The following is a 115,343-nucleotide window of genomic DNA, read 5'->3' on the forward strand; positions in this document are numbered from 1 at the left end:
GAAGTGGCGCATGCGCCAGCCCTCGGCGGCCAGCCAGTTCATCCGCGCTCGATCCTGCCGGAGACGGTCAGGGTCGAGATGAGAGAGCCCGTCGTACTCGATACCGACCCGGCGCTCGCGGTAGGCCAGGTCGAGTCGATAGATCCGCCGGCCATCCCGGTCGTGGACCCAGCACTGAGGCTCTGGCACCGGTAGTCCGGCATCCGCGAGAAGTAATCTCATCTGGCTCTCCTGACGGCACTCGGCCCGAGGGTCGGCAAGATCGACCAGGCGCCGCGCTTGGCGAATGCCCCGCAACGCGCGATGGACCACCAGTTCATTACGCAGCCCATCGAGGTCGCAGGCACCGACCCGTAGGCACAGATCCAGAACTGGCAAGGCGTCCATCCGCCTCAACGTCCTCGCAAGGTCAATCGCGCACCGGGCGGCAGGCGCGCACGGTACGCCGCGAGTCCAGATCGGATCCTGTACCGGCACGACGGATTCGTGAGTCACAACTCCCCTGAGCCGGGGCACCACCAGACCGGCGGGCACGATCACATGAAGATCCTCGGAACGAGCGTCCCCGAAGCCGTACAAGGAGGCACCGGTGTGGTAACCGAGGACGCACCCATCCGGTAGCCGGTCGAACACCGCAATGAGCTGGTCGTCCAGGCCAGGGTCGGTCATCGCCCCATAGACCCCTCGGCTTAACCGAGCGAGCGCCCCTGCCTCGACCCGATACCTGACCTGCCCGCGACTCCAGCCAGACGCCAACAACTCGGAGTATCTCAATACATCTGCCACACCGCCGCACTGTCCTCCGACGGCGAACCGATTTCCGCCCCCCTGTGGACAGCCAGAGCCTCTGTGGACAACCCCGCCCCGCCGCCTAGTTTCTGCTATGCCCAACGGCCCACACCCGTCGATCATGCAGTTGTGGCAGGTCACAAAAAGCGCATACGAAACATATCGACTACCACAACTGCATGATCGACGCTAAGGGTCAGTCGCAGCCCCATCCGTCGTTGTCACGGTCGAGGTCGTAGATGTCCGTGCCGACGACCTCCACCGGGCCGGTTACGTACGCGGGCCCGTTTCCGCTGCCGCCGGCACAGTCGACATCGCTGGCGATTGGCACGCATGGCGTGTAGTTCGGATCGCATCGGGAAGCCGGTTTGGTGCCCTTGGCGACAACCTCGGTGACTGGCTTCCTCGTCACGACGGAGCTGACCAGCTCCTTGCTGGTCTGCACCCCATCCACCACGGTCACCCGATAGGTCAAGGTGCGTACGCCGTCCACGCCCCGGGTGCGGACCACCCGCTTTCCTTCGGCCAGTGAAGAATCCTGCACCGTGCGGGTGCCGTGCCGGATGGTCTTCTTCTCCACGAGGCGGCGCGTCTGGACCACGGAGGTAGGGGCGGAAGCCGGGCTCGAAGGGTTGCTGTTTGCCCCGGCGGGTCCGGTCACGGTCGAGTCACCACTGGTGGCGGGCACTGGTGCCGCGTCACCGGAGATGGCGGGCACCGGCTCCACGCCACCCGTAGTGGGTGGGTCCGGCTCGGGTACGACGATGGCCGGGGCGGGCTCTTCGTTGGCGGCGGCACCTGTGCGGACGGGTTCCGGCTCACCTATCAAGGTGCCCACGACGGTGCTGCCCGCGCAGCAGAGCAGGACGAACGACATGAACACTCCACCCAGGATCATCGTGGCTCGATGGGCGGGGCTGAGACGATTGAACCAGCTCGACGAGGGCACGGGCTGAGGCGGACCAGGAGAGGTCATCGGAGTAGTCACATTCAATGAGTCTCGTCGGCGGTACTCGCGGCGCTATCCCCTGCTCCGTTGGTCGCCCGCGCCGATATGTGTTTGTCAGCTCGCTATGAGGGTCATGGTTAGGTTCCAATCGTCACCCTGATGACACAAACTGGCTCCTGACCGCTATCGGCAAGGTAGCGCTGCTCGTGCAAAGGTATGAGCCGGACCGGACCACCGTGCTGCCGGCCAGTGGTTGCACAGGTTCACGATCGGTCCGCCAGACCACCGCAGGGTGCCTGCCAAACCATTGCATCGACCCTGGTAATCCCGGTTTGTCGTGGGCGTCGTAGCCGCCGAACAGGATCCGCCTGTCGCCGGCGGTCCGGGTGTCACGGGGCTGGTCGCCGCTGTCCGCCGGCCCTGGCCCGGTGCGCCAGCGAGGTGGCCAGCACCAGTAGCAGCGCTACTCCGAACATGGCGGTGCCGATGACGTTCACCTGCGGTGGGATGCCCCGCTGGGCGGCACCCCAGACGTACATCGGGAACGTGACGGTGGTGCCCGAGTTGAAGTTCGTGACGATGAAGTCGTCGAAGCTGAGCGAGAACGCCAGCAGGGCGGCGGCCACGATGCCGGGCAGCACCAGCGGCAGGGTGATCCGCCGAAACGTCTGCCACTCGCCGGCGTACAGGTCCATCGCGGCTTCCTCCAGCCGCCCATCCATCCCGGTCAGCCGGGCCTTGACGGTCACCACCACGAACGACACACAGAACATGACGTGGGCGATGACGATGGTCCAGAAGCCGAGCGGCACCCCGCCGGAGACGAAGAGGGCAAGCAGCGACGTGCCCATCACCAGTTCCGGCGTCGCCATCGGCAGGAAGATCAGCACGTTGAGCCCGGACCGACCCCGGAACCGGTGCCGGGCCAGGGCGAACGCCATGACCGTGCCGAGCACGGTGGCCACCACGGTGGCGAGGAACCCGATCTGGACGCTGCGCAGCACCGCCTCGCACATCTCGGAGGTGGCACACGGGTTGCGCCAGTTGTCGAGGGTGAACTTGTTGAAGTCGTACGACAGCCGGCTGGACGGGCGGTTGAACGACAGCGCGGCGACCACCGCGATCGGCAGGAACAGGTAGCCGAGCACCAGCAGCGCCACGCCCAGCACCCAGTGCTCGGCGAGCCAACGGGAGATCCTCACAGGACGTCTCTCGTCCCGGCGTTGCGGAGGTAGCCGAAGACCACCGCGAGGATCGCCGACATGAGCAGGAACGACAACGCCGCGCCCTGTGGGTAGTCGAGCCGGACCAGGAACGCCGAGTCGATGACGTTGCCGATCATGTACTCGTTCGGGGTGCCGAGCAGTTCGGCGTTCAGGTAGTCGCCGGTCGCCGGGATGAAGAAGAGCAGGGTGCCGGCGGTCAGACCGGGCATCGACAGCGGCAGGGTGACCCGCCGGAACGTCTTCAGCGGGCTGGCGTACAGGTCGCTGGACACCTCCAGCAGCCGGCGGTCCAGCCGTTCCAGGCTCGCGTACAGCGGGAGCACCAGGAACGGCAGGAAGTTGTACGTCAGGCCGAGCACCACCGCGACCGGAGTGGCCAGCAGCCGGCCGTCCGGTCCGAGCAGGTGCACGTCGCGCAGCAGCCCGACCAGCCAGCCGTTGTCCGACAGGATCGTCTTCCAGGCCAGGGTACGCAGCAGGAAGCTGGTGAACATCGGCGCGATCACGCAGACCAGCAGCAGGTGCTTCCACCGGCCGGCCTTCTGCGCGATCGCGTACGCCAGGGGGTAGCCCATCAGCAGCGCCAGCACCAGCGCCATGCCGGCGTACCGGAAGGATCGGCCGAACTGCGGCCAGTACGCCTGCAACGCCGCCGGATAGTTGCCGAACGACCAGGTCAGCGCGTACCCGGTGGAGAGCGAGCCGGCGGGGTCGTAGAGGCTGGCCGCGGCGAGCTGCACCAGCGGCACGACGAAGAACAGAAACAGCCAGGCCGCGCCCGGCAGCAACAGCAGGTACGGCAGGAACCGGTGACGCCCCGGTCGGGCAGCAGGTGCCGGCGACGCCGGCTGCTCCCCGGAAGCGGTGGGTACGTGAGCCGGTGCGCTCACGCCCCAGCCTCGCTTCGCCAGCTCACCAGGACGCACCGACCGGCTCGTGGCGCATCGGGGCGGTCCGGTCGTCCTCGTCGACCTGCCGGCCGAGCAGGAAGGCGTGCCGCGGATCCCAGTGCGCCACGACCCGCTCCCCGACGGCGAACCGCTCCTGGGCACCGCTGTTGGCGACGAAGACGCTCAGCTCGGTGCCCCAGCCGGTACGCAGCAGGTACTGCGTGCTCACCCCGACGTAGGAGGCGTCGGTGATGCTGCCTTCGACATGCTGGTGGCCGGCGGGCACCTGCCCGGCCGCCGCGGCCAGGCGCAGCTTCTCCGGGCGTACGCCCAGGAGAACCGGACCCTGGTCGGCGCGGGACCGCGCCGACGGCACCGAGAACCGCGTGCCGTACGCGGTGACCAGCAGGTCGCCCCCGTTGCCACCGGAGACGTCCCCGGCGATCAGGTTGGACTGGCCGAGGAAGGTGGCCACGAAGGCAGTCGCCGGGAACTCGTAGATCTCGGCCGGCGCGCCGAGTTGCTCGATCCGGCCGGCGTTCATCACCGCGACCGTGTCCGCCATGGTCATGGCTTCCTCCTGGTCGTGGGTGACGTGCACGAACGTGATGCCCACCTCGGTCTGGATGCGCTTGAGTTCGAGCTGCATCCGGCGACGCAGCTTGACGTCGAGGGCACCGAGCGGCTCGTCGAGCAGCAGCACCTGCGGGTGGTTGACCAGCGCCCGGGCCAACGCGACGCGCTGCTGCTGGCCGCCGGAGAGCTGGGCGGGGTGGTGCCGCTCGTACCCGTCGAGCTGCACCAGGGACAGCATCCGTCGAACCTGACCGTCGACCGAGCGGATGCCGCGCCGCCGCAGCCCGAAGGCGACGTTCTCGAAGACGTCCAGGTGCGGGAAGAGCGCGTAGCTCTGGAACACCGTGTTGACCGGTCGTTTGTACGGCCGCAGCCGGGTGATGTCCCGGTCACCGAGCACCACCCGCCCGCGGGTCGGTTCCTCCAGGCCGGCGACCATCCGCAGGGTGGTGGTCTTGCCGCAGCCCGAGGCGCCGAGCAGGGCGAAGAACGAGCCCTGCGGGACCGTCAGGTCCAGCTCCTCGACCGCGGTGAAAGCGCCGAACGTCTTGGTGAGGTGGGCCAGCCTCAGATCGCCGGCCGAGGTCTGCGGATCCACCGTCATGCTCCGATGACCTGCTGGAACTTCGTTTCGTACTCCCGTTCCTGCTGCTCGTCGAGCGCCATGAAGACCTTGGCCTTGGCGAGCATGGCCTCGTCGGGGAAGATCAGCGGGTTCGCGGCCAGTTCCGGATCGATCTTCTCCAGCTCCGCCTGCGCCCCCTGCACCGGGCAGATGTAGTTGACGTACGCGGCGAGCTGGGCGGCGACGGTCGGATCGTAGTAGTAGTTGATCAACTCTTCGGCGTTGGCCTTGTGACCGGCCCGGTTCGGCACCAGCAGGTTGTCCGACCAGAGCAGTACGCCCGACTCGGGCACCACGAACCTGATCCGTTCGTCCTCGAAGCCGAGTTGGATGATGTCACCGGACCAGCCGACGCACGCCGCGATGTCGCCCTTGGCCAGGTCCGGGGCGTAGTCGTTGCCGGTGAACCGGCGGATCTGCCCCGAATCCACGGCCCGCCTGAGCTTGGTGAGCGCGTCGTCGAACTGGGCGGCGGTGAAGTCGGTCGGGTCGTGGCCGTTGGACATCAGCAGCAGTCCCATGGTGTCGCGCATCTCGCTGAGCGCGGTCACCCTGCCCTTGAGGTCGGGGCGGGTGAGCAGTTCGTCGACGGTACGGATCTCCCCGGTGACCCGGCCGTTGTAGGCCAGTCCGGCGAGGCCGGACTGCCACGGGATCGCGTACTGGTCCTCGGTGTCGAAGGGCCGGTTCCGCAGTGACGGCAGGAGATTGGCCTCGACGTTCGGCAGCTTCGACCGGTCGAGCTTCTGGATCCAGCCGAGCCGGATCATCCGAGCGGTCATCCAGTCGGTGAGCACCATGATGTCCCGCCCGGTGCTCTGGCAGGCGGCGAGCTGGTTCTGCACCTTGCCGAAGAACTCGTTGTTGTCGTTGATGTCCTCGGTGTAGGTCACCTGGATGCCGGTCCTGCTGACGAATCCGTCCAGGCTGGGGCGCCTCGACTCGTCGTCTTCGTCGACGTCCATGTACTGCGGCCAGTTGGAGAACGCCAACGTCCTCTCCGCGCCGGACAGATCCTCGCTGACGCATCCCTCCTCGGTCTGCTGCGCCGCGGGGGTGCCGCAGCCGGTCAGGGTGCCGCCGCCGGCGAGGAGGGCGGCCGAGCCGAGGGTGCCGGTGAGCAGGCCACGCCGGGTGAAGGGCCGGTGGGCACCACGCATGAGACGGTTCCTATCAATGATCGTCGGCGACAGGGGCGGGGTGGGCCCGCCGGCTGGGGCTGGAGCCGGCGGCGACAGACGAATGATCCTGACATGAGGCGAGGATGCCAGCCACGCCCTGGGCACATCCCCTGACTCACCCTGCCCCGCCACCGGCCGCTCGCCCCAAACCACACCGCTTGACCCACCCAGACCGCTCGCCCACCCAGACCGCTTGACCCACCCAGACCCCTCGCTCGCCCAGACCGGACCCACGCGGGCCGAACCCACGCACGCCGAACCCACGCGGGCCGGACCCACGCGGGCCGAACCCACGCACGCCGAACCCACGCACGCCGGACCCACGCGGGCCGGACCCACGCGGGCCGGACCCACGCGGGCCGGACCCAGGCAGGCCGCCTGGCCCACCTAGGCCGCTTGATCCACTCGACATGCCGCATCCCGCGCCATCCAGGTCGCCTAAGACCGCAAGATGCCGCATCTCGACGACCGAGCCGGGCGAGAGCACGGCTGAAGGGGGCCGGCTGAAGGGGGCCGGGTTAAGGGGGCCGGGTTAAGGGGGCCGGGTTAAGGGGGCCGGGTGAAGGGGGCCGGGCGACTGAGCGGGGCGACCAGCCGGGCGACGTGGCGAGCGGGGGCACCGGATGCGGCGACCGGGCCGGGTAGGCGAAGGAGAGTGGCGGCTCAGACCGTACTTCGGACGGTGCTGGTGACAAAGGCGCGCCAAGCGGCCGGGGTAAAGGCCAGGGTGCCGCCGGTCCGGTCCTTGCTGTCACGCACCAGGACCCGGCCGGGCAGGTTGTCGGCCACCTCGACACAGTCGCCGCCGTTGTTGCTGCTGCGGGTGGCGGTGCGCCAGCGGGCGCCGGTCAACTCCATGTCGTCGCCACTTCCCTGATCAGGTCGATGGACCGTCGGCGAGGCAGCGCCTCACCGGTGACGCTCTCCCACCTCGCGCCCAGGCTAGCAAGGTCGGCACTGTCGGTCACCACCTGACCGCGCAGTTGATTGTCCAGGTAGGCCGCCTCAGCGCCGTCGGGCATCCGGGCCAGCACGAACGGCCCGGCCAGGCCGGTGTGCCACGGGTTCTCCGCCGGAATGACCCGGACCTGCACGTGCTCCCGCTCGCCCAGCGTGGCCAGCTGGGCCAACTGCTCCGCCATCACACGCGGATCGCGGCTGACCGGCCGCCGCAGCACCACCTCGTCGATCACCGCGACCAACTGAAGCGGGGTCTCCCGCTCCAGCACCCGCTGCCGCGCCAGCCGCGCCACCACGATCTCGTCGACCTCCGTCGGCGCCAGCAGGCCGCCGGTGGCCAGCACCGACCGGGCGTACGCCTCGGTCTGGAGCAGACCCGGCACGAGCAGTGGCTGGTACGACCGGATGGACCGGGCGTCCTGCTCCAGTTCCGCCCACGCCCGGAACCAGGGCAGGTCCCGGCGGCGGAACGGCTCCGGCCAGAGCTCGGCGGCCTTGCGCCCGAGAAGGTTGGCGACGGCGATCCGGGTCCGTGGATGCGGGATCCGCCCGTCCGCCAGCCAGCGAGCCGCCGTCTTCGGGTCGACGCCCACCTTCCCGGCCAGGGACTCGGCCGTTTCGCCCTTGTCCGCCATCGCCACCCGCAGCGCCTCGTTGCCCACTGCCCCGTTGCCCATCGCAGCCTCCCGACTCGCGTCACCCTCCGGCGCACGCTAGTCACCGCAAGTGGCCGTGTCCGCTGGCTGCCGGCGTGTTGCGGCCAGGACTGTTTCGCGCATCCGAGGTGCGCTCCAGACGCCCCCGAGATGCCCTGGCGACGCCCCAGTCGCGGTCGCCCCAGCTCCGACGCCCTGGGGCCCTGAAGCGAACCCACACCCAGCCCACCGGGCGGGTTCCGCCCCGACGACATCCACCCACGTCCACCCACGCCAACCACCGCGACCGTCCCCGCGATCAAGAAGTTCTGGTCGCCTGAGGGCTCGGAACGCGACCAAAACTTCTTGATCAACGCCGACCGGCCGGCCGGCCGGTGGGGTGGGTCAGTGGGTGGGGGGGATTACGCGGAGGTGGCCGCGGCGGGAGGTGGCGGAGGGGGCGGGGGGTGCGGAGGGGTGATTCTGGTCGTCCTGGGGAGGACGGGGGGCGGGGCGGGCGGCCTCGCGGACCGCTTCGGCGAGTGCGACCAGGTCGTCGGTGGTGGGCGGCGGGGGCTCGAACTCGCCCTCGTGGCGGACGACCTCCCAACCGCGCGGGGCGGTCAGGCTGCGGGCGTGCGGCTCACAGAGGTCGTACGTGTGTGGCTCGGCGAAGGCGGCCAGCGGGCCCACCACGGCTGTCGACTCGTTGTAGACATAGGTCAGCGTGGCGACCGCTTGCCGGGGGCAGCCGTTGCGGGAGCAGCGCCGTGGTGACCTCACCGGCGCAGGGTATCTCCATTACCGGCTCCGGCGCACCGCTTCGCGTTACGACACGCCCGTCTTGGTGATCACATTTCTCGCCCGTTCGCCGCAACGCGCCAGGTGGCCGGCGCTGACGCGGCTCGGCGCGGACCGGAAGCTACTCTGTGGCACATGACGAGCCCGGAGAACCGCCGCCCCGGCACCGGCCGGCGGGCGCACCGCGACCGGCACGGACGCGGTCTGCGTGGGCGGCTGGTGCCGGCCACGGTGCCCCTGGCGCGGACCAAGGCGGAGATCTTCGACGATCTGGTGCTGGACACCGTCGAGACGCTGGAGCGTCGGTTCGCCAAGGAACTGGCCGGGGTGGAGTTCGCCGTCGAGGACGTCCCGCCCGACCTGAACGTCTACGACTCCGACGTGCTGGAGGACGGCGAGGTGCCGCTGGCCCGGCTGCTGCCCGGCCGACCCGGCCGCCAGGAGGTCCCGCCTCGGATCGTGCTGTACCGGCGCCCGCTGGAATTCCGGGCGATGGACCGGGAGGATCTCGCCGACCTGGTCCACGACGTCATCATCGAGCAGGTGGCGAACCTGCTCGGCGTCGACCCGGACGAACTGGCCTGATCGCCCCCGCACCGTCACCGACCAGCCGGGCGCCTGCGCCGACCAGCCGACACGTCCGCCGACGACCAACCCCGATCCGTCCGCTGGAAGCCACGCGCCGGGCCGGACCGCCGCAGCGGGTGGGACGGTCCCCCAACCGCCCCGCCCCACGTCGGATCAGGCCGCCCGGCGCTTGAGCTTGCGCCGCTCCCGTTCGGAGAGTCCTCCCCAGATCCCGAACCGCTCGTCGTGGCCGAGAGCGTATTCGAGGCATTCCGTCTTGACCTCGCACCGCGAGCAGATGCGCTTCGCCTCGCGGGTCGAGCCGCCCTTCTCGGGGAAGAACGCCTCCGGATCGGTCTGCGAGCACAGGGCTCGCTCCTGCCACTCCGGCGCGTTTCCGAGCAGGTCGGCCGCCTCGAGCTGGCCGTCCATTCAGTTGCCTCCTTGTCGCGCACCGGCGTCGTCGCCGCTGCAACCCCCCACGCGAAAGGCGTGCTTTTGTCCGTCCGGTCCCGTTATCGTGCGTCCCGTGCGAACAACCCCATTCGAATTACACGCGTGTAATGCGTGCGCCGTCAAGCCAAACTTGATAATGGAGTCGCCCTCCCGACACGCCTCCCGGACGGCCGTCCAGCACCACCCGGTCTCGCCCTGCCCTATCGATTCAGACCCCGGCCGAGTAACGCCCTCCCCGGCGAGTTGCCCGAGTTTTCTCCCGTGGCGCGCCGGGCGCCACCGGAGCGGTCGGGCTTCGCGGCGGTGCCGAGGAAGCCGCTCACCAGGATCGGTTGATCTTGATGCGCAAGGTTATCCCGACTTCGCCAACCCCGCCCGCCGAGCGGGTGAACGACGACCGCGTCCCGCCCACATTGTGGACGGGACGCGGTAGGCGGTGACTCCGACGGTTCAGTCGGCCGACGGGTGCAAGCTGGTCGGCAAGACGAACTCGGCGACCACGCCACCGGACACGGTGACCGCTCCGACGGGCGTTTCAGCGTCCCACCAAACGGTATAGACGCCGGCCGGAAGATCCGGATAGACCGCACTGTGGAACGTGCCGTCCCGGACCCGACGCTCGCGTACGGCGGAGTGCGTACGCGGGTCGCCGTCCCGGTCCGCCCGGCTCACCTCGATCTCCCGACCGAGCAGCTGCCGCCCGGTGTAGATGATCAGCGCTCCGGTGTCACCACCCAGATCGAGGACGACCGTGCCGGTACCCGAGGGGCCGTGGTTGTGTGCGTGCTCGTGTCCGCTCATCTCCCCCACCTTCGACTCAGGACCGCACCGACGGGTTGTTGAACCCGTCGTAGGGCGTACCGAGGAACGGGAACTTCCGCAGGAACGGCGCGGTCACATCCGCCGCGCTGAGCCCCGGCGTCACCGCTCCCGCCGCCTGGTCCGGCTGGAACTTCCGGTCCACCAGCGGCACGGTCAGCCCCGCGACGGCGCGTAGTGCGATGGTCACCACGTCGTCGGTCACCCGCCGGCCGTTCGGGAAGCCCGCGAGGTCACCGCCGAGCACACCGAACCGGTTCGGCCTGCGGGCCGGCGGGATCGCCGTGTTCAGCCGGAGCATGTCGGCCTGGACGTCCCCGGTGCTGTTGGTGAAGCCGTCGATCAGCCCCTCCGGGATGCCGGTGAGCAGGATGGCGACCAGGTCCGCGCGAGCCTTCTCCGACCTGTTCAGCTTGTCCAGGTTGGGGAAGACGTCCGGGTAGAGCACCGGCAGCAGGACGGCGAGTTCCGGCCGCTCGACGAACTGGGCGAAGCGCTTGTCCTCCGACGGCGGCAGGGTGTTCCACAGGTCCTTCTGTGCCATCGGCACGATGACCTCGTTGAACAACGGGTTGCCCAGTCTGGACACCTGCGTGAACGGCCCGGCGTTGGTATCGGCCGCCACCCGGTCGCCGAGCACCCGCACCTGCCGACGCGACGCCGAGGTCCATACCCCGATGACCGAGGCGGGTTCCTGCCAGTGGTACCGGTCGGCACGGCGGCGCAGCCGCTGCACCGGCACCTGCAACGCCAGGCTGTGCACGTTCAACCGGTCGGTGGCGTTGACCGGCTCACCCGCCTCCTTGAAGATCTTCTTCCCGGCGACGTGCAACTGCTGGAACGGTCGCAGCGTGCCGAGGTCGAAGATCGCACCCAGGTCCACGAAGAAGCCGTCGGCACGCTGCCCGGCGAAGACCTTCTCGCCGGTGGACAGGGAGAAGGTCGCCTGCCGAACCAGGTCGTCGTAGTCCGGTGTGGACAGTGGGCCCACGTTGCACGGCGGGCAGGGCAGCTTACGGGCCAGCCGCTGCTCCCGACCGCCGACGATCCGGGTCAGACTGTAGAACTGCCGGCGATTCCAGTTCTCGCTGTCCAGGGCGTCGATCGGCCCGGTGTTGTAGAGGAAGCTGTTCGGATTGGTGATCTCTGTGGTGAATTCGAAGCGGTAGGTGACGTCCGGCTGTCCGTCACCATCGTTGTCGACGTGGATCTCGTACCGCACGTCGTCGCCGAACTCGAAGAAGTTCGGGCCGCCGGAGGGCAACTGCAGCGGCACGTAGTTGGCGATCAGCGTCACCGTGTCCGGGCGGTCCGGGGTGACGAAGGCGTACAGGTCGGATGAGTCTGCGACCGGATCCTTGGCGATCTCCGGTGCCTCGCGGTGTGAGGACATGAGCTCAGCGCCGGGCCGCGGCGCGGCGCAGCCGGTCGGTCAGCCCGCGGTCGCGCACCTCGATGCGGGACTGGCCGACGAACACGTCCATGGTGCCGGACCGGGCGTCACGCAGGTGCACGATGATCGTCTCGTCGGGTCCGGCCGCCGCCCTGTCCTCGCCGTCACCGGCCAGGGAGAGCCCCGGCACCGCGAGCGCGGCGGCGCCGAGGGTGGCACTGGCCGCGGCGGTGATCGTCTGCCGGCGGGTCAGCCTCGGCCAACGCCCCTTACGTTTCGCAGTGATCATGACCAACCTTTCCGGCTGCGGCGCGCAGGCGCCCGCGATGACGGACGGGGGTCACGACAGACCACGCCGGGCCCCCGGTGAGGGGTGCCGGCGACGGTCCTCGCCGTGCCGCCGCCGGCATCGACAGGTACGTCCGCCGGAAGGCGAAGGTTCGACCCTAGGCCGCGATGTGACCGTACGCAGTCGTGCGCCTACGCGCCGGCCGGCCCGCCGCCGCCGCGATGGCCCGCAACTGATCCTCGGTACGCGCCGATCCGTTGCCGGAGCCGGCCATCCGCGAGATGGTCTCCTCCATCAGCGTGCCCCCGAGGTCGTTGCAGCCGCTGCGCAGCAACTCCGCGGTGCCGGCGTCGCCCAGCTTCACCCAGGAACACTGGATGTTGTCGATCCGACCGTGCAACAGCACCCGCGCCATCGCGTGCACCACCCGGTTCTCCCGCCAGGTCGGGCCGGGCCGGGCGATGCCCGCGAGGTAGATCGGGGCGTTGGTGTGCACGAACGGCAGCGCCACGAACTCGGTGAACCCGCCGGTACGGTCCTGCACCCCGGCCAGCACCCGGAAGTGCGCCAGCCAGTGCGCGGGGTGGTCGACGTGGCCGTACATCATCGTCGAGCTGGACCGGATGCCCAGCTCGTGCGCCGTGCTGACCACCTCCACCCAGGCGGCGGCCGGCAACTTGCCCTTGGTGAGCACCCAGCGCACCTCGTCGTCGAGGATCTCGGCCGCGGTGCCCGGAATGGTGTCCAGTCCCGCCTCACGCAGCCCGGCCAGCCACTCCCGCACCGACACGCCGGCCTTGGCGGCGGCGGTGACGATCTCCATCGGTGAGAAGGCGTGCACGTGCATCTGCGGTACCCGGGCCTTGATCGCCCGGACCAGGTCGGCGTAGATCGTCACCGGCAGCTTCGGGTCGATGCCGCCCTGGAGGCAGACCTCGCCGGCACCGGCCTCCCACGCCTCCTGCGCCCGGTCCGCGACCTGCTCCACCGAGAGCCGGTACGCGTCGGCGTCCCGTTCCCGCTGTGCGAAGGCGCAGAACCGGCAGCCCACGTAGCAGACGTTCGAGAAGTTGATATTGCGGTTGACCACGTAGGTCACGTCGTCACCCACGGCGGAGCGGCGCAGCTCGTCGGCGGTGCGGCACAACTCGTCCAAGGCCGGCCCGTCCGCGCCGAACAACGCCAGCGCGGCATCGGTGTGCCGGGGCTCCAGCAGCGCCGCCGGATCCTCGGCGGCCAGCCGCAATCCGGCCCGCAGGTCGGCGTCGGCAGCGCCGGCGGTGAGCGGCCGGCCGGCCCTGGCACCGGTTCCCACCTCCGCTGCCGGGCCACCGTCGACACCCGCCCGCGCCGGTGGCACAGCCACCTTCGACGCCACCTCGGCCCAGTCGCCGTAGACGTGGTCGAAGTCGCCCCGGCGGTCGTCCGTACGCCCCGTGGTGTCGATGGTGGCGTGCAGGTCGGTGCGCCCGCCGAAGGTCTCGTCGGGCTCCTGCCACGGCCGGCCCACCGGACGGGCCGCCTCGACCGCAAGCCCGGTCGCCGGATCGGCGAGCGCGGTCACGTGCGGCAGCAGTCGCGCGTCCAGCCACGGCTCGCCGGCTCGGACGTACTCGGGGTAGACGGTCAGCCGCTCGCGGAGAGTGAAGCCGGCGGCGGCGGTACGGGCAGCCAGCTCGTCGAGCTGCGGCCAGGGGCGCTCCGGGTTGACATGGTCCGGGGTCACCGGCGAGACACCGCCCCAGTCGTCGATACCGGCCCGCAGCAGCAGGTCGTACTCACCGGCGATGAGGTTCGGTGGTGCCTGGATGCGGGCCTTCGGACCGAGCAGCACCCGGGCCACCGCCACGGTGGCCGCGAGGTCGTGCAGTTCGGCGTCGGGCATCCCCCGCATCGCCGTGTCCGGCTTCGCCCGGAAGTTCTGCACGATCACCTCCTGGAGGTGGCCGTACTCACGCTGGGTACGCCGGATCGCGAAGATCGCGTCGATCCGTTCGGCGAGGGTCTCGCCGATGCCGATCAGGATGCCGGTGGTGAACGGGACGCCGACCCGACCGGCGTCGTCGAGGACCCGCAACCGCACCGCCGGCTCCTTGTCCGGTGAGCCGTAGTGCGGGCCGCCGGGCTCGGACCACAGGCGGGTGGCGGTGGTCTCCAGCATCATCCCCATGCTCGGCGCCACCGGCTTGAGCCGTTGCAGCTCCGCCCAGGAGAGCACGCCCGGGTTCAGGTGCGGCAGCAGGCCGGTCTCCTCCAGCACCGCCACGGCACAGGCCCGCAGGTAGTCCAGGGTGGACCCGTAGCCGCGTTCGTCCAGCCACTGTCGGGCCGCCGGCCAGCGCTCCTCCGGCCGGTCGCCGAGGGTGAACAGGGCCTCCTTGCAACCCTGTGCCGCACCGGCCCGGGCGATGGCCAGCACCTCCTCGCGGTCGAGGAAGGCCGCCGGCAGCCGGTGCGGCACCGTGGCGAACGTGCAGTAGTGGCAGCGGTCCCGGCAGAGCCGGGTCAGCGGAATGAAGACCTTCTTCGAGTACGTCACGACGCCGGGCCGGCCGGCGTCCCGCAGGCCGGCGTCACGGATCGCACCGGCGATGCCGAGCAGTTCCTCCAGCGCCGCGCCCCGGGCGGTCAGCAGGGTCGACGCCTCGTCGACGTCGAGCGCCCGCCCGGTGGCGGCGCGGCGCAGTGCCCGCCGTACGCTCCCGTCACCCGGCCCGCGCTCGCTCTGATCAACCATCCGCTCAGCCTATGCGCTGCGGCCCGGTCCGGCCCCGGCCCGTGGGCAACCGCACGTGCCTCGACGGCCCGTCGTCAGCTCGGCTGGTCGCGCGGGTCGATCCGCTGGGTGCGGTCGGCCTCCCCGTCGCCCGACCGGGAAACCGGCGGGCTGGCGTCACCATCGCCCGGCCGCGCGATGGCCTGGGTCGGCTCGGTGCTCTGGTGCGGGATCGCCTGGGTCGGTTCGGCGTCCTGCCGCTCGGCGCTCCCGGCCGCGTCGCCCTGGCGCGGCATGCCCCCGCCCGGGTCGCCCTGACGCGGAATGCTCTGGGTCGGGTCGGCCGAGGCCGGCTGCCCGAACGGCGGTGCGGCCGACGGGGACGGCTGCCCGAACGTGGGCGCGGCCGGCGAGGACGGCGCCGACTGCGGTGGCACCGCCGGCTGACCGTGCGGCGGCCAGGTGTGCGGGGACTCCGGCGGCCCTCCGGCCGGGGGTGCCTGGCCAGCCATCGGCCAACCCGGCTGGCCGCCCTGACCGCCGGCGTGGCTGTGGCCGCCGGGGTGGCCCTGACCGCCGGGGTGGCCCTGGGTCGTGCCGCCGGCCGGGTAGCCGCCGAACTGTCCGGCCCCGGACTGATTCGGCTGCCCCGCCCCCGGGTGCCCGGAGCCGGGGTAGCCGGCCGGATAGCCGGCGGGCCGTTCGGCACCCGACCAACCGCCCGACTGGCCGGGCGGCGTCCAGCCGCCGCCCTGCTGACCGGGCTGGCCACCGAACTGACCCGGGCCGCCCGGCTGCGGCCAGCCCTGCTGCGGCGTGCCGTACAGGCCGGGCTCGGGCTTGGGCCGCGGTACGTGGTAGAGCCGCTGCCACACGCTCCACACCACGTACGCCGCCGCCGCGAACAGCGCCACCCAGGCGACCCGGGTGAGCAGTCCGGTCATCGCGTCGAAGAGCTGCGCCTCGGCCAGCCGACCGACCACCCAGATCAGCAGGGTCAGACCGCCGAGCACGGCGCTCACCGCGTACTCGACGAGCGCCACCTGCGTGATCATTTTCGCCCGTCCGACGGTCGGGGCGAGATGCGTGGCCAGCAGCACCGCCAGCACCGGCAGTACCACCGCCTCGATGCCGATGAAGGCGAAGAAGGAGCTGGCGGCGCGCCCGGTCACCGTGCTGTAGGCGCCCTGCGGGGTCAGCAGCCGGATCAGCCCCACGAAGAGAAAGACGGCGTTCGCGCCCAGGAGCACGAGAGCGACGAGTTCACGTAGCGGCCCGGTCACCTGGCGGGCCGGGGTCGGGTCGGTGGGCGAGGGCTCGGCGGGGCTGGTCACGAACTCTCCCTGGGGGCGAAAGCGGACAGATGCCGACGTGAGCCTAGTCTCCCGGGGCAGTTGGCTGCCGGAGGCGTCACGTAGGCGAGGATGGGCGGATGCGCATCGTGGTTCTGACCGGCGGAATCGGCGGGGCCCGGTTCCTGCTGGGGGTCCGGGCGTACGCCCGCGAGGTGGGTGCCGAGGTGACCGCCGTGGTCAACGTCGGCGACGACCTACGGCTGCACGGACTCCGGATCTGCCCGGACCTGGACAGCGTGCTGTACACCCTCGGCGGCGGCGCCGACCCGCAGCGGGGCTGGGGACGGGTCGACGAGAGCTGGACGGTCAAGGACGAGCTGGCGGCGTACGGCGCCGAGCCGAGCTGGTTCGGACTGGGTGACCGGGACATCGCCACCCACCTGGTCCGCACCACGATGCTCGACGCCGGCTATCCGCTGCACCAGGTCACCCAGGCACTGGCGACCCGCTGGCAGCCCGGCGTACGCCTGCTGCCGGCGACCGACGACCGCCTGGAGACGCATGCGGTCGCCGACCTCGACGGCGGCCAGCGGGCGATCCACTTCCAGGAGTGGTGGGTACGGTACCGGGCGCAGGTCCCGACCCACCGGTTCGTCTTCGTCGGGGCGGAGTCGGCGAAGCCGGCACCCGGCGTCACGGAGGCGATCGCCGGGGCCGACGTGCTGCTCGTGGCGCCGAGCAACCCGGTGGTCAGCATCGCGCCGATCCTGGCCGTGCCGGGTCTGCGCGAGGCGGTGGCGGACGGCCCCGCCCCGGTGGTGGGCGTTTCACCGATCATCGGTGGCGCACCGGTACGCGGCATGGCCGACCGTTGCCTGGCGGTCGTCGGCGTGGAGTGCAGCGCCGCCGGCGTCGGTGGGCTGTACGCAAGCCGGGCGAGTGGCGGGCTGCTCGACGGCTGGTTGGTGGCCGAGGAGGATGCCACAACGGTGGTGCCGGACGTGACGGTCCGTGCGGTGCCGCTGCGGATGACCGACGAGGCGGCGACGGCGGCGATGGTCCGCGCCGCGGTGGAGTTGACGTGAGACTGGAGATCCTGCCGGTGCCCGGGATCGGGCACGTGACCGAGGGGGACGACCTCGCGGCCCTGATCGGAAACGCGGCGCCCTGGCTGCGCGACGGGGACGTGCTGGTGGTGACCAGCAAGATCATCTCGAAGGCCGAGGGACGGCTGGTCGACGTGCCCGCCGACGGCCCGGATCGACAGGCCGTCCGGGACGAGGTGCTCGCGGCGGAGACGGTACGGGTGGTGGCCTCGCGCGGCCCGACCCGGATCGTGCAGACCCGGCACGGCTTCGTGATGGCCGCCGCCGGAATCGACGCCTCGAACGTCGACAAGACCCGGCTGGTGCTGCTGCCGGAGGACCCGGACGCCTCGGCCCGCACGCTCCGCGCCGGCCTGCGCGACCGGTACGGCGTGAACGTCGCGGTCGTCGTGAGCGACACCATGGGCCGCCCCTGGCGCAACGGGCTGACCGACGTGGCCCTCGGCGTCGCCGGAATGGACGCCATCCGCGACCACCGCGGCGAGGTCGACCCGTACGGCAACGAGCTGGTGCTGACGCAGATGGCGGTGGTCGACGAGCTGGCCGCGGCGGGTGAGCTGATCAAGGGCAAGTGCGACCAGGTGCCGGTCGCGGTGATCCGCGGCTACCTGACGCCGCCGCTGTCGGGGGACGGCGAGGGCGCCCGGGTGCTGGTCCGGGACGCCTCGATGGACCTGTTCTCGCTCGGCACCGCCGAGGCGAAGGCGGCCGGTCTGGCGGCTGCCGCCACCCTGCCGGATCACCTGTCGGAAGCCCCACCCGACCCGGCCACCGTCGCGCGGGCGATCGACTCGGTCGCCGACGTGATCGCGCCCGGCACGGTCTTCACCCAGGTCACCGACGACGACGTACGCGCCGCGCTGGTCCGCATCGTGCCGGGCTGGCCGGTCCACGCGACCGGCCTGGTGCTCTGCTCCCCACCCACCCCGGTGGGCCCGTTCCAACTGGTCCGCTTCGGCACGGACGTGCAGCGCCTACGCACCGCCCTCGCGGCGGCACACGTCCCCACCCAACTCCTCCCCCCACCCAGCGGCACCACCGCCGCCGCCACCCTCGCCCTCTGACAGGCAGGAGGGTCAGGGGTTGAGGATGGCGCGGCCGAGCGGGGTGAGGGTGTGCAGGACGGTGTTGCGGTCGCGGTTGCTGACCAGCAGACCCGCGTTCCGCAGCACGGTGGTGTGCTGGCTGGCCGCCGCCGCCGAGATGCGCAGCCGGCGGGCCAGCTCGCCGGTGGTGCAGCCGTCGTCACTGGCGGCGAGAACCGCCGCGCGGGTACGGCCGAGCAACGCGGCCAGCGCCTCCCGGCCGGTGTCGCCCGCCGCGGGCGCGTCCCCGGTCAGTCCGCCCAGCCTGTCGACCGGGTAGACCAGCACCGGCGGTAGTTCCGGGTCGAGCAGCGCGACAGGCGTGTTCGCGCAGAAGAACGACGGCACCAGCAGCAGCCCTCGTCCCTCCAGGTGAAGTTCCCGGCTCCTCGGGTAGGCGGGAATCTCCAGCACGCCCGACTCCCAGCGCAGGCCCGGCCGCAGCGTGGTCAGCAGCCCTTCGACACCCCCGTCGAGCATCGCCCGGGCGCGGCGGGCACGATCGGCCTCCACCGCACCCTGGACCCGCGTCCAGTACGGGCCGAGGGCGAGCTGCCGGTAGCGGTCCATCGTCTCGGTCAGGTGGTTCAGGGCCTCCGGCTCACCCCGGGCGATGGCGGCCACCCCGGCGGGCAGGTTCCGGTTGTCGCTGGCGAGCAGCGTGAGGTCGCGTTGCAGCGATGCCACGGGGGTACGCCGCAGCGCCTCCATCCCCGCCTCGAAACCGTGCACACCCTCGTACGGGGTGAGGAAGTCCGGAAAGTAGCCGCGCGGCGGGCTCAACGTCGACAGCAGTCGCAGTGCCTCGGCGTCCAGCTGCCGACGCAGCCCCCGCGAGACCTCGCGACGCCAGCCGGCGAGCAACGGATCACGGCTGCGCCCGGGCAGCAGGTGCAGACTCAGCACCACTTCCCAGACCGGATCGGCCGCCGGAGCCACCCGGGTCCGGAGAATGTCCTCGCCGGAGAAATGGATCTTCAGCATGGGTACTCCCAGCGCCCGGCGGAGGGGGCACCCGGCGACCTCCGAACTCTACCCGGCCGTCCCGGCCTCGGGCAGTTAAGCCTCAGCTGAAAGACCTCGACGCCCGTGGCGTGAATCCGCCATGCTTCCCGTGCCACAGGGGGCCACCCGCGTCGACCGTGTCCGCCCCACTGGGTGCCCGAGAGCGGGCGGCACCATACGAGGGTCTGCGGCTCAGATTCCGCAGGGGGTGCCGCCCGGTCTCCCCGGCACAGGTCCGGCCGCCGCACCGGCTCATCCACCAGCACCCCGTACGCTGGCTCGGACGAGAGGAGCGGCCGTTGTCGACGCCCCGAATGGTGGACCGATCCCCGTGCGACGACGCGGACGGCTGGACGGCGCTGCACGCCGACGCGCTGGCGGTGCTCACCGGCTGGACGCCGACCAGCCCCGACGCGGCGGTGGCCCGCGACCGGACCCTCGGCCTGCTCGACGCCGGGCCGATCGCGATGAGCCGCGCACACCGCGCCGGTCACGTCACCGCCAGCGCCCTGGTGTTCGACGCGACCGGCAGCCAGGTGCTGCTCTGCCTGCACGGCAAGTTCCACAAGTGGGTGCAGTTGGGCGGGCACTGTGAGCCCGCCGACCGGACGCTGGCCGGTGCGGCGTTACGGGAGGCCACCGAGGAGTCGGGCATCGCCGGTCTGCGGATCGATCCGCTGCCGATCGACGTGGACGTGCACCCGGTGGCCTGCCAGGGCGGGTCGCTGCACCACGACGTACGCTTCGCCGTTTTCGCCCCGGTTGGCGCGACGGAACGGGTGAGCGTGGAGTCCGAGGCGCTCGGCTGGTTCCCACCGGAGCGCCTGCCGCAGCCACTGGCCGGCGGCACGGCCCGGCTCGTCACACCGGGCCTGGCGGCCTTCAGACGAGCTTCTCCGCACCCCGTCTCTTGAGCTCGTCCACGATCGACTTCACGTCCTGAGCACGATCGCGCGGGCAGACCAGCAACGCGTCCTCGGTGTCGACCACGATCAAGTCGCGTACGCCGACGGCGGCCACCAGCCGACCGGCCTGCGGGACCACCACCATGCCGCTGCTGTCGCGCAGCAGCACCTCGGTCTTGGCGTCGCTGGCGAGCACCACGTTGCCGTCGGGGTCCGTCGGCAGCACCTCGCCGAGGGTGTGGAAGTCACCCACGTCGTTCCACCGGAAGTCACCGGGTACGGTCGCCACCCGGCCGGCCGCGGCCGCGCCCTCCATCACCGCGTAGTCCACCGAGATCTTCGTCAGCGTGGGCCAGACCGCACCGAGCACGTCGTCCTGTTCGTCGGAGTGCCACGCCGCCGCGATCGTGGTGACCCCGGAGTGCAGGTCGGGCTGCTGACGTGCCAGCTCGGCGAGAAACGCCGACACCCGCCAGACGAACATGCCGGCGTTCCAGAGGTAGTGGCCCGACCGCAGGTACGTCTCGGCGACCTCCGCGCTCGGCTTCTCCTTGAACTCGACCACCGGGCGCATCGGGCCACCCTCGACGGGCTCGCCGGTCCGCAGGTATCCGTAGCCGGTCTCCGGCCGGGTCGGGGTGATCCCGACCGTCATCAGCAGCCCCTGCTCCGCGCCTCGGACCGCCTCCCGGACGGTGTCCACCCATCGCTCAGGATCGCCGATCAGGTGGTCGGCGGCGAACGATCCCATGACGGCGTCCGGGTCGCGTACGGCGATCACCGCCGCGGCCAGCGCGATGGCGGCGCAGGAATCCCGTGGCGACGGTTCGACCAGGATGTTCTCCTCCGGCAGACCGGTCAGCTGGCGGGCCACGGCCGCGGCGTGCGCGGCCCCGGTGACCACCATGGTGCGTTCGGGGGTGGTCAGCGGCCCCAGCCGCTCGACGGTCGCCTGAAGCAACGACGCGGACGTGCCGGTGAACGGGTGGAGGAATTTGGGATGCCCGGCACGGGACAGCGGCCACAACCTCGTGCCGCTGCCACCGGCCGGAATGACGACATAGATCACCAGGACATCATGCCCGAACCGCCCGGACCGGGCGCCTCGGTTGGGGGCCTCAGGCCCGCGCCCTGGTCCACGCCGCGATGTGCACTTCGGCGCTGGACCCCCAGGTGAACTCCTTCGCCCGATCGAAACCGGCCTTCGCCAGCGACAACCGGCGCGGTTCGTCGTCGAGCAGCGCGGCCAGGTCGGCGGCGATCTGATCCGGATCCTCGCTGGTGTAGGCCACCGCGTCGCCTCCGACCTCCGGCAGCGACAGCCGGGGGGTGGTGAGCACCGGGGCGGCGCACGCCATCGCCTCCAGGATGGGCAACCCGAACCCCTCGCCGTAGGAGGGGTACGCGGCCACCAGCGCCCCGCCGAGGAAGCCGGGCAGGTCGCCGTAGCGCAGGTAGCCGGGACGCAGCAGCCGCAGGTGCGAGGGCACCTCGGCCACCGCGCGGTCGATGTCGTCGTCGTGCCCCTGTCCGCCGGCCACCACGAGTGCCGGCGGGTCCGGCCGCTCGGCGACCGCCCAGGCCCAGCCACGGATCAGGTTCGGCACGTTCTTGCGCGGCTCCTTGGCGCCGAGGAACGCGACGTAACTGCTGCCACCCAGCCCCAGGCGGGCCCGGACCCGGGCCTTCTCCTCGTCGCCGGGCGCGTGGAAGGCCTCGTGGTCCACCCCGTGGTAGGCCACGTCGATGCGGGTGGGGTCGGCGTCCAACAGTCGGATCAGTTCGTCGCGGGTCGCCTTGCTGGGCACGATCACGCGGTTCGCGCGCCGCAACGAGGTCTTGATCGCGCTACGGAAGAACGTCCGGCGGGACTTGTCGTAGTGCTCCGGCTCGGTGAAGAACGTCGCGTCGTGCACCGTCACGGTGACCGGACAGCCGGCCCGCAGCGGGCAGGTGTAGAAGGGCGAGTGCAGCACCTCCGCGCCGACCTGCTGGGCGAGCAGGGGCAGGCCGGTCTGCTCCCAGGCGAGGCGGGCTGGCCGGTGCGCGACCGCGGCCGGCGCCGGAATGATCTCCGCGCCGGGCAGCTTCCGCCGGTAACGCTCCAGGTCGGTGCGGAGGCTGACCACCACCAGGTCCACCGCCGATCCGCACACCTTGCCGAGGGCGCCGAGCAGGCCATCGACGTATCTACCGACGCCGCCGCGATCGGCGGGAACACTCGTGGCGTCGATGAGCACGCGGGGCGGGCGACCGGCGGTCACGGGGCGACTCCTTGCGGTGGCGGGACTGTGGGGAACGACACTCCGGCAAGCCTACGCCGGAGCCGGGCACGGACGCTGACTGCGACCCGACGGTACGCCGACTTGTCGCTGTCATCGAGTACGGCCGCCGGGCGCGTATCGTTCGCGCCGATGGCCGACAACATTGCCCGGGTGTTCGCCGACGCGGTCGCGACCGACCCGAACCGCCCCCTGCTGACCTGGTACGACGACGCCACCGGCGAACGCACCGAACTTTCCGGAGCGACGCTGGCGAACTGGGTGGCCAAGACGGCGAACCTGCTCGTCGACGAGCTGGCCCTCGGGCCGGGCGGCACCGCGGCGGTGCTGCTGCCGCCGCACTGGCAGAGCGCTGCGGTGCTGCTCGGTTGCTGGTCGGCTGGGTTGACGGTGCGTCCGGCCGGTTTGCCGGTCGCCGACCGGCCGGGCGCGGTGGACGTGCTGTTCACCACCGTCGACGGCGTCGCCGAGGCCGACGCCTGGTCGGCGGCCGACCGGTACGCGCTCGCGTTGCACCCGTTCGCGCTGCCGCTGCGGGAGGTGCCGGCGGGCTTCGCCGACTACGTCACCGAGGTACGCGCGCACGGCGACCACTTCACGGCGTACCCGCCCGGCGGGCCGGACCACACCGCGCTGCGCGCCCGGGTCACCACCCGCGCCGCCGAACTCGGCATCTCCGCGGGCGACCGGCTCCTCGTGGACGTCGACCGCCGTCCGGACCCGCTCGACTGGCTGCTGGCCCCGCTCAGCGTCAGCGCCACCCTGGTGCTCTGCGCCCACCTGGACCAGGCCCGCCTGGCCGACCGCCAATCGACGGAACGCGTCACCCACTCCCTGACCTGACTGTGCGGCTGGCCGGGTCGGTCCGAAGGTGATGGGCTCGACCCTCACCCTCCGTGTCGCTCACTCACCGTTGCTGCGCCAGCGCCGGGCTATATATCCCTCCCCGCCCTTTGCTCTGCTTCAACCGACGCACAACGGATTGAACTGCGGCGACGTGGCGATGGTCCGGTGCCACTCACGCGTTGGACGCTACGGGAAGTAACTGTTGCGTGGGTTGAAGCAGAGCAAAGGACGGGGGAAGGTATTGGTTGGGCGAGCTGCGACAGCACGTTGAGTGATGCCTGGTCCCAGCTCGTAGCTGGTTCTCGGCCGAGGAAAGCTGGGGTCTAGGGCGACCAGCGCGCAGGCCGCACCGCCCGGGCTCGGGGTCGAGGGGTCGGCGTGGCGGGTCGGGTCAGGTGGCGGGGCGGTCCGGGGTGCGGTGTCGGGCCAGGGTGGCGAAGGCGGTCAGGGAGTCGGGGTTGGCCAGGGCGCCCTTGGCCGCCGCCAGGTCGACCGGAGTCCCGGTGAGGATCTTCTTGACCGGCACCTCGAGCTTCTTCGCCGACAGGGTGCGTGGCACCGCGCGGACCTGATGGATCTCGTCGGGTACGTGCCGGGGCGACAACGCGGTACGCAGTTCGCGGCAGATCGACCGGCGCAACTCGTCGTCAAGGGTCACCCCCTCGGCGAGTACCACGAACAGCAGCAGTTCACCGGCACCACCCTCGTCGTCCTCCAGGTGCACCACCACCGAGTCGACGACCTCGTCCAGCCCCTCCACCACGGAGTAGAACTCGGCGGTGCCGAGGCGTACGCCGCCCCGGTTGAGGGTGGCGTCGGAGCGACCGGTGATGACACACCCGCCCCGGGAGTTGATGGTGATCCAGTCCCCGTGCCGCCACACCCCGGGATAGACGTCGAAGTACGCCTCCCGGTAGCGGGCTCCGTCCGGATCGTTCCAGAAACCCACCGGCATGCTCGGCATCGGTTCGGTGATCACCAGCTCGCCCAGTTCCCCGATGACCGGGGTACCGTCCGGCGAGCGCGCCTCCACCTTGGCGCCCAGGGCACGGCAGGCGATCTCACCGGCGTGCACCGGCAGCAGCGGCACACCGCCGACGAAACCGGTGCAGACGTCGGTACCGCCGGACAGCGACTGGAGCTGAAGGCCGTCGCCGACCGTGTCGTACACCCAGGTGAAGCCCTCGGCGGGCAGTGGCGCGCCGGTGGAGCCGAGGCCGCGCAGCGCGGAGAGGTCGGCGATCTGGCGCGGGACCAGCCCAGCCTTGCGGCAGGCCAGCAGGAACGGAGCCGAGGTGCCGAAGTACGTGGTGCCGGTCCGCTCCGCCAGCCGCCACAGGGCACCCAGGTCGGGATGGCCGGGGTTGCCGTCGAACAGCACGATGGCCGCACCCACCGCCGGCCCGGAGACCAGGAAGTTCCACATCATCCAGCCGGTGGTGGTGAACCAGAAGAACCGGTCCGCCGGGCCGAGGTCGTGGTGCAGGGCGAGCATCTTCAGGTGCTCCAGCAGGATGCCGCCGTGTCCGTGCACGATCGGCTTGGGCAGCCCGGTGGTGCCGGAGGAGTAGAGCACGTACAGCGGGTGGTCGAACGGCACCGGGGTGAAGGCCAACGGTTCGTCGGTCTCGGCCGCCAACTCCGCCCAGGCGAGTGCGTCCGCAGCCGGCGCACCGTCGGGGTCGAGGTAGGGGATCGAGACGGTGTGCCGCAGCGACGGCAGCGCGGCCCGGATCGCGGCCACCTCGGCGCGCCGGTCGACCGGCTTGTCGCCGTAGCGGTAGCCGTCCACGGCGACCAGGATCTTCGGCTCGATCTGCTGCCACCGGTCGGTCACGCTGCGGGTGCCGAACTCCGGCGCACAGGACGAGAAGACGGCGCCGAGGCTCGCGGTCGCCAGCATCAGCACGTACGTCTCGGGGATGTTCGGCGCGTACCCGGCCACCCGGTCCCCGGTGGTGACGCCGAGCCGGCGCAGTCCGGCGGCGACCCGGCGGACCTGCTCGCGCAACTGCCCGGCGGTGAGGGTGACCGGCGGCCGGGTCTGCCCGTGCGCCACGACCACGGGCTCGTCGTCGGCCCGGCCCGGCATCCGCAGCACGTTCTCGGCGTAGTTGAGGGTGGCGCCGGGGAACCACCGGGTGCCCGGCATGTCCCGGTCGGTCAGCGTGGCGGTCGGCTGGGTGTGCGCGACGACGCCGAAGTGGTCCCAGATCGACCGCCAGAAGGCGTCCAGGTCGGTGACCGACCATCGCCACAGCGCGTCGTAGTCGGCGAACGTCAGCCCCCGGTGCTCGGCGAGCCAACGCAGGTAAGCCCCGATCCGGGACCGCTGGAGCACGTCCGCCGGTGGCGTCCACAGCACGTCCGTCACTGGTCCACTCCTCCCCTGGCCCGGCACGACACTGTGCGGTGGGCCGTGGCGCCATCTTGCCCTACCTCGAAGCGCCATTGTCCGCACCCGACCCCCGCAGGCGCATGTGCCCGCCCCACACCCTGAGGACCCGACCAGTGTGGCCGGGACGCAGGAAGCGCCGCCGGCGGCCGGAGAGGTCAGGGTTCGCTGCGGGCCGCCTGGATGGCCTGACGGCGGGCCAGCCGGTGGGCGCGGCGGATCTCCGCCTCGCGCCAGCGCCGCTCGTCCTCCGGCGTCTCCGGCAACACCGGACGCACCGGCCGGGGCGCGCCGCCCACCTCGACCCCGACGAAGACGAGGTACGCGGTGGCCACCCGCACCGGCACCTCGTCGGCCGAGTCCCAGCGCTCGGCCATCACCCGGACGCCGACCTCCATCGAGGTCTGACCGGTCCAGTTCACCTGGGCGTACGCGTGCACCAGGTCGCCCACCCGGACCGCCTCCGAGAAGACGATCTCGTCGATCGCGGCGGTCACCGCCGTACCACCGCTGTGCCGCGCCGCCGCCGCGCCGGCCACGTCGTCGACGAACTTCATCAGCACCCCGCCGTGCACCGTTCCGTACAGGTTCACATCCACTGCGGTCATGATCCGGCTGAGGGTTACCCGAGAGTACGAGGTCGGCTTGCCCGGCAGGGCGGTGGCGGGGTGCTCGGTCATGTCGGAAACGGTACGGTGCGCGGATGCGACATCTGTGGAGCTTCCTCGCAGGGCTGGTGGTGGTGCCGGTCACCTGGGTGCTGGTCACCCTCGGTCAGGACGGGTCGGCCGACACCGTCAACCGGTGGGTGGAGATCGGCACCGCCAACACGGCGAATCTCATCGAACCGGCCGTGTACCTCGCTGTCGGTGGCATCGTGCTGGGCCTGCTCGGCACGCTACGCATCTCACCGCTCGGTCCGCTGGTGGCCGGGCTGCTGCTGGTCACCCCGTACGTCGGACTGTTCGTCTCGCCCTTTCAGGTACGCGAGCGCATCCCGTCCGACTGGAAGTTTCTCGACGACCCGCTGCCGCTGGGGTTGCCGGTGGAGAACGGCACGCTCTTCCTGGTCGGCATGCTGCTGCTGATCGCGACGTTCAGCGGGCAACGGTGGCGGCGTTGGCCGGTCGCGGTGCCGCAGCCGGAGTCGGGAACCCTCGACGCGCCGGCGCCGGACCAGACGTTGACCGACTGGTCACCGGGCCCGTCGGCGGAACGGGACACCGCGCCGCTGAGCCTGGGCTACCCGGACCCGGAATCGACACCGACCGAGCCGTTGCCCCGGCGTACCGGAGGTGGGTCACCCTGGTCGGCACCGCCGGGCAACCTGCCTCGACGCGACGACGCCACCAACTGATTTCGGCAACTCCGATCGTCGCCTCCGCCCGGCGACCGGGCGGGCGGAGGCGACCCGCCAGGCGCTACTGTCTGGCTACGTCGTTGGCAGCCTGGGGGTTGGACAAAGCATGGGCGCGTCGGAATTCATGGTGTTCGCAGGATCAGCCAGTCGAAACCTTGGACGTGCGATCACCGACCGGCTCGATATCGAGTTGGGATCCTCCGAAGTGCTTCACTTCTCCGAGGGAAACCTCTTCGTCAGAGTGCTGGAAAACGTCCGGGGGCGGGACATCTTCATCGTCCAGGGCACCGCCTTTCCAGCGAATGACAACTTCATGGAGTTGCTCTTCTGGATCGACGCCCTGAAGCGGGCCAGTGCCGCGTCGGTGACCGCCGTGATTCCCTACTTCAGCTACGCCAAGGGTGACAAGAAGGACGAGCCGCGGGTGTCCATCCGCGGACGGGTGTGCGCCGATGCCATTGCTGCGGCGGGAGCGGATCGGGTCGTCACACTGGACCTACACACTCCCCAGGTGCAAGGGTTCTTCAACATCCCGGTCGATGATCTGTATTCGTTGCCGGTGCTCTGCGACGCCATCGCGGCGCACAACTTTCACGATCTCGTGGTGGTCGCTCCGGACGCTGGATACGCCAAGAAGGCACGACAGTGGGCCAATCGCCTGCAGGTGCCCACGGCCATCGCCGACAAGCGACGCGTCGACCACAGCGAAACCGCAGAAATCGTCGAGCTGATCGGCTCCGTGGAGGGCCGGACGGCGCTTATCGTCGATGACTTCACCATCAGCGCAGGCACTCTTGTCGACGCCGCACGCGTGTTGGTCGACCGGGGCGCGACCACGGTGTACGCGGCAGTCAGTCACGCTTTGTTGACCGAGGCTGCGAACGAACGGCTCGACGACAGCCCGATCGAGTGCCTGTTCACGACCGACAGTGTGGAGACCCAACCCACCAAACTGGCGGACAAGGTCCAGGTTGTCAGCGTGGCCGGGCTGTTCGCCGAAGCCATTCACCGCATCTCGGCACGGGAGAGCATCTCGGTGCTCTTCGAGTAGGCTCCTCAGCCCTTGAGCAACTGCCGGGCCATGACGATGCGCTGCACCTGGTTCGTACCCTCGTAGATCTGGGTGATCTTGGCGTCCCGCATCATCCGCTCGACGGGGTAGTCACGGGTGTAGCCGTAGCCGCCGAGCAGTTGGACCGCGTCGGTGGTGATCTCCATCGCGGCGTCCGAGGCGAAGCACTTGGCCGCCGCGCCGAAGTAGGTCAGATCGGCGTCGCCGCGCTCGGACCGACCGGCCGCCGCGTACGTCAACTGCCGGGCCGCCTCCAGCTTCATGCCCATGTCGGCGAGCATGAACTGCACGCCCTGGAACTCGGCGACCGCCTTGCCGAACTGCTTGCGCTCGGCGACGTACCCCTTGGCGTAGTCGAGCGCACCCTGCGCGATGCCCACCGCCTGCGCGGCGATGGTGACCCGGGTGTGGTCCAGGGTCTTCATCGCGGTGGCGAAGCCGGTGCCCTCGGCGCCGATCATCCGGTCCGCCGGGATCCGGACGTTGTCCAGGTAGACCTCACGGGTCGGCGACCCCTTGATGCCCAACTTCTTCTCCGGCGCGCCGAAGCTCACCCCCGAATCCGACTTCTCGACCACGAAGGCGGAGATGCCCCGGGAGCGGGCGGTGGGGTCGGTCGTCGCGAAGACGGTGTAGAACTCCGAGACACCGGCGTTGGTGATCCAACGCTTCACGCCGTTGAGCACCCAGTGATCGCCGTCACGTACCGCCCGGGTGGTCATCGCCGCCGCGTCGCTGCCGGCCTCCGGCTCGGAGAGACAGTACGAGAACATCGCCTCGCCGGCGGCGACCGGCGTCAGGTAGCGGCGCTTGAGCTCGTCGGATCCGGCCAGCAGCAGCGGCATCGTGCCCAGCTTGTTCACCGCCGGGATCAGCGAGGAGGAGGCGCAGGCCCGGGCGACCTCCTCGATCACGATCGCCGTGGCCAGCGCGTCCGCACCGGCCCCGCCGTACTCGACCGGGATGTGCGGTGCGTGGAAGTCGGCGGCACGTAGTGCGTCGTACGACGCCTTCGGGAACTCACCGGTCTCATCCGCCTCGGCGGCGTGCGGAGCCACCTTCGCCGCACAGACCTCACGGACCGCTTCCCGGATCGCCTCGTGCTCCTCCGGCAGACGGTACGCGTCGAACGACTGCTCTGCGGCCATGTCAGCCCCTCCCCTTCACCGCTATCATGCGCAGTCTGTAACGTCGGCTGGACGCCCACCACGCAGACTGAAGGATAACGACCACAGTTCAGGTGATGTTACCGGCGCGTAGGCTGGGCCATGGCGAAGCTCCGACACCGCTCGGCGATGATGGAACCCAGCAGACGACCCACCCCTGCGGCGCTCACCCTGGCGCCGCGGCGGAACGCGACGCAGCCACGCGGCGCCAGTGCGAGCGGAGAAGACAGGCGTGACCATCCCGTACCCGAACACCCAGCCGGTGCCCGCCATCACAGCGGTCACACCCCCCTCGGGTGCCTCCCGGCCCCGGGTGACCTTCCTGGGCACCGGCTACCTTGGCGCGACCTATGCCATCTGTTACGCCGAACTCGGCTACGAGGTGCTCGGCTTCGACGTCGACGCGGACAAGATCGCAAAGCTGAACGCGGGCGAGGTGCCGATCCACGAGCCCGGCCTCGACGAACTGCTGCGGCGCAACCTCGCCGCCGGCCGGCTGCGCTTCAGCACCGACATCGCCGAGACCGCCGACTTCGGTGACGTGCACTTCATCTGCGTCGGCACTCCGCAACGGGCCGACGGGATGGGCGCCGACCTGTCGTACGTCGAGGCGTCGGTCACCGGCCTGGCCCAGCACCTGACCCGCAAGGCGCTGATCGTCGGCAAGTCCACCGTCCCGGTCGGCACCGCCGAGTGGGTGGAGCAACTCGTCGGCAAACACAGCCCGGCCGACCTCGGCGTCGAGGTCGCCTGGAGCCCCGAGTTCCTCCAGGAGGGCTTCGCCGTCGACGACGTGCTGCGCCCCAACCGCATCGTCGTCGGGGTCAAGAGCGAGTGGGCCAACGGCATGCTCTACGCCGCCCACAAGGGCGTGTTCGATCTCGCCGCCACCGAGGACCGGGAAGTACCGCTGGTCGTCACCGACTTCGCCACCGCCGAACTGGTCAAGGTCGCCGCGAACGCCTTCCTGGCCACCAAGATCTCCTTCATCAACGCCATGGCCGAGGTCTGCGAGGCCTCCGGCGGCGACGTCACCCAGCTCGCCAAGGCCATCGGCTACGACCCGCGCATCGGCAACCGCTTCCTCCAGGCCGGCCTCGGCTTCGGCGGCGCCTGCCTGCCCAAGGACATCCGTGCCTTCCAGGCCCGGGCCCAGGAACTCGGAGCCGGCGAAGCCCTCCGCTTCCTGCACGAGGTCGACCTGATCAACCTGCGTCGCCGTACCCGCGTCCTGAACCTCGCCGCCGAGCTGCTCGGCCGCCGCTCCGGCCCCGCCGGCCCGGACCTGTCCGGCACCCGCATCGCCGTGCTCGGCGCCACCTTCAAACCCAACACCGACGACGTACGCGACGCCCCCGCCCTGGCCGTCGCCGCCCTGCTGCACAAGGCCGGCGCCGATGTCCACGTCTACGACCCCGAGGGCATGGAGAACGCCCGCCGCGCGGTGCCGGAACTCACCTACGAACCCGACATCGCCAAGGCGGTCACCGACGCCGACCTGGTCTGCGTCCTCACCGAATGGGCCGACTTCCGCAACGCCGATCCCGGCCTCCTCGGCGACCTCGTCGCCGGTCGCCGCATCGTCGACGCCCGCAACTGCCTCGACCCGGCCCTGTGGACCCAGGCCGGCTGGGAGTACCGGGGCATGGGGCGTCCGTGATCCCATCCTGTGGTGATGTTGGCGGTTGACCCGCCGACAACTGTCGAATTCCCGGCCCGCTTTGGGCATGCTGCGACAGTGGGATTCCACAGTGCGGGTGGAGGGGTGTCGTGGCGAGCTTTCAGTGCCCTTCGTGCGGCCGGGAGATCAAACCGGCGGTTCGCTGCCCGCACTGCGGTGCGCACCAGCCACAATGGGCCGAGCACCTGGCGGAGATCGAACGATCCATCGCGGAGTTGAAGGCCCGCGAGGCCGCCATTGCCAGCGAACAACGGCAGCTAGCCGCGAAGATGCAGGCCGCGCTCTTCCAGCGGGACATCCTCTCGCACGCCGGCAGCCAGGGGGACGAGCGGATCCGGCAGGCCACCCGCCCCCGCCGCGTGCTACGCCGCCGGCCGCCGCGCCGCCCAACGTCCGAGGACGCCTCGCCGCCCCGCGACGGTGCGACCCCGCCGCCCCGGGTACCCCGGCAGGGCGCGGCCGGCACCCAGGGGCCACCGCCACCGACCGAACCGGTCTGGCTGGACGCCGACGATCCTGAGCACCCGCCGGAGGCCTCCTCCCGGGAGGTCCAGAACATCCCGCTCGGTCTCGGCGCGCTGCTGCTCGGCGTCGCCGCCGTGGTGTTCGCCGTGGTCGCCACCAGCTCGATGGACGCGTTGGCCCGGCTGGGCATTCTGCTGATCGCGACGGTGCTCATGCTGCTCGCCCCGCCGGTACTGGTCCGGCGCGGGCTGACCTCCACGGCCGAGACCATCGCCGCCGTGGGTCTGCTCCTGGTGCCCCTCGCCGGGTACGCATTGTGGGCCGTGGACCGGATCGGCAACGGCGGCGCCTCCGGTGCCGTCTTCGCCGGCGTGATCTTCGCGGTCACCGCTGCCGTCGCGGTCGGCTACGCCGGGTGGACCAGGCTGCGCGCGCCCCGGTTCGCCACCGTGCTGGCCGCCCAGCCAGTGGTGCCACTGCTCGCGTACGACCGGATCACCGGTCCGGCGGGCTGGGCGCTGGTGCTGACCGTGGTGGCGCTGCTCGACCTGTGGTTGGCCCGCTCCCCGGTCACCGTGGAGCAGCCGGTCACCGACGGCCCCGGCCGGTCGGGTGCCCCCCGGCAGCGGTCGGCCCAGCAGAGCCAGGTTGACGGTAGGCCGGAGGCGGCGCCGGAGGAGAGCGGCGAACTGCTGGATCCCGTCGGCGGCAGCGCGACCGCGCCGACCCGACCGGTGCCGGGGTTGCGGGAACTGACCTGGGTGCTGCACGGGGTGGCGGTCGCCCTCGCCCTGGCGTACGCGGTGACCGCCCTGCTGCGGACCACCACCGTGCCGGGCGCGACCGGCGCCGGCCTGGTGCTGCTCCTCGCCGCCGCCGTCTGTCTGGCCGGGACGCTTGTACTCCGCCGCCCACCCCTACCCGACCTGGGCGCGGGTGTGTTCACCCTCGCCGTCATCGGCGCCCTGGGGCGGATCGCCTCGGTGGCGTTCCCCGGCCGAGCCCTGCTGTTGATCGCCCTGGTCATCACGGTCACCGGTCTCGCGGTCCGGGCGGTACCCGAGTCCGCCCGCCGGGGACCACAACTGGCCTCCGCGGTGGCGCTCACGGTCAGCGGGGTGGTGGTCGCCGGCAGCGCACTGCGTGCCGGCATCGCCCCGATCCAGGCGGCACTGCCGGCCTGGGCGGCGGACCTCGACCGGTACCCGGCCGAGCTGGCCGCCGCCGTGGGACCGGCCGCCTGGCAGCTCGCGGCCAGCGCCTTCCTGCTGACCGTGGCCGCGGTGCTGGCCCTACCCTCGGAGATCCGCCGCGAGTTCGCGGTGACCGGTGCCGCGCTCACCGCGCTGGCCGTACCGGCCTCCTTCGGGCTGGCCTGGACGTACGCGCCGTGGCCGATGGTGCTGACCGCGATCGGCATCGGAGCGGCCGGCCTCTCCGCCCGGACCTCCCGAGCCGCGTTGGCGCACGCGGTGGCCGCCGCCACGGTCGGGCTGGCCGGTGCCGGCGCGGCCCTCGCCCGGCCGGCGTTGACCGCCGCCGTGCTGCTCACCCTCGTCGTGGCCGGCACGCTGATCGCCGCCGCTCCCCGGATCCGGCTCGCCCCGGCGGCGGCGGACACCGTCTCGGCCTGGGCCGCCGGAGGTGCCGCCTTCGCGCTGCCCGGAGCGGTTGCCGCCTTCGTGGCAGCGACCCTGCCGGTGGATGACACGCCGACCCCGGCGAGCCTGCGCGAGGCGACCGTGCCGGTGCTCGCGGCGAGCTTCCTCGCCGTGTGTGTCACGCTCGGTTACGCCGCCCTCGTGCAGGTGTCGCAGCGTCAGATCCCGGTCCCGCTGTCGGTGGGCACCGGTCTGGGCGCGTTGCTGGTCGCCGCGGCCGGATTCGGCGCACCGGGGGCCACCGTGGCGGATGCCTGGGTCGGCGCGCTGCTGCTGGTCGCCGCAGTACTCCTCTTCCTGGCTCCCTCGATCGACACCAGCCGCCGTTCCGATCTCACCCTCGACGGCTCCGACCTGGCGACCGCCGCGGTGACCGCCGCGCTGGTCGCCACCCTGCTGCGGATCGGCACGGTGCTCGCACCGAGCGGGCAGCTCGCCGTCGCCGCCGCGCTGGTCCTGATCGTCGCCGTGGCGGCCCGGGCGATGCCCGAGGAGTGGCGTCGCGGGCCGGTGCTCGGCCTCACCATCGGTGGCGTGCTGATCGGGCTGTTGGCCGGCTGGATGGCGCTGCGCGGTGGTCTCGGTGTGCTGGCCACCCCCGGCCCGATCTGGAACGGCGACCTCAGCGGTTGGCCGGCCGCGCCCACCGGCGGCACGACGTGGCAGGGCCCGATCGCTCTGGTGCTGCTCGCGATCGCGGCGGGGATTCTGCTGCCACCACCCTGGCGCTACGACGTGGCCGGCGTGGCGGTGGTGCTCGCCACCATCGGCGCTCCCGCCGCGTTCGACCTTGCCTGGTGGTCGCCGGTCCTGATCGGCGGCATGGTCGCCACCATCTTCGGGATGGCCGCGGTCGCCACGATCGATCCTCGGGCGGCGCTGTCCCGGATCACGGTGGCCGGGGTGGTCGCGTTGCACGCGGCCGGCGCCGGCCTGGTGCGGCCGTGGACGACCGCCCTGGCCCTGGGCAGCATCGTGCTGATCGGCGCGGTGGTGGCCGCGCTGGCCCGTAACCTGGCCGAGCCGCTCGTCGAGGACATCGAGGCGGAGGGCATGCCGCCGCACCTGGCGCAGATCGGTGGTGCGGGTGTGGGCGCGGCGCTGTTGGCGTTGCCGGGTGCCACCGCCGCCCTCGCCGTCGAGTTCGGCCACGCCCCGCAGGTGGTGCTCACCGCCGGCCTGGCCGCATCCAGTCTCGGCCTGGCCGCGGTGGCGGCGGCCCGTCGGCAGGTTCCCCAGTACCTGCCCTGGGCCAGCGCCGGGGTGGTCGGCGGGGCGAGCGTGACCGCGCTCGCCGCCGTCCCGATCGCCGTGCCCGTCGGTGTCTACGCCGCTGCGGCGGCACTGCTCGGTGTGCTCGCCGAACTGGTACGCGGGGCGACCGAGCCGCCGGCCGGCGCGGCTCAACCGGTGCGCCGTTGGACCGTGCTGCTGGACGGGGCGCTGCGCCGACTGCCCGACGACAACCGGCGCCGGTGGCGGGTCAGCCCGGCCGCCGGTGCGCTGGCCGCCGCCGCCGTGCCGACCGTCCTGGCCCTGGTCTCCATCGCACCAGCGCTGATCGCGGCCCTCGTCGACCCGCACCGCACCGTCGGCCGGATCTGGCAGGGGCCACCAGCGGTCCTGCTCGACCCGCCGCCGGCAGCGGTCAACCCGACCCATGTGCTCACCGCGTTGCTGCTCACCGCGACGGCGGCCCTGGCCGCGACCGGGTTCAGCGGTGGCCGCCGGTCCCGGGCCGTGCCGGTGGTGCTGCCCGGCGCCGCCGTCACCCTGCTCATCGCCCCGATCGCGCTGGGCGGCGGCTGGCCGACGAGCACCCTGTCGGCGCTGGCGGTGTTCACCATCTCGATGCTGGGGCTGGCGCTGACGCCGCCACCGGCCCTGGTGGAACGGGCCCGCTCGTTGCGACTGGCCCGGGTGCTGGTCTTCCTGATCGGGCTGGCGGCGGGCGGGGCCGGCCTCGCCGGCAGCCTCGCCACCCGGGAGCTGACCCTGTTCACGCTCGGTGGTGCGGTCGGGGTCGGGCTGGTGGCCGCCCTCTACGGCCTCACCTCCCGGGCCCGGCTGCTCGGCTGGCTGTTCGCCTCGCTGATGGCGCAACTGTTCGTGCTCACCGCCGGTCTGGTGGCCGGGCTCGCCCCGGTCTGGTCGGCGTTCGGGGTGCTGGCGGTCGGCGCGGCGTTGCAGGTCTTCTCCGCCACTCTGCCCCGGCTCCGCCGTCCGGAGGCACGTCGCGAGGCGGCGACCGTGGAGTGGAGCGGCCACGCCGCCGCGCTGATCGCCCTGGCGCTGGCCTTCGACTCACCTCGGCACATCGCCGCACTGCTCGCCGCCTGGGGTGCGGTCCTCGGCCTCGCGGCGACCCGGCCAGGCCGCCGGCCGGCGGAGCGACGGATCCTGTTCTGGGCGGTGGTGCTCTGCGAGATCACCGCCTGGTGGATCCTGATGCGGGTCGCCGAGGTGGCCCTGCCCGAGGCGTACACGCTGCCGTTCGCCGCGCTGGCCCTGCTGGTCGGAGTGCTTGAGCTACGGCAGCGCACCGACCTGAGTAGCTGGGTGGCGTACGGACCGGCGCTGCTCGCCGCGTTCGTGCCGACCCTGGCGATCGTGCTGGCCACCGATTCGAGCACCATGCGCCAGGTGCTGCTGCTCCTCGGTGCGGTCGCGGTGCTGGTCTTCGGCTCGATGACCCAGCAGCAGGCACCGGTGATCGTCGGTGCGGTGGTCACCGCCATCGCGGCGGTGCACGCGCTGTTCAGCCTCGGACCGTGGCTGGCGCTGATCCCGGTCGGCTTCCTGCTGCTGATCCTCGGCGCCAGCAACGAACGTCGACGCCGCGCCCAGGAACGCCTACAGACCGCGCTACGCGGCATGCGCTGAGTGTGGCGTCAGGCCAGGGAGGCGCGGAGTGCGGCGTCCTTTTCGGCGACCAACTGCTCCAGGTCTGCCTGGTACGCCGACATCCGGTCGAGCAGGGCGCGGTCGGCGGTGGCGAGGATGCGGACGGCGAGCAGCCCGGCGTTGCGGGCATTGCCGATGGACACGGTCGCCACCGGCACACCGGCGGGCATCTGCACGATCGACAACAGCGAGTCCATGCCGTCGAGGTGCTTCAACGGCACCGGCACGCCGATCACCGGCAGCGGGGTCACCGAGGCGACCATGCCGGGCAGCGCCGCCGCGCCACCGGCCCCGGCGATTATCACCTTGAGTCCCCGATCGGCGGCCGCCCGACCATAGTCGATCATCTTGACCGGGGTGCGGTGCGCCGAGACCACCTCGACCTCGTACGACACCTCGAACTCGGTGAGCACCTCGGCGGCGGCCCTCATCGTCGGCCAGTCCGAGTCGCTCCCCATGATCACACCGACCGTGCTCACGCCGCTTGTACCTCCGGTGTTCCGTCCCGCAGCCAGCGGGCGGCCCGGGCAGCCCGGGCGCGTACCTCGTCCAGATCGTCACCGAGCACCGTGACGTGCCCGATCTTGCGGCCGGGGCGCACCTGCTTGCCGTACAGGTGGACCCGGGCGGTCGGCTCGGCGGCGAAGAGGTGGTGCAACCGCTCGTCGATCGACATGCCGCCGGGCTGACCACCGAGCACGTTCGCCATCACCACCACCGGGGCGGTCAACGAGGTGTCGCCCATCGGATAGTCCAGCACCGCGCGCAGGTGCTGCTCGAACTGCGAGGTCCGGGCGCCCTCGATGGTCCAGTGCCCCGAGTTGTGCGGACGCATCGCCAGCTCGTTGACCACCAGCCGGCTACCGTCCGGCACCGTCGGGTCGGCCACCTCGAACAGCTCCACGGCCAGCAGGCCCACCACGCCGAGGGCGATGGCCAGGTCGATGGCGAGCTGCTGCGCAGCGACCGCCAGTTCCTCGGCCAGGCCGGGGGCCGGGGCCAGCACCTCGACGCAGATCCCGTCGCGTTGCACGGTCTCGACGACCGAATAGACCGCGACCTGCCCGAACGGCGAGCGGGCCACCTGCACGGCCAGTTCCCGGCGCAGCGGCACCCGTTCCTCGACGATCAGCTTCGTGCCACCGGCGAGCAGCGTCTGCGCCAGGTCGGTCGCGGCGGCCTGGTCGGTGACCGGCCAGACTCCCCGCCCGTCGTACCCGCCGCGGGCGGCCTTGAGCACGACCGGCCAGCCGACCTCGTCGCCGAAGGTGAGCAGTTCGGCGGGGGACGCGACCGGTCGCCAGCGCGGGTTGGGCGCGCCCAGGGTGTCGAGCCGCTCCCGCATCACCTGCTTGTCCTGGGCGTGCACCAGGGCGGCGGCGGGCGGGAACAGCTTCACGCCCTCGCCGGTCAGCGTGCGGATGTGTTCGGTAGGGACGTGCTCGTGGTCGAAGGTGACCACCTCGCAGCCCTTGGCGAAGGTACGCAGCGCGACGAGGTCGGTGTGGTCGCCGTACTGGACGTCGGCGGCGACCAGGGCCGCCCCGTCGTCCGGGGTGAGCGCGAGCACACGCAGCGACTGGCCGAGGGAGATCGCAGCCTGGTGGGTCATCCGGGCCAGTTGGCCGCCACCCACCATGCCGACAACGGGCAGACCGGTACGGGAATCCATAGCGGCGTCAGCCTAACCGGGCCGGTCCCGGCACCGACCGGCGGATCCGGCTCAACGCAACTGCCCCACCAGCTCCTCGACACCGGTCACCGGTCGCTGGCAGACGAAGCCCCGACAGACGTACGCGGTGGCCCGCCCGTCGACAAGTGGACGGTCGGCCAGCAGCGGAACCCCGGGCCGGTCCGGGGGGCCCGCCACGATCACCGCGCCGGGTGGGGCGTGCCGGTACGCCGCCGCCACCAGCGGGTCGCCCGCCGGATCCTCGGTCGCCACCGCGATCTCGTACGGCCCGGAGAGCAGTGCCTCGCCCACGGTCGCCGCGTACCCGGTGAAGCGGGCGTGCCGCCCGACGATCGGCGCGACGGTGGACAGGGCCGCCTCGGCGGCCTCGCGGTAGCGGTTCTCCCCGGTCAACGCCGCGTACGCGACGAGGGCGGCGACGATCGCGGACCGACCCGAGGGGGTGGCGTTGTCGGTCGGGTCCGCTGGCCGGGCGACCAACTGCTCCGCGTCGTCGGCGGTGTCGTGGAACGCTCCGCCGGGCGCGGCGAAGTGGGCCAGCGCCGCGTCGATGAGCTGACCGGCCAGGTCCAGCCACCGCCCCTCGCCGGTGACCTGGTGCATCGCGCAGAACGCCTCGGCCACACAGCCGTAGTCCTCCAGCACTCCGGCCGGATCCCCGACCCGGCCGTCGCGGGAGGCGCGGCGCAGCCGACCGTCGACGACGTGCACCCGGGCGAGGTACTCGGCGGCGTCCCGCATCGCACCGTCGGCCACGATCGTGACCCCCTCCAGCAGGTTCGCCTCACCCTCGGTGCCGACCCGGCCGGTGGTAACGACCAGCCGGACGAACTCCGCCAACGCGGTGATCGCCAACCCGTTCCAGGCGGCCACCACCTTGTCGTCGCGCGCCGGCTGGGGTCGGGTGTCCCGGACGGCCAGCAGTCGGCGGACCACCACCTGCCAGCGTTCCCGTACCGCCGGATCGGCGTCGTCGACGTCCCGCGCCAGCCGCAGCACGCTGGTGCCCTCTTCGAAGCTGCCGGCATCGGTCACCGCGAACAGGTCGGCGGCCCAGCGGCCGTCCTCCTCGCCCAGCGCCTCGACCAGTTGGGCCGGCGTCCAGACATAGGTCAGCCCCTCGACCCCCTCGGTGTCCGCGTCCAGCGCGGAGGCGAAGCCCTGCCCTGGCCGGTGCAGCTCGTCGGCGAGGAACCGGGCGGTGTCCCGGGCCACCCGCAGTGCCAGCGCGTCGCCGGTGAGTCGCCACAGCTGGGTGTAGACCCGCAGCAGCAACGCGTTGTCGTAGAGCATCTTCTCGAAGTGCGGCACGGTCCAGTGTCCGTCCACCGAGTACCGGGCGAAGCCGCCGGCGAGCTGGTCATGGAGGCCGCCACGGGCCATCGCCTCGCAGGTGTGCCGGACGATCTCCAGGCTCCGCGCCGAGCCGGTGCGCTGGTGGTGGCGCAGCAGGAAGAGCAGGTTCATGTGCGGCGGAAACTTCGGCGCCCCACCGAAACCACCGTTGACCTCGTCGTACTCGCTGGCCAGCTGGTTCGCGGCGACGTCGAGCAGCTCGGCGGTGAGCGGGGCGGTGGGGCCGCCGACCGCCTGGGCGCCGCCGATCGCCTCCACCACCGCGGCGCCCTGGCGCAGCACGGCCTCACGCTGGTCCCGCCACGCGGTGCCGACCGACTCCAGCAGCCGGACGAAGTTCGGACGGGGAAAGTACGTGCCGCAGAAGAACGGGGTGCCGTCCGGCGTGGCGAAGACCGTCATCGGCCAGCCGCCCTGACCGGTCATCGCCTGCGTCGCGGTCATGTAGACCGCGTCGACGTCGGGCCGCTCCTCACGGTCCACCTTGATCGATACGAAGCCCTCGTTCAGCAGCTTGCCGACCGCCTCGTCCTCGAACGACTCGTGCGCCATGACGTGGCACCAGTGGCAGGCCGAGTAGCCGACCGAGATCAGCACCGGCACGTCCCGCCGTTTCGCCTCGGCGAACGCCTCATCGCACCAGGGCCACCAGTCCACCGGGTTGTCGGCGTGCTGGAGCAGGTACGGACTGGTCGCCTCCGCAAGTCGATTCACCCGACGACCATATCCAGCCCGGCATCCGGTTGCCGGTCGGACGTCAGGAGGCGCCGTCGGCGCGGAGGGGGAGGACGTTCGTGGGGGCGGCGTCGCGTAGGGAGCCGAGGACGGCGGCGATCTTGTCGGCGGGCATCGGCTTGAAGAAGTGGTAGCCCTGGGCGGCGGTGCAGCCCAGCTCCGCCAGCGCGGAACGCTGCGCGGCGGTCTCCACCCCCTCGGCCACCACCCGCAGGCCCAACTGGTGGGCCAGCCCGACGGTGCTGCGCACGATGGCCGCCGCCTGGGGTGAGTCGGCCATCTGGAGGACGAAGGAGCGGTCCACCTTCAGCTCGTCCACGGTGACCCGGGTGAGGAACGCCAGCGACGAGAAGCCGGTGCCGAAGTCGTCCACGGCCAACTGCACGCCCATCGACCGCAGCGTGGTGAGCACCTGGTCGATGACCTCCAGGTCGCTCATCACCACCGTCTCGGTGATCTCCAGGACCAGCCGGTCCGCCGGCACCTGGTGCCGACGCAGCGCCTCGGCGATCTCCGCCGGCAACCTCGGATCCAACAGGCTGCGGGCGGAGAGGTTCACCGAGATGGGGACGTCCAGACCCTCCCGGGCCCAGTCGGCGGCCACGGCGAGCGCCTTGTCGAGCACGTAGCGGGTGAAGGCGCCGAGCTGTTCGCTGTTCTCCACCGGCCGGATGAAGTCGGCGGGCCCCAACCAGCCCCGCCTCGGGTGCCGCCAACGAATCAACGCCTCCACGCCGGTCGGTGCCCCGGTGACCAGGTCCACGGCCGGCTGCAACACGAGCACCAACTGGTCGTCGGCCTGCAACGCCTCGCGCAGCTCGGCGAGCAGGGCCAGCTGGTCGGTGCTGGCCGCGTCGCGTGCCGTGTCGTACGCGGCCACGCTGACGCCACCCGACTTGGCCTGGTACATCGCGATGTCGGCCCGGCGCAGCAGCTCGGTCAGGTCGGCGGTGCCGGCCGGGGCCACCACCACCCCGACGGAGACCTCGACGGACATCCGCACCCCGGCCACCTCGGTGGGGGCGGCCAGCCGCTCGGCGATGTCCCGGGCCTGACGCAGCGCGTACGCCATGGGCGCGGCGCGGTCGCCGACCACCGGGACCGAACTCAGCAGCAGGGCGAACTCGTCGCCACCCAGGCGCGCCAGCAGGTCACCGGAGCGGGCCAGGGCACCCAGCCGGTTGGCGGTCAACCGCAACAGCTGGTCGCCGGCGGCGTGCCCGAGGGTGTCGTTGACCTCCTTGAACTGGTCGATGTCCAGCAGCAGCAGGGCGACCGGATGGTCGTGGGCCAGCTGCCGCAACGCCTGGTCGCCCTTGCCGAGCATCGCCGCCCGGTTGGCCAGGCCGGTCAGCGGGTCGTGCACCGCCTCGTACGAGGAGCGGGCGGTGACCAGGCGCAACTCCCGGTGGGTGGCGGCATCGTGCAACGCCGCGGCGAGGGCGTCGGCGAAGGCGGCGTGGGCGTCGCGTTCCCGACCGGTGGCCGGCGCCGTACGGGGAAAGCGCACCCGCAGGCGGCCCACGCGGGTATCGCCGACCGACAGGTCACGGACCAGTTCCCCCGGTTCAGGCTCGTCGCCGCCGGGCGGAGCGATCTCCCGGTCGACCACCTGACCATCCGGGTCGCCCCGGTAGCGACGCCACCGACCGTCCCGCCGGGCCACCTCCACGTCGACCAGGTCCGCCTCGAACAGCGTCAGCGCTCCGGTGACACCCGCCGTGGCGACACCCCGCTCGTCGAGTTGGTTGAGCGCCTTCATGGCCTCGGCGAGCGATCGCCAGGTACGCCGATCGCGGTCCTCCCGCAACCGTTGCCGGTAGGTCTGCTGCAGCAGCCACAGCGGAGCGGGCAGCAACAGGAGCCAGCGTGGGTCGATCTCGATCAGCACCACCACCAGCACGCCGACCACCACGTTGCCGACGAACATCAGCAGCTTGCCGCGCAGCGCGGCGAGCAGTGGGCGTCCGATCGGGATGCCGTGCCGCAGCGCCAGCATCACCCCTCCCAGCCAGGCGCTGGCGAGTAGATAGGCGAGGGCGCCAGCGGCCACCGCGAGCGTGAGTGCCGGGGTCGGACCGGCGAGCGTCGGCTGACCAAGGGCGGTGGTGACCGCGACCGCCAGCGCGGTGGCGGCGGTGTGTGCGCTCGCGATTCGGATCACGTCCCAGGTGGCGCGGCCCTCGTCCACCAACGAGAGGGCCGTCCAGGCGAGCGCGACGCCGAGCAGCGCGGCCCCGGGCAGCCAGCCAGGTGGTACCAGGTAGAGGCAGACGACCAGGGCGGCTTCGGCCCAGGTGACGCTCACCACGCCGGCCGCGGCGCGGAACCGGAGCCGGGCCAGCTGGGACAGGGCGAAGAGGGCGACCGCGAAGCCGAAGCGGGCGGGCCCGCCGAGCGGATCGTCGACCGGCAGCCCCACCGGCAGGCTCAGGCCCACCACCGTGGCCACCAGCGCGGTGGTCACGACGGCGGCGGTGAGCAGGTGCAGCCCAGTCGGCGTACCACGGCTCCGGGGCCGGTCGAGCGGTTGACCGGCCCTGCCGGAGGTCACCGACCCCCTCCCGCCGACCCGGAACAGGCCACGCGGCGGGCGGATACGACTGCGGTGGTCATCGGCGCCCCCTCCCGCGCAGCTTGAGGACTTCTGGTCCCCCCGGCGGAAGGCTAAGCCAAACCCGATGGTCGCAACAGGGGTCGACCATCCGGTTCGACGTGAATCATGCTCCGATCAGCCGTCGCGGCGCTGCTTGCGCCCGTTGGGAGCATCCGTGGATGAATCCTCCGTCACGATCCCACCTGTCGGATCATCGACCGAGCGGTCCATCGACTCCGTGCCGGGTGCCGTCGGCCCCTCGGTCGGGAACCGGTCCGGAAGCCGGCGCAGGCGGGCGTTCATGTTCCGGATCAGCAGCACGGTGGCGGCACCGAGGACGAGGATGAGGAACAAGCCCATCGGCCCGGCGAGGCCACCGGTGCGGGTGTCCCCGAAGTTGTTCTGGGCGAGCACCTGAGCAGCGGTCAGCATGGGATTCCTCCGGGTCGCGGTGTGCGACCAGGGTAGCCCGCCGCCCGCTCAGCGGGCATGGGCCGTACCTCGTACGCCAGCGAACAGGTCCGACTCCGGCATCGGGCTGTCGACCGACGACCGGACCAGCTCGAAATCCTCCGTCGGCCAGGCGCGCTGCTGCAACTCCATCGGCACCTGGAACCAGAAGCCGTCCGGATCCACCTGGGTGGCGTGCGCCCGCAGGGCGTCGTCGCGCACCGGGAAGTACTCGGCGCAGGGCACCCGGGTGGTGATCCGGGGCCCCTTGTCCGGCCGGTCCTCCCAGCGGGTCAGCCACTCCGCGTACGGCGACTCGGCACCGGTCGCGAGCACGGCCTCGTGCAACGCCAGGATCTTGCCCTTCGAGAAGCCGATGTCGTAGTAGAGCTTGAGCGGCTGCCACGGCGCGCCCAGTTCCGGGTAGCGCTCGGCATCGCCGGCCGCGTCGAAGGCCGCCACGCTGACCTTGTGGCACATGATGTGGTCCGGGTGCGGGTAGCCACCCTCCTCGTCGTAGGTGGTGACCACGTGCGGACGGAACTCACGCGTCAGCCGCACCAGCGGGCCGGCGGCCACGTCCACGTCCTGGAGGGCGAAACAACCCTCGGGTAGCGGCGGCAACGGATCGCCCTCGGGCAGACCGGAGTCGACGAAACCCAGCCATGCCTGCTCGATGCCGAGGATCGCCCGGGCCGCGTCCATCTCGGCGCGACGGATCTCGGCGATGTTCGCCCAGACGTCGGGACGGTCGAGCTTGGGGTTGAGCACGCTGCCCCGCTCACCGCCCGTACACGTCACGACCAGCACGTCCACCCCCTCGGCGACGTACTTCGCCATCGTCGCGGCGCCCTTGCTCGACTCGTCGTCGGGGTGCGCGTGAACGGCCATGAGTCGAAGTTGCTCTGCCAAGGTCGGCGCTCCTCGTCTCTGCCCACCGGCGACCCACCCCGGGCCCCCGTTGACCTGCCGGATTCCTCCCCGTAGCGGCACCGGACCGCGCCGGCCTGTCATATTTGACCCCAGCCGTACGCGACGCTGAGCCAGATCTGGCGACCGAGTCGAACAGGAATGGCGGACTCTGCCATTCTTGCCGATACCGCTGACAACAACGCCAGGGAGATACCCGACGGTGACCGAGACGCACGCCACACTTGGACCGGACGCGCCGGTTTTCCCAGCCGGCCGATACGGCCGCCGCCGCGCGCCGCGGCGCCGCCGCCCGGTGCTGGCCGCGCTGCTCGCCGTCGTCGTGGTCGCGACGCTCACCGTCGTCTCGGTCCGGCTCTACCGGCAGTACGGCGATCCGGCGTACGACGCCCAGGTGATCAGCTACGGCGACATCACGGACGACCAGGTGGTGGTCGACTTCCGGGTGAACCTGCCGGACGGTGGCTCGGCGGTGTGCGTGCTGCGCGCCCGGGACCATGCCGGTGCCGAGGTGGCCCGCGAGGAGGTGCCGGTGACCGCCGTCGCCGGGCAGCCTCACGTCACCGTCCGGCACCGCCTCGCGACCACGGCGCGGCCGTTCATCGGTGAGGTCGTCCGCTGCCGGCCACCCGTCTGAGGATCGACGACGCCCGGCGTGATCGCCGACACTCCTTGTCGTAGGGCACTGGTAACTTGGAGGTTCACCTGTCAGCCAGCACGCACAACCGAGGAGGACCGCCTGTGTCCAATGGCAACGAGGCGCCCGCCACCTGGCTGTCCCAGGACGCGTACGACCGTCTGAAGGGCGAGCTCGACGAGTTGATCGCCAACCGGCCGGTCATCGCCGCCGAGATCAACGCCCGGCGTGAGGAAGGCGACCTGCGCGAGAACGGCGGCTACCACGCCGCCCGCGAGGAGCAGGGCAAGGCCGAGGGGCGCATCCTCTACCTGAAGGAGCTGCTCCGCACGGCCCAGGTCGGCGAGGCGCCGACCGTCGACGCCGTGGCGCCCGGGATGGTCGTGACGATCTACTTCGACGACGACGCCGACGACACAGAGACGTTCCTGCTCGGCTCGCGTGAGATCGCCTCGACCACGGACCTGACGGTCTACAGCCCCGAGTCGGCCCTCGGCCAGGCGATCCTGGGCGGCAAGGCCGGCCAGGCCTGCACCTACACCGCTCCGAGCGGCGCCGACATCAAGGTGACCGTGGTCAGCTTCGAGCCGTTCTCCGGCTGACCGTCGTCATCCGCCGGCCGGGCCGGCAATCCGATCGTCCAGAGGCGTGACGCCACCGCGTCACGCCTCTGGTGCGATGGTCACCTGGTAGCCACTGGCCCGCAGGGCGCTGATCAGCATGTCGGAGTGTTCGACGCCACGGGTCTCCACCGACAACGCCACCTCCACCTCGCCGAGGCGTAGGTGCGGGTTGGCCCGCTGGTGCACCACGTCCACCACGTTCGCCCGGTGCTCGGCGATCTCGCTCAACAGCGAGGCCAGCTGTCCGGGCCGGTCCGAGCAGCGCACCGTCACCCGCAGGTAGCGACCTGCCGCCGCCAGTCCGTGCTCGATCACGCGCAACATCAGCAGCGGGTCGATGTTGCCACCGGAGAGCACCACCACCGCCGGCGCGGTCACCTCGACAGCACCGGCCAGCAGGGCGGCCACGCCAACCGCCCCGGCCGGCTCCACCACCTGCTTGCCGCGTTCGAGCAGCATCAGCAGCGCCCGGGAGATGTCCTCCTCGGAGACGGTGACCATGTCGTCGACAAGCTTGCGTACGTGGCTGAAGGTGACGTCGCCCGGCCGACCGACCGCGATGCCGTCCGCGATGGTGGTGAAGGCCGGCAGCCGGACCGGCTCGCCCGCGACAAGTGACGGCGGGAAGGCCGCCGCACCGGCCGCCTGCACCCCGATCACCCGAACCTCCGGCCGGAGCGCCTTGGCGGCAACCGCCAGCCCGGAGATCAGTCCTCCCCCGCCGACACCGGTGACGATCGTGGTCACCTGCGGGCACTGCTCCAGGATCTCCAGCGCCACCGTGCCCTGCCCGGCGATGACGTCCCGGTGGTCGAACGGATGGATCAGCACTGCTCCGGTGCGCTCGGCGAACGTCTGCGCCGCGACCAGAGACTCGTCGACCGTGGCACCGATCAGCTCGACCTGGGCGCCGTATCCCTTCGTGGCCGCCACCTTCGGCAGTGGCGCGTTCACCGGCATGAAGACAGTGGCGTGGGTGCCGACCAGGCCGGCGGCGAGCGCCACCCCCTGTGCGTGGTTGCCGGCGCTGGCCGCGACCACACCCCGGGCACGCTCCTGCGCCGACAGCCGCGAGATCCGCACGTACGCGCCGCGCACCTTGTAGGACCCCGCCCGCTGGAGATTCTCACACTTGAGCCAGACCGGCCCGCCGAGCGCGGCACTGAGCGGGCGGGACGGCTCCAGCGGAGTGGTACGGACGACCCCGTCGAGCAGGTCCCGGGCGGCGCGCACCTCGTCCAGGCTGACCAGTTCCGTCATGCCTAGATCGTGCCACCCGCCCCGTCCGGCGTCGGCGACGCCCGACCCGGAACAGCCGGCAGCGGACCGTTGGGCGGTACCGGTAACGGCACGGCCCGGGCCGGATCCGGCGATGCGGCCATCGTCATGCCGGGCAGGATCGGGCCGGCGGGCATCGACCGTGCGATTCGGGCGGTCTGGGCAGCGGAGATGCTCTGGATCAGCACGATCAACGAACCTCCCGCCACCGTGCAGAAGATCGCGGGCACCAGGTACTCACCGGTGGCCGTCAGATAGTGGTCGGCGTACGCCTGGAAGTCGGACGAGGTCTGCGGGTACGGCAACGCCTCGTACTCGGCGGCGGCGGAGCGCGCGAACATCCGTTCCGCGAAGAGGAACACCAGCCAACTGCCCCACCACACGTGCACGAGTACCGGGGTACTCAGCCGCCAGAGACTCTCCCGGGCGATGTTGCCCACCACCCGGTGCGGCATCACGAAGTTGACGAACGGCACCAGCCATCCGGCGATCGCCCACCCGTCGGAGTTGGTGGGCCCGGCGCCCGGAAAGGCGTCCAGGTTCGTCCGGGCCCGCCAGGTCCAGACGATCACGAGCACGATCGCGACCAGGAACGCGACCTGGTAGAGCAGTGCCGCCGCCAGTTCCAGCACCCCCGCGGTGAGCAGGAACGTCTCGCTGTCGCGGGTGTCGGCCGCCCGCTCGGCGAGCAGCGCGTTCACCGGCTGGACGGCCACCGTCAACAACAGGAACGCGGTGGTCGCGGCGACGGCGACCGAGGCGGCCCGACCGACGCCCCGGACCGGTCGCACCCGGGCACCCGGGTGCAGGGCCGGCGCACCGACCGGCGTGCGGCAGGTCGGGCATTCTCTGGTGCGTACGTCGGTCTCGGTGTCGCAGGTGTGGCAGAGCATGCTCGGCGGTCCTCCCCTGTCGCGGTGCCGGGGAGCCTAGATGATCAAGCGTTGGCTGGCCAGCCCGTTCCGACGTGCGGGTATCCGGGTGCGTGCCGAGGCCACGGGTTCGCCATCTCGAACTGACCGGCGACGCCGAGCAGCAGCAGTTCCGAGCCGGGTGGTCCGACAAGTTGCACGGCGAGCGGCAGCCCGTCCGGGCGGCGGCCCACCGGCACCACCAGGGCGGGCAGGCCGGCGATGTTCCACGGCGCGGCGTAGGGCGCGTACCGGATGCTGGCCAGCATGTTGGCCTGCCAGGAGCGGGTCGACCAGCTTGCCGCCGGCGGCGGCGCGCTGGCCAGCGCCGGGGTGAGCAGCAGGTCCACCGAGTGGTCGGTGAAGAAGCCGATCGACCGCTCGCGCCAGGCCGACCGGTCGGCCTCCCGGACGTACCCGCGCCGCCAGGCCCACTCGCCGAGGGTGACGTGCCGGCGGCTGCGGCGTTGCAGGGCCCGTCGGTCGACCCCGGCGTCACGCACGTCGGCTGCGGCGGCGGCGAACCAGGTGGCGACGCCCTTCAGGCCCAGCGACGTCGGGTACACCGGGTCGGCCGGTACCGTGTCGTGCCCGGCACCGGCGAGCAGCCGACCGGCGGCGGCGACCGCGTCCCGGTTCGGCGCATCGGGTGAGACGCCCCGCACGGGCGATCGCAGCGACACCCCGACCCGCAGCCGCTGCGGTGGTACGAGCTTGCTCTGGGCACGGCCGGCGAGCACCTGGAAACCGACCGCCGCGTCGGCGACGGTGGTGCTGAGCATGCCGTGCTCGGTCAGGCCGAACCAGTCCTCCGCGCCGAGCTGACAGGGCACCACCCCGCGACCGGGTTTCAGGCCGACCAGCCCGCAGCAGGCGGCCGGGATCCGGATCGAGCCGAGACCGTCGTTGCCGTGGGCGATCGGCACCAGTCCGGCAGCCACGGCCGCGGCCGCACCACCGGAGGAGCCGCCCGGGGTGCGGGACAGGTCCCACGGGTTGCGGGTGACGGCGGTCTCGTCGTCGGTGCTGCCCCACAGGCCCAGCTCGGGCATCCGGGTGACGCCGAGGATCACCGCGCCGGCTCCGCGCAGTCGGCGAACCACCTCGTGGTCGGCCTCCGCCACGGGGGTACGGACGGCGGCGGAACCGTTCCAGGTGGGCACACCGGCCACCGGGGTGTTCTCCTTGACCGCGACCGGCACCCCGGCCAGCGGGAGGTTCGCCAGGTCCTCCTGCTCGTCGACCTTCTCCGCCTCGGTGACCGCCTCCCCGCCGCGTACCGCGCGGAACGCGGCGAGGTCGACGTCGGTCTTGGCGACGTGGTCAAGGTGGTCGGCAAGCACCTGGGTGGCGGAGACGTCTCCCCGGCGTACCCCCCGGGCGATCTGTTTGGCGGTCGCCCCGACCCAGGTCGGCATGATGTCCTGCACGGCCACCCTCCCAAGCCAGCGGTCAGCCCAGCGCCTGCTCCAGATCGGCGAGCAGGTCTTCGACCGTCTCGATGCCGACAGACAGTCGCACGAGATCGGAGGGAACTTCAAGCGGCGAGCCGGCAGCACTCGCGTGTGTCATCCGACCGGGGTGTTCGATCAGGGATTCCACCCCACCGAGGGACTCGGCGAGCACGAAGAGCCGGGCCCGGTTGCAGATCTCGACAGCGTGCTCCTCACCCCCGGCCGCGCGGAAGGAGATCATGCCGCCGAACCGGCGCATCTGCTTCGCCGCCACCTCGTGCCCTGGGTGCGTGGGCAGACCCGGATAGAGCACCTGACCGACCTTGGCATGCCCGTCCAGGTACGCCACGATCCGTTCGGCGTTGTCGCAGTGCCGGTCCATGCGTACCCCGAGGGTCTTGATACCGCGCAGGGTCAGCCACGCGTCGAACGGACCGTTGATCGCGCCCATCGCGTTCTGGTGGTAGCGCAGTTGCTCGCCGAGGTCGGCGTCGGCCGCCACCAGCGCGCCACCGACCACGTCGGAGTGCCCGCCGACGTACTTGGTGGTCGAGTGCACGACCACGTCCGCGCCGAGCGTGATCGGCTGTTGCAGGTACGGCGAGGCGAACGTGTTGTCGACCACCAGCAACGCCCCGGCGTCGTGCGCCACGGCGGCCAGGGTGGCGATGTCGGCGATGCCGAGCAGCGGGTTGGTCGGGGTCTCCACCCAGACCACCTTCGTGACGCCGGGCCGGATCGCGGCCCGCACGGCGTCCGCGTCGGAGACCCGGGCCGGGGTGTACGCCAGACCCCACCGCTCGGCGACCTTGGCGAAGAGCCGATACGTGCCGCCGTACGCGTCATCGGGGATCACCACGTGGTCGCCCGGACCACACACGGTACGCAGCAACGTGTCCTCGGCGGCGAGACCGCTGGCGAAAGCCAGGCCGACCTGGCCGGCCTCCAGCGCGGCCAGGCACTCCTGGAGCGCGTCCCGCGTCGGATTGCCGGAGCGGCTGTACTCGTAGCCGAGCCGTGGCGCGCCAACCGCGTCCTGGGCGTACGTGCTGGTCTGGTAGATCGGTGGGATCACCGCGCCGGTGCGGGCCTCGGGGTCCTGGCCGGCATGGATGGCGAGCGTCTCGAAGCCATGGGTCATTCCGCAGACGTTAGTCCTCCCGCCCGTCCCACCGTATGAAACCCACCCTGCCGGCCGGCTGGGTCATACTGGGCCGATGAGTCCGACGGAAACGCTGGCGTCTCGCCTGGCCGGCGCGGCCGACCGCATCCCGACGTCACTGGACCAGCTCACCGGGCCGGAGTGTGGCCACGTCGTACTGCCCCTGCGCTTGGCCTGGTCGGGTCTCACCGAGTTCGACATCGCCGATCCGCGGCAACGACTGACTCTGTACCGGACGTTGCTCGACTGCGGCCAACGGGACGATATCGTCCGCTACGTCAACGCGACGCTGCTCCGTAACGACTGGCCCCGCATCAGGCGGCTCACGTCAAGGCGTCTCGTGGCGATCTGGGAACGTCGGCTTCCCGAACTCGTTTCCTGAGTGTGGATGAACTACACCTTCGACTGCTGCGCGTCGGCTTCACTGCTGGCGACGACCTCGGGCTCGTCCTGGCTGGCGGCTACGCCCTCGCCGCCCACGATCTCGTCAAACGACCGTCCCGGGACATCGACTTCGCGACAGCCACCACCCTTCCGCTACCGGCCGTGGCCGCGCGCCTTGTCGATGCGTACGTCGCAGCCGGATTCGACGCCCGCATCATCGAGGCGACCGCACGGATGGCACGGTTGATGGTCACCGCCACGGGCCAAGCCTGCGAGGTTGACCTGTTGAAAGAGGCGATCGGGCCACCCGCCGCGCTCAACCTTGGGCCCGTTCTCGCCTTCGACGACGCTGTGGGCCTGAAGATGCGAGCGCTTCACGAACGCGCTGCGCACCGTGACTACATTGACATCCACGCCGCCAACGACCGGCTCCCTCGGCCCGACCTGGAGTCCCTGGGTGCCCGACACACGGTCGGATTCTCGTTGGAGGAGTTGGCTGACCGGCTCGGCGCCATCGGTGAGCTGGACGACGAGACGTTCACCGCGTACGGGCTGACGGACCCGAGGATCGTCGAGCTACATGGCTGGGCTCTCGGCTGGGAGGCGGACATCCGGTCCCGGCTGGCGAACGGAGAGACCGGTCCGGTCCCGGTCGTCGGCGAGGAATGGGACGCGTACCTCGACCGCTTGTGACGAGCGGGCGGCGGCACCCGGTCCGGCTTAACCTGGCCGGATGGCGGGGTGTGTGTTCTGCGGGATCGTGGCCGGTGCGGTGCCGGCGTTCCAGGTGACCGACGAGCCGGACGGGGTGGCGTTCCTCGACACCCGGCCGGTGTTCAAGGGGCATGTGCTGGTGGTGCCGCGCACCCATCTGGTCACCCTCGCCGACCTGCCGCCGGAGTCGCTGCCCGGCTACTTCGGGTTGGTGCGGCGGATCGCCGTGGCGGTCGAGTCCGGTCTCGGCGCGGGCGGCACGTTCGTGGCGATGAACAACCGGGTGTCCCAGTCGGTGCCGCACCTGCACACCCATGTGGTGCCCAGGACCAAGGGCGACGGGCTGCGTGGCTTCTTCTGGCCGCGTACCCGCTACGCCGACGACGCCGAGGCCACCTCGTACGCGGGCCGTGTCCGGGCGGCGCTGGCGGCCTGACGGCGCACGACGCGGGTAAGGAAGCGGGGTCCGCCGGTGTTGCACGCGGGGAAGGGTACGAAAGGAGTTCCACCGTGTTCCTCCGCCGCATGAAGGCCGAGATGATCTCACCTGACCGGGCCCTGCCCGGCCGTCCCATCGCGATGCCGGTGGCCGACCGGCACGAGGTGCTCGGGACCCCGCTGAAGGGCCCGTTCCCCGAGGGCTACCAGGTCGCCGTGTTCGGTATGGGGTGTTTCTGGGGAGCCGAGCGCCTGTTCTGGACGCTGCCCGGCGTCTTCACCACCTCCGCGGGGTACGCGGGTGGTTACAGCCCCAACCCGACCTACGAGGAGGTCTGCTCCGGGATGACCGGGCACGCCGAGGTGGTCGAGGTGGTGTACGACCCAACGAAGATCAGCTATGAGGACCTGCTGAAGGTCTTCTGGGAGAACCACGACCCGACCCAGGGCATGCGCCAGGGCAACGACGTGGGCACCCAGTACCGGTCCGCGATCTACGCCAGCACGGACGAGCAACTGGCGATCGCCGAGGCGTCCCGAGAGGCGTTCGCGCCGATCGTGGCCCGGGCCGGCAAGGGCGAGATCACCACGGAGATCGCCCGACTCGGCGACTACTACCTGGCCGAGGACTACCACCAGCAGTACCTCGCGCCGACCAAGAACCCCAACGGCTACTGCAACCACGGTCCGAACGGGCTGAGCTGCCCGGTCGGCGTGGCCCGTACCGCAGGCTGAGCAGGGCAACGCGCCCAAGCGCCCTTGGCAGCCGGCCCGCCGAAGTCGGCGGGCCGGCTGCCGTCGCGTGTGCGGGACCACCGACCCCGTGGTCACGCCCATGCCACACGTATTGCGGCATTCGTCACACCCGGCGCCGCTTCGCAAAGGCCGCAAGTGTCACGAGGTAGGTAGGAAACGACCCAACACTCGGCGTGGGATGTCACCTGCTTGATCGCGGGGCGCGGATTCTAGCAATGCTGTTACACGACCGTCATGGTCTCAACAGGCTAATCGCAACATCCTCTGGCAGCATGGGCACACATGTGCGGACTGGCTGGGGAGTTCCGACGGGACGCGACGCGTGCCAACGTCGCAGCGGTGGAACGAATGGCCGCCACCATGTGCGATCGGGGGCCGGACGACAGCGGGGTGTGGTCACAGGGGGCGGTCGCCCTCGGCCACCGGCGCCTGAAAATCATCGACCTGTCGGCGGCCAGCGGCCAGCCGATCGTCGACTCCGCCGCCGGTCTGGCCGGCGTCTTCAACGGCTGCATCTACAACTACCGCGAGCTGCGTGCCGAGCTGCAGGCCAAGGGCCACCACTTCTTCTCCACCGGGGACAGCGAGGTCGTCGTCAAGGCGTACGCCGAATGGGGGCTGGACTTCGTCGACCACCTGATCGGCATGTTCGCCGTGGCGATCAGCGAACGGGACACCGGCCGTCTGGTGCTGGCCCGGGACCGGCTCGGCATCAAGCCGCTCTACCTCGCCGAGTCCGCCGGCGTGGTGCGCTTCGCCAGTACCCTGCCGGCGCTGCTGGCCGGCGGCGGGGTGGACACCGGCATCGACCCGGTCGCCCTGGGCCACTACCTCAGCTTCCACAGCATCGTGCCGCCGCCGCGCACCATCCTGCGCGGGGTCACCAAGCTGCCACCGGCCACCGTGCGGGTCTACGAGGCCGACGGCCGCAGCCACGAGCGGGTCTACTGGGATCCACCGTTCCTCCGCCGCGACGAGCACGCCGGCTGGTCCGAGCGGGACTGGCAGGACGCGCTGCACGAGTCACTCACCACCGCCGTACGTCGGCGGATGGTCGCCGACGTACCGGTCGGCGTGCTGCTCTCCGGTGGCCTGGACTCCAGCCTGGTGGTCGCCCTGCTGGCCGGGGAGGGGCAACGCGGGCTGTCCACCTTCTCCATCGGCTTCGACGCCGTCGGCGGCCGTGAGGGCGACGAGTTCCGCTACTCCGACGTGGTCGCCAAGACCTTCGACACCGACCACCACCAGATCCGGGTCGCCGCCCAGGATCTGGTCCCGCCGCTGGAGGCGGCCGTCGCGGCCATGAGCGAACCCATGGTCAGCCACGACTGTGTCGCCTTCTACCTGCTCAGCCAGGAGGTGTCGCGGCACGTCAAGGTGGTGCAGTCCGGCCAGGGTGCCGACGAGATCCTGGGCGGCTACCACTGGTACCCGCCACTGGCGCAGGTCGGTCGGGAACAGGCCCTCGACACGTACGCCCGGGCCTTCTTCGACCGCGACGGCGCCGGCCTGGCCCGGGTGCTCAACCCCGACTGGCTCGCCGACGGCGATCCGGCGCGGGAGTTCGTCGCCGCGCACCTGGCGCGGCCGGGCGCGCAGACCGCGGTCGACGCCGGCCTGCGCATCGACACGCAGATCATGCTCACCGACGACCCGGTCAAGCGGGTCGACAACATGACCATGGCGCACGGGCTGGAGGCCCGGGTGCCGTTCCTGGATCACGAGTTCGTGGAACTGGCCGCCGCCTGCCCGCCGGAGTTGAAGCTGGCGCAGGGCGGTAAGGGTGTGCTGAAGGAGATCGGCCGTCGTGTGCTGCCGCACGAGGTCATCGACCGGCCCAAGGGTTACTTCCCGGTGCCGGGCCTGACGCACCTGGAGGGCAAGCTCCTCGACCGGGTACGCGACGCGCTGTCCGCTCCCGAGGCCCGCCGCCGCGACCTGTTCCGCACCGATTACGTCAACGCCCTGCTCGACGCGCCCAACGCCGAACTGACCCCGTTGAACGGAAACAAGCTGTGGCAACTCGGACTCCTGGAAATGTGGCTCCAGAGCCACGGAATCGACTGAGCGTGACCGACACCCTGGCCACCGGCGTAGCCCGGACCGACCGGGGCCGCGGCGCGGGCAGACGGTACGAGCGGGTCGGGCCGGGCGGTGATCCGATCGCCACCGGCGGTGCCGACCCGACCGCCGACGAGCGCCCGAGCACCGGTGCGGACGTCATCCTCGACTGCGGTTGGGGGCGGCTGGTCTTCGGCCAGACGTTCGCCAACCAGTCCGCGGTCGCCGACGTGCTGCGCTCCGAGGCGGCCGGAGCCCGGGACATCTGCATCTACCTGCGGGATCCGCACGTGCTGGTCTCCCGGCTGCCCGACGAGCTGTTCATCGACCCGTCGCTGACCTTCCGGCTGCCGCTCGGCGGGGACCGTCGCGGGCCCCGTCCCGGTGCCGGGACGACCGAGGAGGCCGGCACCGCCGAGACGCCGGCACCGCTCGACGGCCGCAACGAACTGCCCGGGGTACGCATCCGCCGGTTGCGCGACGCCGCCGACGCGGACGCGGTCAACCGGATCTACGCGGCCAACGGCATGGTCACCGCCCCGGTCGACGTGCTTGTCGACAACGCCGCGACCGACCGGTTCCTGCACCTGGTGGCCGAGGCGGTCACCGGCGAGATCGTCGGCACCATCACCGGCATCGACCATGTGGCGGTCTTCGACGACCCGGACAACGGCGCCAGCCTGTGGTGCCTGACCGTCGACTTCAACCAGGCCCCGCCCGGCACCGGGCAGGCACTGATCACCGAGCTGGCCAGCCGGCTGGTCGCCCGGGGTCGCGCGTACGTCGACCTGTCCGTGCTCGCCGAGAACGCCGGGGCGATCCGGCTCTACGAGCGGCTCGGTTTCTACCGCACCGCCACGCTCTGCGTGAAGCGGAAGAACCCGATCAACGAGCGGTTGTTCCTGCCGGCCATGCCGGTCGGGTACGACGGGCTCAACCCGTACGCCCGGATCGTCGCCGACGAGGCGATGCGGCGTGGCATCCGGGTGGAGGTGACCGACCCGGAGTGGGGCGAGCTGCGGCTGACCAGTGGCGGTCGGACGATCCTCACCCGGGAGTCGCTGTCCGAGCTGACCTCGGCGGTGGCGATGAGCCGCTGCGACGACAAGCGGGTCACCCGACGGATCCTGACCGAGGCCGGCCTGTCGGTGCCGCGCGGGCGCACCGCCACCGGCGACGCCGCCGACGCGGAGTTCCTGGCCGAGGTGGGCCAGGTGGTGGTCAAGCCGGCCCGGGGCGAGCAGGGCAACGGCATCACCGTCGGGGTACGCACCCCCGAGGCGCTGGCCGCCGCCGTGGAGCTGGCCGCCCGGTTCTGCCCGGAGGTGCTGCTGGAGGAGCTGTGCTCCGGTGAGGACCTGCGGGTCGTCATGATCGATCACGACGTGGTGGCCGCCGCCGTCCGCCGGCCAGCCTCGATCACCGGCGACGGCGTGCACGACATCGCCGAGCTGATCGAGCGGCAGAGTCGCCGCCGGGCCGCCGCCACGGGAGGCGAGTCCCGCATCCCGCTTGACGACATGACCCGGGACGTGGTCACCGAGGCCGGCTACCAGCTGCACGACGTGCTGCCGGAGGGGCAGATGCTCGCCGTGCGGCGCACCGCGAACCTGCACACCGGCGGCACCATCCACGACGTGACCGGCGAGCTGCACCCGCTGATCGCCGAGGCGTGCGTCGCCGCCAGCCGCGCCATCGACATCCCGGTCACCGGGCTCGACCTGCTGGTACCGGCGCCGGACCGACCCGAGCACGTCTTCATCGAGGCCAACGAGCGGCCCGGGCTGGCCAACCACGAGCCGCAGCCCACCGCCGAACGCTTCGTGGATCTGCTCTTTCCCGGGACTCGGGCACCGCAGAAGCTGTGGACGCCGGCGGGTGCGGCACCATCTGGGGCATGACCGTACGCAAGACCACTCCGCTCCCCATCGACCTGGACTACCTCCGTCAGGTGCTGGTCGAGCTGCTCGACATACCGAGCCCCTCGGGGCGCACCGACCACGTGCAGCAGTACGTGGGTGAACGCCTGTACGCGCTCGGCATCCCGTCGACGCTCACCCGCCGGGGCGCGCTGAGCGCCTGCCTGCCCGGACCCCGCGAGACCGGCGCGGACCGGGCGATCGTGGTGCACACCGACACCATCGGCGGAATGGTCAAACGGCTGAAGGAGAACGGCCGGCTGGAGCTGAAGCCGATCGGGACGCACAGCGCCCGGTTCGCCGAGGGCGCGCACGTACGGATCTTCACCGACGACCTGGACCGGGTGGTCACCGGTCAGGTGCTGCCGCTCAAGGCCAGCGGCCACCGCTACAACGAGGGCGTCGACCTGCAGGGCTTCGGCTGGGAGCAGGTGGAGGTACGCGTCGACGAGCCGGTGGAGGACATCGCCGGGCTGCGGGCGCTCGGCGTCGACGCGGGCGACTTCGTGGCGTTCCTGCCCAACCCGACGGTCACGCCCAGCGGGTACGTCAAGTCCCGCCACCTGGACGACAAGGCCGGCGTGGCCGCGGTGCTCGCCGCCCTGAAGGCGATGGTCGACGCCGGAGTGAAGCCGGCCGTGACCGCGCATCTGCTGGTCACCGTGACCGAGGAGATCGGCCACGGCGCGTCCCACGGCCTCGACCCCGACGTGGCCGAGATCGTCTCGGTGGACGCGGCGGTGGTCGCCCCCGGTCAGCAGTCCCGCGAGCATTCCGCCACCCTGGCGATGGGCGACGGCGTGGGCCCGTTCGACTACCACCTCACCCGCAACCTGGCGTCGATCGCCCGGGAGCACGACGTGGATCTCGTGCGGGACGTCTTCGACTACTACCGCTCCGACGTGGCGGCGGCGGTGGAGGCCGGGGCGCACGCCCGGGTGGCGCTGCTCGGCTTCGGTGTCGACGCCACCCACGGTCACGAGCGCACCCACCTGGAAGGGCTCCGTCACCTGGCCCAGTTGATCTGCCTGTACCTCCAGAGCGACCTGGTGTTTCCCGAATGGGACGCCGAGCCGGAGGGCGACCTGGCCGACTTCCCGTCGCTGGCGGTGCAGCCGGCCAACGCCGACGGCCCGCGCGAGGGCCCGATCGGCATCGCCCAGACCGCCTGACCGGAGCGGCGACGGCAGTGTGATCGAAATCCGTTGCCGGTGGGCCGCCGGCTGGATAGCGTGGCGGTACACGGGAAAGGAGGTGGTCCAGACTTGTATAGCAATCGGACTCGTGAGGTGGCTGTCCGCTAGCCGCTGTCCTCGACAGTGACAGCCTGTCCCCCGGGACGGGCACGGTAAGAGTCGTCGAGACCGTGTGGCAGCGGTGCGGCGAAACCACGACAGCCACCCGACCCCCGGGGTGCCGGCCCAGTCCAGTCGGCCCGCGCGTCAGCGCGGAAGCCCCGGGGGTCGCTTCATTCCGTACCGGAGGCGGCCGTGTCCATGCGCGAGCTGGTGGTGCTCGGCACGGCGAGCCAGGCGCCCACCCGGACCCGCAACCACAACGGGTACGTGCTGCGGTGGGACGACGAGGTGATTCTCTTCGACCCCGGCGAGGGCAGCCAGCGGCAACTGCTGCACACCGGCGTCACCGCCAGCGACCTGACCCGGATCTGCGTCACCCACTTCCACGGCGACCACTGCCTCGGCCTGCCCGGCACCATCCAGCGCCTGTCCCTGGACCGGGTGCCGCATCCGGTGGCGGTGCACTTCCCGGCCGGCGGTGCCGACTACTTCGCCCGGCTGCGGCACGCCAGTTCCTTCCACGAGACCGCCGAACTGGCCGTGGTGCCGATCGAGGCGGACGGGCAACGGGTCGCGCTGCGCTGCGGGACGCTGGAGGCGCGTCGGCTGCGGCACCCCGTCGAGACGTACGGCTATCGGCTGGTGGAGCCGGACGGGTGCCGGATGCTGCCGGAGAAGCTGGCCGCGTACGGCATCGCCGGGCCGGCGGTCGGTGAGCTGCACCGCGTCGGCCACCTCGACCTCGACGGGCGCCGCGTCACCCGGGACGAGGTGAGCACGCCACGGCCGGGGCAACGGTTCGCCTTCGTGATGGACACCGGCCTCTGCGACGGGGTGTACGCGCTGGCTGAGCACGCCGACCTGCTGGTCATCGAGTCGACGTTCCTGGAGTCGGAGGCCGCGCTCGCCGCCGAGGTCGGGCACCTCACCGCCGGTCAGGCGGCGCGGGTGGCGGCCGAGTCGGGGGTACGCCGACTCGTGCTCACCCACTTCTCCCAGCGGTACGCCGATCCGGCCCGCTTCGCCGACGAGGCCCGCCGGCACTTCGACGGAGACCTGGTGATCGCCGCAGATCTGACCACGGTTCAGGTGCCACCCCGGCGGGTACTCTCGGCGGGGTGAGCGTCACGCTGCGTCCGGCAGAGTCGGCCGATCTCCTGCCGGTGGGCGCCCTGCACCAACGTTCCCGGGTCGCCGCGTACTCCTCGTTCCTGCCGGCGGAGGCGCTCGCCGACCCGACGCCGGAGGCGATGGGTGAGTACTGGGTGCACCGATGGACCTGGGAGCGGGCGGACCATCTGATGACGGTGGCCGAACGGGACAGCGTGCTGGCCGGCTTCAGCTATTTCGGCCCCGACGACGCGGGCGACCCGGCGACCGGCCTGCTCAACGCCATCCACCTGGAGCCGACCGAACGCGGTCGCGGCGTCGGCCGGGCGCTGATGCTCGACGCCCTGACCAACATGCGGGCGCGCGGCTGGCGGCGCGCGGTCCTCTGGGTACTACGCGACAACACCCACGCCCGCCACTTCTACGAGCGCGGCGGCTGGCACCCCACCGGCCAACAACGCGACGAGACGATCGGCACCGCACTCACCCCCCAACTCCGCTACACCCGCCCCCTCTGACTCCCCTCCCCCCGTTGATCATGAGGTTAGCGGCATCGTGGAGATCGAAGACTGCCGCTAACCTCATGGTCAACACTGCTGTGGGGGGTCGGGTCAGCGGGCGCCGAGGTGGGCCAGGAGGTCCTGGCGGGTGAGGACGCCCTTGGGTTTGCCGTCGATCAGGACCAGGGCGGCGTCGGACTTCTCCAGGAGGTTCACCGCCTCGCTCACCGGCTGGCCGCCGCCGATCATCGGCAGCGGCGGGCCCATGTGCCGCTCGATGGTGTCGTGCAGGTGCGCCTGACCGGTGAAGAGCGCGTCGAGCAGATCCTTCTCGGCGATCGAGCCGGCCACCTCGCCGGTCACCACCGGCGGCTCGGCCTTGAGCACCGGCAACTGCGAGACGCCGTACTCGCGCATGTAGTCGATGGCGTCGCGAACCGTCTCGGTCGGGTGCACGTGGACCAGTTCGGGCAGGCCGCCCGGCTTGCCGGCCAGGGCCTGCGAGACGGTGGGTTCCGAACCGGAGGCGTCGAGGAAGCCGTAACGCGCCATCCAGGCGTCGTTGAAGATCTTGGAGAGATAGCCCCGGCCGCCGTCCGGCAGCAGCACCACGACCACGTCGTCCGGGCCGGCGGTGCGCGCCACCTCCAACGCCGCGACCGCCGCCATGCCGCAGGAGCCACCGACGAGCAGGCCCTCCTCGCGGGCCAGCCGCCGGGTCATCTCGAAGGACTGCTTGTCCGAGACCTCGATGATCTGGTCGGCCACGCTCCGGTCGTACGTCTCCGGCCAGAAGTCCTCGCCGACCCCCTCGACCAGGTACGGCCGACCGGTGCCGCCGGAGTAGACCGAGCCCTCCGGGTCGGCACCGATGATCTTGACGGCGCCGCTGGAGGCCTCCTTCAGGTAGCGCCCGATGCCGGAGATGGTGCCACCGGTGCCCACCCCGGCCACGAAGTGGGTGATCCGTCCCTCGGTCTGCTTCCACAGCTCCGGGCCGGTCGTCTCGTAGTGCGAGCGTGGGTTCGCCGGGTTGGCGTACTGGTTGGGCTTCCACGCGCCGGGGATCTCCCGGGCCAGCCGGTCGGAGACGTTGTAGTACGAGCGAGGGTCCTCCGGGGCGACGGCCGTCGGGCAGACCACCACCTCGGCGCCGTACGCCCGCAGCACGTCCTGCTTGTCCTGACTGACCTTGTCGGGGCAGACGAACACACAGCGGTAGCCCCGGAGCTGGGCCACCAGGGCCAGCCCGACGCCGGTGTTGCCGCTTGTCGGCTCGACGATGGTGCCGCCCGGCCGGAGAATCCCCGCCGCCTCGGCGTCCTCCACCATGCGCAGCGCGATCCGGTCCTTCACCGACCCGCCGGGGTTGAGGTACTCCACCTTCGCCAGCACCGTCGCCCGGATGCCCTCGGCGACGTTGCGTAGCCGTACCAGCGGCGTGTTGCCGATCATTTCGACGACGTTGTCGTAGTACTGCACCTCGTTGTGCCCTTTCGCTCCGGCACCGGCACGCCAGGCCGGGCGGGTGAACCAGGTGGAATTCCCGCCCAGGGTACGTCGGTCAGCGCACCACGTGGCCCGGGACCACGTTGCTGCGACGTGCCTCCCACTCCAGGAAGCGCTCGGTCTCGGCGAGCACCGCACCGGCCAGCCAGGTGACCATCACCGCGTCGTCGATCAGCCCGAACACGGTGAGGAACATTTCCGGGACCGCGTCGATCGGCGAGACGATGTACGCCGTGGCGGCGGTCATCATGGCCAGCCGCAGCCCGCCGTCGTACTGGCCCCGGGCGGTGGCCGCGATCATCCTGGGCAGCGCCCCGATCCGGGCGCCGAGCGACGGCCCGCCCCGGGCGCCGGCCGTCATCGCCCGTGCCAGCGCCGCGAACGCGGCACCTCGCTTCAACGTCTTAGCCATCGTCGTGCTCCTCTCCACGTGCAGCGTGACGCCCCGCCGCAACACCGTCCATCCAAGTACCCAGGACGGTCGATTTCCAGGCACCGCAGCGCCGCAACGATGACAGCAGGGCGTCAGACGGGCGCGCTAATGTCACGGTATGGGGGTCGCTGGTTCCGTCGTACCGGATCGTCCGCGCTGGCAGCGCACCCTGCGGGTGGCCCGGCTGGCGGCCATCGGCACGGGCGCCACGGTGGCCGCCGCCGCGGCGACGACAGGTGTGCTCCTCGGTCAGGCCCGGCAGGCCCGACGCACCATCCCGATGGCCGAGGCGCCGCCACCACGCTGCGACGGCATCTACGGTCCGAAGTTTCCCGGGCCCGCGATCACCATGGTCGTTCTCGGCGACTCGTCGGCCGCCGGTTACGGGGTGCACCGGCGCCGTGAGACGCCGGGCGCGTTGTTGGCCACCGGCCTGTCCCGGCGCCTGCGGCGGCCCGTCCGGTTGCACCGGTTCGCGGTGGTGGGTGCCATCTCGGCCGGCTTGAAGTTCCAGGTCGAGGCGGCCCTGGAGTGCGACCCCGACGTCGCGGTCATCCTCATCGGCGGCAACGACGTCACCAACCGCACGCCGCCGGCCCTCGCCGTGCGCTACCTCGTCGAGGGGGTCCGGGCGCTGCGCGCGGGCGGCGCCGAGGTGGTCGTCGGGACCTGCCCCGACCTGGGCGCGATCCGACCCATCCAGCCGCCGCTGCGCTGGTTGGCCCGCCGGTGGAGCCGGCAACTCGCCGCGGCGCAGACGGTCGCGGTGGTGTCGGCCGGCGGTTGGACGGTCTCGCTCGGCGACCTGCTCGGTCCCCGGTTCACCGCCGAGCCGGGGCGGATGTTCGGCTGGGACCGGTTCCACCCCTCCGCCGAGGGGTACGCGGCGGCTGCCGCCGCCCTGTTGCCGACGGTGCTCTCCGCGCTGGGGCACGGCGGCGAACGCAGGCCTACGCCAACGCGTCTCGAAGGCGTACGGTCGTTGCCGAAGGCCGCGCAGGAGGCGGCTCGGCATCCGGGGACGGAGGTCAGCGGTACGCAGGTCCGCGGCAGCGAGAGCGGCCCGGCCGGCCGTTGGGCGCAGCTGCGTCGGCGGGCATTCTTCGGTGTCGGTCCGACACCGCAGTCCGCCCCCACCGTCGACTCACCCGCAGTGGAAGGATTCTCATGACCGAGCGGATCAGGGGCCGGCTCGGCTCCGGCGCCGGCCCGAGGCGGGCACCATGACCGGTCTTCCTCCCGGCGACCGGGTCGCCGCGCGCGTTGCCCGTACCGCCGCGTTCTCCCTGCTCGCTGGCGCGCTCGGCGGAGCCGCGGTGCTCGCCGGCGAGGCCGTGGTGGCGCGCAACCGCCGTTACGCCCAGCCGGAACTCGGCCTGGCGCTGCGGGCCACCGTCGGTCGGGCCGGCGCCCCACCGCTGCGTCTGGTGCTGCTCGGTGACTCCGCCGCCCTCGGCGTCGGCGTGGACCGGCTCGGCGACACCATCGGCGGGCAGTTGGCGGAGCTGCTCGCCGAGGGGCCGGGCGGGCGGCAGGTTCACCTGTCCAGCGTCGGTGTCTCCGGCTCCCGCTCGACCGACCTGGCCACCCAGGTGGCCCGGGCGCTGCTCGGTGAGCGGCCGGACGTGGCGGTCATCCTGGTCGGAGCCAACGACGTCACCGGCATGCGCCGCCCGGCCGAGGCCGCCGCCTACCTCGGCGCGGCCGTGCACCGGCTGCGGCACGCCGGTGTCGAGGTCGTGGTCGGCACCTGCCCGGATCTCGGCGCGGTACGCGCGATCGCAGCGCCCCTGCGGCAGGTCGTCGGCTGGCTGGGGCGCCGCGTCGCCCGGGCACAGACCGGTGCGGTGCTCGACGCCGGCGGGACGGTTGTCGATCTGGCCACCGAGACGGGACCGGTGTTCCGGGCCGACGCCGGCACCTTCTGCCACGACGGCTACCACCCCTCCGCCGACGGCTACCGGGTCTGGGCGCACGCCCTGCTGCCCGCCGTGGTCGCCGCAGCGGCCGTCACCCCACGCCACTGAACCGTCTACTCGTCCGGGTTGCGCGGGGGTGACATTTCCCGGCGCCCGGAAAACTTCCGCCGCAAGTTACCGGCGAGTTAACGTGACCGTATGCCGATTGAGTCGTCCCGCGACGCCGTCATCGTCGCCACCGCCCGATCCCCCATCGGCCGGGCCCACAAGGGGTCCCTACGGGATCTCCGCCCGGACGATCTGGCCGCCACCATCGTGCAGGCGGCCCTGGACAAGGTGCCGCAGCTCGACCCGCGACAGATAGACGACCTCTACCTCGGGTGCGGCCTGCCCGGCGGGGAACAGGGCTTCAACATGGCTCGCGTGGTGGCCGTGCTGATGGGCCTCGACGGTCTGCCCGGCGCGACCCTCACCCGCTACTGCGCCTCCTCGTTGCAGACGACGCGGATGGCCATGCACGCGATCCGGGCCGGTGAGGGCGACATCTTCGTCTCCGCCGGGGTCGAGATGGTGTCCCGGTACGCGCGCGGCAGCTCCGACGGCCTGCCGCCCGAGGCTCAGGCCCTGCTCGGCGGCTGGGAGAACCCCCGCTTCGCGTCGGCACGTGAGCGGTCCAAGGCCCGTGCAGAGGCCGGCGCGCCGGTCTGGACCGACCCGCGCGAGAAGGACGCCCTGCCCGACGTGTACCTGGCCATGGGGCAGACCGCCGAGAATCTCGCCCAGGTCCACGACGTGAGCCGCGCAGAGATGGACGCCTTCGGCGTACGCAGCCAGAACCTGGCCGAGAAGGCGATCGCCGACGGGTTCTGGGCCCGGGAGATCACCCCGGTCACCACGCCCGACGGCACGGTGGTCAGCACCGACGACGGCCCCCGCGCCGGGGTCACCCTGGAGGCGGTCGCCGAGCTGAAGCCGGTCTTCCGTCCGGACGGCCGGATCACCGCCGGCAACTGCTGCCCGCTCAACGACGGGGCCGCCGCGGTGGTCGTGATGAGCGCGCAGCGGGCCGAGGAACTGGGCGTGACTCCGCTGGCGCGGATCGTCTCCACAGGTGTCACCGCGTTGTCACCGGAGATCATGGGCCTCGGTCCGGTGGAGGCGAGCCGGCAGGCACTCGAACGCGCCGGGATGACCATCGACAACGTCGACCTGGTCGAGATCAACGAGGCCTTCGCCGCCCAGGTGATCCCGTCGTACCGCCAGCTCGGCATCCCCGAGGAGAAGCTGAACGTGATGGGCGGGGCGATCGCCGTCGGTCACCCGTTCGGAATGACCGGTGCCCGGATCACCGGCACGCTGCTCAACGCCCTGCAATGGCACGACAGGACCATCGGCCTGGAGACCATGTGCGTCGGTGGCGGGCAGGGCATGGCGATGGTCATCGAGCGCCTGAGCTGACATCGCTTCCACGGCCCGGCCCGCGTGGTCGGCGCGGGATGGTCGGCCCGGTCAAGCCGGGTCTAGAGCGCGGTGCGGGTCGCGGTCACTTCGGTCGCGGCCCGGGCCAGGGCCTCCTCGCTCGGGTGCGCCGCGAGGAGATCGGCGGCGACCACCCGGAGCTGGTCGGGCAGGGCGAGGTCGTTGTCGAGCCGGGGTACGTCTCGTCGTGGCTGCCCTTCCGCGTCCGCGGCAAGGTTGGCGATCTCCTGTACCAGCCGGTGCACCAGATCCGCCCGGGACACGTTGCCGACCGATGCCGCGGCCGACCACCGGGGCTGCTGCCAGTGGCTCACCTGCCGCACCAACAACTCCACCCCCCGGACAACCTCCGCCTCTGACTCACTCCCACCCACACCCGCCACCCCCCGCACTCTACGCACGACCCCCCAACCGACCGCCGATCACGCAGTTGTGGTCGTTGATTCCTCCGCTTACGCCCGACCTGTCCGGTGCCACGACTGCATGATCGGCGCAGCGGGAGAGCGGGGGCGGGAGGTGGGGTGGGAAGGCGACGGCGCCCGCCCCGGGTGGGGCGGGCGCCGTCGGTCGTCGGGCGGCGAGGTCAGTCGTCGCCCTGGAAGTAGCTCAACAGGCGCAGCATCTCGATGTAGAGCCAGATCAAGCTGACCAGGATGCCGAACGCGGCAACCCACGAGTAGCGCTGCGGCAGGCCCATCCGGACGCCGTCCTCGACCTCCTTGAAGCTGAGCACGAAGCTCAGCGAGGCGACCACGATGCAGACGATGCTGAACCCGATGGCCAGCGGGCTGCCGTCACGCAGGCCGGTGTTGACGCCGAAGAGCGCCAGCACCAGGTTGATCAGCATGACGGCGAACAGGCCCGCCATCACCGCGATCATGCCCTTGACGAACTTCGGCGTCGCCCGGATGACCCGCGCCTTGTAGAGCATGGCCATCACGAAGAACACACCGAAGGTCGCGGTCACCGCCTGGAGCACGATGCCGTCGTACAGCGATTCGAAGAACTTGCTCACCGCGCCGACGAGGACGCCCTCGACGACGGCGTACGCGACGACGAGCGCCGGGTTCGCCATCCGGGAGAACGAGATGATCAGGCCGAGCACCAGGCCGACGATGGCCGCGCCGATCCAGGCGACGCCGAGCAGTTCGTCGGGCACCAGCGCCCACGCCGCCGCGGCGGCGACACCGACGATGGCCAGGAGGGTGACCGTCTTGACCACCACGTCGTCGATCGACATGGGGGTGACCGCCGGCGGGGCTGACGGAAAGCCGGGCGCGCCGGGGTAGCCGGCCTGCGGCGGAACCTGCTGGGGGTAGCCGGGCTGTCCGTACGGCCCGGACGGGGCGTACCCGGCAGCCCGCTCCCGCTCGGCCGCCTGACCGAGCCGGGCGAGCACCGGGTTCGAAGTCTTCACTGTCTGGCCTCCCTAAGGGGGTCGTGGCACGTCAACGCGCGCTACAAGAGTAAACGCCCCGCACAGCCCAGCGGTGATCGGAAGGCTGAGCGAACGCTGAGAGTGCCCGGTTCGGGTCGCCCGCGTCGGGCCTGCGGACGGCGGGTGCCCGGGGCGGGGGTCGAACCCGCACGCCTTGCGGCAGCCGCTTTTAAGGCGGCCGTGTCTGCCGTTCCACCACCCGGGCGGGTGACACCGGGGCGCCAGCGCGAACGGTGCAGTGCCACGGTAGCGGGTTCGTCGCCACTGCGGCGTCCCCCGTCGAGCACCGCCACTAGGGTCGAGGCCGTGAGCAGCCGCGCACCCATCGCCTCCACCGACGACGTGGCCACGCAGGCGGATCACCCCCTTGCCCGGGTACGCCGGCTGCGGCTCACCCGGTGGGGCCGGACGTTCGCCCGGCATCGGATCGACCTGCTGATCGGGCTGTTCTTCGCGGCGCTGGCCAGCGCACTCACCCACCGGCTCTGGGCCGACCCGACCGGTCTGGTGCTCGCGCTCAACCCCGAGGACCAGGTGCTCTACGAGTGGTTCCTGGCCGTCGACGCGCGGGCGCTGCTGGGCGACTTCGGCCTGTCCACCGACCGGCTGAACGCGCCCGACGGGGTCAACCTGATGGCCAACACGTCGGTCATCGCCCTGGGTGTGCTGTTCGCCCCGGTCACCCTGCTGTTCGGCGCTCCGGTCACCTTCGCCCTGCTGGTGACGCTCAACCTCGCCGGCACCGCCACCGCCTGGTACCTCCTGTTCAGTCGTACGCTGCGGGCCCGCCGGGCCGCCGCGACGCTGGGCGGTGCGCTGTGCGGCCTCGCCCCGGGCATGGTGTCCCAGAGCAACAGCCACCTGCACATGACGGCGCAGTGGCTGCTACCGGTCATCGTCTGGCTGGTCGTACGCCTGCTGCGGGCCGCCGAGCCCGTTGCTGGAGCAGCGGGCGGGCCCGACCGACGCCGGCTGACCACCTCCGCGCTCGGCTTGGCCGCCGTCGTCTCCGTCCAGGTGTTCATCGGCGAGGAGGTGCTGTTCCTCGCTGCGCTCACCCTGCTGGTGATGGCGGTGACGATGGTCGTCGCGGACCGTGACCTGGCCCGCCGGGCGCTGCCCGCCTTCACCGGCGCGATGGCCCTTGCCACCGGTGCGGCCCTGCTGGTGCTCGCCCGGCCGCTGTGGTTCCAGTTCGCCGGTCCGCTCGGCGTCGCCGACGGCATGTTCAGCCCGCACTACTTCTCCGCCGATCTGCGCAGCTGGTGGGCGGTCTCACCGCTGTCCCTGGTCGGGAACGAGCGGGCCGCCCGGCTGAGCACCGGCCCGGCCGAGTACAACACCTTCCTGGGCTGGCCGCTGCTGGTGGTCACCGTCGGCTGCGTTGTCTGGCTGGGGCGCCGTCCACTGGTGCTGGCCTGCGCCACCGGCATTCTCGTGATGGGTGCGCTGTCGCTCGGTCCCGAGGTGGTCTTCGACGGCACAGGCACCGGTCTGCCCGGGCCGTACGCGCTGCTCGGCGGCCTGCCGGTGGTCGACGGCGCGCTGCCGATGCGGTTCGCCCTGGCCGTACCGCCGCTGATCGCGACGCTGCTGGTGCTGGCGGTCGACCGGGCACTGCGCGGCACGGGCCGGGTCCGCCGCCTGACGCTGGTCGCGGTCGCCGTGGCGGTGGTACCGCTGATCCCGGCACCGTTGCCCACCGCGCACCGACCGCCGGTGCCCGAGTTCGTCACCGCCGGCCACTGGCGAACGTGTGTCGAGCCGGGCGGCGTCCTGGTACCGGTGCCACTGGCCACGCCCAAGCAACCCTGGCCGATGCGGTGGGCGACCGCCGCCGACGCCGAGTTCAGCATGCCGCAGGGATTCTTCATCGGCCCGCACGGCCGAGGCGGCAGCGCCGCGATGGGCGTCGCCCCGCGCCCCACCTCCGCCCTGCTGGCCGAGGTGGCCCGCAGCGGCCTCCGGCCGGTCGTCGGCGACGAGCAGCGCCGTCGCGCGGCGGCGGACGTCGAACACTGGGGTGCCTCGTGCGTGGTGCTGGCCGCCGACACCGCGCACTCCGACAGCCTGCGACTGACGGTGGAGGCGCTCTACGGCCCGGCGACCCGACTCAGCGACGCCTGGTACTGGCGGGTCTGAGCGCGTGGGGCGCCGATGGCGCCCCACGCGGGACTCACACCTTCGCCTGTGGCTGGGACGCCTCGGCGAACTCCTCGCGCGGGTCGTGCAGCTGGCCGAGGGCCACCACCTCACGCTTGAGCACGAACGCCAGCGTCCAGTCGACCACCACCCGGACCTTCCGGTTGAGCGACGGGATCCGGCTCATGTGGTACGTCCGGTGCATGAACCACGCCGGCCAACCGGTCATCTTGATCCCGTAGACCTGGGCGACACCCTTGTGCAGGCCGAGGCTCGCCACGCTGCCGGCGTGCTTGTGCTTGTAGGGGACCGGCTCGCGGCCCCGGAGCACGGCGACGATGTTGTCGGCCATCCGCTGGGCCTGGCGTACCGCGTGCTGGGCGCTCGGCGAGCAGTAGTTGCCCGGCGGCTTGGTCAGGTCCGGTACGGCGGCACAGTCGCCGGCGCTCCAGGCGCCCTCCACCACGCGGTCACCGTCGACCACCTGGAGCGTCGGCAGGCAGGTGACCCGGCGCCGCTCCTCGCGGGGGAAGTCGGTCGCGTCCAGCATCGGTGACGGCTTCACCCCGGCGGTCCAGACGATGGTGTCCGCGCTGAAGCTGTCCCCGTCGGAGAGCTTGACCACCCCGTCGACGCACGACTCCAGCCGGGTGTCGAGCCGGATGTCCATGTCCCGCTTCAGCAGCTGCTGCACCGTGTAGGCGCCCATGTCCCGGTCGACCTCCGGCAGCACCCGCTGGGTGGCCTCGACCAGTACCCACCGCATGTCCGACGTGTTCAGCTCCGGGTAGTACTTCAGCGCGTGCCGGGCCATGTCCTCCATCTCGGCCAACGCCTCGATGCCGGCGTACCCGCCACCGACGAAGACGAAGGTCAGCGCCCGGCGGCGTACCTCGGGGTCGGTCGTGGCGGCAGCCACGTCCAGCTGTTCGAGCACGTGGTTGCGCAGGAAGATGGCCTCACCGATGGTCTTGAAGCCGATGCCGTGCTCGTGCAGGCCGGGGATCGGCAGGGTCCGGGAGACCGAGCCGGGGGCGACCACCACGTGGTCGTAGGTGATCTCGCGAGGCGGGCCGATGATCGGCTGCACCGTTGCGGTCTTACTCGCGTGGTCGATCCGGGTGACCGCACCGGCCACCACCTTGCACCGGCGCAACTCCCGACGCAGCGGCACCACGGAGTGCCGTGGGGAGATGTTCCCCGCCGAAGCCTCGGGCAGGAACGGCTGGTACGTCATGTGCGGCTGGGGGTCGACGACGACGACCTCAGCCTCCCGGGAACTCAGCTTCTTCGACAGGCGCAGCGCCGCGTAGAGACCGACGTGCCCGGCACCCACCACAAGGATCCGCTTCGGATTCACGCCTACCATCTTTCCCCCACCGACAGCGGTAATCCCGGGTGCGGCCCCGTTCTGTGACCGAGCACAAGGCGGCTGTGACGCCGGTAACGGCGGCCACCGTCGCCACCGCCGACGCAGCAACACCCCCGGTCACCCGAGCCCCGACGGCCCCTGGTTCACCTGCGTCGCAGCAGCCCGGCCAGCAACGCCGTCACTCCGACGGCAAGCAGCAGACCGGCCACCGTCACCGCCTGCCAACCGCCTTCGGCGGCCCGGACACCGGCGAGTTCGAGCAGCAGCACGCCGAGCACGGACGTGGCGAGCAACACTCCCGCGGCTCGGGTGAGCCAACGCACTATCACGTCCGGATCCACCACGGCGTCGTACGGCAGCACCGCCACCAGCGCGCAGAGCGTGTGGGTCAGGTAGAGCGCCACGGCCACCGCCATCAGTCGCCACAACGCGATCGGCCGGTTGTACCCGTCGGTGGCGAGCAACCACCCGCCGACCGTGACCAACGCGACGAAGGTCGGCCAGAGCCGGCGCGGCGCCACCGCCGGCAGCACCGCGACCGCCACCAACGGCCCCAGTGCCCGCCCGACCACGACCTCGGCGGGGTACGCGAGCAGCAACCCCACCAGGGTGCTGAGGAAGATCCCCACCCGGACCAGTACCGGAGTGAGGGAGATCCGCGCCGCGGCCGTGCGCACCGCCCGGACCCGCCCGATGACCGACCCCATCACCGGGCTGACCTCTCGCTCGCGACTGCGGGACTCCGCTGCGCTGCGTTCCTCGCGCTCACCGGCCACCCACCCGGGGGGCGGTGGCGAGCCTCGCCACGTCACGCAGCACCTGGTCGAGACTGCCGGTGCCGGCCCACGGCACCACCGGCACCCCGTGCTCGCGCAACTGCGCGATCATCGTGTCCCGGTCCAGCCGCCACAGCCGGTACGCCACCTCGACCCAGCCCCGGTCCTGCGGTGGTGACAGGTCCGCCGGAAGCGTGTCGACGGCCACCACGAACCGTCCCGAACGGGCCAACCGGGCAAGCATCTGCGCCGACCGCTCCTCCAACAGCGGGGTGAGCACCACCACCAGCGCGTCCGCGGAGAGCAGTTGGGGACCGAACACATGGTCGTACGGCTCGTGCGGGGAGGACTGGGCCTTGACGTCCAACAGCCACTCCAGCACGGTCAGGTACTGCCGTCGCCCGGTGGCCGGACGCAGCCGCCGGGCACTCGGGCCGTACTCCAGCAGTGCCACCCGGTCACCCCGGTGCAGGTAGTGCTCGGCGATCGCGGCGGCCGCCCGGACCGTGGTGTCCAGCACCGACGCGGTACCGGTGACCCCGCCGGAGCGACCCGCCTCGGCCAGCACGTCGAGTAGCACGACCACCTCGGCGTCCCGGTCGGACAGGGTGGCCGCCACGTGCAGTTGCCGGGCCCGCAGCGACACCCGCCAGTCGATGCGGCGCAGCCGGTCACCCGGTGCGAAGACCCGCACCCCGGCGAGTTCGCCCCCCTCGCCGGGACGACGCGAGTGATGCGCCCCGACCAGGCCGGCGGCCCGGGGCATCACCTCGACCGCCTCGAACGGCTCGGTCTTCGGGTACACCTTGGACCGGACCGGTTCGACGACCACCGCGCGCGAGATCAGCAGGCCCTGCGCGGCGGCGACCCGGGCGCCCGCCGGGCCCAGCGGATGCCGACCCCACCGCAGCGCGGTACCGGCCAGTTCCAGGTCGATGGCGGTGTCCGGGGCTACCGACGTGACGAACGGACGGTCCGCCACGGTCGGCCGACCGGCACCGGCGGGCCGGCCGGTGCCGACGACCGCGCTGCCGGCGAGGCCCGCCCGTTCGACCCGCAGCCACGGTGAGACGCGGGTACGCAGCACCGCCACGTCGTAGGAGACCGCACCCGGGTTGCCGACGGTGACCGTCCCGGTCATGGCACCGCCTTCCACCAGGGGATCCTCGTCGGCGCTGAGCCACACCCGGGGCAGGTCGACGGGTCGGCGTCGCAAGGCGTACGCGGTGCCGAGGGCGAACGGGACTGCCAGCACGATCAGATCCACCCGTCCCAGCACCACCGCGGCGATCAGGAGCAGGCCGGTGAGCAGCACCGCCCGGCCGAACGCCCAGGTGGGCATCCAGTTGGTCGGTGCCGACTGCTCGCTCCGCTCGCTCACGCCGGTCAGTCTCCCGGCCGACCGGCGGCGTAGCTGGGCAGCGCGCCACTGGCCGGCGCCGGGGTGCCGTCGAGGACCTCACCGACCACGAAGGACGGATCGACACGGCGCAGCCACATCTCCGGCCGCAGCGTGATCCGGTGTGCCAGCGCCGGGGCCGCGACGTCCTTGACGTCCTCGGGCACCACGTAGTCCCGCCCGGAGAGCACCGCCCGTACCCGGGACAGCAGCAGCAGGGCCAGCGATCCGCGCGGCGACGCGCCGACCAGCACCGACGGATGCTCGCGGGTGGCCGCGGTCAGCGCCACGATGTACCGGCCCACCGAGTCCTCGACCACGACGTCCTCCAACGCCGCCTGCATGGCGCGCAGGGTGCCGGCGTCGACCACCGGCTTGATGTCGGCCTCCTCCCGGCGGCGCGCCATCCGCCGACGCAGCACCTCCCACTCCTCGTCCTGCGCCGGGTAACCGAACGACACCCGCAGCAGGAACCGGTCCAGCTGCGCCTCCGGCAACGGATAGGTGCCCTCGTACTCGATGGGATTGGCGGTGGCCAGCACGTGGAACGGCTCGTCGAGCCGGTACGTCACGCCCTCCACCGAGACCTGCTTCTCCTGCATCGCCTCCAGCAGGGCCGACTGGGTCTTCGGCGGGGTCCGGTTGATCTCGTCGGCGAGCAGCAGGTTGGTGAAGACCGGCCCGGCCCGGAAGGTGAAGTCACCGCTGCGCTGGTCGTAGAGGAAGGAGCCGGTGACGTCGGCGGGCAGCAGGTCGGGGGTGAACTGCAGACGCCGGAAGTCCAGGCCCAGCGCCTGGGCGAAGGACCGCGCGGTGAGCGTCTTGCCCAACCCCGGCAGGTCCTCCAGCAGCACGTGGCCGCCGGCGAGGATGCCGGCCAGCACCAGCTCCAGGGCGTCCCGTTTGCCGACCACGACCTGGCCCACCGCGTCCAGCACGGCCCGGGCGAGGCGACCTACCTCGGTGGGGGGCATCGTCCGGCCGACGTCGTTCATCAGATCTTCTCCAGTTCGGCGACGATCGCCGCGAGGTCGCGCGGCGAAGGGGTGCGGCGGGGTGGGGTCTCCAGGAACGTCGACAGGCGGTCACCCAACAGGGCGCGGGCCCGGGTCGGATCGGACTCGCGGGTGACGCCGTACTTCAGGCGCATCCGCTCGTCCGCCAGCTCGGCCAACCGGGGCAGGATCATCGTGGTGAACCGTTCGGGACTCGTCTTGGACCACTCCAGAGGTGTCGCCCAACCGTTGACCGCCACCCGCAGCGCGTCCCGCGCGTCCCAGTTGTAGGTCCCGGGTTCCTCGCCGCCCCGCGACGACGAACCCGCCTGGCCGGACTTCGCCGGTGGCGCGAGAGTGGCGACGATCCGGCGTACCACCAGCAGCGCGACCACGGCGGTGACCAGCACCAGCAACGAGACCCGCAGCCCGACCGCACGCAGTCCGGCGACGGCGACCACGGTCACCGCCACGGTGACACCGAGCAGGCCGGCGACGGTACGCGCCCGCCCGCCCCGGCGTCGCTCGGACTGGGCCGGCCGCTCCTCGGAGAAGCTGAGCAGGTCGTCGATACTCGTGCTGCTCACACCGGCTCACCCCCGGCCAGTGCGGTCAGTTCGCCACGCAGCCGGCGCAGGGCCACCCGGGCCTGGTCCCGGGTCCGTTCGTCCACCGGACGGGTGGCGTACCGGGCCTCGCGGTAGACGTTCGCGAACCCGGCCAGCACGTCGGCGCTCACGATCGCCGGCACGCCGGTGGACGGATCACCGGCGAGCAGCCGGGTGACCAGGTCGGTGGGAGTGTCACCGGTCAGTCGGGGCGCCCCGGCGACGGCGGCGGCCTCTTCGAGCCGTACCCAGCAGGCGATCACCGCGGTCCGTGGGTCGGTGGCCTGGTCGTCCAGGTCCACCAGGCCGGCGTCGACGGCGGCCACCACCTCCGCGGCGGTGCCCTCGGCACTGCGCCGGGTCGGCTGCCCGGGAAGTGCCCGGGTGACCCGCCGCGCCACCCCCCGCGCCACGGTCCACAGCAGATAGCTGAGGGCGGCGAGCAGTGCCAGCCCGAGCACCGCCACCGCCACCGTGCCGAGCCAGGACGGAATCCGGGTACGGGTCTCCTCGGCGGCCTCGCGCGGTTCGGCCGGGATCGACGGACGCGGCTCCCCGCTCGGGTACTCCAGCACGAAGGGGGCGTCCTTGACGGCGGGCGGTATCCGGCTCGCGCCGATCGACGAGTGCGCGGTGGCCAGGGTCACGGCGGCGAGCAGGGCAATCACCGCCGTCACCGGCCACCACCTGCGAAGCACGTCCATCGATTACCTCAGTCCACCCCGGCCAGTAGTTTCGCCCGGGCGAACACGTCGTCCAGCATCTCTGGTGTCAACCGACCGGTGAAGGTGTTCTGCTGGCTGACGTGGTAGCAACCGAGCAGTTCCGGTCCGGTCGTGCCGGACCAGTGTGCCCCATGCCCGAACGGCGGTCGCGGGCTGGGCGGAGGGACGCCGTACCCAACGCGTAACGCCGGCCACCACGCGGCCCAGGCGAAGGCGCCCAACGCCACCACCACCCGCAGCGTCGGCCGGATCAGCTCGACCTCCCGGTGCAACCAGGGCGCGCAGGTGTCCCGCTCGCCCGGGGTGGGCTTGTTGTCCGGTGGGGCGCAGCGTACGGCGGCGAAGATCCGCGTGTCGCGCAGCGTCAGACCGTCGTCGGCGGCCACACTCGTCGGCTGGTTGGCCAGGCCGGCCCGGTGCAGGGCGGCGAAGAGCACGTCACCGGACCGGTCGCCGGTGAAGACCCGGCCGGTGCGGTTACCGCCGTGCGCGGCCGGGGCCAGCCCGAGGATGGCGATCCGGGCCGCCGGATCACCGAAGCCGGGCACCGGCCGCCCCCAGTACTCCTGATCGCGGAAGGCCGCCCGCCTGGTGCGGGCGACCTCCTCCCGCCAGTCGACCAAACGGGGGCAGGCGAAACAGTCGGCGACGCCCACGTCCAGGTCGGCCAGGTCCGTCGCGCGCGCGGCGCGGGCGACGACCTCGGTGGGAGTACGCGACTCAGCCAAGCTTTGCCCGGAAGAGTTCGAGGGTGCGTGCCCAGGCGCTGGTGGCGGCCCGCTGGTCGAACTTCTCCGGCCGGTCCTCGTTGAAGAAGGCGTGCGAGGTGCCCGGGTAGTCGTGCAGCTGGCAGGTGCCGCCGGAGTTCTCGATGGCCCGGCGTACCGCCTGCACACCCGGGTCCGCGGAGGTGCCGTCCGCCTCCGAGCAGTGCACCAGCGCGTCCTTGCCCGCGTAGTCGGTCCACTCGGTACGCATGCCCTCCCAGGGCAACCGGGGATAGAAGGCAGCGGTGGCGACGATCCGCTCGGAGAAGTTCGCCGCCCACAGCGCCAGGCTGGCCCCGGCGCAGAAGCCGGCGCAGCCCACCTTGCCGGTCACCTCGACGCGGCCGGCGAGGTAGTCGGCGGCGGCGGCGATCTCCTGTGCCGTCTCGTCCATCTGCGGCCCGTTGAGCAGCCGCCGGGGCTCACTCGGTTTCCCGGCTGGCTCACCGTGCCGGAAATCGGGTGCGAGGGCGACGAAGCCCGCCTCGGCGAAGCGGTCCACCACCGACCTGATGTGCGGCACGAGGCCCCACCAGTCCTGGATAACGATCACTGCCGGGCTCGCCGCGCCGGTGGCGGGTATCGCGAGATATCCCTCACCCGTGCCGCCATCACCACGGTAGGTCACCATCTCGCCCATCGGCCCGTCCTCCTAGCGGTCAGTCATCGTTGGCTGGTCGCCCAGTGGTCCTATGTGCGGGTAGCCTGCCACGCGGTGACCACCGCCGGGAAGATGCCGGAACAGTGGCATTCACCTCCTGTTCGCGCTGGCGCCGACACCTCCTGTTCGCGCTGGCGCCGACACCTCCTGTTCGCGCTAGCGCCGATACCTCCCGTTCGCGTTTGCCAGACTCCAGGCGATGCCGTCGAGGATGTCGTGCTCGGAGGCGATCACGGCGGTCATGCCGGCCCGTTCCATGGCGACCCGGAGCACCAACGCGCCGGCACCTATCACGTCCGCGCGGCCGGGATGCATCGCCGGGATGGCCAGCCGCTGCTCGCGCGTCAGGGCCAGCAGGTCGGCGGTGACCCTTGCCACCTGGTCGTACGACACCCGAGCATGGTGGATGCGGGCCGGGTCGTACCCGGTGAGGCCCTCGGCGATCGCGACCACGGTGGTGACCGAACCGGCGAGCCCGACAAGCGTGGCCGCCTGCCGCCCCGGCACGGCCGTCAGTGCGCGGTCCACCGCGACCGCGATGTCGGCCTGGGCGGCGGCGATCTCGTCCAGGCCGGGCGGGTCTGCGTGCAGGTGCCGCTCGGTCATCCGGACGCAACCGATGTCCATGGAGATCGCGGCGTCGACACCGCCGTCCCGGGTGCCGACGACGAACTCGGTCGAGCCGCCACCGATGTCCAGCACCAGGTACGGCGGCGCCGCGTCGGCGGGCAGGCCGCGGACGGCTCCGGTGAACGACAGCCGAGCCTCCTCGTCCCCGGTGACCACCTCCGGCGCGACGCCGAGCGTCTGCTCCACCATGGTCCGGAAGTCGGCCGCGTTCTCCGCGTCCCGGCTGGCCGAGGTGGCGCACATCCGCACCCGCTCGGCACCGAGCTTGTCGATCTCGGCGGCGTAGTCGGCGAGCGCGACCCGGGTCCGCTCGATCGCCTCCGGAGCGAGCCGGCCGGTGGCGTCCACCCCCTGGCCGAGCCGGACGATCTCCATCCGCCGACTCCGGTCCACCAGCGGCGCCTCCGGCCCGGCCGACGGATCCGGCAGGTCGGCCACCAGCAACCGGATCGAGTTGGTGCCACAGTCGATGGCCGCCACGCGCGTCGTCACGCCGGAAACCCTACCGCCACCGTCAGCAGGGTGGTCAGAGCCGCAGCAGCATGCGGGTGTTGCCCAGGGTGTTCGGCTTGACCCGTTCCAGGTCGAGGAACTCGGCGACGCCCTCGTCGTACGAGCGGAGCAGTTGCTCGTAGACGAGGTGCGGCACCGGGGCACCGTCGATCTCGGTGAAGCCGAACGAACCGAAGAACCGGGTCTCGAAGGTCAGCACGAAGATGCGGGCCACGCCCAGTTCCCGTGCCGCGCCGATCAGCTCCGCGACGATCCGGTGCCCGATCCGCTGCCCCCGGCAGCAGGGATCGACCGCCACCGTGCGGATCTCCGCCAGGTCCTCCCACATCACGTGCAGCGCGCCACAGCCCACCACCGTGCCGTCGGAGACCCGGCTGGCGACCCGGAACTCCTGCACGTCCTCGTACAGGGTGACAGTGGCCTTGCTGAGCAGGCGGCGGTCGTCGGTGTAGGTGTCGACCAGCCGTCGGATCGCCCGCACGTCGGCGGTCCGGGCCCGACGGATCACGACGTCGTCGTCGCTCACCCGCGCTCCGGCACGTCGACACAGGGTCCGGTCGTCCACCACGGCTCGACCAGGTCGAGCGTCTCGTCGCCGAACGGGTTGACCCCCGGCCCGGCGGCGAGCGCGTGACCGAGGTGGACGTGCAGACACTTCACCCGGCCGGGCATCCCACCGGCCGAGATGCCGGCGATCTCGGGCACCTCGGCGATGGCGTCCCGGCGGGTCAGGTAGTCCTCGTGGGCCGCGCGGTACCGGGCGGCCAGCTCCGGGTCGTCGGTCAGCCGCTGCGCCATCTCCTTCATCAGACCGGCCGACTCCAGCCGGCTGCACGCCGCGGTCGCCCGGGGACAGGTCAGGTAGAACAGCGTCGGGAAGGGAGTGCCGTCGGCCAGCCGGGGAGTCGTCTCCACCACGTCGGGCAGGCCGCACGGGCAGCGGTGAGCCACCGCCCGGGTGCCCCGGGGCGGGCGTCCGAGCTGCGCGGCCACCGCGGCCAGATCGGCCTCCGTGGCCGGTTCCCGCTTCGGCGGGGGTACGGAGGCCGCCGCCGGTTCCTGCGGTGGTACGACAGTCACGATGCCAGCTCTCGTCGGGTGCTCAGTCTTCGGTCTGGTGGGCGTCGGCGGCGCGCACGCTGGACCAGAGAGTGTCGTACCAGGGGTCGGGGGTGACCGGGGTGGCCGGGTCCTCGGCGGTGCCCGCCTCGCGGGCCGCGCCGGCCGGGTCGTCGAGCAGGATCAGCATCTTCTCACCGGGCCGCCGCATGAAGAACCGCTCCCGGGCCTGGGTCTCGATGTACGCCTCGTCCTGCCACTTCTCCGCCTGGGTGGTCAGCTCGGCGATCAGCTCCCGCTGGGCCGCCTGCGCCGCCTCCATCCGCTCGATGTCGGCCTGTTGGTCGAGGTAGACCCGGACCGGGTAGGTGTAGGCGAGGGCGAGCGCGATCAGCACCGCGAACAGCACGGTGGCGCGGCCGGTGAGACCTCGGGATCGGGGTGCGGACAGCCGCGTCACCGCGCCACCGGCGGCCGCGCGCCTGGCGGCGGCGGGGCGCTTGGCGGAGCGTACGCCCTCGGCACCGCGGGTGGCCGACGGCGCCCGGCCGGCGGCGGACCGCGACTCGGCGCGGACGCCGCCGTCGCGGGCCGTGCCGGCGCGGGCCGGCCGACGGACCGGACGCTGACCACCCGGCGTGCGGCGCTGCTGCATCACACCCCTCCCCCGAGGTACGGCATCGGTCAGGCGGAACGGTAGCGCGGGAAGGCCCCCGCACCGGCGTACCGCGCCGCGTCGGCCAGCTCCTCCTCGATCCGCAGGAGCTGGTTGTACTTCGCGACCCGGTCCGACCGGGCCGGCGCACCGGTCTTGATCTGGCCGCAACCGGTCGCCACCGCCAGATCGGCGATGGTGGTGTCCTCGGTCTCGCCGGAACGGTGGCTCATCATGCACTTGAAGCCGGCCCGGTGGGCGAGGTCCACCGCGTCCAGCGTCTCGGTGAGCGAGCCGATCTGGTTGACCTTGACCAGCACCGCGTTGGCCGCCTGCTCGGCGATGCCCCGGGCGATGCGCTGCGGGTTGGTGACGAACAGGTCGTCGCCGACGATCTGGATCCGGTCACCGATCGCGGCGGTCAGGGTCTGCCAGCCGGTCCAGTCGTCCTCGGCCAGCGGGTCCTCGATGGAGACGATCGGGTACGCGTCGGCCAGCTTGGTGTAGTACTCGCTCATCTCCGCGGCGCTCTTGGTCGCGCCCTCGAAGGTGTAGCTGCCGTCGGCGAAGAACTCGGTGGCGGCGACGTCGAGGGCGAAGACGATGTCGGTGCCGAGCCGGTAGCCGGCCTTCTCCACCGCCTCGGCGATCAGGTCCAGCGCGGCGGCGTTGGTGGGCAGGTTCGGCGCGAAGCCGCCCTCGTCGCCGAGCCCGGTGGACAGGTCCTTCTTCTTCAGCACCGACTTGAGCGCGTGGTACACCTCGGCACCGGACCGCAGCGCCTCCCGGAAGCTGGGCGCGCCGATCGGCGCGATCATGAACTCCTGGATGTCCACGTTGCTGTCGGCGTGCGCCCCACCGTTGAGGATGTTCATCATCGGCACCGGCAGCAGGTGTGCGTTCGGGCCGCCCAGGTAGCGGAAGAGACTCAGGTCGGCGCTGCCGGCCGCGGCCTTGGCCACCGCCAGGGACACCCCGAGGATCGCGTTTGCGCCCAGCTCGGCCTTGTTGTCGGTGCCGTCGATGTCGAGCATCTTCTGGTCGATCGCCCGCTGCTCGCTGGCTTCGTAGCCGATGAGCTGGTCGACGATCCGGTCCTCGATGTTGGCGACCGCCTTCTCCACTCCCTTGCCCAGGTAGCGGCCCTTGTCACCGTCGCGCAGCTCGATCGCCTCGAAGGCGCCGGTCGATGCGCCGGAGGGCACCGCCGCCCGGGAGATCGTGCCGTCGTCGAGCCCGACCTCGACCTCGACCGTCGGGTTGCCCCGCGAGTCCAGGATCTCCCGAGCCTCGATTACCTCGATGGTTGCCACTGAGTCGCTCCTCGTTCGTGTGGTCTCGTCCGGTATGGGCCGCGACGGTGCGGCAGCGGCAGGTGTTGAACGCAGCGTATCGGTCCCCGCCTCGCGGCACGGCGACCGGGCGGGTCCACGACCACGCTCCGGTACCCGACGGGTCGGACATTCCCGGATTCTCGTGCCTCAACCGGCAACCGGTTTGCACGAGCGGGACCCGATCGACAAGGCTGGTCGCCATGCCCGCCGCTTCGACCACGCTCCGTACGCTCGCCGTGTCGGTCATCGCGTTGCTCACCGTCACCGGTTGTCAGGCCCTGGACGACGCCGGGCGGGCCATGGGGCGATCCGACATCGTCAACGACCTCGCCGCGCGGATGGACCGGGCGCTGGAGCTGACCTATTCGGCGGAGTACCAGCTTCCGGGCGGGCGGAGCGCCTCGTTCGTCCAGTCGCAGGACCCGGCCCGGTCCAGCTACACCTGGCCTGGCGGAAAGCTGACCGTCACCGACGAGGCGACCACCCGGTGCGACACCGACGGCGATCGGACCGTCTGCACCGTGGAGGAGCCGCCCGCCCCCAACAGCAAGCCCTCGGTGGTGGTCTTCGCCGAGGCCGAGTTGCAGGGGCTGGTCACGCCTCCGATGGTGATGGGCCGGCTGACCGCCGCGGCGTTGGATCCGGACGCGGTCATCACCGAGCGCAGCAGCACCGTCGTCGGCCACCACGCGACCTGCGTCGACGTGCGTCAGAACGGGGAGAGCTTCACCGCCTGCGTGACCGGGGAGGGCGCGCTGGGCAGCTTCACCGGCCAGGTCGACGGGCAACCGGTCGAGCTGGCGCTGAGCCGCTACCGCGACCAGGTCGACGGCGGTGCCTTCGACCTGCCGGCGAATGCCGACGTGGTGGACCGGCGCACCGAGGGCCCCTGAGCCGACCCCCGCGGCCGGGCCGGACGGCCTACAGGTCGAGCAGGGTGCGCAGGTGGCGCGGTGGCGGGCTGCCGTGCGCGAGCATCTCGTCGTGCCAGTCCCGCAGCGGCACGTGGTGTGGGCGAGCGGCGGCGATCTCGGCCATCTCGCTGTAGCCGACGAAGTACGTCGACAGCTGCGCCGAGGTCAGCAGCGCGCGACGCCACTTGCCGGCCGCCTCGCCCTCCTCCTGGAAGCCGCGTCCGGTCAACAGCGCCATCGCCTCCGCCTCCGGCAGATCCTCGGCGTGCGTCAGCTGATCGAGCAGCGCGTTGAGGGTCATCCGCAGCTGCATCTTCAGCTGCTGCAACCGCACCGGCAGGCCACCGAAGCCGCGGTCGACCGTCAGCTCCTCGGCGTAGACCGCCCACCCCTCGACGAAGGGGCCGGAGCGGATCAACGCCCGTACCCGGGTGGAGCCGGCGTACCTTCGGGCGTGGGCGAGTTGGAGGAAGTGGCCCGGCATCGCCTCGTGCACGGTGAGGTTGCGGATCATGTGGTCGTTGTACTCGCGGTAGAACGACTCCACCCGACGCGCGGGCCAGTCCACCGGTGTCGGCGCGATGCAGTAGAACGTCGGAACGGCGGCGGTCTCCAGACCACCGGGCGCGTCGCAGTAGGCCACCGCCACACCCCGGGCGAACTGCGGCATCACCTGGATGACGCACGGGTCGTCCGGCACGGTCACCAGGTCGTGCGCCCGGACGACGTCACTCGCCTCGTCCAGGGTGATCGAGGCCAGGTCGACGATCGTGTGGTCGTCGGGGTGTTCGGCGGCGAGCAGGTCGAGGGCCCGGCGTACGGTCTCGTCGTCGGCCGGGCCACCGACCAGTTCGACCGCCGCCGCGCGGATCTCGTCGGTGACCCGGTCGAGGTTCGCCCAGGCCCGCCGCTGAATCTCGGCGGCGCTCAGCTCGGTGTCGAGGGTGTGCCACAGGCGCGCCTCCCAGCGACGCCGACCCAGGCGGGGATCGCGGCCCGGGCCGGCGTCGGCGGTCAGGCCGACACGCAGCCAGGCGACGAATTCGTCGAGCGCGGCCAGCGCCGAGGTGGCCGCCGGCTCGATCCGGTCGAAGCCGACGGGGGCCCGCGCGAGCAGTGCGGGAACCTCGTCGCGGATCAGCGCCGCCACCCCGGTGAACTGGCCGACCGCCGTCTCCGCGTGGATCCGGGGCATGTCACGCAACGTCGCGCGCGCGGTGGCCAGCGCATCCGGGACCGCGGCGAGGCGGCCGGCGAGGGCGGCCAACCGCACCTCCACCGGCGCGTACGGGCGCGACAGCAGGGCGTGCAGCAGTGGACCGGGATTGTGGACGAGCGGGTCCCACTCGTGTCCCCGGATCTCGGTCAGCTCGAACAGCTCCCGGTCGACGAGTGCGGAGAGCAGGGCGTGGTCCACCCGTTCCTCGACGTCGAGGTCGTCGGGGTCGATCTCGACGAGCGCGCTCGCCGCGTCGACGAGCATCGCCCGGTCCCCCGCGACCGCGTCGGCTGAGAAATCCGGCAGCCGATCGTCGACCCGATGGTCCCCCGCCGTCCCGGCGAGCCCCGGCCGACTCCTTAGCAACGCCTCGACAACCCGCTCCCCCACCACCTGAAACCGCTCCACCCCCCGACCCTAACCACCCGCCCCCGGGCCGCCAGTTGATCAAGAAGTTTTGGTCGCTCCCGAGCCGGCGGTGGACGCAAACTTCTTGGTCAACCGGGGCTGGGGGGTGGGGTTGTTTCGGTGGTGCGGAGGGTTTGGGCGTGAGCCAGGGTGGTGCGGCGGAGGGCGGCTTCGGGGTCGAGGTCGGTCGCGTTGGCTTGGGCGACCAGGGCGAGCAGGTGGGCGCCGAGGGTGGATTCCGGATCCGGTTGCGCCTGCGGTGCTGGCAGCGGCGCGGTGACGCCGGCGCGGGCGGCACGCTCCAGGATCTTCGCCGCCAGGGCGAGCGCCGGTTGGCTCAGTGCGATGCCGTCGAGGACCGAGTCACGGGCCTTCTCCGCCTGCTTGATCCGCTCCCAGTTGGCGGTGATCTCCTCCAGGGTGCCCGCCTCGGCACCGGCGAAGACGTGCGGATTGCGCCGGATCATCTTGTCCACCAACCCACCGGCCACGTCGTCGATGGTCCAGCGTTCGTCCTCGGGCAACTCCTCGGCCAACCGGGCGTGCAGCACCACCTGGAGCAGCACGTCGCCCAGCTCCTCGCGCAGCGCGTCGGTGTCCCCCGCGCTCATCGCGTCGTACGCCTCGTAGCTCTCCTCCAGCAGGAAGCGGGCCAGGCTGCGGTGGGTCTGCGCCCGCTTCCACGGATCCCCGCCGGGCGAGAGCAGCCGGTCGAGCACCGCCACCGCGTCCAGCAGGCGAGCGCCCGGGGGATCCCACGAGCCGTACATCAGCTCCAGCTCCGCCAACCCTGGCTCGCGGGCCAGCCGCAGCCCCAGCTCCCGGGCCACCGACTCGTCACCGGCCGGGCCGGCCAGCCAGACCACCGTGTCGTGCGCCGCCACCGCGTCCAGCAGCGCCGGCACCGGCGGCCCGTCGAGCACCCGCACCTCGGCGCCCGCCGACCGCAGCGCCGTGGTCAGCTCGCTCTCCTCGGCGACCAGCACCGGAGCCGCGCGTACGACGTCCCAGGCGGTTGCCGTCAGCAGCCCGGCCGGCAACCGGGGCGAGGTCACCAGCAGGACGATCCGGGGCATGCTCAGCCGGCGGTCGGTACGGGCGGCTCGGGGCGCGACTGCGGGGTGGAGATGTCGGTGACCGTGTCGGAGGCCGGCTCACCCAGCGGCACGCCCACCGCGATGGCCTGCCCGGTGAAGCTCAGCACCGGGAACACCAGCGGCCGGTACCGGGGGTTGACCGTCACGTCGTACGTCTCGACGGCCTCGCGCAGCGAGTTGCGGTTGGCCAGGGCCTGGCGCAGCTGGTCGCCGTCGAGCTGGGCGGCGGCCTGCTCGACGGTCACCTCGGGCGGCACCGCGCCGGCCCGCTTGCCCGCCTCGACCAGGTCGATGAGCTCCTGCTCGGTGGGGGCCACCGGAGCGCCGATCGGGATGCCGGACAGGCAGGTGTAAAGCTCGGCCACCTGCCGCACGTACCCCGTCTCCGGGCTCAGGCCGAGGCCCTGCGCCACCTGCGCGGGGTCGACCTGGTTCTGCGGCCGGTAGCCCTCGTCGGCGGAGACCCGCTCGCAGACCTCGCTGAGCACCAGCGTGCTCACCACCTGGCTACGCCCGGGCATCTGGGGCTCCTGACCGGGCGGCGGAGGCTCCTGGCCGGGCGGCACCTCGTCCCCCTCGGTCGGGGTCGGGTTCTTCGCCTGAGCGTCCTCGATGATCCCGGTGACCGCGTCCTCGGTGATCCGATGGTCACCGACGTACGCGGCGACACCGGGCTCGGAACGGCAACCGGCGAGGGCGACGAGGCCGACCGCCACGCTGGCGACGGCGACAAGACGGCGAGCACGCATGCCCGTCACTCTCTCATGCCCCCTGACCGCCGGTGACACCGGCGGGTGCGCCCAGGACGTCGGAGAGGAGTTGGGCGCACCACTCGAGCAGGGGCTGGTCGCGCAGCGGTTCGCCACCGACCCGACGGGTGGTCGGACGAGGCACGCTGACCTGGTCGAGGGCGGCCTTGTAGACCGAGTCGGGGTGGTAGCGCTTGAGCCGCAACTGCTTGGAGTCGGGCAGCGGCAGCGGACCGAACCGGATGTGTTTGCCCTGCATGCTGACGTCGGTGAGGCCGTAGGACCGGGCCAGCAGCCGGAACCGGGCCACCGCGATCAGGTTCTGCACGGGTGCGGGCGGCTCGCCGTACCGGTCGGTCATCTCGGCGGCCACCTCGCGCAGCCGCTCCTCGTCGCGCGCCTCCGCCAGCTTGCGGTACATCTCCAGGCGCAGCCGTTCCACCCCCACGTAGTCGTGCGGCAGGTGCGCGTCCACCGGGAGGTCGATCTTGATATCGGTCTCCTCCTCCGGACGCTCGCCCTTGAACGCCTGCACCGCCTCACCGACCATCCGCACGTACAGGTCGAACCCGACGCCCTCGATGTGCCCGGACTGCTCGCCGCCGAGCAGGTTGCCGGCGCCCCGGATCTCCAGGTCCTTCATGGCCACGTACATGCCGGCGCCCAGCTCGGTGTGCTGGGCGATGGTGGCCAGCCGCTCGTGGGCGTGCTCGGTGAGCGGCTTGTCCGGCGGATAGAGGAAGTACGCGTACGCCCGCTCCCGGCCCCGGCCCACCCGGCCCCGGATCTGGTGCAGCTGAGCCAGGCCGAGCAGGTCGGCCCGCTCCACGATCAGCGTGTTGGCGTTCGGGATGTCGATGCCGGACTCGACGATCGTGGTGCAGACCAGGACGTCGTACTCCTTCTCCCAGAAGCCGACCATGACCTTCTCCAGGGCGTCCTCACCCATCTGCCCGTGCGCCACCGCCACCCGCGCCTCGGGCACCAGCTCGCGCAGCCGGCGGGCGGTCCGCTCGATCGACTCGACCCGGTTGTGCAGGTAGAAGACCTGACCGTCGCGGAGCAGCTCACGGTGGATCGCGGCGGCCACCTGCCGGTCGTCCTGGGCGCCGACGGCGGTGAGCACCGGGTGCCGCTCCTCCGGCGGGGTGGCGATCGTGGACATCTCCCGGATGCCGGTGATCGCCATCTCCAGGGTGCGCGGAATCGGGGTGGCGGACATGCTCAGCACGTCGACCGCCGCCCGCATCGACTTGAGGTGCTCCTTGTGCTCGACGCCGAAACGCTGCTCCTCGTCGACGATGACCAGCCCGAGCGACTTGAACCGGGTGGCCGACGCCAGCAGCCGGTGGGTGCCGATGACGATGTCGGCGGTGCCGTCGGCGACCATGGCGAGGGTCTGCTCCGCCTCCTTGGGCGTCTGGAAGCGGGACAGCTGCCGGATGGTCACCGGGAACTGGCTCATCCGCTCGGCGAAGGTGTTGTAGTGCTGCTGCACCAGCAGCGTGGTCGGCACCAGCACGGCCACCTGCTTACCGTCCTGCACCGCCTTGAACGCCGCCCGTACCGCGATCTCGGTCTTGCCGTAGCCGACGTCGCCGCAGATCAGCCGGTCCATCGGGATGCTCTGCTCCATGTCCCGCTTGACCTCTTCAATGGCGGCGAGCTGGTCGGGCGTCTCCTGCCAGGGGAAGGCGTCCTCCAACTCCCGCTGCCACGGGGTGTCCGGCCCGAAGTTGTGCCCCTTGGACGCCTTGCGGGCGGCGTAGAGCTGGATCAGCTGGGCGGCGATCTCCTTGACCGCCTTGCGGGCCCGGGCCTTGGACTTCTGCCAGTCCGAGCCGCCCATCTTGTGCAGGGTGGGCTGCTCGCCGCCGACGTAGCGGCTCAACTGGTCGAGCTGGTCGGTGGGGACGAAGAGGCGGTCACCGGGCTGGCCGCGCTTGCTCGGGGCGTACTCGATGACGAGGTACTCGCGGGAGGCGCCGTTGACGGTGCGCTGCACCAGTTCGACGTACCGGCCGATGCCGTGCTGCTCGTGCACCACGTGGTCACCGGCGCGCAGCTCAAGCGGGTCGATGGTGTTGCGCCGCCGGCTCGGCATCTTCCGCATGTCCCGGGTCGACACGCCCCGACCGCCGGTCACGTCGCTGCCGGTGAGCAGCACGAACCGGGCCGCCTCGTCGACGAAGCCACCGGTCAGGCTGCCGCAGGTGACCAGCAGCTCACCCGGGGCGGGCGCGGCCGGCACCTCCTCGGTCAGCCGGGCACCGAGACCGCCGTCACGAAGCACCTCGACGGCCCGTTGGGCGGGGCCGTGCCCCTCGAAGACCAACGCGATCGACCAGCCCTCGCCGGCCCACCGCTTGAGGTCGTCGACCACCCGGGCGGTCTCGCCGTGGTAGAGCGGTGCGGGCTGGGCCGCCAGGGCCACCGCGATGGCGTCGTCGGGGGTGACGTCGACCGCCGCCGGCTCGTCCTCCCAGGGCTGCCGGGTCGCGGCTGGGCCGACCGGCTCGGCCAGGCCGAACGGGGACAGCGTCCACCAGGGCTGGCGCAGCGTCGCGGCGTGCGCGCGTACGTCGGCGAGGGTGTGGAAGGCGGCGGCGCCGAGGTCGACCGGGGCCTGGCCACCGACGGCGGCCGCGGCCCAGCTGGCCTGGAGGAATTCCTCCGAGGTACGCACCAGATCGTGCGCCCGGGTGCGGATCCGCTCCGGGTCGCAGAGCAGCACGTGGGTGCCGGCCGGCATGCAGTCCAGCAGCAGCTCCATCGAGTCGTCGCCGATCAACGCCGGGGCCAGGGACTCCATGCCCTCTACCGGCACCCCGCCGGCCAGCTTGTCCAGGATCTCGGCCAGCTCCGGGTGCTGCTGCGCGAGGATGGCGGCCCGCTCCCGGATCTCGGGGGTGAGCAGAAGTTCCCGGCAGGGCGGGGCCCAGAGCTGGGGGATCTGCTCGATGGTGCGCTGGTCGGCGACGGCGAAGGTGCGGATCTCCTCCACCTCGTCGCCCCAGAACTCGACCCGGGACGGGTGCTCGTCGGTGGGCGGGAAGACGTCCAGGATGCCGCCGCGCACGGCGAACTCGCCCCGCTTGGTGACCAGGTCGACGCGGGCGTACGCCATGTCGGTGAGCCGGCGGGCGACCTGCTCCAGGTCGGCCTCGTCACCGGCGGCCAACCGGACCGGTTCCAGATCGCCGAGCCCCTTGAGCTGGGGTTGCAGCACCGAGCGGACGGGGGCCACCACCACCCGAAGCGGGCCGGTGCGGCCGTGCGCGTCCGCCGAGTCCGGGTGCGCGAGCCGGCGCAGCACGGCCAACCGCCGGCCGACGGTGTCGGAGCGTGGGGAGAGTCGCTCGTGCGGCAGCGTCTCCCAGCTCGGGAAGATCGCCACCTGCTCGGGCGGCAGCAGGCTGCCCAGCGCGGCGACGAGATCCTCGGCCTCGCGGCTGGTGGCGGTGACCGCCAGCACCGCCCGCCCCGCGCCGCCAGCCGTCGCACCGCTGCCCGAGCCGCCGCCGCTAGCCGGGCCGCCGGCACGGTCGTCGGGATCCGCCGCGACCGCGGCGACCGCGAACGGGCGCAGTGCCGGTGGGGCGGTCAGGTCGAGTCCGTCGACCTGGGCCGCACCGGAGCGCGCCAGGTCACGGACGCGGGCCAGGCCCGGGTCGGCCAGGGCGGCGGCGAACAGTCCGGTGAGCGCAGTCATGATCACTTCCGAGGTGGGGACACGACGATCACCCCGCGTCCAGCCCGGACGGGGGGTGCGGGTGCCAGCCTAGCTCTGCCCACCGACCTTCACCCCGCTTCCCACCCTCCCGGCCGACGCCTCGCCGAAGCGCCCCGACCATCCCGAGGCGTGTGCAACTGCGGGGAAAGTGCAGGCTGCGGGGCGTGGGAGGCGACACTCTCCCCGAAGTTGTCGCCTCGACCGGGACGGCAGAGGCAGTGGCGGATCTTGACTGGTCGGGTGGGGGGTGATCGGGTGGGAGCGTGAGTGGGCAGTGGCGGGCGCAGTTCGACGCGGTGGTCGCTTTCGCCAACGGCGGAAGCCTGAGCACCGAGGGGTTCCGGCTGGACATCCCGGGCGACCGGATCGACGACGCCGACCTGGCGGCGCTGTTCGTCCGGCATCTCGGCCTGCTGATGGTCGCCGAGGTACGGATCACCAACAAGACGATCATCGAGGAACCGCACAAGGGTGGACGCGCCGTCGGCGGTGCCCCGGACGGCGTGACCGGGCGGCGGCTGATCGAGCTGAGCCACCTGGTCACCGACGGGATGATCACCCTGCCCGGCTGGCCGGCCCCGAAGATCACCGAGTGGCTGAGCCGCGAGGCGTCCCGCGAGCACTACGCGCCGGACACCGAGTTCCACGTGGCCCGGATCGACATGATCGCCAACACCGGCACCTACCTGGACACCCCCGCCCACCGGTACGCCGACGGTGTCGACCTGTCCGGTTTCCCGCTGGACCGCCTCGCCGACCTGCCCGGACTCGTCGTCCGGCTGCCCGCCGACACCCGCGCGGTGGACCGGCTGCTACTGGCGCCGTACGACGTGGCCGGCAAGGCGGTGCTGCTGCACACCGGCTGGGACGCGCACTTCGGCACCGACCGGTACGGCGCCCCGGAGGCGCCCCATCTGACCGGTGACGGCGCACAGGCGCTGGTGGACGCGGGCGCCGCCCTGGTCGGCATCGACTCGATCAACATTGACGCCATGGGTCCCGCGGCCGGCGGTGAGCGGCCCGCGCACAGCCTCCTGCTGGCCGCCGGCATCCCGATCGTGGAGCACCTGACCGGGCTGGACGCCCTGCCGCCGGACGGCTTCCGGTTCACCGCCGCGCCACCGAGGGTGGCCGGCATGGGCACCTTCCCCGTCCGCGCCTTCGCCGCCGTGGACTGAGGCGCGTCGTGGACCGGGCGTCGTGGACTGCGGGGCACGGTCAACTCCGGATGCGGGATGTCGCGGCTTCCGTCGGCGCGGATACCGCGACATCCCGCATGTCGAGTGGATGTCGCGCCTCGGTGGCTGGCTCGGCCGTCAGTAGCGCACCGAGATGCGCTGCCGGACCGCGTCCACCCGGACCTCGCCGCCGTACGGGATGATCAGTTGCGGGTCGGTGTGACCGAAGTCGACGTCGAAGACCAGGACCGTGTCGGTGGCGTACTCGGCGAAGGCCCGGGTGACGGCGGCCCGCTGGTCCTCGGCGTACGCCTTCTTCTCGGCCGGGGTGAGCCGGCGGCCGAACTCCCACGCCTTGGCGCGACCGACGAGCGCGGCGGGGAAGCCGTCGAGCAGGCCACGCTCACCGAGGTTACGCAGCATGCGGTAGACCTCGACGGCCGGCGGCAGTTCCTCCGAGGTCTCCATCAGGAAGACCGACCCGGCCAGCGTGGCCGCCGGTGCGACCCGGTCGGCGGCGAGCAGCCAGTGCAGCACCTCCAGGTTGCCGCCCCAGGTGCGTCCCTCGACCACCTTCGCCGGCCCCTGCCAACGCCAGCCGGTGCCGGGGAACATCACCGGCTCGGCGGCGAGGGACGCGGGATCGTTCCAGTCGTTCGGCTCATCGCCCCACTGCGCCGCCGGGGTCAGGTCGTACCAGTCGCTGCCGAACAGCGCCGCGCGCAGCGAGTCGGCGGTCAGCGGGTGCAGCGCGCCGGGGCGGCCGAGGTGCACCAGCACCGAACCGCCGTGGTAGCTGACCACGCCCAGCCGGTGCAGGTGGTTGAGCACGTTGGTGTTGTCGGAGTACCCGAAGTAGGGCTTCGGGTTGGCCCGTAGCACCTCGTCGTCCAGATGAGGCGTCACGGTGATCAGATCGTCGCCGCCGACGGTGGCCAGCACGGCGGTGATCGTCGGATCGGCGAAGGCGGCGGTCAGGTCCCGGGCACGGTCACGCGGGTCGGCACCCATGATCCGGGTGGTCGGGTACTCGACCGGCTCCAGGCCGTACTCCGCACGCAGCCGGCGCAGCCCCAGTTCGTACACGTGCGGGAAGAGACCTGGCAGACCGGCGGAGGGTGAGACGATCGCCACTCGATCGCCAGGTCGGGGCTTCGGGGGCTCAACCAACGACGTCATGTCCCGACGCTATCGGCCGTGAACAGCGGTTTTCGGCCTCCGGAAGTCCTCGACCGGCGCACCTCGGCAGCGTCGACGCCCGGTCGGGGTCCCCCTGAAACGAAGGGCGTTATCAAGGGGCCCTTCCTTCCGGGCGGGTTCGCGTGGATACGATCGGGGGAGTCGGACAGCGCTGTCCTTCGTACTTGACGTGAGGAGCGCATGGTGACCGACCAGCACGATCACGACGGCCCCGACGCCGCGCTGCGCGCCGACATCCGCAGGTTGGGCACGTTGCTCGGGCAGACCCTGGCCCGCCAGGAGGGGCGCCCGCTGCTCGACCTCGTCGAGGAGATCCGGGCCCAGGTCCGCACCGACGCGCCGGCCGCCGCCCGGCGGCTCGGCGGGCTCGACGTGACCACCGGCACCAAGCTGGCCCGCGCCTTCTCCACCTACTTCCACCTGGCCAACATCACCGAGCAGGTGCACCGGGCCCGCGACCTGCGGCGTCGCCGCGCCGTCCAGGGCGGCTGGCTGGACCAGGCGGCCAAGATGATCGCCGAACGCGGGGTGCCGGCCGAGGAGATCGCCTCGGTGGCCCGCCGGTTGGCGGTACGTCCGGTCTTCACCGCTCACCCGACCGAGGCGGCTCGCCGGTCGATCCTGTCGAAGCTGCGCGCGATCGCCGACGAGCTGGACGCCGAGACCGCCAACGCGATCCTCTACGGCGCCAGCGACGAAGGCCCGGCGAACCGGCGGCTGGCCGAGCTGCTCGACCTGATGTGGCAGACCGACGAGCTGCGGCTGGACCGGCCGGACCCGACCGACGAGGCGCGCAACGCCATCTACTACCTGCGTGACCTGTACGCCGAGGCGGCCCCGCAGGTGCTCGACGACCTCGCCGAGACGCTGCGTACGCTCGGCGTGGAAACCTCGCCGACGGCCCGACCGCTGACCTTCGGCACCTGGATCGGCGGTGACCGGGACGGCAACCCGTTCGTCACTCCGGCGGTGACCCGCGAGGTGCTGGCCATTCAGCACGAGCATGGCCTGACCGCCACCGAGGCGGCGATGGAAGAGCTGATCAACGAGGTGTCGGTCTCCCGCCGCCTGCGCGGGGTCTCGCTCGACCTGTCCGCCAGCCTCGCCGCCGACCTCGACGCGCTGCCCGAGGTGGCGCCCCGCTTCCGACGGGTCAACGCCGAGGAGCCGTACCGGCTCAAGGCCCGCTGTGTCCGCGCCAAGCTCGCCAACACCCGGGCCCGGCTGCGCCAGGGCACCCCGCACGTGCCGGGGCGCGACTACCGGGGTTCGGCCGAGCTGATCGCCGACCTCGATCTGCTGCGCGCCTCGCTGGCCCGCAACTCCGGTCAGCTCACCGCCGTCGGCCGGCTCGCCTCGACCATCCGTACCGTCTCCGCGTTCGGCCTGCACCTGGCGACCATGGACGTCCGCGAGCACGCCGAGAAGCACCACGAGGTGCTCACCCAGCTGTACGCGGCGGTGGGTGAGGTCGACGACTACCCGTCGCTGAGCCGGCTGGAGCGCACCAAGCTGCTCGCCGACGAGCTGGCCAGTCGCCGGCCGCTGTCGACGGCGGACACCCCGCTGAGCCAGTCGGCCCGCAAGACCTTCGACGTGTTCAGCACCATCCGTGAGGCGCAGGACCGGTTCGGCGCCGAGGTGATCGAGTCGTACATCATCTCGATGACCCTCGGCGTGGACGACGTGCTCGCCGCGGTCGTGCTCGCCCGCGAGGCCGGCCTGGTCGACGTGCACAGCGGCCGGGCCCGGATCGGCATCGTGCCGCTGCTGGAGACCCCGGCCGAGCTGAACTCCGGCGGGGAGCTGCTCGATGAGCTGCTGTCGCTGCCGGCGTACCGGGCGCTGGTGGCGGCCCGGGGCGACGTGCAGGAGGTGATGCTCGGTTACTCCGACTCCAACAAGGAGGCCGGCATCACCACCAGCCAGTGGTCCATCCACCGGGCCCAGCGCGCACTGCGCGACGTGGCCGCTCGGCACGGGGTGCACCTGCGGCTCTTCCACGGCCGGGGCGGCACGGTCGGGCGCGGCGGCGGCCCCACGCACGACGCGATCCTGGCCCAGCCGTACGGCACCCTGGACGGCGCGATAAAGGTGACCGAGCAGGGTGAGGTCATCTCCGACAAGTACACCCTGCCCGCGCTGGCTCGGGAGAACCTGGAGCTGAGCGTGGCCGCCGTGCTCCAGGCGACGCTGCTGCACACCGCGCCCCGCCAACCCGCCGAGATGTTGGAACGCTGGGACGCGACGATGGACGTGGTGTCCGAGTCGGCGTTCCGGTCGTACCGCTCACTGGTCGAGGATCCGGACCTGCCCGCGTACTTCTGGGCCTCCACCCCGACCGAGTTGCTCGGTGCGCTGAACATCGGCTCCCGGCCGGCGAAGCGGCCGAACACCGGCGCCGGGCTGTCCGGGCTGCGGGCCATCCCGTGGGTGTTCGGCTGGACCCAGACCCGGCAGATCGTGCCCGGCTGGTTCGGGGTCGGCTCCGGTCTGGCCGCCGCCCGGGAGGCCGGGCTGGCCGACGTGCTCGCCGAGATGCACCGCAACTGGCACTTCTTCCGCACGTTCCTGTCGAACGTGGAGATGATGCTGACCAAGACCGACCTCGGCATTGCCCGCCGGTACGTCGAGACCCTGGTCCCGAAGCAGCTGCACCCGATCTTCGACAAGATCGAGCAGGAGTACGAGCTGACCCGGCGCGAGGTGCTCGCCGTCACCGACTCACCGGACCTGCTGGAGAACTCCCCGGTGCTGCAACGCACCCTCGCCGTACGTGACACCTACCTGGAACCGCTGCACCACCTTCAGGTGGCGCTGCTGCGGCAGTACCGCGACTCCGGGGCGGCCGGCCGGGCGGTGGCCACCGCACCGGGTGGCCGACGCGCCCCCAGCGACGGCACGGCCCTGGAGCGGGCCCTGCTCACCACGGTCAACGGCATCGCGGCCGGCATGCGCAACACCGGCTGACGGACGATCAGGGGCCCGTCGAACCAGCATTGGCGGGCCGCAGCCGTCTCGGCGCCGGGCCTGGGGTCTCCCAGGCCCGGGACGGCCGTTCACCCTCCACTCCCGAGTGGCAAGCCATGACCGCAGGGGAACAGAGCAGGGCCATGGTCACGGCATGGCAGCCCGCTGACGGGTGCGACGTCGGTTGCCCGTCCCACATCTCCCACCCGAGCGCTTCCACTCCATGCCGGCGAGGCATCCGCTACGACTTTTCCGGTCCCGACTGAACCAGAGTCCGGGCCGTTCAGGACTGACAGGGCATTGACGGAAGTGTAAGCTCCACTTCACGTAGCCGAATCTCGCTGCTGTCGGTCAGCGGAATGACTCACAACGCGTGCCATCGGCAGATCCAAAAGAAACGGGGGAACCGTGAAGAAGGTGCGGCAGATCCTGGCCATATTTGGCCTGGCAACGATCATGTTCGTGGCAGCGCCACCCGTCGCAGCCCAGGCAGCCGCCTGGGACTGCCCCACCAGCAACATGTGCGTCTGGGACGGCGCCAACGGAACCGGAAAGCGGTGCGCCTGGTCCGACAGGGATGCTGACTGGCACAACTCGCCGACCGTGTGCTCCTGGGCAAAGAACTGGCCCGTCCGCTCCGCGCGCAACAATTCCAGAGTCAATGTCTACATTTTCAATACCCCCCACTCGGTCAACGGCGCAGACCCTATCCTCAGTCTGAGCTCACGCTCATCAAGCCCCGACGTCCGCTTCTACGGCAGTTGGCACTACTTCTACTAGGCCGAACAGACCGGGCTGCACGGTATGTCGCGGACACCCTGCCCGGTGGGTGCCGTTCTTGTTTGGCAAGCTCCTGAGGATGGACCTGGAAACCCTCGCGGTTGTCGTCGTCTGTCTCGGTGCCGGCGGCGCGGTCGGCTGGTTCGCCGCCCGGGCCCGCTCGGCGACCGAGATCGCCCGGTTGGACGCCACGCTGCGCGCCACCCGCGAGGGCGAGGGGCGACTAGAGCAGTCGATGCGGGCGTTGAGCTATGAGGCGACGGCCCAGTCGCAGGAGGCGGTCGCCCGGGCGGTGGCCCCGTTGCACGAGACGCTGCGCCGCTACGAGCAGCGGGTCGCCGATCTCGAACGGGAGCGGGTCGACGCGTACGCCGAGCTGCGCGAGCAGGTCCGCGCGATGAGCGCGGTCTCCGGTGAGCTGCGGACGGAGACGAAGCAGTTGGTGGCGGCCCTACGTGCGCCGCAGGTGCGTGGGCGGTGGGGCGAGCACCAGTTGCGGCGCATCGTCGAGGCCGCCGGGATGCTGGAACACTGCGACTTCGCCGAGCAGGTCACCGCCGCCACCGACCAGCAGACGGTACGCCCCGACCTGGTGGTTCGCCTGCACGGCGGACGAAGCGTTGTGGTGGACGCGAAGGCGCCGTTCGACGCGTACCTCACCGCGATGGAGGCGCGCGACGAGCGGGGCCGGGACGCCCATCTCGACGCGCACGCCAAGCACCTGCGGGCGCACGTCGACGCATTGGCCGCCAAGTCGTACTGGTCCGCATTCGAGTCCACTCCGGAGTTCGTTGTGCTCTTCGTGCCGGCTGATCCTTTTCTGGACGTCGCCCTGCAACGCGATCCGACGCTGTTGGAGCACGCCTTCGCCCGTAACGTGGTGCTGGCCACCCCGGCCACCCTGGTCGCGCTGCTACGTACGGTCGCCTGGTCGTGGCGGCAGGAACAGCTGACCCGCAATGCGATGGCCGTGCACACGGTGGCGCGGGAACTGTACGGACGGTTGTCGACGCTCGGTGACCACGTCGGTAAACTCGGTGCCTCACTCGGTGGTGCGGTCACTGCGTACAACCGGGCGGTGGGCTCGCTGGAGGCGCGGGTGCTGGTGAGCGCCCGCAAGCTGGCCGAGCTGGGGGTGTCGGATCAGGAACTGCCCACGCCGGGGCAGGTGGAGCTGGCGCCGCGGCAGCCGCAAGCGCCGGAATTGCTTGCGGAATCCACACCGGATGATCGAACTCGGTCTAACTGAAATCGGCCCCTATCATCTTCGATGTGACAATGAGCGTCTCGCATATCACGAGATGGTCACAACGTACCCGGCGGTAGTGACATCGACGGTCGGCACCACGAAGGATTTCGCTCACGCGTGCCCTGCTTCTGAGGGCGCCTGAGTTCTCTGGAGGAAAGAGAACGTGAGCAAACCCCGAAACCTGAGCCGGCGTACCTCCGCCGCGCTCTTCGCCTCGGTGATGGCGGCCAGCGCCGTGACCGTGGCGGGCGGTGCCGCCACCGCGAGCGCCGCTCCTGCCGGACCCGACACCGCGCAGGCCACCCCCGCCGAGTCGTTGGATCAGCACGACGCCAAGTTGCTCGCCGAGGCGGAGGCGAAGAAGGCCCCCACCGTCACGATGATCGTCGCCACCGACAAGGGCAAGGCGAAGGACGTCGCCGACGACCTCGAGGATCTCGGCGCGGCCGTCACCGAGCGCTACGACACCATCGGCTACGTGCTCGCCAAGGTGCCGACCGGCAAGGCGGTCAAGGCCGCCAAGCTGCCGGGCGTGGCCACCATCGACCTGGACGAGAAGATCCAGCTGCCCGACCCGAAGCCGGAGGTCGCTCCCGGCGGCAAGAAGGGCGGCAAGCAGGGCGACACGCTCAACGGTCCGGGCGCCCGGACCAAGGCCGACAACCCGTACATGCCGACGAACGAGACCGGTGCGGTCAAGTTCGTCAAGCAGCACAAGAAGTGGGACGGCCGCGGCGTCACCATCGGCATCATGGACTCCGGTGTGGACCTGGAGCACCCGGCGCTGCAGGAGACCACCACCGGCGAGCGCAAGATCGTCGACTGGGTGACCGCGACGGACCCGTTCGAGGACCCCACCTGGCGGCCAATGATCAACCAGGTGACCGGGCCGACGTTCACCCTCGCCGGTCGCACCTGGACCGCACCGGCCGGCAGCTACCGGTTCAACCTGTTCAGCGAGAACATCACCATCGACAGCGACCCGGCCGGTGACGTCAACCGCGACGGTGACAACACCGACCGGTTCGGCATCCTGTTCGACCCGACCACCAACAACATCTGGGTCGACACCGATCAGGACGGTGACTTCACCGACGAGGCCGTGATGCGGCCGTACAAGGAGAAGTTCGACGTCGGCCACTTCGGCACCGACAACCCGGCGACCGCGATCAAGGAGCGGATGTCGTTCGTCGTCGAGTACCGTAAGAACGTCTCTGCGGGCGCCAACGGCCTAGTGGACTTCGTCAACATCGGCATCATCGAGAGCGCCCACGGCACGCACGTCGCCGGCATCACCGCCGCGAACGACATGCTCGGCAACGGCGCGTTCGACGGTGCCGCCCCCGGCGCCAAGATCGTTTCCTCCCGTGCCTGCTCCTGGGGCGGCGGCTGCACGGCCGCCGCGCTCACCACCGGCATGGCCGATCTGGTGATCAACCGTGGGGTCGACGTCATCAACATGTCGATCGGTGGCCTGCCGGCGCTCAACGACGGCAACAACGCCCGCGCCACCCTCTACAACAACCTGATCACCACCTACGGGGTGCAGATGTTCATCTCGGCCGGCAACTCCGGCCCGGGCGTGAACACCATCGGTGACCCGTCGGTGGCGGGCAACGTGGTCAGCGTCGCCGCCAGCATCAGCAAGGACACCTGGCTGGCGAACTACGGCTCGGTGGTCAAGAAGAAGAACGCCCTGTTCAACTTCTCCTCGCGCGGCCCGCGTGAGGACGGTGGCGCCAAGCCGAACATCGCCGCGCCGGGTTCGGCCATCTCCACCACGCCGGTGTGGCAGCCCGGCAGCCCGGTCGCCGAGGCCGGCTACGCGCTGCCGCCGGGCTACGGCATGTTCAACGGCACGTCGATGGCCTCTCCGCAGGCCGCCGGCGCCGCCGCGCTGCTGCTCTCGGCCGCCCGGGCGACCGACAAGGGCATCACCCCGGAGATGCTGCGGCGGGCGATCTTCACCTCCGCCAAGCCGATCGCCGACACCCCGACCTACGGGCAGGGCTACGGCATGTTCAACGTGCCGGGTGCCTGGAAGCTGCTGAAGAAGGGTGTCCAGACCCGCTCGTACACCTCCGCCGCCCCGGTCTGCACGGTGCTCTCCGGCCTGCTGGCCACGCCGAACCAGGGCACCGGCGTCTACAACCGCTGCGGCTCCGCCGACGGCGGCCACAAGGTCAACCAGGCGAAGTCGTACCAGGTCACGCTGACCCGGACCAGCGGCCCGGCCGGCAACGTCAAGCACAACATCGGTCTGCGCGGCAACGACGGCACCTTCTCGGCGCCGAAGAACGTCACGCTGCCGCTGAACACGCCCGTCACCATCACGATCATCGCCAAGCCGAAGACCGTCGGCGCGCACGGCACGATCGTGACCGTCGACGACCCGGCCACCAGCACGATCGACTTCGAGGTCTCCGCCGTGGTGGTGGTCTCGAACGACGTCAGCAAGCCCAACTTCGCCTACTCGGCGCAGGGCTCGGTGGACCGGAACAGCACCACGTCGTACTTCGTGACGGTGCCCCCGGGCGCCGGTGCGCTCCAGGTCAACCTCTCCGGCATCGCCACCGGGTCGCAGACGCGCTTCATCGCGTTCAACCCGTGGGGCGTTCCGGTGGAGAGCACCTCCAGCCTGGCCTGCTTCACCAACCACGTCAGCACGGTCCTCTGCAACGCCTTCGAGCGCGACTACCAGAACCCGATGCCGGGTGTCTGGGAGATCGAGGTCGAGTCGCGGCGGACCTCGCCGTCGCTGAACAACCCGTACCAGATCCAGGCACGGGTGCAGGGCGTCGCGGTCGAGCCGGCCGTGGTCGAGCTGCCGTCGGTCACCGCCGGCGCACCGACCCCGGTCACCTGGTCGCTGAAGAACACCTTCGGCCCGGTCACGGTGACCGGTCAGGGCGGCGCGCTGGCCAGCTCGCACGCGGAGCGGCCGACCATCGTCGAGTACGCGACGCAGGAGTACACCGTGGACGTGCCGGCGGGCGCCACCAGCTTCACCGCCCGCATCGGCAACACCTCGGACGCCGGCGCCGACCTCGACCTGTTCGTGTACCGGGGCGGTGCCTTGATCGCGTACAACGCGGACGGGGACTCGGAGGAGTCCGTGACCCTGAACAACCCGGAGGCGGGCACCTACACCGTCGTCGTCGAGGCGTACTCGGTCGACGGCGCGGGTGGCAGCACCGAGTACGACTACCGGGACTCGTTCTCCTCCCCGGCGCTCGGCACCCTCTCGGCGTCGAGCGGCACCCTCACCCTGGGGCACGGTGCCACCGGCACCATCTCGGGCACGGTGACGGCCCAGTCCACCCCGGCCGCGGGCCGGAGCCTCTACGGTGAGCTGACCGTGGTGACCACCGAAGGCGCGGTCGTCGGCCGCGGCGCGGTCTCCATCGGCGCGGTGAACTGACACCACCCGCACCATCAGGAAGCCCGTCTCCGGTTCTCCGGAGGCGGGCTTCCGTCCGTCCACGGGCCGAGCCGGTCAGCCGACCGGCTCGGCCCGCTTCGAGTGGCGGCCGAGGAGACCCACCACGAGCAGCAGGTACGCGGCCAACTCGACGGCGGCGAAGACGGCCGGTCCGGAGGCGGGCAGACTCGCGTTGGCCCTAAACGCGGCGGTCAGCAGGACACCAGGTCCGGCGGCCGACGGCAGCGACAACGAGGCGAGCGCCGCGTCCAGGTGGGTCACGGCGACCAGCACCAGCAGGACGGCACCGCCGGCGGCGATCCGGTGGCGACGCCCGGCCAGCAGGGCAGCCAGGACCACCGCGCCGACGGCGAGGGCGAGGGGTGCCAGCATGGCGCCGACCGTCGCCACGCCGGACGGGCCGGTGTCGCCGGGACCGGGCGACTGGGTCGCGCGTACCGCAAAGTGGATCTCGACCAGCCGGACGGCCGCGTACCCGACCACGAGCGTCGCCGCCAGCACCGCACCGGCGAGGGCGAAGCGTCCCGGGCGGGCGTCACGCCACCGACCGGTCAGCAACAGGATCAGGACGAGGAACAGCGCCGCCCAGCTCAGCCGGAGGCCGGTGACGAACCCCAGGGTCGGGTCAACTGCGCCGGGTCGGAGGACCTGCCATTCCCGGTCGGCGGGTTCGGCGGGCATCGTGATCCACGCGTCGACGACGAGGACGGTCAGCGCCACCGGCAACGCCCAGGGCAGATCCGGTGACCGGGCGGTCAGCGCGTACGCCGCCAACACCAGCAGCGCGGCCACCTCGGCCTGGCGCAGCAGCGGAACACCGGTGAGGATGCCGAGGACGTGGACGGCGGCGAGGGCCCCGGCCGCCGCAGGAAGGATCGGTCGGTACCGCACCGGGGCATCCTGCCATCAACTGATCCACATCGTCGGCCCGTGCCGCCGTCGCGGGCGGCCCGGGGTCACGAAATCAGCTGCGCCTGGCGGAGGCCACGACGAACGGGGTGCCCTGCTGGCAGGTGGACATCATGGTCGGGTCGGGGCGCCCGGTCACCGTCACCGACGCCCCCGCGCCGAGCACGTCGCGAGGACCGCCGAGCAGCAGGTAGCCGTCGAGCAGCAGGCAGCCGGGCTCGACGCCGGACTCGACCCGGCCGGTCAACGTGATCTCGCCGGTCGCGGGTGGCTTCGACGGGGCGCTCGGCCGGACCGTCGGTCGGGTGGTGGGCGCCGTCGGGTCCACGGGGTCGGAGGGTGAGGGCGCGGGCGCGGACCCGGTCGGGTCCGGGGTGGGCAGTTCGGTCACCGGTGACGCTCCCGTCGGGGTCGGGGTGGTGGTGCCGTCACCCGCCTCCTGGCCGGCACAGGCGGCGAGCGCCGTGCAGACGATCAACGCGGTGGCGGCGATCCGTATGGTCCTCATACCAAGCTCTGACGTACCGGACCGGTGATCAGTTCCACCGGGCCGGCCTGGCGTGCTCACGAACCTGTCCGGTGGCTCAGTCGCGGGCCGCCGCGGCGGCCTTCATGTCCCGCTTGAGTTCCTGCGGCAGCGAGAAGGTGAGCCGCTCGTTCGCGGTCACCACCTCCTCGACGTCGGTGAAGCCACGCTCGGCGAGGTGTGCCAGCACCTCCTGTACCAGTTCCTCCGGCACGCTGGCACCCGAGGTCAGGCCCACCGTCCGCGCGTCGGCCAGCCAGGCGTCCTCGATCTCGTGGGCGAAGTCGACCAGGTGGCCACCACGGGCACCGCCGTCCAGGGCAACCTCGACCAGGCGTACGGAGTTCGACGAGTTGCGTGAGCCCACGACGATCACCACGTCGCACTCCGGCGCGATCTCCTTGATCACGTGCTGCCGGTTGCTGGTGGCGTAGCAGATGTCGTCGCTGGGCGGTGACTGGAGCATCGGCAGCCGCTTCTTCAGCCGGGCGACGGTCTCCATCGTCTCGTCCACCGACAGCGTGGTCTGCGACAGCCAGACCACCTTGTTCGGGTCCCGTACGGTGATCCGGTCGGCGTCCTCCGGACCGTCCACCAGCTGGATGTGCTCCGGTGCCTCGCCGGAGGTGCCGATGACCTCCTCGTGCCCCTCGTGACCGATGAGCAGGATGTCGTAGTCCTCGGCGGCGAACCGCTTCGCCTCGTGGTGCACCTTCGTGACCAGCGGACAGGTGGCGTCGATCGCCTTCAGCGACCGCTGCTTGGCCTGCTCGTAGACCTCGGGTGCCACGCCGTGCGCGGAGAAGATCACCGTGGCGCCCTCGGGCACCTCCTCGTTCTCCTCCACGAAGATCGCGCCCTGGGCTTCCAGCGTCCGCACCACGTGCTTGTTGTGCACGATCTGCTTGCGGACGTAGATCGGGGCTCCGTAGAGCTTGAGCGCCTCCTCGACGGTCTGCACCGCCCGGTCCACGCCCGCGCAGTAGCCGCGGGGCTTGGCCAGGAGCACGCGCTTGCCGGTCCGGTAAGTCGCCTCAGCCTCAGTCACCCCCTCATCGTACGTGCCACCCCCGCACCCGGCAGCGCCCGAGCCGCCCCCCACCGCCCGTTGATCATGAAGTTGTCGCCCGCGACACGCCGTGCCGAGCACAACAACTTCATGATCGACGCCGGTCGGGATGGGGTCGTAGGGTGGGCGGGTGGGTGTGGGTGAGGGGGCTGGTGGGAAGAGCAGCTCGGATGAGCCTTGGCCGGTTCGGGTGGTCAGTCAGAAGATCGGTGCCTGGGTGGCCCGGCTCGGGTGGGTGTGGGTCGACGGGCAGGTGGCGCAGATCAGCCGGCGGCCCGGTGCCAGCACCGTGTTCCTGACGCTGCGTGACCCCTCCGCCGACCTGAGCCTCACGGTCACCACCAACCGCGACGTCCTCGACTCCGGCGCGCCGGAGCTGCGCGAGGGGGCCCGCGTGGTGCTGCACGCCAAGCCGGAGTTCTACGCCGCCCGGGGCACGCTCAGCCTGCGCGCCGACGAGATCCGTCAGGTCGGCCTCGGTGAGCTGCTCGCCCGGCTGGAGAAACTCAAGAAGCTGCTGGCCGCCGAGGGGTTGTTCGACCGGGCGCGCAAGCGCCGCCCACCGTTCCTGCCGCAGCGGATCGGGCTCATCACCGGTCGGGCCAGTGCCGCCGAGCGGGACGTGCTGACGAACGCCCGCCGACGCTGGCCAGCGGTGGAGTTCCGCACGGTGAACGTGGCGGTCCAGGGCCCGGCCGCCGTGCCGCAGATCGTGGACGCGCTGAAGGTGCTGGACGCGGACCCGAGCATCGACGTCATCATCCTGGCCCGCGGCGGGGGTGGCATCGAGGATCTGCTGCCCTTCTCCGACGAGGCACTGTGCCGTGCCGTTTTCGCCTGTCGCACACCGGTGGTCAGTGCCATCGGCCACGAGACGGACGCGCCGCTGGTCGACTACGTGGCCGACGTCCGGGCGTCGACCCCCACCGACGCGGCCAAACGGGTGGTGCCCGACCTCGCCGAGGAGGTACGCCTGATCAAGCAGGCCCGGCACCGGCTGCACCGGGCCGTGCACAACCTCGTCGATCGGGAGGCCCACCGCATCGACGCGCTACGCTCCCGACCGGTGCTGGCCCGGCCACAGGTGATGATCGAGCAACGGGCCGCCGAGCTGGTCGCACTGCGCCAACGCGCCGGCCGCTGCCTGGACCACCGGCTCACCGCCGCCGACGACGACCTGCGGCACACCCTCGCCCGGTTGCGCGCGCTTTCCCCGGCCGCCACCCTCGACCGTGGGTACGCCATCGTGCAACGCGCCGACGGCCACGTCGTACGCGCGGCCAGCGAGGTGGCGGCCGGCGATCCGCTTCGGGTACGCCTGGCCGACGGCGAACTGTCCGCCACGGTCGACACCTGAGCAGTACATTCACCGCCCGGGCCGGCGGCCTCGTCTCGGGGGCGCCGGGTGCGTGAGCCACCAAACCGGGCCCCGGAGCCACACCGCCGGACCGCTGCGGCGGTGACGGCACGCGAGCGCGGACGACGGCGGTGCGGCCGCCGGTGGTGTCGGGCGGTTGTGCTGAGATGGGTGCGATGACTGACGAGAAGACAAGCGGGTCGGACGAACGACTCAGCTACGAACAGGCCCGCGCCGAACTCGCGTCGGTGGTGGAGCGGCTGGAGGCCGGTGGCACGTCGCTCGAGGAGTCGCTGGCGCTGTGGGAGCGCGGCGAGGCGCTGACGGTGATCTGCCAACGTTGGCTCGACGGTGCCCGCGCCCGCATCGACGCCGCGCGGCCCGACCCGACTGCCTGACCGGACCCGAGGACGGACCCGTCGCCGGCGGCAGGCCGACCGGCACGGCAGGCCCACGGCCCGGGTGACCGGCAGGCCGACCGGCACGGCACGGCCAGCTCAGGTGACCGGCAGTCCAGCCGATTCCGGCAGGCGTCGCGGCGGGAGCCGGTCGGCTCCCGCCACGACGCGTACGGTTCATTCCGGGCGAGGCGGCCGTCCGGCCACGTCGCCGCGCTTCGGGCTCAGTCGAACAGGTTGTACAGCTCCGGCGGGGCCTCGACGACCTGGTCGGCCGGGGGCTTGGTCGCCTCGGTCGCGTTGCCGTAGTCGGAGTAGGTCACCCTGATCTCCTGCCCGGCCGGCCGGCCACCCTCGGGCAGTCGGATGACCATCTCGGTGAGCCGTCCCTGGGCGTCGGTCGTCGCGGTGAACGGCACCGACTTCGCCTCCGCGCCGAGCGCGGCGACCACGCTCGGGTCGAGGGAACCGGCGTCGGCGGCCTTCGACAGGTCGAGGGTGCCGGCGTACGCCCCGTCGCCGGTACGACGGACATCGGTGACGGCCTGGGTCAGCGCCTCACTGCCGGCGGGGTCGACCTTGTCGAAGTCGAAGCCCAGGCTGCGGTTGCCCTGAATCCGGCTCTGGTCGAGGTGGTGGTACTTGCCGAGGTTGAGTCGGTCCACCCCGGGCACGCCGCTGGCCGCCTGGCCCTGAAGGTCCAGCTTCACCCAGCTGTCCGGCTTGGCGTGGATGACGTCAAGACTGATCGCCAGGTCGTCGGTCGACTCGCCGAGGCGTACCCGCATCTCGGCGCTCTGGCTCGGCTGGTGCACCTGCCCTTCCATGACGGAGCCGGCACCGGACATGCTGAACCTGAAGTTGCCGTTACGGATCTCCCGGGTCGAGTCGAGCAGCGCCTGCTTCGCGTCGGTGTCGGCCTCACCGGCGGTACCGGTGGCGCTGGCGGTGGCGGTGGCGGTGGCGGACGGTGTGGCGCTCGGCCCGGCGTCGCCGGTGTTGGTGCAGGCGGCGACTCCGGGCGTGAAGAGGGCGACGGCTACGAGGCCGGCGCTCAGTCGTCGAACGGTCATCGGTGTCTCCCAGCAGGGTCATCCGGTGCGTTCTCGCGCCGGAGGCTCCCCTCCTCTGTTCCCTGCCGCCCGCCCCGCCAATCACCCGAAACCGGCCAAGCCCCTCCGACCTTCTCGGCGAGCAGCCGGAACGCGTACGGGGGTGGGCTGAGCCCACCCCCGTAGCATCGCCGCTCGGCCTACTTGAACATCTCGTAGGTCTGCTCGCTCGCCTCGATGACCTGGTCCGTCGGCGGCTTCTGCACGGCGGTCGCGGCACCGTAGTCGCCGTAGGCGATCTTGATGTCCTGCGCCTTGGTCTCGCCCGCCGCCGGGACGGACATGACCAGCTCGCTCAGCCGCCCCTCGGCGTCCAGCTTCGCGGTGAACGGGATCGCCTTGGCCTGGTCGCCGAGCGCCTTGAGCATGTCCTCGTCGGCGGCCACCGAGTCCTTCACCGAAGTGAGGTCGAAGGTGCCGCTGTAGGTGCCCTCGCCGGTCTTCTGCACCTCGGCGAGGCCCTCGAACATGCCGGCGGCGTCGGCCGGGTCGGTGCCCTCCTTGAAGATGTCGAGGTTCTTCGCGTCCTTGGCCTTGGCGGCGTCGAGGTGCTGGTACTTGTCCTTGATCGCCTCCATCCCCGGGACGCCGGCGAAAAGGTCACCGAGGTCGACCTTCACCCAGGTGTCCGGCTGGATCTGGATGAGGTCGAAGTCCATGGTGAAGTCCTCGTCACCCACGGTCATCGTCATCTGAGCGCTGTTGCTGGGCTTGTGGAACGTGCCCTTGCCGGTCATCGAGTCGGCCGTGATGGTGAACGTGAAGTTGCCCTCGGCGAGCCCCTTGGTGCTGGCGACCAGCGCCGCCTTCGGGTCGGCCGGAATGCCCGCATCGGTCGAGGCGCCCGCGGAGGGCGAGTCGCCGCTGGCGTTGTTGCAGGCGACGAGGCCGGGAACGAGCAGCGTGGCGGCGAGGAGGCCCACGCTCCACCGTCGAATGTTCACAGATCGTCTCTCTTCAAGCAGGTAAGCCCGACCGAACACAGCCGGCCGGGCAGCGAACCCGGGGAGCGTAGCGGATCGCGCCGACACGCAGGGGGCACCCGATGCGCCGGCCCACCCGCGCCGGTGGCGGTCGTTCAGTCCACGGCGGTGGCGAGCGCGCGCAGCTCGTTGTCGCGGGCGTCGCCGACGACGATCACCGTGCGCTGCGGCTCAAGCAGCACCAACGCCTGCTCGTTGCCCCGGGCCGTGTACCGCTGCCAGGTGCCCGACCCGAGATCGGCCTGCCCCTGCGGGCGGCCCTCGTCGGTCAGCTCGGCCGGCAGCAGCCGGTCCGGCGGCACGTTGCTCTGCACCAGTTGCAGGCCCCGCCCCTCCGGGGTGACATATCCCACCCGCAGGATCGCCCCGTCCTCGGCCGTACGGTAGGTCGCGCGTACCGCCCGCCACTCGTCACCCAGCCCGGTCGGCTCGCTCACCGGAAACGCGCCGGCCGATCTCGCCTGTTCGAAGGCGGGCGCCGGATCGACCGTGTTCGGTTCGTCCCCACCGAGAAAGCCCCGGTAGAAGGCGAGTAGCAGGGCGATCGGAATCAGCAGCACGAGCAGCGAGATGGCCATGTCCCGCGGGGACCGCTCGGACTTCGCGGCGGCTGCGGGTGGTGGCACGGGCTCGTCGTCGGGTGTGCGGTCAGCAGGCTGTGCAGGTTCCACCCCGCCATTCTCGCAGCCGCCCGACCGGCGGTATCCGTCCCATCACCGCCCCGACCCGGCTGCGCATCCGCCATCGTGTGAGGATCAGCGACGAAGCCGGCAGCGCCGGCCCGCCCCGCACCGCCGCGAGGAGGAGCCGTTTTCATGACCACCATCAGGACGCGAATTCCCCAGAACCTCGACCGCAACCTGGCCCTCGATCTGGTCAGGGTCACCGAGGCCGCGGCGATGGCCGCCGGCCGCTGGGTCGGCCGGGGCGACAAGGAGGGCGGCGACGGCGCGGCCGTCGACGCGATGCGCAAGCTGATCAACTCGATCCCGATGAAGGGCGTCGTGGTGATCGGCGAGGGCGAGAAGGACAACGCCCCGATGCTGTTCAACGGCGAGGAGGTCGGCGACGGCGACGGCCCCGAGGTGGACGTCGCGGTGGACCCGATCGATGGCACCACCCTGATGAGCAAGGGCATGCCGAACGCCCTCGCGGTGCTGGCCGTGGCCGAACGCGGGGCGATGTTCGATCCCAGCGCGGTCTTCTACATGGAGAAGCTCGCCGTCGGCCCGGCCTATGCGGACGTGGTGGACATCGAGGCCGGCACGGTCGAAAATCTTCGCCGCATCGCGAAGACCAAGGGCACGAGCGTCTCCGAGGTCACGGTCTGTGTGCTCGACCGCTCCCGGCACGACGGCCTGGTCGACGAGATTCGCCGCGCCGGGGCCGGCATCCGCTTCATCTCCGACGGCGACATCGCCGGCGCGATCGCCGCCGCACGGGGCGAGTCGGACGTCGACGTGCTGATGGGCATCGGCGGCACCCCGGAGGGGATCACCGCCGCCTGCGCCCTGAAGTGCATGGGCGGCATGATGCAGGCCAAGCTCTGGCCGCGCGACGACGCCGAGCGCGAGAAGGCGGTCGCGGCCGGCCACGACCTGGACCGGGTGCTCACCACCGATGACCTGGTCACCGGCGACAACTGCTTCTTCGTGGCCACCGGCATCACCTCCGGGGACCTGCTGCGCGGCGTGCGGTACCGGGCCGGCGGGGCGTACACCCAGTCGATCGTGATGCGCTCCAAGAGCGGCACCATCCGGGTGATCGACTCGTACCACCGCCTGGAGAAGTTGGCGCTCTACTCGGCGGTGGACTTCGACGGTCGGCCGCTGGACGAACAGGCTTGAGTGCCCCCACGGCGACCCGGCCGGCGGTGTCGGCGGGTCGCCGGTTCGGCGCGGTGGCGCTGGCGACCCTGGCCGGGGTCGCGGTGGCGACGCAGTCGCGGATCAACGGCGAGTTGGGCGTACGCCTCGGCGACGGGGTCGCCGCCGCGGTCGTCTCGTTCGGTTCGGGCCTGCTGCTGCTGTTGCTGCTGGTACCGGCCACCCGCGCCGGACGACGCGGACTGACGGCGCTGCGTACCGCCCTCCAGCAGGGAGCGCTTCGGCCCTGGCAGTGCCTGGGTGGTGCCTGCGGCGCGTTCCTGGTGTTCACCCAGGGCGCCACCGTCGGCACCCTGGGAGTCGCGGTGTTCACCGTGGCCGTGGTGGCTGGCCAGTCCGCGAGCAGCCTGCTGGTCGACCGGGCGGGGATCGGCCCGAGTGGCCGGCAGGCGGTGACCGGTGCCCGGCTGGCCGGTGCGGCGCTGACCGTGGTCGCGGTGCTGCTGGCGGTCAGCGACCGGTTCCGCGAGCCGTCCACCCTCGCTTTGGCCCTGTTACCGCTGCTGGCCGGCGTAGCGGTCGCCTGGCAGCAGGCGGTGAACGGGTGGGTCCGGGTGGTCACCGAGAGCACGCTGACCGCCACGCTCGTCAACTTCACCGCCGGTACGGCGGTGCTGCTTGTCGCGTTCCTCGTCAGCCTCGCGCTGCGGGGTCTGCCACCCGGCGAGCTTCCCAACGATCTCTGGCTCTACCTCGGTGGGCCGATCGGCGTCACGTTCATCGCGGTGGCCGCCGCGGTGGTCCGCCTCACCGGCGTGTTGCTGCTCGGTCTGGCCACCGTCGCCGGCCAGGTGGTCGGCGCCGTGCTGCTGGACGTGCTGATGCCCTCCGCCGCCTCGCATCCCGACCCGACCACGCTGCTCGGTGCCGTTTTGACCCTGGTCGCCGTGGCGGTCGCCGCGCTCGGCGGACGAGTCAGGGCATGGTCATCGGAGACTCGGAGCGGTACGGCCCGTCGAGGTCGGACCGACGACGCCGGAAGATGATCGCGGCCACGATGCCGCCCAGCAGCCCGAACAGGTGCCCCTGCCAGGAGATCCGTTCGTCGGTGGGCAGGACGCCGACCAGTTGGCCGCCGTAGAGGAGCCCGACCAGCAGGAACACGGCGAAGTTCCACCAGCTCCGCTCGAAGATGCCCCGGGTGAGCAGGATGCCGAGGTATCCGAAGATCACCCCGCTGGCACCGACCACGATCGTGTTGGACGAGCCGGTGAACCACACGCCGAGCCCGCTGACCAGGACGATCACCAGGGTGGACCAGAGAAAGCGCCGGGCACCCGCGGCCAGCACGAAGGTGCCGAGGAGAATCAGCGGGATGCTGTTGCTGTAGAGATGGTCGAAGCCGTGGTGCAGGAACGGCGAGAAGAAGATGCCGTCCAGTCCGTCGATGCGCTGCGGGATGATCCCGGCGGCGGAGTCGAACCCGGCGCCCAGCCAGACGTCGAGGCCCTCGATCAGGAAGAGCACCGGAACCACCGCGCACATGGCGACGAACGCCCGGCCGATGGACGCGTAGAAGGCCACGGTGCCGAAGCGGTGGGGATCGCCACTTCCGGGAAGCAGGGTCACCCGTCAACAGCTATCAGCAAACGGCGACAGCCGCCACTTTTCCCGGCACGAGGCACGAGCGACACGGCGGCGGGGCGCGGTCGCCCGCGCGCCGCCGCCGTGGTCCAGCTCAGTAGTAACCCTTGGCCTGCGAGTGGTTCCACGCCGCGCAGGGCGTGCTGTAGCGGCCCTTGATGTAGCCGAGCCCCCACTTGATCTGGGTGACCGGGTTGGTCTGCCAGTCGGAGCCGACCGAGGACATCTTGTTCCCCGGGTACGCCTGCGGGATGCCGTACGCCCCGGAGGAGGGATTACGGGCCTTGTGGTTCCAGCCACTCTCCTTGTTCCAGAGCCGGTCCAGACAGGGGAACTGGTCGATCTTGAAGCCCGCATCGATCATGAGCGCGCAGCCGACCTTCCGGTTACCGCTGTACTCCTCGCAGGACTCGGGAATCGGGCCGTCGTACGGCTTCGCGGCCCGGGCCGCAGCCTCCTTGGCGGCCTTCTCCTCGGCCTTCCTGCGTGCCGCCTCCTCCGCCTTGCGGGCCTTCTCGGCGGCGGCCTTGGCCTGCTTCCGCACTTCGGTGGCCTGCTGCCGGGCGGTACGGACCTGGCGGGAAACCGTCTCCTGCTGCCGGTACTCGACGTTGACGTCGATGTCGCTGACGCTGCCGGCCACCTGAGCACCGGGGCCTGAGCGTTGGGACTGGCGGTCCTCACTGAGGTAGAAACCACCGGCCACGCCCACCGAGAGCAGCGCGACGGCTGCGGTGCGGGCGGCGAACCGGCTCCACGGCCGACTCACGAAGTGATCCCTTCGTCGGGGTCAGGGTCGCGGTGCGCCCAGACCAGACTGAGGTCGTAGCGCACCACGGGCGCCCGTGGCCGGCGTACCGGCCACCGTGGACGCACCGCGTCGCCTGGCTGGCGTCGTCCGCTCCGGTGTTGGAGTGACGAACGATCACCAACGATGCGTCGGGTGCGTGGGCGCCCGTGGGACACGATCGCGCACAGTGAGGCTGATGGGAAACCGCAGACCTCAATTGTGACGTTGGTCACGCCAAATTTCGGTGCAATACCCCTGAAAAGCTGGTCAGGTCGGGATGTCCTCCAGCAGGTCCGTCACCATCGCGGCGATCGGCGACCGCTCCGAACGGCTGAGCGTCACGTGCGCGAACAGCTGATGACCCTTCAACGCCTCGATCACCGCCGTGACACCGTCGTGCCGTCCGACCCGGAGATTGTCCCGCTGGGCGACGTCGTGGGTCAGTACCACCCGCGAGCCCTGGCCGATCCGGGAGAGCACGGTCAGCAGCACGCCGCGTTCGAGTGACTGTGCCTCGTCCACGATGACGAAGGCATCGTGCAGGCTGCGGCCCCGGATATGGGTCAGCGGCAGCACCTCGAGCAGACCGCGGGAGGTGACCTCCTCCAGCACGTTCTCGTGCACCACCGCGCCGAGGGTGTCGAAGACCGCCTGCGCCCAGGGCGACATCTTCTCCGACTCCGAGCCGGGCAGGTAGCCCAGTTCCTGCCCACCGACGGCGTACAGCGGGCGGAAGACGATCACCTTCTTGTGCCGGCGACGTTCCATCACCGCCTCCAGCCCCGCGCACAGGGCAAGGGCGGACTTGCCGGTGCCGGCCCGACCGCCGAGCGAGACGATGCCGATCGACTCGTCGAGCAGCAGATCGAGCGCGACCCGTTGCTCGGCCGAGCGCCCGTGCACACCGAACGCCTCCCGGTCGCCACGGACCAGCCGCACGGTCTTGTCCGGCAGCACCCGGCCGAGCGCCGAGCCCCGGGACGAGTGCAGCACCAGACCGGTGTGGCAGGGCAGACCGGCCGCCGCGTCCACGTCGATGACCTCTCCGGCGTAGAGCTTGGCGATGTCGTCCTCGGCCAGCTCCAGCTCGGCCATCCCGGTCCAGGTCGGGTCGCTGGCCTGGCCGTGCCGGTACTCGTCCGCGCGCAGCCCCACGGAGGCGGCCTTGACCCGCAACGGCATGTCCTTGCTGACCAGCGTCACCTCCCGCCCTTCGGCGGCGAGGTTGAGCGCGACGGAGAGGATCCGTGCGTCGTTGGACTCGTTACGGAAGCCCGGCGGCAGCACCCCGTCGTCGGTGTGGTTCAGCTCCACCCGCAGCGTGCCGCCGACGTCGTTGGCGGGCACCGGCCGGTCGAGCCGACCGTGGCGCACCCGCAGCTCGTCGAGCATGCGTAGCGACTGTCGGGCGAACCAGCCCAGCTCCGCGTGATGCCGCTTGCCCTCCAGCTCGGAGATCACCACCAGCGGAAGCACCACCTCGTGCTCGGCGAAACGGTGGAACGCCGCCGGATCGCTGAGCAGGACCGAGGTGTCCAGAACGAAGGACTGACCCGCTGGTCGAGGCTCCCTGGGGTCGACCGAACCGGCGGCCGCCGTGCGGCGGCTCCGGGTGCTGCGGCGGGTCGTGGTAGTCGCGGCCGGGCCCTGGTCGGCACCGGCGGTCGTACGGCGAGTCGTCACAGGCCTGCTCCGGCGGATGGGCACCCGGCCACCCGCGGTCCGCCTCCTCCGGATGCCCGACTGACACGGGGTCGGATGCGGGCCCCGTGCGCGAGGTCGCAGGCCGGGCGGGCCGGCTGGCTCGGGACAACCCCGCGCCATGCCTAGACGCTAGCTCCCCGCACCCGTCCCGGCTAGTAGTCGCTCATGAACTGCCGCGGGCGGACGCGACGGAGTTCCGCAACCCGCGCGGAGCCCACGCGATGAACCGGCCGGGATGCATGCCCCCTGCGCGCATCCCGGCCGGTGGGACCACCGCCACCGGTCTGACGTGGCCCCGGCGGCGCCACCCGGAGGGCGTACGCGCCGCGTCTGTGGACGGGCCGGAGCCCGTCGACCGGTTCAGCCGGTCCGTCGAACGAGGGTGCCGGTCGGGTGCCGCCCGGTGACCGAGGCGGCCGGCTCCCCGAAGGACGACCCGGTGTACGTGGTGCCCGGGCGGGCTGTCGGACCCTTCTCGATCTCCCCCGGTGGCCCGTCGGCACGCAGCGCCGAAGGTGGCGCACCCACCCCGCGCGGCTGAAGCGGATTCACCGTGGCCGAGACCCGAGCGGGAGGCGACGAGGGCGTGGTGACGGCGAGGGCGGAGGCGATGGCCGCCTGAGCCTCCCGACGACGCCGGTTCCACGCCCCACGGTCCCCGTCGAAGTAGCCCTGCCGGTAACCGAAGCGGTAACCGATCCGATAACTGAGCTGCCCGTGCAGCCGCCCGGCGGCGTAGCTCGTCGCGGCGAGCACGAGCACCAGGAAGATCGCCAGGAACGGGCTCATCCGGCGGCTCCGGTGCGCCGCGCGAACCTCATCGTTCCTCCGGTTCGACGGTGGTGGGGTCGGCGACCAGGAGCCGGTCGAGGTCGTCGATGCCGATCTCCTCCACCAGTTCCACGCTGATCCGGCAGCCGTCCATGACCACCTCGGCCATCGAGGAGCGGCGGATCTCGCCGCCGGCGTCGTAGACCCGCACGCTCAGTTCGGGGCAGCCGAGATGGGTCCGCCAGGCGTTCCACTCGGCCCGGTCACCGACACTGAGCGACAGGTAGCGGCAGCCCCGGGCGAGGTAGAGGCGCCACGGCGCACTGAGCCCGGCGGCGACCCCCTCGGCCACCAGACCGAACGCCTGAGCACGGGTTGCGAGTTCGGTCACCGCGTCCCCCTCGCACCGGGCGCGTGACGCAGGTGAGCACTGATCGTCTCATGCACGTGACACACCGTAGGTTGTCCCATGAACGTGACAGTATCAGCTTTTCGTTCGTTTGCCTCCGCACCTACGTACATCTATCCTGCCCAGGTGACACCCCTCAGAAAGGGTGCCGGACCCTCATCCGGCTCCACCAGAACGACGTCACGCAAGCGTGACAGACGCGTGGCAGGCGCCGTCACCCAGGCTCAACGGTCGTACGGTCACGAGGTGACCGAGACGGCCAACGCCAGGAAGATCGCCTTCGCCACCTTCGTCCGGCGCGCGCTCGACGAGGCCCGCGCGACCCGGGCGTGGAGCGGCACCGAGGTCTCCCGGCGTACCGGCGTCTCGCGGCAGACCATCAACCGGTGGGTACGCGGCGACTGGGCCAGCGACCCGGAGGCCGAGCGGGTGGTGGCGTTCTGCGAGGGTCTCGGTCTCAACCCGACAGTGGCCTTCGCGGCGTTGGGCTGGGACCGGACGACCTCCCGCCGAACCGCACCGTCACCACCACCGATGGATCCCGACGTCGAGGCACTGCTGCGCCGACTGGTCGATCCCGACGTCTCGGATGCGGAGAAGTTCCACATCCGAGAAACCATTCGTTACCTCGCATATCGCCCGACGTTGCCGCTCGGTGTCCGAAAGCGAGGCGACGCCGCCAGCTAGTTCTCAGATGGCGAAAGAACGGCAGGTCAGCCTCATTCGTTTCGCTACGGGGCGGGATCGGGCGCGCTAGCGTCCGTATTCGTACTGCTTGGGCTCGTCGTCGGCGGGGGGACGGGACAAGGCCGAACCCAGCCCTGCGGGACAGAAGGGGGTCTCTCCATGACCCTGAAATGGTTGGCTGTCGTGGTCGCGACGGTCTCGGTGACGCTGTGCATCACCGGCAACGCGGTGACCCTGACCCTGAACGGCGGGCAGCTTCCGCTGCTCGTCAACCTCTTCGCGCTCGCCACCGCCGGCACCGCGATCGTCCTGGCCGTCGTCGCCGAGTTGCACGACCGGCTCAACGACCGGCTCACCGCGCTGACCGAGTTCCTGGTCGAGCGGCTGCGGGAGATCGAGGCGCACACCGGCGACCGGAACTCCGGTTTTGTGGAGGGCTACCTGCTCAGCCACGGCCAGGAGGCGGCGGTGGTGCCGTTCGGACGCCGGGGACGTGGAGCCGCCGAACGCTGAATCACACCTGTCGCCCACACCGGATTCACGCCAGGATTGACCGGTCGAACCCGGGGTACGCTGTCGCGCGTGCCGCCGTTGAATCTGGGCAACCAGCAGCCGAAGACCCCGCTGAACGCCGACCAGGCCTGGCGGGCGACCGCCGACCGGGCGGCCGAGACCGTCCTCTTCTTCGACTTCGACGGCACCCTCGCGCCGGTCGACGACGATCCGACGCAGGTGCAGCCCGCGCCGAAGGTGCTGGCCGCCATCGAGACCCTCGCGCCGATAGTGCGGCGCATCGCGATCGTCTCGGCCCGACCGGTGGAGTTCCTGCGCGAACACTTCGGTGGGCTCACCGGGGTCGACCTGTACGGCCTCTACGGCCTGGAACACAGCCACTCCGGCGGCGACACGGTCACCGAACCGGCCGCCCTGCCGTGGGTGCCCACGATGGCGGAACTCGCCGAACTCGGCCGGGCCGAACTGCCACCCGGCACCCTTGTGGAGTACAAGCGGCTGTCCGTGGCCCTGCACTGGAGAACCGCGCCGCAACTCGCCGCCACCGTCGAGCAGTGGGGCCGGGATCAGGCCGAGCGCCTCGGCCTGCGGGTCCAGATCGGACGGATGGTCCTGGAGATCAAGCCACCGGTCGACCGGGACAAGGGCATGGTGATCGCCGAGCTGGTGCAGGGCGTACGCGCGGCCTGGTATTTCGGCGACGACGTCTCCGACATCAAGGCCTTCGCCGCGCTGCGCGCCCGCGCCGCCGCCGACCCCGACTTCCTCGGTGTCTGCGTCGCCGTCGCCAACCCGGAGACCGGCGACGAGGTCGCCGAAGCCGCCGACCTCACCATCGACTCCCCGGCCGCCCTGGGTGACTTCCTCACCGAGGCAACCCACCGGCTCACCTGAGCCGGACCGGGACCGGTGCCGCTACGGCGTCTCAGACCCCGTAGCGGCGCTGGCGGGTGGCGTACGAACGCAACGCGCGGAGAAAGTCGACGCGACGGAAGTCGGGCCAGTTCAGCTCGCAGAAGTAGAACTCCGAGTGCGCCGACTGCCAGAGCATGAAGCCGGAGAGGCGCTGCTCACCGCTGGTCCGGATGATCAGATCCGGATCCGGCAGGCCCCGGGTGTACAGGTGCTCGGAGATGTCGTCGACGTCGAGCGAGCCGGCCAGATCCTCAAGCGTGCCGCCGTTCGCCGCGTGTTCCAGCAGCAACGAGCGCACCGCGTCGGCGATCTCCCGCCGCCCGCCGTACCCGACGGCGATGTTGACCTGAGCGCTGCCGGTGCGTTCCCGGGTCCGCTCCTCGGCGGCCTTGAGCGCCGTGGCGAGGCGCGTCGGCAGCACGTCGAGCGCACCGACCATCCGCAGCCGCCAGGGGTTGCCCTCCTCGGCCAACTCGGTGGTGAGGTCCTCGATGATCTGGAGCAGCGGATCCAGCTCGGCCGACGGGCGGGACAGGTTGTCGGTGGAGAGCAGCCACAGGGTCACGTGTCCCACGCCCGCGGCGTCACACCAACGCAGCAGCTCCTTTATCCGCTCGGCACCCATCCGGTGCCCGTCGTTCGGATCCACGAAGCCCATCTCCCGGGCCCATCTGCGGTTGCCGTCACACATCACACCCACGTGGCGGGGCACCGGCCGACCCGCGAGCTTGGCCGTGAGCCGCCGCTCGTAGACGGAGTAGAGAAGTTTCCGCAGACTCATCACCTAGCAGGGTAGCGAGCCGCCGTACGGATCAGTGTGCCGGTGGCCGATGCCGCACCGACAGGCCGAGGGCGATCAGGCCGAGCGTCCGGCCGTCCAGCAGCCCGTCGCCCAGCCCCAGCTCGGTCACCCTGCCGAAGACCCGCGCGTCCCGACCGGCCGCCCGCACCGCCGCGTCCACCACCCGGCGTCGCCGGGCCAGCCAGGCCGCCGCCGAACTGTGCCGCAGATGGGTGCCGAGCCGGCGCCGCAGGGCGGTCGCGTACCGCCGCGCGGCCTGCTCGGGAGCCCCGACGGCGGCGTACCCGGCCAGCGCGCCGGAGCGCAACGCGTAGAAGATCCCCTCACCGGTCAGCGGGTTGATCAGCGAGAACGCGTCGCCGGCGAGAAGCACCCGGCCCCGCCCCGGCGCCGGGCGGAACGTGGACAGGGGCAGGTGATGGGCGCGCAGCGAGCCGACCGTCGCCGGGTCGGTGCCCGGCAGCAGCGCG

At 71.5% G+C, this 115,343-nt stretch carries 102 protein-coding genes, 1 tRNA gene and 1 pseudogene (2 of these 104 cut by a window edge); 37 read left to right on the forward strand and 67 right to left on the reverse strand.

Annotation, left to right across the window (positions count from 1 at the left end):
* From O3597_RS20580 to O3597_RS20620, 9 genes are all read right to left on the reverse strand, one after another.
* A protein-coding gene (locus O3597_RS20580; protein WP_164446030.1) for a type IV toxin-antitoxin system AbiEi family antitoxin domain-containing protein crosses the window boundary here: on the reverse strand, positions 1 to 786 show its 5' portion. 69 nt of this gene lie to the left of the window's left edge; the window shows 786 of its 855 coding nt (coding positions 1–786); the start codon lies at positions 784 to 786; its stop codon lies beyond the left edge, outside the window.
* A gap of 199 nt (positions 787 to 985) precedes the next feature.
* Positions 986 to 1,369 carry a G5 domain-containing protein gene (locus tag O3597_RS20585; protein WP_164446031.1) on the reverse strand — a complete coding sequence of 128 codons (384 nt, stop codon included), beginning with the start codon at positions 1,367 to 1,369 and terminating at the stop codon, positions 986 to 988.
* 758 nt (positions 1,370 to 2,127) lie between these two features.
* The gene (locus tag O3597_RS20590; RefSeq protein WP_281602121.1) at positions 2,128 to 2,940 is read right to left on the reverse strand and encodes an ABC transporter permease; all 813 of its coding nucleotides are present in this window, start codon (positions 2,938 to 2,940) and stop codon (positions 2,128 to 2,130) included.
* On the reverse strand, positions 2,937 to 3,854 hold the full coding sequence (locus tag O3597_RS20595) for an ABC transporter permease (RefSeq protein ID WP_281602122.1): 918 nt from the start codon (positions 3,852 to 3,854) through the stop codon (positions 2,937 to 2,939). Before O3597_RS20595 ends, O3597_RS20590 begins: the two co-directional genes overlap by 4 nt.
* Positions 3,855 to 3,876: 22 nt before the next feature.
* Positions 3,877 to 5,034 carry an ABC transporter ATP-binding protein gene (locus O3597_RS20600; RefSeq protein ID WP_281602123.1) on the reverse strand — a complete coding sequence of 386 codons (1,158 nt, stop codon included), beginning with the start codon at positions 5,032 to 5,034 and terminating at the stop codon, positions 3,877 to 3,879.
* The gene (locus tag O3597_RS20605) at positions 5,031 to 6,215 is read right to left on the reverse strand and encodes a spermidine/putrescine ABC transporter substrate-binding protein (RefSeq protein ID WP_281602124.1); all 1,185 of its coding nucleotides are present in this window, start codon (positions 6,213 to 6,215) and stop codon (positions 5,031 to 5,033) included. Before O3597_RS20605 ends, O3597_RS20600 begins: the two co-directional genes overlap by 4 nt.
* Before the next feature lie 684 nt (positions 6,216 to 6,899).
* Positions 6,900 to 7,094 (reverse strand): DUF397 domain-containing protein, encoded by a 195-nt coding sequence (locus O3597_RS20610; RefSeq protein ID WP_281602125.1) that lies wholly within the window; start codon positions 7,092 to 7,094, stop codon positions 6,900 to 6,902.
* Entirely contained in the window at positions 7,085 to 7,873 is a 789-nt protein-coding gene (locus O3597_RS20615; protein WP_281602126.1) for a helix-turn-helix transcriptional regulator, read from the reverse strand. The genes O3597_RS20610 and O3597_RS20615 overlap by 10 nt, the downstream gene beginning before the upstream one ends.
* A gap of 363 nt (positions 7,874 to 8,236) precedes the next feature.
* A complete protein-coding gene (locus O3597_RS20620) occupies positions 8,237 to 8,614 on the reverse strand; it encodes a DUF3499 domain-containing protein (protein ID WP_281602127.1) in 378 nt (125 codons plus the stop codon).
* 153 nt (positions 8,615 to 8,767) lie between these two features.
* On the opposite strand from O3597_RS20620, the gene O3597_RS20625 reads away from it, so the two are divergent.
* Positions 8,768 to 9,217 carry a metallopeptidase family protein gene (locus O3597_RS20625; protein WP_093406503.1) on the forward strand — a complete coding sequence of 150 codons (450 nt, stop codon included), beginning with the start codon at positions 8,768 to 8,770 and terminating at the stop codon, positions 9,215 to 9,217.
* Between the two features lie 156 nt (positions 9,218 to 9,373).
* Here the strand turns inward: O3597_RS20625 and O3597_RS20630 are convergent, their stop codons facing one another.
* The 6 genes from O3597_RS20630 to O3597_RS20655 all read right to left on the reverse strand — a co-directional run bounded on the left by O3597_RS20630 (position 9,374) and on the right by O3597_RS20655 (position 16,206).
* Entirely contained in the window at positions 9,374 to 9,631 is a 258-nt protein-coding gene (locus O3597_RS20630) for a WhiB family transcriptional regulator (protein WP_013731688.1), read from the reverse strand.
* Positions 9,632 to 10,105: 474 nt separating this feature from the next.
* On the reverse strand, positions 10,106 to 10,456 hold the full coding sequence (locus tag O3597_RS20635; RefSeq protein WP_281602128.1) for a phospholipase: 351 nt from the start codon (positions 10,454 to 10,456) through the stop codon (positions 10,106 to 10,108).
* 16 nt (positions 10,457 to 10,472) lie between these two features.
* Positions 10,473 to 11,867, reverse strand: a complete 1,395-nt coding sequence (locus O3597_RS20640; RefSeq protein WP_281602129.1) for a DUF4331 domain-containing protein — start codon at positions 11,865 to 11,867, stop codon at positions 10,473 to 10,475.
* Between the two features lie 4 nt (positions 11,868 to 11,871).
* Positions 11,872 to 12,156, reverse strand: a complete 285-nt coding sequence (locus tag O3597_RS20645; protein WP_281602130.1) for a hypothetical protein — start codon at positions 12,154 to 12,156, stop codon at positions 11,872 to 11,874.
* A gap of 157 nt (positions 12,157 to 12,313) precedes the next feature.
* Entirely contained in the window at positions 12,314 to 14,893 is a 2,580-nt protein-coding gene (locus O3597_RS20650) for a bifunctional FO biosynthesis protein CofGH (protein WP_281602131.1), read from the reverse strand.
* Between the two features lie 74 nt (positions 14,894 to 14,967).
* The gene (locus tag O3597_RS20655; RefSeq protein WP_281602132.1) at positions 14,968 to 16,206 is read right to left on the reverse strand and encodes a hypothetical protein; all 1,239 of its coding nucleotides are present in this window, start codon (positions 16,204 to 16,206) and stop codon (positions 14,968 to 14,970) included.
* 98 nt (positions 16,207 to 16,304) lie between these two features.
* On the opposite strand from O3597_RS20655, the gene cofD reads away from it, so the two are divergent.
* Complete coding sequence (gene cofD / locus O3597_RS20660) at positions 16,305 to 17,252, forward strand: 2-phospho-L-lactate transferase (RefSeq protein WP_281602133.1); 948 nt, start codon at positions 16,305 to 16,307, stop codon at positions 17,250 to 17,252.
* The gene (locus O3597_RS20665) at positions 17,249 to 18,337 is read left to right on the forward strand and encodes a coenzyme F420-0:L-glutamate ligase (RefSeq protein WP_281602134.1); all 1,089 of its coding nucleotides are present in this window, start codon (positions 17,249 to 17,251) and stop codon (positions 18,335 to 18,337) included. Before cofD ends, O3597_RS20665 begins: the two co-directional genes overlap by 4 nt.
* Positions 18,338 to 18,349: 12 nt before the next feature.
* Here the strand turns inward: O3597_RS20665 and O3597_RS20670 are convergent, their stop codons facing one another.
* Positions 18,350 to 19,342 carry a winged helix-turn-helix domain-containing protein gene (locus O3597_RS20670; RefSeq protein ID WP_281602135.1) on the reverse strand — a complete coding sequence of 331 codons (993 nt, stop codon included), beginning with the start codon at positions 19,340 to 19,342 and terminating at the stop codon, positions 18,350 to 18,352.
* 335 nt (positions 19,343 to 19,677) lie between these two features.
* On the opposite strand from O3597_RS20670, the gene O3597_RS20675 reads away from it, so the two are divergent.
* Positions 19,678 to 20,277 (forward strand): NUDIX domain-containing protein, encoded by a 600-nt coding sequence (locus tag O3597_RS20675; protein WP_164446733.1) that lies wholly within the window; start codon positions 19,678 to 19,680, stop codon positions 20,275 to 20,277.
* Here the strand turns inward: O3597_RS20675 and O3597_RS20680 are convergent.
* Together O3597_RS20680 and O3597_RS20685 are read right to left on the reverse strand one after the other, a co-directional pair.
* Complete coding sequence (locus tag O3597_RS20680) at positions 20,246 to 21,337, reverse strand: sugar phosphate nucleotidyltransferase (protein ID WP_164446047.1); 1,092 nt, start codon at positions 21,335 to 21,337, stop codon at positions 20,246 to 20,248. The genes O3597_RS20675 and O3597_RS20680 overlap by 32 nt on opposite strands.
* Before the next feature lie 49 nt (positions 21,338 to 21,386).
* A complete protein-coding gene (locus O3597_RS20685; RefSeq protein ID WP_281602136.1) occupies positions 21,387 to 22,532 on the reverse strand; it encodes a glycosyltransferase family 1 protein in 1,146 nt (381 codons plus the stop codon).
* Between the two features lie 150 nt (positions 22,533 to 22,682).
* Here O3597_RS20685 and O3597_RS20690 point away from each other — a divergent pair, with 150 nt between their 5' ends.
* Entirely contained in the window at positions 22,683 to 23,393 is a 711-nt protein-coding gene (locus tag O3597_RS20690; RefSeq protein ID WP_164446049.1) for a TIGR03089 family protein, read from the forward strand.
* A gap of 394 nt (positions 23,394 to 23,787) precedes the next feature.
* Here O3597_RS20690 and O3597_RS20695 read toward each other — a convergent pair whose 3' ends face one another.
* Together O3597_RS20695 and O3597_RS20700 are read right to left on the reverse strand one after the other, a co-directional pair.
* A complete protein-coding gene (locus O3597_RS20695; RefSeq protein ID WP_281602137.1) occupies positions 23,788 to 25,770 on the reverse strand; it encodes an acetoacetate--CoA ligase in 1,983 nt (660 codons plus the stop codon).
* Positions 25,771 to 25,949: 179 nt separating this feature from the next.
* The gene (locus O3597_RS20700; RefSeq protein WP_164446051.1) at positions 25,950 to 26,471 is read right to left on the reverse strand and encodes a hotdog domain-containing protein; all 522 of its coding nucleotides are present in this window, start codon (positions 26,469 to 26,471) and stop codon (positions 25,950 to 25,952) included.
* Between the two features lie 23 nt (positions 26,472 to 26,494).
* Here O3597_RS20700 and O3597_RS20705 point away from each other — a divergent pair, with 23 nt between their 5' ends.
* Entirely contained in the window at positions 26,495 to 27,148 is a 654-nt protein-coding gene (locus O3597_RS20705; protein WP_281602138.1) for a hypothetical protein, read from the forward strand.
* 109 nt (positions 27,149 to 27,257) lie between these two features.
* Entirely contained in the window at positions 27,258 to 28,202 is a 945-nt protein-coding gene (locus O3597_RS20710) for a ribose-phosphate diphosphokinase (protein WP_164446053.1), read from the forward strand.
* Between the two features lie 5 nt (positions 28,203 to 28,207).
* On the opposite strand, the gene O3597_RS20715 is transcribed toward O3597_RS20710, so the two are convergent.
* Entirely contained in the window at positions 28,208 to 29,371 is a 1,164-nt protein-coding gene (locus tag O3597_RS20715) for an acyl-CoA dehydrogenase family protein (protein WP_164446054.1), read from the reverse strand.
* Between the two features lie 250 nt (positions 29,372 to 29,621).
* Here O3597_RS20715 and O3597_RS20720 point away from each other — a divergent pair, with 250 nt between their 5' ends.
* The gene (locus tag O3597_RS20720) at positions 29,622 to 31,049 is read left to right on the forward strand and encodes a UDP-glucose/GDP-mannose dehydrogenase family protein (protein ID WP_164446055.1); all 1,428 of its coding nucleotides are present in this window, start codon (positions 29,622 to 29,624) and stop codon (positions 31,047 to 31,049) included.
* Between the two features lie 110 nt (positions 31,050 to 31,159).
* Positions 31,160 to 36,079 carry a permease gene (locus O3597_RS20725; protein ID WP_281602139.1) on the forward strand — a complete coding sequence of 1,640 codons (4,920 nt, stop codon included), beginning with the start codon at positions 31,160 to 31,162 and terminating at the stop codon, positions 36,077 to 36,079.
* 8 nt (positions 36,080 to 36,087) lie between these two features.
* Here the strand turns inward: O3597_RS20725 and purE are convergent, their stop codons facing one another.
* The 6 genes from purE to mca form a co-directional block, all read right to left on the reverse strand.
* Positions 36,088 to 36,579 (reverse strand): 5-(carboxyamino)imidazole ribonucleotide mutase, encoded by a 492-nt coding sequence (purE, locus tag O3597_RS20730; protein ID WP_281602140.1) that lies wholly within the window; start codon positions 36,577 to 36,579, stop codon positions 36,088 to 36,090.
* Positions 36,576 to 37,772, reverse strand: a complete 1,197-nt coding sequence (locus O3597_RS20735; RefSeq protein ID WP_281602141.1) for a 5-(carboxyamino)imidazole ribonucleotide synthase — start codon at positions 37,770 to 37,772, stop codon at positions 36,576 to 36,578. The genes purE and O3597_RS20735 overlap by 4 nt, the downstream gene beginning before the upstream one ends.
* 51 nt (positions 37,773 to 37,823) lie before the next feature.
* Positions 37,824 to 39,863, reverse strand: a complete 2,040-nt coding sequence (locus O3597_RS20740; RefSeq protein WP_281602142.1) for a thioredoxin domain-containing protein — start codon at positions 39,861 to 39,863, stop codon at positions 37,824 to 37,826.
* A gap of 43 nt (positions 39,864 to 39,906) precedes the next feature.
* Positions 39,907 to 42,375: a bifunctional diguanylate cyclase/phosphodiesterase gene (locus O3597_RS20745; protein ID WP_281604600.1), complete on the reverse strand. Its 2,469-nt coding sequence runs from the start codon at positions 42,373 to 42,375 to the stop codon at positions 39,907 to 39,909.
* 240 nt (positions 42,376 to 42,615) lie between these two features.
* On the reverse strand, positions 42,616 to 42,912 hold the full coding sequence (locus O3597_RS20750) for a hypothetical protein (protein ID WP_164446060.1): 297 nt from the start codon (positions 42,910 to 42,912) through the stop codon (positions 42,616 to 42,618).
* A 48-nt stretch (positions 42,913 to 42,960) separates the two neighbouring features.
* Positions 42,961 to 43,842 (reverse strand): mycothiol conjugate amidase Mca, encoded by an 882-nt coding sequence (gene mca, locus O3597_RS20755; RefSeq protein WP_281602143.1) that lies wholly within the window; start codon positions 43,840 to 43,842, stop codon positions 42,961 to 42,963.
* Positions 43,843 to 44,062: 220 nt separating this feature from the next.
* Between mca and O3597_RS20760 the strand changes: the two genes are divergently transcribed.
* Positions 44,063 to 44,497 carry a DUF4307 domain-containing protein gene (locus tag O3597_RS20760; protein WP_164446062.1) on the forward strand — a complete coding sequence of 145 codons (435 nt, stop codon included), beginning with the start codon at positions 44,063 to 44,065 and terminating at the stop codon, positions 44,495 to 44,497.
* 104 nt (positions 44,498 to 44,601) lie between these two features.
* Positions 44,602 to 45,099 (forward strand): transcription elongation factor GreA, encoded by a 498-nt coding sequence (gene greA / locus O3597_RS20765; RefSeq protein WP_164446063.1) that lies wholly within the window; start codon positions 44,602 to 44,604, stop codon positions 45,097 to 45,099.
* Positions 45,100 to 45,159: 60 nt separating this feature from the next.
* Here greA and ilvA read toward each other — a convergent pair whose 3' ends face one another.
* From ilvA to O3597_RS20785, 4 genes are read right to left on the reverse strand one after another with little or no spacing between them, the layout of a single operon-like run.
* A complete protein-coding gene (gene ilvA / locus O3597_RS20770) occupies positions 45,160 to 46,380 on the reverse strand; it encodes a threonine ammonia-lyase (RefSeq protein ID WP_281580106.1) in 1,221 nt (406 codons plus the stop codon).
* Between the two features lie 2 nt (positions 46,381 to 46,382).
* The gene (locus tag O3597_RS20775) at positions 46,383 to 47,291 is read right to left on the reverse strand and encodes a DUF4328 domain-containing protein (RefSeq protein WP_281602144.1); all 909 of its coding nucleotides are present in this window, start codon (positions 47,289 to 47,291) and stop codon (positions 46,383 to 46,385) included.
* Between the two features lie 44 nt (positions 47,292 to 47,335).
* Positions 47,336 to 48,745, reverse strand: coding sequence for an amidase family protein (locus tag O3597_RS20780; protein ID WP_164446066.1), 1,410 nt, complete (start codon positions 48,743 to 48,745; stop codon positions 47,336 to 47,338).
* A gap of 16 nt (positions 48,746 to 48,761) precedes the next feature.
* Positions 48,762 to 49,904, reverse strand: coding sequence for a cystathionine gamma-synthase (locus O3597_RS20785; protein WP_164446067.1), 1,143 nt, complete (start codon positions 49,902 to 49,904; stop codon positions 48,762 to 48,764).
* A gap of 76 nt (positions 49,905 to 49,980) precedes the next feature.
* Here O3597_RS20785 and O3597_RS20790 point away from each other — a divergent pair, with 76 nt between their 5' ends.
* The 9 genes from O3597_RS20790 to O3597_RS20830 all read left to right on the forward strand — a co-directional run bounded on the left by O3597_RS20790 (position 49,981) and on the right by O3597_RS20830 (position 59,123).
* Positions 49,981 to 50,307, forward strand: coding sequence for a hypothetical protein (locus O3597_RS20790; RefSeq protein ID WP_164446068.1), 327 nt, complete (start codon positions 49,981 to 49,983; stop codon positions 50,305 to 50,307).
* A gap of 2 nt (positions 50,308 to 50,309) precedes the next feature.
* A complete protein-coding gene (locus O3597_RS20795) occupies positions 50,310 to 51,002 on the forward strand; it encodes a nucleotidyl transferase AbiEii/AbiGii toxin family protein (protein WP_281602145.1) in 693 nt (230 codons plus the stop codon).
* A gap of 40 nt (positions 51,003 to 51,042) precedes the next feature.
* Entirely contained in the window at positions 51,043 to 51,459 is a 417-nt protein-coding gene (locus O3597_RS20800; RefSeq protein WP_281602146.1) for an HIT family protein, read from the forward strand.
* Between the two features lie 74 nt (positions 51,460 to 51,533).
* Positions 51,534 to 52,196 (forward strand): peptide-methionine (S)-S-oxide reductase MsrA, encoded by a 663-nt coding sequence (msrA, locus tag O3597_RS20805; protein ID WP_164446071.1) that lies wholly within the window; start codon positions 51,534 to 51,536, stop codon positions 52,194 to 52,196.
* Positions 52,197 to 52,499: 303 nt separating this feature from the next.
* The gene (locus O3597_RS20810; RefSeq protein WP_281602147.1) at positions 52,500 to 54,284 is read left to right on the forward strand and encodes an N-acetylglutaminylglutamine amidotransferase; all 1,785 of its coding nucleotides are present in this window, start codon (positions 52,500 to 52,502) and stop codon (positions 54,282 to 54,284) included.
* A gap of 2 nt (positions 54,285 to 54,286) precedes the next feature.
* Positions 54,287 to 56,179, forward strand: a complete 1,893-nt coding sequence (gene ngg / locus O3597_RS20815) for an N-acetylglutaminylglutamine synthetase (RefSeq protein WP_281602148.1) — start codon at positions 54,287 to 54,289, stop codon at positions 56,177 to 56,179.
* Positions 56,176 to 57,369 (forward strand): osmoprotectant NAGGN system M42 family peptidase, encoded by a 1,194-nt coding sequence (locus O3597_RS20820; RefSeq protein WP_281602149.1) that lies wholly within the window; start codon positions 56,176 to 56,178, stop codon positions 57,367 to 57,369. The genes ngg and O3597_RS20820 overlap by 4 nt, the downstream gene beginning before the upstream one ends.
* 318 nt (positions 57,370 to 57,687) lie before the next feature.
* The gene (locus tag O3597_RS20825; protein ID WP_281602150.1) at positions 57,688 to 58,617 is read left to right on the forward strand and encodes a ribonuclease Z; all 930 of its coding nucleotides are present in this window, start codon (positions 57,688 to 57,690) and stop codon (positions 58,615 to 58,617) included.
* The gene (locus O3597_RS20830; RefSeq protein ID WP_281602151.1) at positions 58,614 to 59,123 is read left to right on the forward strand and encodes a GNAT family N-acetyltransferase; all 510 of its coding nucleotides are present in this window, start codon (positions 58,614 to 58,616) and stop codon (positions 59,121 to 59,123) included. Before O3597_RS20825 ends, O3597_RS20830 begins: the two co-directional genes overlap by 4 nt.
* Positions 59,124 to 59,216: 93 nt before the next feature.
* Here the strand turns inward: O3597_RS20830 and O3597_RS20835 are convergent, their stop codons facing one another.
* Both O3597_RS20835 and O3597_RS20840 read right to left on the reverse strand, forming a co-directional pair.
* Positions 59,217 to 60,587 carry a cystathionine beta-synthase gene (locus tag O3597_RS20835; RefSeq protein WP_281602152.1) on the reverse strand — a complete coding sequence of 457 codons (1,371 nt, stop codon included), beginning with the start codon at positions 60,585 to 60,587 and terminating at the stop codon, positions 59,217 to 59,219.
* 82 nt (positions 60,588 to 60,669) lie between these two features.
* Positions 60,670 to 61,026 carry a YkvA family protein gene (locus O3597_RS20840; RefSeq protein ID WP_164446080.1) on the reverse strand — a complete coding sequence of 119 codons (357 nt, stop codon included), beginning with the start codon at positions 61,024 to 61,026 and terminating at the stop codon, positions 60,670 to 60,672.
* A 139-nt stretch (positions 61,027 to 61,165) separates the two neighbouring features.
* On the opposite strand from O3597_RS20840, the gene O3597_RS20845 reads away from it, so the two are divergent.
* The 3 genes from O3597_RS20845 to O3597_RS20855 all read left to right on the forward strand — a co-directional run bounded on the left by O3597_RS20845 (position 61,166) and on the right by O3597_RS20855 (position 64,424).
* Entirely contained in the window at positions 61,166 to 62,218 is a 1,053-nt protein-coding gene (locus tag O3597_RS20845; RefSeq protein WP_164446081.1) for an SGNH/GDSL hydrolase family protein, read from the forward strand.
* Positions 62,219 to 62,270: 52 nt separating this feature from the next.
* Complete coding sequence (locus O3597_RS20850) at positions 62,271 to 63,074, forward strand: SGNH/GDSL hydrolase family protein (protein ID WP_281602153.1); 804 nt, start codon at positions 62,271 to 62,273, stop codon at positions 63,072 to 63,074.
* A 90-nt stretch (positions 63,075 to 63,164) separates the two neighbouring features.
* Positions 63,165 to 64,424, forward strand: a complete 1,260-nt coding sequence (locus tag O3597_RS20855) for an acetyl-CoA C-acetyltransferase (protein WP_281602154.1) — start codon at positions 63,165 to 63,167, stop codon at positions 64,422 to 64,424.
* Between the two features lie 62 nt (positions 64,425 to 64,486).
* On the opposite strand, the gene O3597_RS20860 is transcribed toward O3597_RS20855, so the two are convergent.
* The 3 genes from O3597_RS20860 to O3597_RS20870 form a co-directional block, all read right to left on the reverse strand.
* The gene (locus tag O3597_RS20860) at positions 64,487 to 64,780 is read right to left on the reverse strand and encodes a hypothetical protein (protein ID WP_164446083.1); all 294 of its coding nucleotides are present in this window, start codon (positions 64,778 to 64,780) and stop codon (positions 64,487 to 64,489) included.
* 248 nt (positions 64,781 to 65,028) lie between these two features.
* Positions 65,029 to 65,862: a Bax inhibitor-1/YccA family protein gene (locus O3597_RS20865; RefSeq protein WP_281602155.1), complete on the reverse strand. Its 834-nt coding sequence runs from the start codon at positions 65,860 to 65,862 to the stop codon at positions 65,029 to 65,031.
* A gap of 145 nt (positions 65,863 to 66,007) precedes the next feature.
* A tRNA-Leu gene (locus tag O3597_RS20870) sits at positions 66,008 to 66,088 on the reverse strand.
* 101 nt (positions 66,089 to 66,189) lie between these two features.
* Between O3597_RS20870 and O3597_RS20875 the strand changes: the two genes are divergently transcribed.
* Positions 66,190 to 68,025: a hypothetical protein gene (locus tag O3597_RS20875; RefSeq protein WP_281602156.1), complete on the forward strand. Its 1,836-nt coding sequence runs from the start codon at positions 66,190 to 66,192 to the stop codon at positions 68,023 to 68,025.
* A 34-nt stretch (positions 68,026 to 68,059) separates the two neighbouring features.
* Here O3597_RS20875 and O3597_RS20880 read toward each other — a convergent pair whose 3' ends face one another.
* The 13 genes from O3597_RS20880 to eno all read right to left on the reverse strand — a co-directional run bounded on the left by O3597_RS20880 (position 68,060) and on the right by eno (position 79,498).
* The gene (locus O3597_RS20880) at positions 68,060 to 69,385 is read right to left on the reverse strand and encodes an NAD(P)/FAD-dependent oxidoreductase (RefSeq protein ID WP_281602157.1); all 1,326 of its coding nucleotides are present in this window, start codon (positions 69,383 to 69,385) and stop codon (positions 68,060 to 68,062) included.
* A gap of 155 nt (positions 69,386 to 69,540) precedes the next feature.
* Entirely contained in the window at positions 69,541 to 70,104 is a 564-nt protein-coding gene (locus tag O3597_RS20885) for a hypothetical protein (RefSeq protein ID WP_281604601.1), read from the reverse strand.
* 58 nt (positions 70,105 to 70,162) lie between these two features.
* Entirely contained in the window at positions 70,163 to 71,515 is a 1,353-nt protein-coding gene (locus O3597_RS20890; RefSeq protein WP_164446736.1) for a DUF58 domain-containing protein, read from the reverse strand.
* Between the two features lie 44 nt (positions 71,516 to 71,559).
* On the reverse strand, positions 71,560 to 72,567 hold the full coding sequence (locus O3597_RS20895) for a MoxR family ATPase (RefSeq protein WP_164446087.1): 1,008 nt from the start codon (positions 72,565 to 72,567) through the stop codon (positions 71,560 to 71,562).
* The gene (locus tag O3597_RS20900) at positions 72,567 to 73,154 is read right to left on the reverse strand and encodes a hypothetical protein (protein ID WP_281602158.1); all 588 of its coding nucleotides are present in this window, start codon (positions 73,152 to 73,154) and stop codon (positions 72,567 to 72,569) included. Before O3597_RS20900 ends, O3597_RS20895 begins: the two co-directional genes overlap by 1 nt.
* Positions 73,151 to 73,879: a DUF4129 domain-containing protein gene (locus O3597_RS20905; RefSeq protein ID WP_281602159.1), complete on the reverse strand. Its 729-nt coding sequence runs from the start codon at positions 73,877 to 73,879 to the stop codon at positions 73,151 to 73,153. Before O3597_RS20905 ends, O3597_RS20900 begins: the two co-directional genes overlap by 4 nt.
* Positions 73,880 to 73,887: 8 nt before the next feature.
* Positions 73,888 to 74,628 carry a uracil-DNA glycosylase gene (locus O3597_RS20910; RefSeq protein ID WP_281602160.1) on the reverse strand — a complete coding sequence of 247 codons (741 nt, stop codon included), beginning with the start codon at positions 74,626 to 74,628 and terminating at the stop codon, positions 73,888 to 73,890.
* Positions 74,621 to 75,307 carry a dienelactone hydrolase family protein gene (locus O3597_RS20915; RefSeq protein WP_164446090.1) on the reverse strand — a complete coding sequence of 229 codons (687 nt, stop codon included), beginning with the start codon at positions 75,305 to 75,307 and terminating at the stop codon, positions 74,621 to 74,623. Before O3597_RS20915 ends, O3597_RS20910 begins: the two co-directional genes overlap by 8 nt.
* Positions 75,308 to 75,484: 177 nt before the next feature.
* Positions 75,485 to 76,438 (reverse strand): Ppx/GppA phosphatase family protein, encoded by a 954-nt coding sequence (locus O3597_RS20920; protein WP_281604602.1) that lies wholly within the window; start codon positions 76,436 to 76,438, stop codon positions 75,485 to 75,487.
* 46 nt (positions 76,439 to 76,484) lie between these two features.
* Positions 76,485 to 76,997 carry an amino-acid N-acetyltransferase gene (locus tag O3597_RS20925; protein WP_164446091.1) on the reverse strand — a complete coding sequence of 171 codons (513 nt, stop codon included), beginning with the start codon at positions 76,995 to 76,997 and terminating at the stop codon, positions 76,485 to 76,487.
* Positions 76,994 to 77,551, reverse strand: a complete 558-nt coding sequence (locus tag O3597_RS20930) for a DUF501 domain-containing protein (protein ID WP_164446092.1) — start codon at positions 77,549 to 77,551, stop codon at positions 76,994 to 76,996. Before O3597_RS20930 ends, O3597_RS20925 begins: the two co-directional genes overlap by 4 nt.
* Positions 77,552 to 77,573: 22 nt before the next feature.
* The gene (locus O3597_RS20935) at positions 77,574 to 78,185 is read right to left on the reverse strand and encodes a septum formation initiator family protein (RefSeq protein WP_281602161.1); all 612 of its coding nucleotides are present in this window, start codon (positions 78,183 to 78,185) and stop codon (positions 77,574 to 77,576) included.
* Positions 78,186 to 78,214: 29 nt separating this feature from the next.
* On the reverse strand, positions 78,215 to 79,498 hold the full coding sequence (gene eno / locus O3597_RS20940) for a phosphopyruvate hydratase (protein ID WP_281602162.1): 1,284 nt from the start codon (positions 79,496 to 79,498) through the stop codon (positions 78,215 to 78,217).
* Positions 79,499 to 79,719: 221 nt separating this feature from the next.
* On the opposite strand from eno, the gene O3597_RS20945 reads away from it, so the two are divergent.
* Positions 79,720 to 80,412 (forward strand): hypothetical protein, encoded by a 693-nt coding sequence (locus O3597_RS20945; RefSeq protein ID WP_164446095.1) that lies wholly within the window; start codon positions 79,720 to 79,722, stop codon positions 80,410 to 80,412.
* Between the two features lie 28 nt (positions 80,413 to 80,440).
* Here O3597_RS20945 and O3597_RS20950 read toward each other — a convergent pair whose 3' ends face one another.
* The 4 genes from O3597_RS20950 to mfd form a co-directional block, all read right to left on the reverse strand.
* Complete coding sequence (locus O3597_RS20950; RefSeq protein ID WP_281602163.1) at positions 80,441 to 82,060, reverse strand: DUF885 domain-containing protein; 1,620 nt, start codon at positions 82,058 to 82,060, stop codon at positions 80,441 to 80,443.
* An 89-nt stretch (positions 82,061 to 82,149) separates the two neighbouring features.
* Complete coding sequence (locus O3597_RS20955; RefSeq protein ID WP_164446097.1) at positions 82,150 to 83,136, reverse strand: nucleoside triphosphate pyrophosphohydrolase; 987 nt, start codon at positions 83,134 to 83,136, stop codon at positions 82,150 to 82,152.
* Positions 83,137 to 83,138: 2 nt separating this feature from the next.
* The gene (locus O3597_RS20960; protein WP_281602164.1) at positions 83,139 to 83,906 is read right to left on the reverse strand and encodes a hypothetical protein; all 768 of its coding nucleotides are present in this window, start codon (positions 83,904 to 83,906) and stop codon (positions 83,139 to 83,141) included.
* Between the two features lie 13 nt (positions 83,907 to 83,919).
* Positions 83,920 to 87,618 (reverse strand): transcription-repair coupling factor, encoded by a 3,699-nt coding sequence (mfd, locus tag O3597_RS20965; RefSeq protein ID WP_281602165.1) that lies wholly within the window; start codon positions 87,616 to 87,618, stop codon positions 83,920 to 83,922.
* Positions 87,619 to 87,902: 284 nt separating this feature from the next.
* Here mfd and O3597_RS20970 point away from each other — a divergent pair, with 284 nt between their 5' ends.
* On the forward strand, positions 87,903 to 88,817 hold the full coding sequence (locus tag O3597_RS20970) for a cyclase family protein (RefSeq protein WP_281602166.1): 915 nt from the start codon (positions 87,903 to 87,905) through the stop codon (positions 88,815 to 88,817).
* A gap of 138 nt (positions 88,818 to 88,955) precedes the next feature.
* Here O3597_RS20970 and O3597_RS20975 read toward each other — a convergent pair whose 3' ends face one another.
* Positions 88,956 to 89,996 (reverse strand): S66 peptidase family protein, encoded by a 1,041-nt coding sequence (locus O3597_RS20975; RefSeq protein ID WP_281602167.1) that lies wholly within the window; start codon positions 89,994 to 89,996, stop codon positions 88,956 to 88,958.
* 204 nt (positions 89,997 to 90,200) lie between these two features.
* Between O3597_RS20975 and ppc the strand changes: the two genes are divergently transcribed.
* The 4 genes from ppc (at position 90,201) to O3597_RS20995 (ending at position 98,437) form a co-directional block, all read left to right on the forward strand.
* Positions 90,201 to 92,987 carry a phosphoenolpyruvate carboxylase gene (gene ppc, locus O3597_RS20980; protein WP_164446101.1) on the forward strand — a complete coding sequence of 929 codons (2,787 nt, stop codon included), beginning with the start codon at positions 90,201 to 90,203 and terminating at the stop codon, positions 92,985 to 92,987.
* Between the two features lie 408 nt (positions 92,988 to 93,395).
* Complete coding sequence (locus O3597_RS20985; protein WP_281602168.1) at positions 93,396 to 93,767, forward strand: peptidase inhibitor family I36 protein; 372 nt, start codon at positions 93,396 to 93,398, stop codon at positions 93,765 to 93,767.
* Between the two features lie 79 nt (positions 93,768 to 93,846).
* A complete protein-coding gene (locus O3597_RS20990; protein ID WP_281602169.1) occupies positions 93,847 to 95,016 on the forward strand; it encodes a DNA recombination protein RmuC in 1,170 nt (389 codons plus the stop codon).
* A 163-nt stretch (positions 95,017 to 95,179) separates the two neighbouring features.
* Positions 95,180 to 98,437: a S8 family serine peptidase gene (locus tag O3597_RS20995; protein ID WP_281602170.1), complete on the forward strand. Its 3,258-nt coding sequence runs from the start codon at positions 95,180 to 95,182 to the stop codon at positions 98,435 to 98,437.
* A gap of 75 nt (positions 98,438 to 98,512) precedes the next feature.
* On the opposite strand, the gene O3597_RS21000 is transcribed toward O3597_RS20995, so the two are convergent.
* The 3 genes from O3597_RS21000 to O3597_RS21010 form a co-directional block, all read right to left on the reverse strand.
* Positions 98,513 to 99,349, reverse strand: coding sequence for a hypothetical protein (locus O3597_RS21000; protein ID WP_281602171.1), 837 nt, complete (start codon positions 99,347 to 99,349; stop codon positions 98,513 to 98,515).
* A gap of 73 nt (positions 99,350 to 99,422) precedes the next feature.
* A complete protein-coding gene (locus O3597_RS21005) occupies positions 99,423 to 99,875 on the reverse strand; it encodes a hypothetical protein (protein ID WP_281602172.1) in 453 nt (150 codons plus the stop codon).
* A 76-nt stretch (positions 99,876 to 99,951) separates the two neighbouring features.
* Positions 99,952 to 100,941 carry a 4-hydroxy-3-methylbut-2-enyl diphosphate reductase gene (locus tag O3597_RS21010; protein WP_281602173.1) on the reverse strand — a complete coding sequence of 330 codons (990 nt, stop codon included), beginning with the start codon at positions 100,939 to 100,941 and terminating at the stop codon, positions 99,952 to 99,954.
* A 157-nt stretch (positions 100,942 to 101,098) separates the two neighbouring features.
* Here O3597_RS21010 and xseA point away from each other — a divergent pair, with 157 nt between their 5' ends.
* Together xseA and O3597_RS21020 are read left to right on the forward strand one after the other, a co-directional pair.
* On the forward strand, positions 101,099 to 102,319 hold the full coding sequence (gene xseA / locus O3597_RS21015) for an exodeoxyribonuclease VII large subunit (protein WP_164446740.1): 1,221 nt from the start codon (positions 101,099 to 101,101) through the stop codon (positions 102,317 to 102,319).
* A 176-nt stretch (positions 102,320 to 102,495) separates the two neighbouring features.
* Positions 102,496 to 102,717 (forward strand): exodeoxyribonuclease VII small subunit, encoded by a 222-nt coding sequence (locus O3597_RS21020; RefSeq protein WP_164446107.1) that lies wholly within the window; start codon positions 102,496 to 102,498, stop codon positions 102,715 to 102,717.
* 224 nt (positions 102,718 to 102,941) lie between these two features.
* Here the strand turns inward: O3597_RS21020 and O3597_RS21025 are convergent, their stop codons facing one another.
* The 3 genes and pseudogenes from O3597_RS21025 to O3597_RS21035 all read right to left on the reverse strand — a co-directional run.
* Positions 102,942 to 103,790: a hypothetical protein gene (locus O3597_RS21025; protein ID WP_281602174.1), complete on the reverse strand. Its 849-nt coding sequence runs from the start codon at positions 103,788 to 103,790 to the stop codon at positions 102,942 to 102,944.
* Positions 103,791 to 103,969: 179 nt separating this feature from the next.
* Complete coding sequence (locus tag O3597_RS21030; protein ID WP_281602175.1) at positions 103,970 to 104,773, reverse strand: hypothetical protein; 804 nt, start codon at positions 104,771 to 104,773, stop codon at positions 103,970 to 103,972.
* A 134-nt stretch (positions 104,774 to 104,907) separates the two neighbouring features.
* Positions 104,908 to 105,447: pseudogene (locus O3597_RS21035) on the reverse strand (DUF4245 domain-containing protein); the annotation flags it as partial.
* 180 nt (positions 105,448 to 105,627) lie between these two features.
* On the opposite strand from O3597_RS21035, the gene glpX reads away from it, so the two are divergent.
* Together glpX and O3597_RS21045 are read left to right on the forward strand one after the other, a co-directional pair.
* Positions 105,628 to 106,659, forward strand: a complete 1,032-nt coding sequence (gene glpX, locus O3597_RS21040; protein ID WP_164446111.1) for a class II fructose-bisphosphatase — start codon at positions 105,628 to 105,630, stop codon at positions 106,657 to 106,659.
* 26 nt (positions 106,660 to 106,685) lie between these two features.
* A complete protein-coding gene (locus O3597_RS21045) occupies positions 106,686 to 107,684 on the forward strand; it encodes a DMT family transporter (protein WP_281604603.1) in 999 nt (332 codons plus the stop codon).
* Here O3597_RS21045 and O3597_RS21050 read toward each other — a convergent pair.
* From O3597_RS21050 to O3597_RS21070, 5 genes are all read right to left on the reverse strand, one after another.
* Positions 107,614 to 108,267 (reverse strand): rhomboid family intramembrane serine protease, encoded by a 654-nt coding sequence (locus O3597_RS21050; protein WP_164446112.1) that lies wholly within the window; start codon positions 108,265 to 108,267, stop codon positions 107,614 to 107,616. The two genes, O3597_RS21045 and O3597_RS21050, sit on opposite strands and share 71 nt — an antisense overlap.
* A gap of 109 nt (positions 108,268 to 108,376) precedes the next feature.
* Positions 108,377 to 109,051 (reverse strand): lytic transglycosylase domain-containing protein, encoded by a 675-nt coding sequence (locus tag O3597_RS21055; RefSeq protein WP_164446113.1) that lies wholly within the window; start codon positions 109,049 to 109,051, stop codon positions 108,377 to 108,379.
* A gap of 288 nt (positions 109,052 to 109,339) precedes the next feature.
* Positions 109,340 to 110,755, reverse strand: coding sequence for a PhoH family protein (locus tag O3597_RS21060; RefSeq protein ID WP_164446114.1), 1,416 nt, complete (start codon positions 110,753 to 110,755; stop codon positions 109,340 to 109,342).
* A gap of 381 nt (positions 110,756 to 111,136) precedes the next feature.
* Positions 111,137 to 111,565 (reverse strand): hypothetical protein, encoded by a 429-nt coding sequence (locus tag O3597_RS21065; RefSeq protein WP_281602176.1) that lies wholly within the window; start codon positions 111,563 to 111,565, stop codon positions 111,137 to 111,139.
* 28 nt (positions 111,566 to 111,593) lie between these two features.
* Entirely contained in the window at positions 111,594 to 111,938 is a 345-nt protein-coding gene (locus tag O3597_RS21070; protein ID WP_164446116.1) for a hypothetical protein, read from the reverse strand.
* A 264-nt stretch (positions 111,939 to 112,202) separates the two neighbouring features.
* Between O3597_RS21070 and O3597_RS21075 the strand changes: the two genes are divergently transcribed.
* The 3 genes from O3597_RS21075 (at position 112,203) to otsB (ending at position 114,050) form a co-directional block, all read left to right on the forward strand.
* On the forward strand, positions 112,203 to 112,643 hold the full coding sequence (locus O3597_RS21075) for an XRE family transcriptional regulator (protein ID WP_164446117.1): 441 nt from the start codon (positions 112,203 to 112,205) through the stop codon (positions 112,641 to 112,643).
* A 159-nt stretch (positions 112,644 to 112,802) separates the two neighbouring features.
* Positions 112,803 to 113,156 carry a hypothetical protein gene (locus O3597_RS21080; RefSeq protein WP_164446118.1) on the forward strand — a complete coding sequence of 118 codons (354 nt, stop codon included), beginning with the start codon at positions 112,803 to 112,805 and terminating at the stop codon, positions 113,154 to 113,156.
* Between the two features lie 69 nt (positions 113,157 to 113,225).
* A complete protein-coding gene (gene otsB, locus O3597_RS21085; RefSeq protein WP_164446119.1) occupies positions 113,226 to 114,050 on the forward strand; it encodes a trehalose-phosphatase in 825 nt (274 codons plus the stop codon).
* 31 nt (positions 114,051 to 114,081) lie between these two features.
* Here otsB and O3597_RS21090 read toward each other — a convergent pair whose 3' ends face one another.
* Both O3597_RS21090 and O3597_RS21095 read right to left on the reverse strand, forming a co-directional pair.
* The gene (locus tag O3597_RS21090) at positions 114,082 to 114,852 is read right to left on the reverse strand and encodes an isoprenyl transferase (protein ID WP_164446120.1); all 771 of its coding nucleotides are present in this window, start codon (positions 114,850 to 114,852) and stop codon (positions 114,082 to 114,084) included.
* Between the two features lie 31 nt (positions 114,853 to 114,883).
* Positions 114,884 to 115,343, reverse strand: the final stretch of a protein-coding gene (locus tag O3597_RS21095) for a geranylgeranyl reductase family protein (RefSeq protein ID WP_281602177.1). Its footprint extends 683 nt past the window's final position; 460 of the gene's 1,143 nt are visible here — the last part of the coding sequence; the start codon falls outside the window, past its right edge; the stop codon is at positions 114,884 to 114,886.

The sequence above is a fragment of the Verrucosispora sp. WMMA2044 genome (assembly GCF_027497155.1).
GTDB classification, from domain to species: Bacteria; Actinomycetota; Actinomycetes; order Mycobacteriales; family Micromonosporaceae; genus Micromonospora; species Micromonospora palythoicola.

Coding starts and splice junctions, on each gene's coding strand:
- O3597_RS21005 (WP_281602172.1), bottom strand. CDS start 99,875: ATGAGGACCATACGGATCGCCGCCACCGCGTTGATCGTCTGCACGGCG.
- O3597_RS20790 (WP_164446068.1), top strand. CDS start 49,981: ATGAGTCCGACGGAAACGCTGGCGTCTCGCCTGGCCGGCGCGGCCGAC.
- O3597_RS20840 (WP_164446080.1), bottom strand. CDS start 61,026: ATGGCTAAGACGTTGAAGCGAGGTGCCGCGTTCGCGGCGCTGGCACGG.
- O3597_RS20670 (WP_281602135.1), bottom strand. CDS start 19,342: ATGCTGAAGATCCATTTCTCCGGCGAGGACATTCTCCGGACCCGGGTG.
- O3597_RS20640 (WP_281602129.1), bottom strand. CDS start 11,867: ATGTCCTCACACCGCGAGGCACCGGAGATCGCCAAGGATCCGGTCGCA.
- O3597_RS21065 (WP_281602176.1), bottom strand. CDS start 111,565: ATGAGCCCGTTCCTGGCGATCTTCCTGGTGCTCGTGCTCGCCGCGACG.
- O3597_RS20905 (WP_281602159.1), bottom strand. CDS start 73,879: ATGGACGTGCTTCGCAGGTGGTGGCCGGTGACGGCGGTGATTGCCCTG.
- O3597_RS20945 (WP_164446095.1), top strand. CDS start 79,720: ATGCCCGCCGCTTCGACCACGCTCCGTACGCTCGCCGTGTCGGTCATC.
- O3597_RS20600 (WP_281602123.1), bottom strand. CDS start 5,034: ATGACGGTGGATCCGCAGACCTCGGCCGGCGATCTGAGGCTGGCCCAC.
- O3597_RS20785 (WP_164446067.1), bottom strand. CDS start 49,904: ATGACCCATGGCTTCGAGACGCTCGCCATCCATGCCGGCCAGGACCCC.
- O3597_RS20635 (WP_281602128.1), bottom strand. CDS start 10,456: ATGAGCGGACACGAGCACGCACACAACCACGGCCCCTCGGGTACCGGC.
- O3597_RS20810 (WP_281602147.1), top strand. CDS start 52,500: ATGTGCGGACTGGCTGGGGAGTTCCGACGGGACGCGACGCGTGCCAAC.
- O3597_RS20625 (WP_093406503.1), top strand. CDS start 8,768: ATGACGAGCCCGGAGAACCGCCGCCCCGGCACCGGCCGGCGGGCGCAC.
- O3597_RS20850 (WP_281602153.1), top strand. CDS start 62,271: ATGACCGGTCTTCCTCCCGGCGACCGGGTCGCCGCGCGCGTTGCCCGT.
- mfd (WP_281602165.1), bottom strand. CDS start 87,618: ATGACTGCGCTCACCGGACTGTTCGCCGCCGCCCTGGCCGACCCGGGC.
- O3597_RS20800 (WP_281602146.1), top strand. CDS start 51,043: ATGGCGGGGTGTGTGTTCTGCGGGATCGTGGCCGGTGCGGTGCCGGCG.
- O3597_RS20775 (WP_281602144.1), bottom strand. CDS start 47,291: ATGCTCTGCCACACCTGCGACACCGAGACCGACGTACGCACCAGAGAA.
- O3597_RS20845 (WP_164446081.1), top strand. CDS start 61,166: ATGGGGGTCGCTGGTTCCGTCGTACCGGATCGTCCGCGCTGGCAGCGC.
- O3597_RS20605 (WP_281602124.1), bottom strand. CDS start 6,215: ATGCGTGGTGCCCACCGGCCCTTCACCCGGCGTGGCCTGCTCACCGGC.
- O3597_RS20955 (WP_164446097.1), bottom strand. CDS start 83,136: ATGCCCCGGATCGTCCTGCTGGTGACCTCGCCCCGGTTGCCGGCCGGG.
- cofD (WP_281602133.1), top strand. CDS start 16,305: ATGCGCATCGTGGTTCTGACCGGCGGAATCGGCGGGGCCCGGTTCCTG.
- O3597_RS20690 (WP_164446049.1), top strand. CDS start 22,683: ATGGCCGACAACATTGCCCGGGTGTTCGCCGACGCGGTCGCGACCGAC.
- O3597_RS21090 (WP_164446120.1), bottom strand. CDS start 114,852: ATGAGTCTGCGGAAACTTCTCTACTCCGTCTACGAGCGGCGGCTCACG.
- O3597_RS20705 (WP_281602138.1), top strand. CDS start 26,495: ATGCGACATCTGTGGAGCTTCCTCGCAGGGCTGGTGGTGGTGCCGGTC.
- O3597_RS20610 (WP_281602125.1), bottom strand. CDS start 7,094: ATGGAGTTGACCGGCGCCCGCTGGCGCACCGCCACCCGCAGCAGCAAC.
- glpX (WP_164446111.1), top strand. CDS start 105,628: ATGACCACCATCAGGACGCGAATTCCCCAGAACCTCGACCGCAACCTG.
- O3597_RS20700 (WP_164446051.1), bottom strand. CDS start 26,471: ATGACCGAGCACCCCGCCACCGCCCTGCCGGGCAAGCCGACCTCGTAC.
- O3597_RS20710 (WP_164446053.1), top strand. CDS start 27,258: ATGGGCGCGTCGGAATTCATGGTGTTCGCAGGATCAGCCAGTCGAAAC.
- O3597_RS21025 (WP_281602174.1), bottom strand. CDS start 103,790: ATGACCGTTCGACGACTGAGCGCCGGCCTCGTAGCCGTCGCCCTCTTC.
- O3597_RS20960 (WP_281602164.1), bottom strand. CDS start 83,906: ATGCGTGCTCGCCGTCTTGTCGCCGTCGCCAGCGTGGCGGTCGGCCTC.
- O3597_RS20750 (WP_164446060.1), bottom strand. CDS start 42,912: ATGCTGACCGCTGCTCAGGTGCTCGCCCAGAACAACTTCGGGGACACC.
- O3597_RS21020 (WP_164446107.1), top strand. CDS start 102,496: ATGACTGACGAGAAGACAAGCGGGTCGGACGAACGACTCAGCTACGAA.
- O3597_RS20630 (WP_013731688.1), bottom strand. CDS start 9,631: ATGGACGGCCAGCTCGAGGCGGCCGACCTGCTCGGAAACGCGCCGGAG.
- O3597_RS20820 (WP_281602149.1), top strand. CDS start 56,176: ATGACCGTACGCAAGACCACTCCGCTCCCCATCGACCTGGACTACCTC.
- O3597_RS20645 (WP_281602130.1), bottom strand. CDS start 12,156: ATGATCACTGCGAAACGTAAGGGGCGTTGGCCGAGGCTGACCCGCCGG.
- O3597_RS20895 (WP_164446087.1), bottom strand. CDS start 72,567: ATGAACGACGTCGGCCGGACGATGCCCCCCACCGAGGTAGGTCGCCTC.
- O3597_RS20915 (WP_164446090.1), bottom strand. CDS start 75,307: ATGGGCGAGATGGTGACCTACCGTGGTGATGGCGGCACGGGTGAGGGA.
- O3597_RS20975 (WP_281602167.1), bottom strand. CDS start 89,996: ATGACGTCGTTGGTTGAGCCCCCGAAGCCCCGACCTGGCGATCGAGTG.
- O3597_RS20735 (WP_281602141.1), bottom strand. CDS start 37,772: ATGGATTCCCGTACCGGTCTGCCCGTTGTCGGCATGGTGGGTGGCGGC.
- O3597_RS20935 (WP_281602161.1), bottom strand. CDS start 78,185: ATGCAGCAGCGCCGCACGCCGGGTGGTCAGCGTCCGGTCCGTCGGCCG.
- ilvA (WP_281580106.1), bottom strand. CDS start 46,380: ATGACGGAACTGGTCAGCCTGGACGAGGTGCGCGCCGCCCGGGACCTG.
- O3597_RS20990 (WP_281602169.1), top strand. CDS start 93,847: ATGGACCTGGAAACCCTCGCGGTTGTCGTCGTCTGTCTCGGTGCCGGC.
- O3597_RS20885 (WP_281604601.1), bottom strand. CDS start 70,104: ATGGGGTCGGTCATCGGGCGGGTCCGGGCGGTGCGCACGGCCGCGGCG.
- O3597_RS20890 (WP_164446736.1), bottom strand. CDS start 71,515: ATGCCCACCTGGGCGTTCGGCCGGGCGGTGCTGCTCACCGGCCTGCTC.
- O3597_RS20615 (WP_281602126.1), bottom strand. CDS start 7,873: ATGGGCAACGGGGCAGTGGGCAACGAGGCGCTGCGGGTGGCGATGGCG.
- O3597_RS20675 (WP_164446733.1), top strand. CDS start 19,678: ATGGTGGACCGATCCCCGTGCGACGACGCGGACGGCTGGACGGCGCTG.
- O3597_RS21080 (WP_164446118.1), top strand. CDS start 112,803: ATGACCCTGAAATGGTTGGCTGTCGTGGTCGCGACGGTCTCGGTGACG.
- O3597_RS20855 (WP_281602154.1), top strand. CDS start 63,165: ATGCCGATTGAGTCGTCCCGCGACGCCGTCATCGTCGCCACCGCCCGA.
- O3597_RS20715 (WP_164446054.1), bottom strand. CDS start 29,371: ATGGCCGCAGAGCAGTCGTTCGACGCGTACCGTCTGCCGGAGGAGCAC.
- O3597_RS20650 (WP_281602131.1), bottom strand. CDS start 14,893: ATGGTTGATCAGAGCGAGCGCGGGCCGGGTGACGGGAGCGTACGGCGG.